113 protein-coding genes and 1 pseudogene (2 of these 114 running past the window's edge) are annotated in these 114,049 nt (G+C 66.9%); 38 read left to right on the top strand and 76 right to left on the bottom strand.

The features are described 5' to 3' along the window. On the top strand, positions 1-189 hold the final stretch of the coding sequence (locus tag ASF79_RS04915) for a maltotransferase domain-containing protein (protein ID WP_082495676.1). Its footprint begins 1,893 nt before the window's first position; only the last 189 of its 2,082 coding nucleotides appear in the window; its start codon lies off the left edge, out of view; the stop codon is at positions 187-189. Beyond that, positions 189-2,402 carry a 1,4-alpha-glucan branching protein GlgB gene (gene glgB, locus ASF79_RS04910; protein ID WP_055852474.1) on the top strand — a complete coding sequence of 738 codons (2,214 nt, stop codon included), beginning with the start codon at positions 189-191 and terminating at the stop codon, positions 2,400-2,402. The genes ASF79_RS04915 and glgB overlap by 1 nt, the downstream gene beginning before the upstream one ends. Positions 2,403-2,474: 72 nt before the next feature. On the opposite strand, the gene ASF79_RS04905 is transcribed toward glgB, so the two are convergent. The 3 genes from ASF79_RS04905 to ASF79_RS04895 form a co-directional block, all read right to left on the bottom strand. Further along, on the bottom strand, positions 2,475-3,437 hold the full coding sequence (locus ASF79_RS04905; RefSeq protein ID WP_055852471.1) for a tetratricopeptide repeat protein: 963 nt from the start codon (positions 3,435-3,437) through the stop codon (positions 2,475-2,477). Then, a complete protein-coding gene (locus ASF79_RS04900) occupies positions 3,434-5,278 on the bottom strand; it encodes a hypothetical protein (protein WP_055852469.1) in 1,845 nt (614 codons plus the stop codon). The genes ASF79_RS04905 and ASF79_RS04900 overlap by 4 nt, the downstream gene beginning before the upstream one ends. 88 nt (positions 5,279-5,366) lie before the next feature. Further along, a complete protein-coding gene (locus tag ASF79_RS04895) occupies positions 5,367-7,331 on the bottom strand; it encodes an ArnT family glycosyltransferase (RefSeq protein WP_055852467.1) in 1,965 nt (654 codons plus the stop codon). Positions 7,332-7,479: 148 nt separating this feature from the next. Here ASF79_RS04895 and ASF79_RS04890 point away from each other — a divergent pair, with 148 nt between their 5' ends. Then, positions 7,480-8,532 carry an AI-2E family transporter gene (locus tag ASF79_RS04890; protein WP_055852464.1) on the top strand — a complete coding sequence of 351 codons (1,053 nt, stop codon included), beginning with the start codon at positions 7,480-7,482 and terminating at the stop codon, positions 8,530-8,532. A gap of 7 nt (positions 8,533-8,539) precedes the next feature. Here the strand turns inward: ASF79_RS04890 and ASF79_RS04885 are convergent, their stop codons facing one another. The 13 genes from ASF79_RS04885 to ASF79_RS04825 all read right to left on the bottom strand — a co-directional run bounded on the left by ASF79_RS04885 (position 8,540) and on the right by ASF79_RS04825 (position 20,946). Beyond that, positions 8,540-9,250: an alpha/beta hydrolase gene (locus ASF79_RS04885; RefSeq protein ID WP_055853161.1), complete on the bottom strand. Its 711-nt coding sequence runs from the start codon at positions 9,248-9,250 to the stop codon at positions 8,540-8,542. Between the two features lie 11 nt (positions 9,251-9,261). Next, positions 9,262-9,564, bottom strand: coding sequence for a hypothetical protein (locus tag ASF79_RS04880; RefSeq protein ID WP_055774739.1), 303 nt, complete (start codon positions 9,562-9,564; stop codon positions 9,262-9,264). A gap of 14 nt (positions 9,565-9,578) precedes the next feature. Then, on the bottom strand, positions 9,579-11,180 hold the full coding sequence (locus ASF79_RS04875; RefSeq protein ID WP_055852460.1) for a cation:proton antiporter: 1,602 nt from the start codon (positions 11,178-11,180) through the stop codon (positions 9,579-9,581). Positions 11,181-11,197: 17 nt separating this feature from the next. Further along, positions 11,198-11,878 (bottom strand): lytic transglycosylase domain-containing protein, encoded by a 681-nt coding sequence (locus ASF79_RS04870; protein WP_146077596.1) that lies wholly within the window; start codon positions 11,876-11,878, stop codon positions 11,198-11,200. Positions 11,879-12,015: 137 nt separating this feature from the next. Beyond that, positions 12,016-12,579, bottom strand: coding sequence for a DivIVA domain-containing protein (locus ASF79_RS04865; RefSeq protein WP_055774746.1), 564 nt, complete (start codon positions 12,577-12,579; stop codon positions 12,016-12,018). 25 nt (positions 12,580-12,604) lie between these two features. Beyond that, positions 12,605-13,564 carry a phosphatidate cytidylyltransferase gene (locus ASF79_RS04860; RefSeq protein ID WP_235500632.1) on the bottom strand — a complete coding sequence of 320 codons (960 nt, stop codon included), beginning with the start codon at positions 13,562-13,564 and terminating at the stop codon, positions 12,605-12,607. A gap of 9 nt (positions 13,565-13,573) precedes the next feature. Next, positions 13,574-14,128 carry a ribosome recycling factor gene (gene frr / locus ASF79_RS04855; RefSeq protein WP_055774749.1) on the bottom strand — a complete coding sequence of 185 codons (555 nt, stop codon included), beginning with the start codon at positions 14,126-14,128 and terminating at the stop codon, positions 13,574-13,576. Positions 14,129-14,176: 48 nt separating this feature from the next. Further along, positions 14,177-14,902 (bottom strand): UMP kinase, encoded by a 726-nt coding sequence (gene pyrH / locus ASF79_RS04850; RefSeq protein WP_055774752.1) that lies wholly within the window; start codon positions 14,900-14,902, stop codon positions 14,177-14,179. A gap of 50 nt (positions 14,903-14,952) precedes the next feature. Continuing rightward, positions 14,953-16,248, bottom strand: coding sequence for an LCP family protein (locus ASF79_RS04845; RefSeq protein ID WP_156366163.1), 1,296 nt, complete (start codon positions 16,246-16,248; stop codon positions 14,953-14,955). A gap of 121 nt (positions 16,249-16,369) precedes the next feature. Next, positions 16,370-17,197: a translation elongation factor Ts gene (gene tsf, locus ASF79_RS04840; protein WP_055852448.1), complete on the bottom strand. Its 828-nt coding sequence runs from the start codon at positions 17,195-17,197 to the stop codon at positions 16,370-16,372. A 51-nt stretch (positions 17,198-17,248) separates the two neighbouring features. Then, the gene (rpsB, locus tag ASF79_RS04835) at positions 17,249-18,283 is read right to left on the bottom strand and encodes a 30S ribosomal protein S2 (RefSeq protein ID WP_055774760.1); all 1,035 of its coding nucleotides are present in this window, start codon (positions 18,281-18,283) and stop codon (positions 17,249-17,251) included. Between the two features lie 254 nt (positions 18,284-18,537). Next, the gene (locus ASF79_RS04830; protein WP_055852445.1) at positions 18,538-19,446 is read right to left on the bottom strand and encodes a phosphodiesterase; all 909 of its coding nucleotides are present in this window, start codon (positions 19,444-19,446) and stop codon (positions 18,538-18,540) included. Between the two features lie 9 nt (positions 19,447-19,455). Next, positions 19,456-20,946 (bottom strand): sugar porter family MFS transporter, encoded by a 1,491-nt coding sequence (locus tag ASF79_RS04825; RefSeq protein WP_055852442.1) that lies wholly within the window; start codon positions 20,944-20,946, stop codon positions 19,456-19,458. A 132-nt stretch (positions 20,947-21,078) separates the two neighbouring features. Between ASF79_RS04825 and ASF79_RS17025 the strand changes: the two are divergent. Further along, positions 21,079-21,480, top strand: a pseudogene (locus ASF79_RS17025) (M23 family metallopeptidase); the annotation flags it as partial. A 148-nt stretch (positions 21,481-21,628) separates the two neighbouring features. Here the strand turns inward: ASF79_RS17025 and ASF79_RS04815 are convergent. From ASF79_RS04815 to ASF79_RS04790, 6 genes are all read right to left on the bottom strand, one after another. Next, positions 21,629-22,546 carry a tyrosine recombinase XerC gene (locus ASF79_RS04815; RefSeq protein ID WP_055774775.1) on the bottom strand — a complete coding sequence of 306 codons (918 nt, stop codon included), beginning with the start codon at positions 22,544-22,546 and terminating at the stop codon, positions 21,629-21,631. Between the two features lie 64 nt (positions 22,547-22,610). Then, complete coding sequence (locus ASF79_RS04810) at positions 22,611-24,749, bottom strand: alpha-galactosidase (RefSeq protein ID WP_055852436.1); 2,139 nt, start codon at positions 24,747-24,749, stop codon at positions 22,611-22,613. 2 nt (positions 24,750-24,751) lie between these two features. Next, positions 24,752-26,089 carry an ABC transporter substrate-binding protein gene (locus ASF79_RS04805; protein ID WP_055774778.1) on the bottom strand — a complete coding sequence of 446 codons (1,338 nt, stop codon included), beginning with the start codon at positions 26,087-26,089 and terminating at the stop codon, positions 24,752-24,754. A 56-nt stretch (positions 26,090-26,145) separates the two neighbouring features. Next, on the bottom strand, positions 26,146-27,009 hold the full coding sequence (locus ASF79_RS04800; RefSeq protein WP_055774781.1) for a carbohydrate ABC transporter permease: 864 nt from the start codon (positions 27,007-27,009) through the stop codon (positions 26,146-26,148). Continuing rightward, a complete protein-coding gene (locus ASF79_RS04795) occupies positions 27,006-27,911 on the bottom strand; it encodes a carbohydrate ABC transporter permease (protein WP_055774784.1) in 906 nt (301 codons plus the stop codon). Before ASF79_RS04795 ends, ASF79_RS04800 begins: the two co-directional genes overlap by 4 nt. Positions 27,912-27,914: 3 nt before the next feature. Further along, positions 27,915-29,966 carry a beta-galactosidase gene (locus ASF79_RS04790; protein ID WP_082495675.1) on the bottom strand — a complete coding sequence of 684 codons (2,052 nt, stop codon included), beginning with the start codon at positions 29,964-29,966 and terminating at the stop codon, positions 27,915-27,917. Positions 29,967-30,161: 195 nt separating this feature from the next. On the opposite strand from ASF79_RS04790, the gene ASF79_RS04785 reads away from it, so the two are divergent. Then, positions 30,162-31,184 (top strand): LacI family DNA-binding transcriptional regulator, encoded by a 1,023-nt coding sequence (locus ASF79_RS04785; RefSeq protein WP_055774787.1) that lies wholly within the window; start codon positions 30,162-30,164, stop codon positions 31,182-31,184. A 23-nt stretch (positions 31,185-31,207) separates the two neighbouring features. Here the strand turns inward: ASF79_RS04785 and ASF79_RS04780 are convergent, their stop codons facing one another. From ASF79_RS04780 to ASF79_RS04740, 9 genes are all read right to left on the bottom strand, one after another. Beyond that, positions 31,208-32,068, bottom strand: a complete 861-nt coding sequence (locus ASF79_RS04780; protein WP_055852433.1) for an SDR family oxidoreductase — start codon at positions 32,066-32,068, stop codon at positions 31,208-31,210. 9 nt (positions 32,069-32,077) lie between these two features. Then, positions 32,078-33,322 carry a DNA-processing protein DprA gene (gene dprA / locus ASF79_RS04775; protein ID WP_235500667.1) on the bottom strand — a complete coding sequence of 415 codons (1,245 nt, stop codon included), beginning with the start codon at positions 33,320-33,322 and terminating at the stop codon, positions 32,078-32,080. Positions 33,323-33,324: 2 nt separating this feature from the next. After that, on the bottom strand, positions 33,325-34,857 hold the full coding sequence (locus ASF79_RS04770; RefSeq protein WP_055852429.1) for a YifB family Mg chelatase-like AAA ATPase: 1,533 nt from the start codon (positions 34,855-34,857) through the stop codon (positions 33,325-33,327). Next, the gene (locus ASF79_RS04765; RefSeq protein WP_055852426.1) at positions 34,854-35,216 is read right to left on the bottom strand and encodes a YraN family protein; all 363 of its coding nucleotides are present in this window, start codon (positions 35,214-35,216) and stop codon (positions 34,854-34,856) included. The genes ASF79_RS04770 and ASF79_RS04765 overlap by 4 nt, the downstream gene beginning before the upstream one ends. Before the next feature lie 105 nt (positions 35,217-35,321). After that, complete coding sequence (locus ASF79_RS04760; RefSeq protein ID WP_044442048.1) at positions 35,322-35,645, bottom strand: DUF2469 family protein; 324 nt, start codon at positions 35,643-35,645, stop codon at positions 35,322-35,324. Between the two features lie 12 nt (positions 35,646-35,657). Next, positions 35,658-36,281, bottom strand: a complete 624-nt coding sequence (locus ASF79_RS04755; RefSeq protein WP_326942846.1) for a ribonuclease HII — start codon at positions 36,279-36,281, stop codon at positions 35,658-35,660. A gap of 35 nt (positions 36,282-36,316) precedes the next feature. Further along, complete coding sequence (gene lepB / locus ASF79_RS04750; protein ID WP_055774796.1) at positions 36,317-37,063, bottom strand: signal peptidase I; 747 nt, start codon at positions 37,061-37,063, stop codon at positions 36,317-36,319. A gap of 101 nt (positions 37,064-37,164) precedes the next feature. Beyond that, positions 37,165-37,515, bottom strand: coding sequence for a 50S ribosomal protein L19 (gene rplS, locus ASF79_RS04745; protein WP_044442052.1), 351 nt, complete (start codon positions 37,513-37,515; stop codon positions 37,165-37,167). Positions 37,516-37,667: 152 nt separating this feature from the next. After that, positions 37,668-38,171: a hypothetical protein gene (locus ASF79_RS04740; RefSeq protein WP_156366162.1), complete on the bottom strand. Its 504-nt coding sequence runs from the start codon at positions 38,169-38,171 to the stop codon at positions 37,668-37,670. Between the two features lie 84 nt (positions 38,172-38,255). Between ASF79_RS04740 and map the strand changes: the two genes are divergently transcribed. Further along, positions 38,256-39,023 (top strand): type I methionyl aminopeptidase, encoded by a 768-nt coding sequence (map, locus tag ASF79_RS04735; protein ID WP_055852420.1) that lies wholly within the window; start codon positions 38,256-38,258, stop codon positions 39,021-39,023. A gap of 15 nt (positions 39,024-39,038) precedes the next feature. Here the strand turns inward: map and ASF79_RS04730 are convergent, their stop codons facing one another. Both ASF79_RS04730 and ASF79_RS04725 read right to left on the bottom strand, forming a co-directional pair. Then, positions 39,039-39,776, bottom strand: coding sequence for an aspartate/glutamate racemase family protein (locus ASF79_RS04730; protein WP_055852408.1), 738 nt, complete (start codon positions 39,774-39,776; stop codon positions 39,039-39,041). Between the two features lie 35 nt (positions 39,777-39,811). After that, entirely contained in the window at positions 39,812-41,362 is a 1,551-nt protein-coding gene (locus tag ASF79_RS04725; RefSeq protein ID WP_055852406.1) for an NCS1 family nucleobase:cation symporter-1, read from the bottom strand. A 185-nt stretch (positions 41,363-41,547) separates the two neighbouring features. Between ASF79_RS04725 and ASF79_RS04720 the strand changes: the two genes are divergently transcribed. Continuing rightward, entirely contained in the window at positions 41,548-42,213 is a 666-nt protein-coding gene (locus ASF79_RS04720) for a helix-turn-helix domain-containing protein (protein ID WP_055852404.1), read from the top strand. On the opposite strand, the gene trmD is transcribed toward ASF79_RS04720, so the two are convergent. The 5 genes from trmD to rpsP form a co-directional block, all read right to left on the bottom strand. Further along, on the bottom strand, positions 42,169-42,900 hold the full coding sequence (trmD, locus tag ASF79_RS04715) for a tRNA (guanosine(37)-N1)-methyltransferase TrmD (RefSeq protein ID WP_055852403.1): 732 nt from the start codon (positions 42,898-42,900) through the stop codon (positions 42,169-42,171). The genes ASF79_RS04720 and trmD overlap by 45 nt on opposite strands. 82 nt (positions 42,901-42,982) lie before the next feature. Further along, positions 42,983-43,933, bottom strand: coding sequence for an endonuclease domain-containing protein (locus ASF79_RS04710; protein ID WP_055852400.1), 951 nt, complete (start codon positions 43,931-43,933; stop codon positions 42,983-42,985). Between the two features lie 139 nt (positions 43,934-44,072). Further along, positions 44,073-44,681: a ribosome maturation factor RimM gene (rimM, locus tag ASF79_RS04705; protein ID WP_055774820.1), complete on the bottom strand. Its 609-nt coding sequence runs from the start codon at positions 44,679-44,681 to the stop codon at positions 44,073-44,075. After that, positions 44,668-44,904: an RNA-binding protein gene (locus ASF79_RS04700; RefSeq protein WP_044442063.1), complete on the bottom strand. Its 237-nt coding sequence runs from the start codon at positions 44,902-44,904 to the stop codon at positions 44,668-44,670. The genes rimM and ASF79_RS04700 overlap by 14 nt, the downstream gene beginning before the upstream one ends. Positions 44,905-44,906: 2 nt before the next feature. Then, positions 44,907-45,341, bottom strand: a complete 435-nt coding sequence (rpsP, locus tag ASF79_RS04695) for a 30S ribosomal protein S16 (protein WP_055852397.1) — start codon at positions 45,339-45,341, stop codon at positions 44,907-44,909. A gap of 247 nt (positions 45,342-45,588) precedes the next feature. Between rpsP and ASF79_RS04690 the strand changes: the two genes are divergently transcribed. Beyond that, entirely contained in the window at positions 45,589-46,731 is a 1,143-nt protein-coding gene (locus ASF79_RS04690) for a glutamate--cysteine ligase (RefSeq protein ID WP_055774823.1), read from the top strand. On the opposite strand, the gene ASF79_RS04685 is transcribed toward ASF79_RS04690, so the two are convergent. Beyond that, positions 46,728-47,552 (bottom strand): LLM class F420-dependent oxidoreductase, encoded by an 825-nt coding sequence (locus tag ASF79_RS04685; RefSeq protein ID WP_055774824.1) that lies wholly within the window; start codon positions 47,550-47,552, stop codon positions 46,728-46,730. The genes ASF79_RS04690 and ASF79_RS04685 overlap by 4 nt on opposite strands. A 74-nt stretch (positions 47,553-47,626) precedes the next feature. Here ASF79_RS04685 and ASF79_RS04680 point away from each other — a divergent pair, with 74 nt between their 5' ends. Further along, complete coding sequence (locus ASF79_RS04680; RefSeq protein ID WP_055852396.1) at positions 47,627-48,403, top strand: M23 family metallopeptidase; 777 nt, start codon at positions 47,627-47,629, stop codon at positions 48,401-48,403. A gap of 38 nt (positions 48,404-48,441) precedes the next feature. Here ASF79_RS04680 and ffh read toward each other — a convergent pair whose 3' ends face one another. Beyond that, positions 48,442-50,013, bottom strand: a complete 1,572-nt coding sequence (gene ffh, locus ASF79_RS04675; RefSeq protein WP_055774830.1) for a signal recognition particle protein — start codon at positions 50,011-50,013, stop codon at positions 48,442-48,444. A 115-nt stretch (positions 50,014-50,128) separates the two neighbouring features. Between ffh and ASF79_RS04670 the strand changes: the two genes are divergently transcribed. Together ASF79_RS04670 and ASF79_RS04665 are read left to right on the top strand one after the other, a co-directional pair. Further along, positions 50,129-50,560 (top strand): MarR family winged helix-turn-helix transcriptional regulator, encoded by a 432-nt coding sequence (locus ASF79_RS04670; protein ID WP_055852392.1) that lies wholly within the window; start codon positions 50,129-50,131, stop codon positions 50,558-50,560. Between the two features lie 5 nt (positions 50,561-50,565). Further along, entirely contained in the window at positions 50,566-51,903 is a 1,338-nt protein-coding gene (locus ASF79_RS04665; RefSeq protein ID WP_200933544.1) for an MFS transporter, read from the top strand. Positions 51,904-51,927: 24 nt separating this feature from the next. On the opposite strand, the gene ASF79_RS04660 is transcribed toward ASF79_RS04665, so the two are convergent. Then, a complete protein-coding gene (locus ASF79_RS04660) occupies positions 51,928-52,968 on the bottom strand; it encodes an alcohol dehydrogenase catalytic domain-containing protein (protein WP_055852386.1) in 1,041 nt (346 codons plus the stop codon). A 77-nt stretch (positions 52,969-53,045) separates the two neighbouring features. Between ASF79_RS04660 and ASF79_RS04655 the strand changes: the two genes are divergently transcribed. Next, positions 53,046-53,921 (top strand): LLM class flavin-dependent oxidoreductase, encoded by an 876-nt coding sequence (locus ASF79_RS04655; protein WP_055852383.1) that lies wholly within the window; start codon positions 53,046-53,048, stop codon positions 53,919-53,921. Positions 53,922-53,942: 21 nt separating this feature from the next. Here the strand turns inward: ASF79_RS04655 and ftsY are convergent, their stop codons facing one another. From ftsY to ASF79_RS04630, 5 genes are all read right to left on the bottom strand, one after another. After that, positions 53,943-54,818 carry a signal recognition particle-docking protein FtsY gene (gene ftsY / locus ASF79_RS04650; protein ID WP_055774844.1) on the bottom strand — a complete coding sequence of 292 codons (876 nt, stop codon included), beginning with the start codon at positions 54,816-54,818 and terminating at the stop codon, positions 53,943-53,945. A 23-nt stretch (positions 54,819-54,841) separates the two neighbouring features. Further along, positions 54,842-55,840 carry a lipoyl synthase gene (lipA, locus tag ASF79_RS04645; RefSeq protein WP_055774847.1) on the bottom strand — a complete coding sequence of 333 codons (999 nt, stop codon included), beginning with the start codon at positions 55,838-55,840 and terminating at the stop codon, positions 54,842-54,844. Beyond that, the gene (lipB, locus tag ASF79_RS04640; protein ID WP_055852380.1) at positions 55,837-56,505 is read right to left on the bottom strand and encodes a lipoyl(octanoyl) transferase LipB; all 669 of its coding nucleotides are present in this window, start codon (positions 56,503-56,505) and stop codon (positions 55,837-55,839) included. Before lipB ends, lipA begins: the two co-directional genes overlap by 4 nt. A gap of 39 nt (positions 56,506-56,544) precedes the next feature. Beyond that, a complete protein-coding gene (smc, locus tag ASF79_RS04635; RefSeq protein ID WP_055852378.1) occupies positions 56,545-60,090 on the bottom strand; it encodes a chromosome segregation protein SMC in 3,546 nt (1,181 codons plus the stop codon). A gap of 79 nt (positions 60,091-60,169) precedes the next feature. Further along, a complete protein-coding gene (locus tag ASF79_RS04630) occupies positions 60,170-61,048 on the bottom strand; it encodes an endo alpha-1,4 polygalactosaminidase (protein ID WP_055852375.1) in 879 nt (292 codons plus the stop codon). 86 nt (positions 61,049-61,134) lie between these two features. Between ASF79_RS04630 and ASF79_RS04625 the strand changes: the two genes are divergently transcribed. Next, on the top strand, positions 61,135-62,364 hold the full coding sequence (locus ASF79_RS04625) for a ThiF family adenylyltransferase (protein ID WP_055852374.1): 1,230 nt from the start codon (positions 61,135-61,137) through the stop codon (positions 62,362-62,364). A gap of 40 nt (positions 62,365-62,404) precedes the next feature. Continuing rightward, positions 62,405-62,977: a DinB family protein gene (locus ASF79_RS04620; RefSeq protein ID WP_055852371.1), complete on the top strand. Its 573-nt coding sequence runs from the start codon at positions 62,405-62,407 to the stop codon at positions 62,975-62,977. On the opposite strand, the gene ASF79_RS04615 is transcribed toward ASF79_RS04620, so the two are convergent. From ASF79_RS04615 to ASF79_RS04590, 6 genes are all read right to left on the bottom strand, one after another. Next, positions 62,974-63,213, bottom strand: coding sequence for a MoaD/ThiS family protein (locus ASF79_RS04615; protein ID WP_055852369.1), 240 nt, complete (start codon positions 63,211-63,213; stop codon positions 62,974-62,976). The genes ASF79_RS04620 and ASF79_RS04615 overlap by 4 nt on opposite strands. 1 nt (position 63,214) lies before the next feature. Then, positions 63,215-64,315, bottom strand: coding sequence for a GTP 3',8-cyclase MoaA (moaA, locus tag ASF79_RS04610; protein WP_055774867.1), 1,101 nt, complete (start codon positions 64,313-64,315; stop codon positions 63,215-63,217). Positions 64,316-64,385: 70 nt separating this feature from the next. Beyond that, complete coding sequence (locus ASF79_RS04605) at positions 64,386-65,111, bottom strand: sulfate/molybdate ABC transporter ATP-binding protein (RefSeq protein ID WP_055852366.1); 726 nt, start codon at positions 65,109-65,111, stop codon at positions 64,386-64,388. Then, entirely contained in the window at positions 65,108-65,899 is a 792-nt protein-coding gene (locus tag ASF79_RS04600) for an ABC transporter permease (RefSeq protein ID WP_055853152.1), read from the bottom strand. Before ASF79_RS04600 ends, ASF79_RS04605 begins: the two co-directional genes overlap by 4 nt. An 11-nt stretch (positions 65,900-65,910) precedes the next feature. Continuing rightward, a complete protein-coding gene (gene modA / locus ASF79_RS04595) occupies positions 65,911-66,708 on the bottom strand; it encodes a molybdate ABC transporter substrate-binding protein (protein ID WP_055852363.1) in 798 nt (265 codons plus the stop codon). Then, positions 66,705-67,109 (bottom strand): TOBE domain-containing protein, encoded by a 405-nt coding sequence (locus ASF79_RS04590; RefSeq protein WP_055774877.1) that lies wholly within the window; start codon positions 67,107-67,109, stop codon positions 66,705-66,707. Before ASF79_RS04590 ends, modA begins: the two co-directional genes overlap by 4 nt. 148 nt (positions 67,110-67,257) lie before the next feature. Between ASF79_RS04590 and ASF79_RS04585 the strand changes: the two genes are divergently transcribed. Genes ASF79_RS04585 through ASF79_RS17525 form a run of 4 tightly spaced genes read left to right on the top strand, consistent with a single transcriptional unit; the run spans position 67,258 to position 70,009 of the window. Then, a complete protein-coding gene (locus tag ASF79_RS04585) occupies positions 67,258-68,547 on the top strand; it encodes a molybdopterin molybdotransferase MoeA (protein WP_235500627.1) in 1,290 nt (429 codons plus the stop codon). Further along, entirely contained in the window at positions 68,540-69,019 is a 480-nt protein-coding gene (gene moaC, locus ASF79_RS04580) for a cyclic pyranopterin monophosphate synthase MoaC (RefSeq protein WP_055852357.1), read from the top strand. Before ASF79_RS04585 ends, moaC begins: the two co-directional genes overlap by 8 nt. Beyond that, positions 69,016-69,522 carry a MogA/MoaB family molybdenum cofactor biosynthesis protein gene (locus tag ASF79_RS17530; protein ID WP_055852353.1) on the top strand — a complete coding sequence of 169 codons (507 nt, stop codon included), beginning with the start codon at positions 69,016-69,018 and terminating at the stop codon, positions 69,520-69,522. Before moaC ends, ASF79_RS17530 begins: the two co-directional genes overlap by 4 nt. Continuing rightward, positions 69,512-70,009, top strand: coding sequence for a molybdenum cofactor biosynthesis protein MoaE (locus ASF79_RS17525; RefSeq protein WP_200933524.1), 498 nt, complete (start codon positions 69,512-69,514; stop codon positions 70,007-70,009). Before ASF79_RS17530 ends, ASF79_RS17525 begins: the two co-directional genes overlap by 11 nt. A 20-nt stretch (positions 70,010-70,029) precedes the next feature. Here the strand turns inward: ASF79_RS17525 and ASF79_RS04565 are convergent, their stop codons facing one another. Continuing rightward, a complete protein-coding gene (locus ASF79_RS04565) occupies positions 70,030-70,380 on the bottom strand; it encodes an SdpI family protein (protein WP_156351588.1) in 351 nt (116 codons plus the stop codon). A 170-nt stretch (positions 70,381-70,550) separates the two neighbouring features. Between ASF79_RS04565 and ASF79_RS04560 the strand changes: the two genes are divergently transcribed. After that, positions 70,551-71,369, top strand: coding sequence for an FAD binding domain-containing protein (locus ASF79_RS04560; protein WP_055774893.1), 819 nt, complete (start codon positions 70,551-70,553; stop codon positions 71,367-71,369). Next, positions 71,366-74,125, top strand: coding sequence for a molybdopterin-dependent oxidoreductase (locus ASF79_RS04555; protein WP_055852350.1), 2,760 nt, complete (start codon positions 71,366-71,368; stop codon positions 74,123-74,125). The genes ASF79_RS04560 and ASF79_RS04555 overlap by 4 nt, the downstream gene beginning before the upstream one ends. 10 nt (positions 74,126-74,135) lie before the next feature. Here ASF79_RS04555 and ASF79_RS04550 read toward each other — a convergent pair whose 3' ends face one another. Then, on the bottom strand, positions 74,136-75,272 hold the full coding sequence (locus ASF79_RS04550; RefSeq protein ID WP_055852347.1) for an XdhC family protein: 1,137 nt from the start codon (positions 75,270-75,272) through the stop codon (positions 74,136-74,138). 88 nt (positions 75,273-75,360) lie between these two features. Between ASF79_RS04550 and ASF79_RS04545 the strand changes: the two genes are divergently transcribed. After that, positions 75,361-76,677 (top strand): amidohydrolase family protein, encoded by a 1,317-nt coding sequence (locus ASF79_RS04545; RefSeq protein ID WP_055852344.1) that lies wholly within the window; start codon positions 75,361-75,363, stop codon positions 76,675-76,677. A gap of 25 nt (positions 76,678-76,702) precedes the next feature. Here the strand turns inward: ASF79_RS04545 and ASF79_RS04540 are convergent, their stop codons facing one another. Continuing rightward, positions 76,703-77,671 (bottom strand): PDR/VanB family oxidoreductase, encoded by a 969-nt coding sequence (locus ASF79_RS04540; protein WP_055852341.1) that lies wholly within the window; start codon positions 77,669-77,671, stop codon positions 76,703-76,705. Between the two features lie 152 nt (positions 77,672-77,823). Between ASF79_RS04540 and ASF79_RS04535 the strand changes: the two genes are divergently transcribed. The 7 genes from ASF79_RS04535 to ASF79_RS04505 all read left to right on the top strand — a co-directional run bounded on the left by ASF79_RS04535 (position 77,824) and on the right by ASF79_RS04505 (position 84,917). Further along, on the top strand, positions 77,824-79,143 hold the full coding sequence (locus ASF79_RS04535; protein ID WP_235500625.1) for an amidohydrolase family protein: 1,320 nt from the start codon (positions 77,824-77,826) through the stop codon (positions 79,141-79,143). An 8-nt stretch (positions 79,144-79,151) separates the two neighbouring features. Continuing rightward, positions 79,152-79,922, top strand: coding sequence for an ABC transporter ATP-binding protein (locus ASF79_RS04530; protein ID WP_181035686.1), 771 nt, complete (start codon positions 79,152-79,154; stop codon positions 79,920-79,922). Next, a complete protein-coding gene (locus tag ASF79_RS04525; protein ID WP_055852339.1) occupies positions 79,919-80,788 on the top strand; it encodes an ABC transporter permease in 870 nt (289 codons plus the stop codon). Before ASF79_RS04530 ends, ASF79_RS04525 begins: the two co-directional genes overlap by 4 nt. 98 nt (positions 80,789-80,886) lie before the next feature. After that, on the top strand, positions 80,887-82,062 hold the full coding sequence (locus ASF79_RS04520; RefSeq protein WP_055774911.1) for a hypothetical protein: 1,176 nt from the start codon (positions 80,887-80,889) through the stop codon (positions 82,060-82,062). A 115-nt stretch (positions 82,063-82,177) separates the two neighbouring features. Continuing rightward, a complete protein-coding gene (locus tag ASF79_RS04515; protein ID WP_055852335.1) occupies positions 82,178-83,497 on the top strand; it encodes an FAD-binding oxidoreductase in 1,320 nt (439 codons plus the stop codon). Then, positions 83,494-84,321, top strand: coding sequence for a creatininase family protein (locus tag ASF79_RS04510; protein ID WP_055852333.1), 828 nt, complete (start codon positions 83,494-83,496; stop codon positions 84,319-84,321). The genes ASF79_RS04515 and ASF79_RS04510 overlap by 4 nt, the downstream gene beginning before the upstream one ends. Then, positions 84,318-84,917: a pyridoxamine 5'-phosphate oxidase family protein gene (locus ASF79_RS04505; protein ID WP_055852330.1), complete on the top strand. Its 600-nt coding sequence runs from the start codon at positions 84,318-84,320 to the stop codon at positions 84,915-84,917. The genes ASF79_RS04510 and ASF79_RS04505 overlap by 4 nt, the downstream gene beginning before the upstream one ends. Positions 84,918-84,999: 82 nt before the next feature. Here ASF79_RS04505 and ASF79_RS04500 read toward each other — a convergent pair whose 3' ends face one another. Then, positions 85,000-85,947, bottom strand: coding sequence for a hypothetical protein (locus ASF79_RS04500; RefSeq protein WP_156366161.1), 948 nt, complete (start codon positions 85,945-85,947; stop codon positions 85,000-85,002). 187 nt (positions 85,948-86,134) lie between these two features. Continuing rightward, positions 86,135-87,178: a methylenetetrahydrofolate reductase gene (locus tag ASF79_RS04495; protein WP_156366160.1), complete on the bottom strand. Its 1,044-nt coding sequence runs from the start codon at positions 87,176-87,178 to the stop codon at positions 86,135-86,137. Positions 87,179-87,354: 176 nt separating this feature from the next. On the opposite strand from ASF79_RS04495, the gene allB reads away from it, so the two are divergent. The 3 genes from allB to ASF79_RS04480 are packed head-to-tail and all read left to right on the top strand — an operon-like array spanning position 87,355 to position 91,093. Then, on the top strand, positions 87,355-88,716 hold the full coding sequence (gene allB, locus ASF79_RS04490; RefSeq protein WP_055853146.1) for an allantoinase AllB: 1,362 nt from the start codon (positions 87,355-87,357) through the stop codon (positions 88,714-88,716). Positions 88,717-88,758: 42 nt separating this feature from the next. Further along, positions 88,759-89,679: a factor-independent urate hydroxylase gene (pucL, locus tag ASF79_RS04485; protein ID WP_055852322.1), complete on the top strand. Its 921-nt coding sequence runs from the start codon at positions 88,759-88,761 to the stop codon at positions 89,677-89,679. A 7-nt stretch (positions 89,680-89,686) separates the two neighbouring features. After that, positions 89,687-91,093 carry an amidohydrolase family protein gene (locus tag ASF79_RS04480; protein ID WP_235500624.1) on the top strand — a complete coding sequence of 469 codons (1,407 nt, stop codon included), beginning with the start codon at positions 89,687-89,689 and terminating at the stop codon, positions 91,091-91,093. A gap of 100 nt (positions 91,094-91,193) precedes the next feature. Here the strand turns inward: ASF79_RS04480 and uraH are convergent, their stop codons facing one another. Then, a complete protein-coding gene (gene uraH, locus ASF79_RS04475) occupies positions 91,194-91,538 on the bottom strand; it encodes a hydroxyisourate hydrolase (RefSeq protein WP_055852316.1) in 345 nt (114 codons plus the stop codon). Beyond that, positions 91,535-92,038: a 2-oxo-4-hydroxy-4-carboxy-5-ureidoimidazoline decarboxylase gene (gene uraD, locus ASF79_RS04470; protein ID WP_055852313.1), complete on the bottom strand. Its 504-nt coding sequence runs from the start codon at positions 92,036-92,038 to the stop codon at positions 91,535-91,537. The genes uraH and uraD overlap by 4 nt, the downstream gene beginning before the upstream one ends. 96 nt (positions 92,039-92,134) lie before the next feature. Here uraD and ASF79_RS04465 point away from each other — a divergent pair, with 96 nt between their 5' ends. Beyond that, positions 92,135-92,755, top strand: coding sequence for a nucleotidyltransferase family protein (locus ASF79_RS04465; RefSeq protein WP_055852310.1), 621 nt, complete (start codon positions 92,135-92,137; stop codon positions 92,753-92,755). Here ASF79_RS04465 and ASF79_RS04460 read toward each other — a convergent pair. Continuing rightward, positions 92,743-93,057: a nucleoside triphosphate pyrophosphohydrolase gene (locus ASF79_RS04460; protein ID WP_055852308.1), complete on the bottom strand. Its 315-nt coding sequence runs from the start codon at positions 93,055-93,057 to the stop codon at positions 92,743-92,745. The genes ASF79_RS04465 and ASF79_RS04460 overlap by 13 nt on opposite strands. A gap of 101 nt (positions 93,058-93,158) precedes the next feature. Here ASF79_RS04460 and ASF79_RS04455 point away from each other — a divergent pair, with 101 nt between their 5' ends. Beyond that, positions 93,159-94,115: a nucleoside hydrolase gene (locus tag ASF79_RS04455; RefSeq protein ID WP_055852305.1), complete on the top strand. Its 957-nt coding sequence runs from the start codon at positions 93,159-93,161 to the stop codon at positions 94,113-94,115. 40 nt (positions 94,116-94,155) lie between these two features. Then, positions 94,156-94,806 carry an NADPH-dependent F420 reductase gene (locus ASF79_RS04450; RefSeq protein ID WP_082495674.1) on the top strand — a complete coding sequence of 217 codons (651 nt, stop codon included), beginning with the start codon at positions 94,156-94,158 and terminating at the stop codon, positions 94,804-94,806. Here ASF79_RS04450 and ASF79_RS04445 read toward each other — a convergent pair. From ASF79_RS04445 to ASF79_RS04405, 9 genes are all read right to left on the bottom strand, one after another. Then, positions 94,775-95,440: a signal peptidase I gene (locus ASF79_RS04445; RefSeq protein WP_055852303.1), complete on the bottom strand. Its 666-nt coding sequence runs from the start codon at positions 95,438-95,440 to the stop codon at positions 94,775-94,777. The genes ASF79_RS04450 and ASF79_RS04445 overlap by 32 nt on opposite strands. A gap of 4 nt (positions 95,441-95,444) precedes the next feature. Next, positions 95,445-96,698, bottom strand: coding sequence for an RICIN domain-containing protein (locus ASF79_RS04440; RefSeq protein ID WP_162239064.1), 1,254 nt, complete (start codon positions 96,696-96,698; stop codon positions 95,445-95,447). 64 nt (positions 96,699-96,762) lie between these two features. Next, entirely contained in the window at positions 96,763-97,287 is a 525-nt protein-coding gene (locus ASF79_RS04435) for a hypothetical protein (protein WP_156366159.1), read from the bottom strand. A gap of 160 nt (positions 97,288-97,447) precedes the next feature. Beyond that, complete coding sequence (locus tag ASF79_RS04430; RefSeq protein WP_055852296.1) at positions 97,448-98,020, bottom strand: alternate-type signal peptide domain-containing protein; 573 nt, start codon at positions 98,018-98,020, stop codon at positions 97,448-97,450. A gap of 270 nt (positions 98,021-98,290) precedes the next feature. Continuing rightward, entirely contained in the window at positions 98,291-99,157 is an 867-nt protein-coding gene (locus tag ASF79_RS04425) for a MurR/RpiR family transcriptional regulator (RefSeq protein ID WP_055852294.1), read from the bottom strand. 3 nt (positions 99,158-99,160) lie between these two features. Continuing rightward, complete coding sequence (locus tag ASF79_RS04420) at positions 99,161-100,408, bottom strand: allantoate amidohydrolase (RefSeq protein ID WP_055852291.1); 1,248 nt, start codon at positions 100,406-100,408, stop codon at positions 99,161-99,163. Then, the gene (locus tag ASF79_RS04415; protein ID WP_082495672.1) at positions 100,405-101,616 is read right to left on the bottom strand and encodes a pyridoxal-phosphate-dependent aminotransferase family protein; all 1,212 of its coding nucleotides are present in this window, start codon (positions 101,614-101,616) and stop codon (positions 100,405-100,407) included. The genes ASF79_RS04420 and ASF79_RS04415 overlap by 4 nt, the downstream gene beginning before the upstream one ends. A gap of 351 nt (positions 101,617-101,967) precedes the next feature. Beyond that, positions 101,968-103,530 carry an AtzH-like domain-containing protein gene (locus tag ASF79_RS04410; protein ID WP_055852287.1) on the bottom strand — a complete coding sequence of 521 codons (1,563 nt, stop codon included), beginning with the start codon at positions 103,528-103,530 and terminating at the stop codon, positions 101,968-101,970. Further along, positions 103,523-104,620 (bottom strand): acetamidase/formamidase family protein, encoded by a 1,098-nt coding sequence (locus ASF79_RS04405; protein WP_055852280.1) that lies wholly within the window; start codon positions 104,618-104,620, stop codon positions 103,523-103,525. The genes ASF79_RS04410 and ASF79_RS04405 overlap by 8 nt, the downstream gene beginning before the upstream one ends. A gap of 110 nt (positions 104,621-104,730) precedes the next feature. Here ASF79_RS04405 and ASF79_RS04400 point away from each other — a divergent pair, with 110 nt between their 5' ends. Then, the gene (locus tag ASF79_RS04400) at positions 104,731-105,450 is read left to right on the top strand and encodes a YoaK family protein (RefSeq protein ID WP_235500623.1); all 720 of its coding nucleotides are present in this window, start codon (positions 104,731-104,733) and stop codon (positions 105,448-105,450) included. On the opposite strand, the gene ASF79_RS04395 is transcribed toward ASF79_RS04400, so the two are convergent. The 5 genes from ASF79_RS04395 to ASF79_RS04375 all read right to left on the bottom strand — a co-directional run bounded on the left by ASF79_RS04395 (position 105,451) and on the right by ASF79_RS04375 (position 109,638). Next, positions 105,451-107,061, bottom strand: coding sequence for a DUF4407 domain-containing protein (locus ASF79_RS04395; protein ID WP_156366158.1), 1,611 nt, complete (start codon positions 107,059-107,061; stop codon positions 105,451-105,453). Between the two features lie 78 nt (positions 107,062-107,139). Beyond that, the gene (mutM, locus tag ASF79_RS04390) at positions 107,140-108,060 is read right to left on the bottom strand and encodes a bifunctional DNA-formamidopyrimidine glycosylase/DNA-(apurinic or apyrimidinic site) lyase (protein ID WP_055852274.1); all 921 of its coding nucleotides are present in this window, start codon (positions 108,058-108,060) and stop codon (positions 107,140-107,142) included. Between the two features lies 1 nt (position 108,061). Beyond that, on the bottom strand, positions 108,062-108,793 hold the full coding sequence (rnc, locus tag ASF79_RS04385) for a ribonuclease III (RefSeq protein ID WP_055852271.1): 732 nt from the start codon (positions 108,791-108,793) through the stop codon (positions 108,062-108,064). A 50-nt stretch (positions 108,794-108,843) separates the two neighbouring features. After that, the gene (gene rpmF / locus ASF79_RS04380) at positions 108,844-109,047 is read right to left on the bottom strand and encodes a 50S ribosomal protein L32 (protein WP_044442139.1); all 204 of its coding nucleotides are present in this window, start codon (positions 109,045-109,047) and stop codon (positions 108,844-108,846) included. Between the two features lie 27 nt (positions 109,048-109,074). Further along, on the bottom strand, positions 109,075-109,638 hold the full coding sequence (locus ASF79_RS04375) for a YceD family protein (RefSeq protein WP_442853824.1): 564 nt from the start codon (positions 109,636-109,638) through the stop codon (positions 109,075-109,077). 103 nt (positions 109,639-109,741) lie between these two features. Between ASF79_RS04375 and ASF79_RS04370 the strand changes: the two genes are divergently transcribed. From ASF79_RS04370 to ASF79_RS04360, 3 genes are read left to right on the top strand one after another with little or no spacing between them, the layout of a single operon-like run. After that, on the top strand, positions 109,742-110,122 hold the full coding sequence (locus ASF79_RS04370) for a GntR family transcriptional regulator (RefSeq protein WP_181035688.1): 381 nt from the start codon (positions 109,742-109,744) through the stop codon (positions 110,120-110,122). Beyond that, positions 110,119-111,009 (top strand): ABC transporter ATP-binding protein, encoded by an 891-nt coding sequence (locus ASF79_RS04365; RefSeq protein ID WP_055852268.1) that lies wholly within the window; start codon positions 110,119-110,121, stop codon positions 111,007-111,009. Before ASF79_RS04370 ends, ASF79_RS04365 begins: the two co-directional genes overlap by 4 nt. After that, positions 111,006-111,797: a hypothetical protein gene (locus ASF79_RS04360; protein ID WP_055852266.1), complete on the top strand. Its 792-nt coding sequence runs from the start codon at positions 111,006-111,008 to the stop codon at positions 111,795-111,797. Before ASF79_RS04365 ends, ASF79_RS04360 begins: the two co-directional genes overlap by 4 nt. A 21-nt stretch (positions 111,798-111,818) precedes the next feature. Here the strand turns inward: ASF79_RS04360 and ASF79_RS04355 are convergent, their stop codons facing one another. After that, positions 111,819-112,754: a LysR family transcriptional regulator gene (locus ASF79_RS04355; protein WP_055852264.1), complete on the bottom strand. Its 936-nt coding sequence runs from the start codon at positions 112,752-112,754 to the stop codon at positions 111,819-111,821. 64 nt (positions 112,755-112,818) lie between these two features. Then, positions 112,819-114,049, bottom strand: partial view of an aspartate aminotransferase family protein gene (locus ASF79_RS04350; RefSeq protein WP_442853850.1) — the 3' portion only. Its footprint extends 98 nt past the window's final position; 1,231 of the gene's 1,329 nt are visible here — the last part of the coding sequence; its start codon lies off the right edge, out of view — the gene reads right to left on this strand; its stop codon occupies positions 112,819-112,821.

Here is a 114,049-nt window from a genome sequence, read left to right as displayed (position 1 = left end):
GGCCTCCCGGGCGTCGAGCAGTTCAGGGTCACCGACCTCATCACCGGGGCATCGTGGATCTGGGGCGTCAGCCACAACTTCGTGCGCCTCGACGCGTTCACCGAACCCGTACACATTCTGCACGTGGAGCCGGTCGATGGGACCTGGCCCGAAACGCACCCGACCGGTGCAGACAAGGCGGCTCACTGATGTCCACCCTCGACGGAGCATCCGTGCTCTCCATCCCCGACGTCCCCACCGACGTGCTCGACAAGGTCGCGGCGGGTTCCTACTACAACCCGCACGGCGTTCTCGGCCAGCATCCCATCGAGGGCGCGGGCGCCGACGGCGTCACCGTCATCCGCACCCTGCGGCCCCTCGCGAAATCGGTGGTCGCGGTGCTGGCATCCGGCGCACGCACCGAGCTCACCCATCTGCACGGCGGTATCTGGCAGGGCTACACGCTGACCGGCCTCAGCGACTACACGATCGAGGCCCGCTACGACGACGACACCGTCTGGACCAGCGACGACCCCTACCGCTTCTCCCCCACCCTCGGCGACGTCGACATCCATCTCCTCGGCGAGGGCCGGCACGAGCGTCTCTGGGATGTTCTGGGCTCGCACTATCGTTCCTGGCACGGCGTCGACGAGCAGGTCGCGGGCACGTCGTTCGCCGTCTGGGCGCCGCACGCTCAGGCCGTGCGCGTCATCGGTGATTTCAACTCCTGGGACGGCTTGAAGCACTCTCTGCGCAGCCTCGGCAGCTCGGGCGTCTGGGAGCTGTTCGTGCCCGGCCTCGAGCCTGGCAGCAACTACAAGTTCGAGATCCTGGCGCAGTCCGGCCAGTGGGTGCGGCGCGCCGACCCGATGGCCCGCTACACCGAGATCCCGCCGCTGACCGCATCGGTCATCGGCCAGTCGGCCCACACATGGGGCGACGACGAGTGGATGTCGCGGCGTGCGTCGAGCGACCCGCATTCCGGTCCCATGAGCGTCTATGAGATGCATGTCGGATCCTGGCGCCCCGGACTCTCGTACCGGGAGCTCGCCGACCAGCTCATCGACTACGTGCAGGAGCTCGGCTTCACCCACGTCGAGTTCATGCCCCTGGCCGAGCACCCGTTCGGCGGCTCGTGGGGCTACCAGGTCACTTCGTACTACGCTCCCACCTCGCGCTTCGGTCACCCCGACGACCTGCGCTACCTGATCGACCGCCTGCACCAGGCCGGCATCGGCGTGCTGGTCGACTGGGTTCCCGGGCACTTCCCCAAAGACGAGTTCGCCCTCGCCAATTTCGACGGCCAGCCGCTGTACGAGCATCCTGATCCTCGTCGAGGCGAGCAGCCCGACTGGGGCACGCTCGTATTCAACTTCGGCGACTCGCAGGTGCGCAACTTCCTGGTCGCGAACGCTCTCTACTGGCTCGAGCAGTTCCACGTCGACGGCCTGCGGGTCGATGCCGTGGCGAGCATGCTCTATCTCGATTACTCCCGCAAAGAGGGCGAGTGGCTGCCGAACCAGTACGGAGGGCGCGAGAACCTCGAAGCCATCAGCTTCTTGCAGGAGGCCACGGCGACCGCGTACAAGCTGTACCCGGGCATCATCATGATCGCCGAGGAGTCGACGAGCTGGCCCGGAGTCACCCACGCCACGAGCCAGGGAGGGCTCGGCTTCGGGCTCAAATGGAACATGGGCTGGATGCACGACTCCTTGCAGTACATGGAGACCGATCCGCTCTATCGCACCTACCACCACGGCGAGATCACGTTCTCGTTCGTCTACGCGTTCAGCGAGAACTTCATCCTGCCGATCAGCCACGACGAGGTCGTGCACGGCAAGGGATCGCTGCTGAACAAGATGCCCGGCGATCACTGGCAGAAGCTCGCGAACCTTCGGGCGTACCTCGCGTTCATGTGGGCGCACCCCGGCAAGCAGTTGCTGTTCATGGGCCAGGAGTTCGGGCAGCCGTCGGAGTGGTCGGAGGAACGCGGACTCGACTGGTGGATTCTCGATCAGCCCGTGCACCGCGCGCTTCTCGGACTCGTCTCCCAGCTCAACCGGGTCTACGCCGACAACCCCGCGCTCTGGCAGCGCGATCACGATGCATCGGGCTTCGAGTTCATCGACGGCGGATCGTCGAACCAGAACCTCGTGTCGTTCCTCCGCTGGGACGACGAGGGCAACCCCATCGCCGTTCTGATGAACTTCTCGGGCGCTCCGGTCGGGCCCTACAGGGTCGGTCTGCCCTTCGGCGGCACCTGGGATGAGCTGATCAACACCGACGCCGTGGAGTTCGGAGGATCGGGCGTGGGCAACTTCGGTTCCGTCGAAGCGGAAGACGTGCCCTGGTCGGGACGCCAGGCCTCGGTCGAGCTGACCCTGCCGCCGCTCGCGGCGCTGTACCTCAAGCCGCGCAGATAGCCGTCATCATGCCCTGAGCCCGTCGAAGATCATCTTCGACGGGCTCAGAGCATGATTGCGAAGGAACGGCCGCTAGTAGAGCAGGCCTGTGAGGCGTGCTCGGGCCTTCACGACGCGAGGGTCGTCGATGCCGACGACCTCGAACAGATCGATCAGTCGCGCACGCACGGTGTTCTTGCCCTCTTGGTCGAGGGTCACGAAGAGCGTCAGCAGCCGATCGAACGCGTCCTCGACATGACCGCCTGAGAGGTCGAGATCCGCCACCAGCAGCTGGGGTTCGAGCTCGGTCGGGCGCGCCGCGGCGTCGTTGCGGATCTCAGCCTGGGTCTTGTCTTTCAGGCGGGCGAGCAGACTCACCTGGGCGAGACCGGCCACCGCGAGGCTGTCACGCGGGTCTTGCTTGATGGCCGTCTCGTATTCGCGGATCGCTTCGTCGAAGTCTCCGCGCGCGATGGCGTCGTAGGCCTCGGCATGGTGCGGGGGCAGCGGGGCCTCGACAGGTTCTGCCGGCTCGCCCTCTGGAGCGCCGTCGACGACCGCGGTTCCGGTGACACCCTGCTGTGCGGCGAGCTCGAGCACCTGCTCGATCACGTCGCGTACCTGCTCGACCGGGTGGACACCGGCGAAGAGACCGATGGGCCGGCCGCCGACGACCGCGGCGACCGTGGGGAGCGTCTGGGCCTGGAATGCCTGTGACAGCTGAGGGTTGGCATCCGCCTCGACCGTGACGAGAACGAATCGACCCGCGTACTCGGTCGTGAGCGCGCGCAGGATCGTGTCGAGCTGAGTGCTCGGCTCGTTGTAGGAGGCGCCGACGACGACCACGACGGGAACCGTGTTGGACAGCTCGATGAAGGCGCTGAAGGCCGCGTCGGTGCCTTCGATCACGAGGCTGGGCAGAGGCACAGGAGCACCGGGCGTTGCAGGAACTGCGCCGGGCTGAGCTGCGGCGGCTCCGGGCGCGGGCCTATTGACGAGCGACGAGAGATCGACGGCGCCACGAAGGCTGGCTGCGGACGGGGGAACAGAACTCATGGAAGCTCCTTGGCTTGGACGAGGCCCTGGGTGAATCCGAGCAGCGTCGGTTTGCCCGTTTCACCCGCGGACGGGATGTAGAACAGCAGCTGATAATCGTAGACCGACTCGATGCCCTTGCCCGTGACCGGAAGCCCCGACAGCGCCTTAACAGCGCCCTCGGTGTTAACGGTCGCCCCTGTCTGCGTGGGCTTGACCACCTCGGACTCGCGAAGATTGAACGCCAGGATCGCGCCCGAGTCGTTCGTAGCGAGCGCGATTCCGTCGGAGATAGCCGGAACCTTCGAGAACTCGATCGTGGCCGTGCCGCTCGCCTCGATTGTCGCCTTCTTGGTGGCTTTGTAGTCGGAGCCGACGCTTGTGAGGAGCGTGTCTTTCTCGGTGTCGATCTGCCCGAACGAGGGGCTCGCGGAGCCCTGGGCGAGGATGTCGGCGTAAGCGGCCTCGACCGCGTCAGGGGTCATCGACAGCAGCTTCGAGTCCGGCGCGAGGCGCGACGCACCGACGCTTGCCGCCGACACCGGAGGAAGCGTGGTGTCGGGCTCGAGGGAGATCGCGTATTCGACCTTGTAGTTGGCTCGTGCCGACTCCTGAACGAGCGTGACGGCAAGAGGAGCGACCGTCTTGTCTTCGTTCTCGATGATCGTGAACACTGTCTTCGGCCACACCGTCGTCGCCTGGGGAAGGACGACCTCGGCGGCTCCGGACGGAATGGCGGCGGGCAGCGCGTAGTCCGGCAGCGCCGCGCGGGTGGCGTAGGCAGCCTTGCGGAGCTCGAGCGCCGGACCGGTGAATCGCGCGTCGAGGGCGTTGCTGTCTGAGGCCGCGTTCGCCGCGCTCTCGACCGCGATGACGCGCTCGATGATGGTCTGCGCCTGCTTCTCTGTCACGGCCGGCAGCACAGTCTCCGCCGCTGGAGCCGTACTCGTCGGAGTCGGTGTGGGAGACGGCGTGCCTGTCTGCATGTTCGACGGCTCGCTCGTCGAATCCGTATCGGTTCCGACCGTCGGAGTCGGCCGAGGTGTGGGCGTGACCGTGCTGGCCGATGCGGCGAGAGGCGCACCCGCACCGAGCGCCGCGACGAGCAGCACCGGCAGTACAGCGCTCATCGACCGGGTGATGGCCTTGCGTCGTTTCGACATTCCAGACTCGATCGCGTTCGTTCGGGCGGGAGAGAATCGGCGTCGGGGCGTTCCTGTGGGCGGCTTTCTGCGCGGGCCCTGCTGGCGCCTCATGTGCCATAGACCCCAGAGCAGAAGCGCCAGACCGACGAGGAGCACGGAGGCGCCGGCGAGCAGGAGCGGCACGGCCCACGGGGTGGAGTTGTCGATCGGCCACGCGACGGAGACGTCGGCGGGCGCCGGATCCGTTCCGTTCGACGCGATGATCGCCGAGTAGCCGGAGGGCACGTTGATGGTGCGCGTAAGCGACTGATTGCCGGTGTACTGCTCGAGCCAGAGGTCGCTGCCCGCCGGATCGGCGGAACCGCTGGCGACGTTCTTGGCACCCGCCGGATCGGCAGGGACGACGGCCTCGGTGAGCTTCTTGGACTCGGAGTCGACGGCGAGCTGCGAATAGCTCGAGCCGCTCAACCACGCCTTGACGTCGGCATCGCGGCCATACGCGACGAAGATGGTCGAGTCGCCGCTGATCGAGACGGTCTGCGAACCCGGGTTCGCCCGGAGTGTGTCCGAGTCGAGCAGAACGTACGGCTCATCGGTCGCACCCGCGGTCGCCACGCTCACACTTCCCGGAGGCAGGAGGAAGGTGCGTTGGGCAACACCGACACCGATGAGGGCCGTCGCAACGACGAAGGCGATGATCGCGAATACAAAGCGCACAGATTACTCCAGACAAAGACATTAAAAGATAGCCGATGAAGCCTGACGCCGCACTCAGACTACGCCCAGCGCGCGCTCGACGTCGGCTTCAGATGCAGTCCCAGAGCTCGACGGCACCGGATTGCGGACTCACCGCGATGACGCCGGTGCTGAACGATCCGAGTGGGGTGCATGACGAATGCTCCACGACCTGTTCGACCGGATCGGCAGCCGGCGCATTCTGCTTCACGACGAAGAGGTGGTCGGTACCCGTGGCGATCATCCGCTCGAGCTGCGACTCGGTGAACACCGGGACGGTTCCCGAATAGCCCCCGTCGGTCAGCACGCTGTCGCCGGTCGCGTCGATCACCTGAGCGGAGATCGCCCACGAATCGGTGATGAAGTCGGGTCTGCCGTCAGCCCCGCCGCCCGCGGTCCGTGCCGCGTTCACGAGATCGCTCACCTTCGGCGAGAGTGTCACGGATCCTCCCCACAGCTGGGGCGGGGCGGGGCGGAATGACAGCGGAGTCGGATCGGATCTCACGGGCTTGATCCCCACGTAGGCGTCTCCCCCTGTGCCGTTCCTGGCCGGGTCGACGACCTGCAGAGAGAAGGCCGCCTGACCTCCCAGGATCAGCGCAGCAGCGAGAAGGGGAACCGCCGCCACCCTGAGTCGATTGCGACGCGTCGATGCAATGGATGCGCGCGGCCGGGTGCGCCATGCGTGTGCCGCGAGCGCGACACAACACGCGCCGCAGACGACCACCGCAGGCACGACGAGGATCGCGGGCAGAGCGCCCTCTATCGCCAGGAAGACCGACCAGCCAGCCTGGACGACCAAGACGACGAAGACCGCGAGGCGCGTTCTCCTCCGAGGAGCGCGCAGCATCCGGACGGCCTGCTTCCATCCGACGGCGGCCAGCACTGCGATCTGCGTGCCGATGGCCGCCACGTAGGCGGTGTGCGGGGTGTGGGCCACCGAGAGAACGAGTGTGGCGGTGACCAGCCAGACGGAGACGACGCCGAGCATGGCGAACGAAGCCGACGGCGCGCCGCCACGACGCGGCCACCAGCGAATAAGCCCGAACACGATCCCGGCGATCGCGATCGGGTACAGCCAGCCCACCTGTGTGACGAACAGCGGGTCGACCAGCTTGGTCAGGGAGGCGCCAGCCGACGACAGATCGGAGGGTGCCGCGAAGAAGACGGGGGCCGCGTGCGTGTGGCCGCCGGAACCGCCTACCGCTCCCGGAACCGCGTGGGGCAACAGCCGGTCGAGACCGTTGTAGCCGAAGACCATGGCGAACGCGTTATTGCTCGTGGAGCCGTCGATGTAGGGGCGGTCGGCGGCCGGCGTGAGTTGGAGCACGAGCACCCAGACCAGAGACGCCGCCACAGCGGTCGCCGACACGACCGTGGATCTCCACAGACGGCGCGGCCAGGCACCCCGCGTCCAGAGGAAGCTGCCCACGACGAAGGCGGGGAGGATGAACCATGCCTGCATCATCTTGGCCTGGAACCCCACGCCGACGAAGAGGGCTGCGACGAGCAGGGGCCACAACCGCTCGGTCAGCAGAGCACGCTGGAAGAAGAACAGGGCCACCGTGAGAGCCATGGTGACGAGGCCGTCCTCCATCGGATGAGCGAACATCGAGACGAAGATCGGGGTGGTGGCCGCGGCAGCTGCGGCCACCAGCCCCGCGCCCGGACGGGCCCACCTCAGGCCGATCACCGAGCAGCACCAGACGGTGATCAGTCCCTCGACGACCTGCGGCAGGGCGAGCGCTGAGGTCGACATCCCGAACAGCCGGATGCTCAGCGCCTGCGGCACTGCGAACCCGCTGAGCTTGTCGAGAGTGACGGTACCCGCGGGGTCGAAGGCGCCGAAGAGCATCGCGTGCCACGACTCGGACATCGAGCGAGCCGACGCTTCGTAGAACGACGCGTCACCGCCCTTGGCGAGGTTCCAGACCATGAGAGCGGCGGAGACGAGCAGGATGACGAGGAGTCCGGATCGGAATCGCCAGGGCTGGCCCCACCATCGTGGAAGGCTGTCAGTATCGGTGGGGTGCACGAGCTATAGGGTGGGGCCGGTCGATGAGCGCAAGCTCGAGACTCGCTGTGGCGTGGCTGAGACGACATGCCAGCCTCGAGCACTTCCCACTCGGTAGAATTCGGGCACTCCATCAGCGACATCCGATAGCTCTGGGCAGGCAGGTTTCGTGAAGATCCACAACGCATTCACCCTGGGACTTGTCGGCACGCTGGGCGTCGGCGTCGGCATCCTGATTCTCACCTCGATCGCGTCGCTCGCCACGATCCTCACCTACATCGGTGCAGCGATCTTCATCGCCCTCGGCCTCGATCCGGTGATCTCCTGGCTCGAGAAGAAGAAGCTGCCCAGGTGGCTGGCCATCATCGTGGTCTTCGTGGCCGTCGCGGGCATCATCGCGGGGCTCGTCTTCGCCGTCGTGCCCATCATCGTCGATCAACTCGGTCAGCTGTTCGATATCGTTCCCGTGCTGATCGACAGGGCGCAACAGGGAACCTGGGTATCGGATCTGTCTAACCAACTCGGCGGGTTCGATGTGCAGGCCGTGATCGACCAGGCCACCAAGTACCTCACCGACGTCGGCAACTACTCCATCATCGCGAGCGGTGCCCTCGCCGTGGGAGCCAGTATCGCGAACGGCGTGTTCGGCACCGTGATCGTGCTGATCCTCACCCTGTACTTCACGGCGTCACTCAACTCGATCAAGCGTGCGCTGTACCGTCTCGTGCCGGCATCTCGCCGCGAACGCTTCGCAGATCTGAGCGAGCAGATCACCGACGCTGTCGGTCGCTACGTCGTGGGCCAGCTCTCGCTCGGCGCCATCAACTTCGTGCTCAGCTACGTCTTCCTGTCGATCATCCAAGCGCCGTTTCCTGCGGTGCTCGCGTTCCTCGCCGGCATGCTGTCACTGATCCCGCTCGTCGGAACCCTCTCGGGATCGATCATCATCGCGCTGGTCTGCCTCATACCCGGGCTCGGGTCGTTGCCGACCTTCATCGCCGCGGCCATCTACTACCTGATCTACATGCAGGTGGAGGCCTACCTGCTCAGCCCGAACATCATGAACCGCGCCGTCTCGGTTCCGGGCGCTGTCGTGGTGATCGCCGCTCTGGCCGGGGGAACTCTGCTCGGTATCCTGGGAGCCCTCATCGCGATCCCGGTCGCAGCGTCCCTGCTGCTGATCATCAAACAGGTGGTCATCCCTATTCAGAACGAACGGTGACCCGGGCTCAGCCCTCGTAGCTGTCCGGCAGCGGAAGCACGGCCGGGTTGACCCTGCCCACGATCTCGCTCAAAACCCTCCGCGTCTGCGACTCGCCGACCCAGAGGTGTTTGCCGCCCTCCACCGCGACCAACTCGATGTGCGGCATCGCCGCGAATCGGGTCTTCGCTTCTGGCGGGCGCAGGTAGTCGTCGAGCTCGGGGATGAGTGCCACGACGGGCACGTCGACGGCGTTCCACGCCGCCAACTCGTCTTCAGAGGTTCGATGCAGGGGCGGTGACAGCAGGATGACCCCGTCGACCGTATGCTCGATGCCGTACTTCAGCGCCAGCTCCGTTCCGAACGACCAGCCGACCAGCCAGGGGTGAGGGAGTCCACGCTCGGCGACGAAGGCCATCGCCGCCTTCACATCCCAGCGCTCCGCCACGCCGTGATCGAAAGCGCCCTCGCTCGTGCCTCGAGGCGACGAGGTTCCACGGGTGTTGAACCGCAGCACCGCCAGGTCAGCGAGTGCCGGGAGCCGGTTCGCCGCCTTTCTCAGAATGTGCGAGTCCATGAACCCCCCGCCCGTGGGAAGCGGATGGAGAGTCACGAGGGTAGCGACGGGGTCGCCCGACTCCGGGAGCGCCAGCTCTCCGACGAGGTCGAAGCCGTCGTCGGTGTGCAGCACGATGTCTTCGCGAATGGCCGGGAGCACCGTCGTGCTGCGGATGTCGATGATGCTCACAATCAATTTCCGATCTTCCAGCAATGGCTGTGCCAGTGGCGGCGGCCGGCGAGGTCATTCGCCTCGCCCATCAATCCGTCGGCCCGCCACGCGACGACATGCGCCGTGCCTGCGACGACCGGCAACGAGCATCCGGGGCACACATAGTCTTTGACGGCCTGCGCGGGCGAGACGGACTGCACGTTCCACGAGCCGCTGCGGCGATGCTCGATACGTCGGCCGCCCGTCAGGATCCGGTTCAGATCTATCTCGGCGTCGTCACCGTCGCCGGCCCCGCGTCGACGAGGTCGGTTGCTGCGGGGCATGCCTCAATCCTAGGTCAGTGCCCCGTCGTGTCTCCGTCGCGCAGGTGATCAAGGCCCGCCTCCTCGAGATCGAGCATCTCCTGTGCACGGGCCAGGGCAATCGACGAGTAGCCGCCTCGGTTTCGAGCCGCAACAAGAGCGGCGCGCTCGTGCAGCAGGATGTCTCGCCGCACGAGCGCATACTGTTCGTTCGCTGCGATGCCCTGGTGGTCCGCCGCAGATGACCGTTCCCAGGCGTAGTCGCTCCGTCTCGAGGACTCGACCCGCACGCGTTCGAGCACCGCGGGGTCGAGCACTCCCCCGCCCAGAACGGCCAGCGCAGGATCGTCCAGACGCTCGGCCCCCTTCTGCCGGATGTGATCGACGAGCTCTGCGAACTCCTCGAGCTGCCTCTGCATGGGGGTGCCCTTCACCCCGGCGATCCGGATCACCGCGGGTAGGCTCGCGCCCTGCACGACGAGCGTCACGATGGCCACCGTGTAGGCGATGAGCACGAGCTGCTCTCGATAGGGGATCTGCTCGGGCAACGACTGCGCCCCAGCGACGGTGACGACACCGCGCATTCCGCTCCACGACAGCACGATGCCCTCCCGTGCGCCGAGCTTCTCAGGGTCTGGCTGCTTTCTCGGGAGACGACCGAGGGCGGTCATGGCCGCGACCACCGCACACCTGATGCCGATGAGCACGACCGTGGCGAGCAGCCCGAAGAGGATCGCCTGGGGAACATCGAGGCGATGGTGCCGCACTCCCTCGACGATCGTCTTCAGTTCGAGGCCCATCAGCAGGAACACGCCGTTCTCGAGCAGGAATTGGAACGTGCGCCAGTTGAGGCGCTCGCTCAGTCGTGCAGGGGCGGAGAAACTCGTGGCCCCGAGATGGCCCGTGATGAGTCCCGCCGCCACCACACTGAGCACGCCGGATGCGCCGATCGTCTCCGCCGGAAGATAGGCCGCGAACGGCACCACGAATGAGATCGCGGTGGCCAGCACAGGGTCAGGCACGCGCGCCCGCACGAACACGGTGAGATAGCCGATGGCGACACCCAGTCCGACTCCGAGCACCACAGAGTATGCGAATGTGCCCACGATCTGCCAGGCGCTGACGGCGCCCGCCGTGGCCGCGATGGCTGTTCGCAGCAGAACGAGGGCGGAAGCGTCGTTGACGAGACTCTCGCCCTCGAGAACAGCCAGAAGCCGAGGGGGAAGGCCGAGCCGCTTGCCGATGGATGTGGCGGCCACGGCATCCGTCGGGCTGATCACCGCACCCAAGGCGATGGCCGACGCCAGACTCAGGTCGGGAAACAGGGTGAACAGCAGAAAACCCGTACCGAATGCGCTCACGACCACCAGCACGACGGCCAGGGCGGAGATGCTGCCGATGTTCGAGCGCAGATCGGCCAGGGGCAGGCTGATCGACGAGGCGTATAGCAGGGGTGGCAGCACTCCCGAGAGGATCACCGCGCTCGCGATGTGCACGGGTGGCATGCCGGGCAGAACCGATATGCCGATGCCGAGGACGGCGAGGATCAGCGGTGCGGCGACCTTGACCTTCGGCGCGAGAAGAGACACCGCCACGATGGCGACGACGCCGAGAACCGCGATCAGAGCCAACCCCATGGGGTCAGCCTATTGAATCAGTACCAGCCCGCGCTCTCGGAGTGGCCCCAAGCGCCACACGGCGTCTGATAGCGGCCCGTGATGTAGCCGAGCCCCCAGGTGATCTGAGTGGCCGGGTTGGTCTCCCAGTCGGCGGCGACGCTGGCCATCTTGCTGCCCGGCAGCGACTGGGGAATACCGTAGGCGCCACTGCTGGCGTTGTACGCGTTGTACCGCCAGCCCGACTCCTTCGCCCAAAGCGAGTAGAGGCAGTCGTACTCGCTGCTCGGCCAGCCGCGATCGGCCACCATCTGCGCGGCGATCGCCTGCGCGCTGCCCGGGTCGGGAGCGCCGGCGGGAGGGGCGTAGCCACCGGATGTACCACCGCTGTCGGACTTGCTCGACGATTCTGTGGGAGTCGGCGTGGGGGTCGGGGTGGGCGTGGGCTTCGGCGCCTCGGTCACGGTGAATCCGTCGCGCACGATGGATGCGGCCAGGCTCGACGAGGTCACCGTCTGCGATGGCAGCTTGGAGCCGGGTTCGAGAGCCACGGTGAAGTACTGCGACGCGGCGACGCCCGAGTACGGGTCGACGATGTTCACGAGAACCGACGCCCCGACGGCGGCGACACCCAGCAGCTGGAGCGCGAACCGGCCAGGACGAGAGACGATCTTGGCCCGGCGAGGAGGCGTGGGATTGAGAACCCGAATGGGAGCCACGCCATTCGCCTGTACGGGCACCGAACTCACGCGGGGTTTCAGAGAGACCCCCGCAGATGCGTCACGTTCCAGATTTTTACCCACGATTGTTCGACTTTACCGAACTTCTGGCCGAATTGCAGACCGAGGCGAAGATCTCAGCGCACCGACAGCATGACGTCGATGACGGCATCGAGGACCAGGTCGACCTGCGCCTCCGAGTACCCGCGCGTACGTGAGCGGAACGACACCTGGCGCACGTCGTCGACGGAGATCTCTGTGCCTTCTCTGAAATATGCAATGAGCCGCTCGGCGAAGGCGTCGACATCCTGCTTGTCGTATCCCAGCTTGAACAGGCCACTGCCTCGGAATCGGTGCTTCGCGGGCCTCTCCAGTCTCGCGAGGATCTCCCTGGCTTTGTCTCTCGCCTCGGCGAACCAGGCCTCGTCACCGACAGACGACGAGATCTTCTCTCTCTCGCGGGCGGCGAACGCCTCTTCCAGCCGCTCGAGGGCGGCGTCGACGGCCAGCGTCGAGTAGCCCCCCTTCTCGAGGCCGAAAGCCATGTGCCGGATGCCTTCGGCTGTCACGATCGTTCCGGTATCGCCGGGTTCCGCGCTGTACGCGATGCGCGCCGCCGCCAAGAACTTCTCGACCTCGTCGATCTTGTAGCCGGGCCTGGAGGACCGCGCTCGGGGAAACGTCTGACTCACGGTCACCATTCTGTCAACACTTTTTGGTCGACGCCTAAGCGAAGACGATGAACAGCACGTAGGCTGCGGCGGCCGACGGCAGGATCGAATCGAGGCGGTCGAGGAACCCGCCGTGTCCGGGCAGCCACGTGCTCATGTCTTTGATGCCGAGATCGCGCTTCAGCAACGACTCTGACAGGTCGCCGGCCGTCGCGGTCAGCACCAGCACTGTTCCGAGGATGAGACCGAACCACCACGGCATGTCGAGCAAGAAGATCGAGAGCAGCACGCTCGACGCGATACCGAAGATCAACGATCCGGCGAAACCCTCCCACGTCTTCTTCGGGCTGATGGTCGGCGCCATCGGATGCTTGCCGAAGTTCAAGCCCGTCGCATAGGCGCCGACGTCGACCGACACCACGACGATGAGGAAGGCCATGACCCACCACTGGCCGTCGTCGTTACGCAGAAGCAGCGCCGCGATGCTGCCCAGGAACGTGACGTAGACCTGAATGAACACCCCGCCGGACATGTCGAGCGCCACGCTGCGCATCGACGCACGATGGCGTGGAATCGCCAGCTCGGCCAACCTCCAGAGGACCACCAGCAGCACACCGCCGATGGTCGCGATCCACTGCCACTCCTCGCCGAAGTAGAACGACACGGGCACGACGACGACGGGCGCGATCACGCTCGGAATACGGGGAACATCGCGGCCGGCGTGACGAAGCGCCGTCGCCAGTTCGAATGCGGTGAATGCCACGAGCACCGTCGCGAAGACGACGAAGATGTCTTTGATGAAGACCAGGCTGAAGATCATGACCAGCCCCAGCCCCAGGCCGATGCCGATCGCGCTCACGAGATTGCGGCCCGAGCGGGCGGTGATCTTGTCATTCGCCCGATCGAACTGATCCCGGCGCTCGCGCACCTTCGCTTCGAACTCGGCGCGGCTCATCCCCGGATGCTTGCGCGCCGGATCCGCCTCAGACGCGGGAGTGTCGGGATCGTTCGTCATCGGTGTGGCCTAGATCTCGAGGAGTTCGACTTCCTTGCGCTTCAGCGCGTCGTCGATGCCGTCGACGTGCGACTTGGTGAGCTGCTCCAGCTCTTTCTCGGCGCGCGCCACCTCGTCGTCGCCGACCTCGCTCTTCAGCGCGTCGAGTTCGTCTTTCGCCTTACGCCGGATGTTGCGCAGCGACACCTTGCCGTCTTCGGCCTTCGTGCGCACGATCTTCACGTACTCCTTGCGACGCTCCTCGGTGAGCTCGGGCAGCGTGACCCGGATGACGTTGCCGTCGTTCGACGGGTTGGCACCCAGATTGGGAGTGTCGCGGATGGCCTGCTCGATGTCGCGCAGCGCGCCCTTGTCGTAGGGCGTGATGAGCATGGTGCGCGCCTCGGGGTTCTGGAGGCCGGCCAGCTGGCTGAGCGGCGTCGGGGTGCCGTAGTAGTCGACCAGGATCTTCTGGAAGAGACCCGGGTTCGCGCGCCCGGTGCGAATGCTCGAGAAGTCTTCCTTCGTGTTGTCGACGGCTTTCTTCATGCGCTCTGTTGCGCCGGCCAGTACATCCGCGATCACGGCAACTCCTTCTTTTGGTTCTTCAGTAGTTTAGGGCGACGTGCTCGGTCAGTCGTGCGACGTGCTGACCAGGGTGCCGATGCGCTCGCCCAGAATGGCCCGGGTCACATTGCCCTGGGGCTGCATGCCGAAGACCATCATCGGCATCTTGTTGTCCATGCACAGGCTGAACGCGGTCGAGTCGACGACCTTGAGTTCGCGCTGCAGGGCGTCGAGGTAGGTGAGCCTGTCGATCTTCTTCGCATCGGGGTTGGTGCGCGGGTCGGAGTCGTACACGCCGTCGACACCGTTCTTGGCGACGAGCACGACGTTCGCGCCGATCTCGAGAGCGCGCTGCGCTGCGACGGTGTCGGTCGAGAAGTAAGGCAGACCGGCTCCCGCTCCGAAGATCACCACACGACCCTTCTCGAGGTGACGCTCGGCACGGAGCGGAATGTACGGCTCAGCGACCTGCGTCATCGAGATGGCGGACTGCACACGCGTCGCAGCCCCCGCCTGCTCGAGGAAGTCCTGGAGCGCCAGTGCATTCATCACCGTGCCCAGCATGCCCATGTAGTCGGCGCGACCGCGGTCCATTCCGCGCTGCGAGAGCTCGGCACCCCGGAAGAAGTTGCCTCCACCGACGACGATCGCGATCTCCACCTGCTTGGCAGCTGCGGCGATCTCCCTGGCCAATTCGCTGACCACGTCGGGGTTGACGCCGAGGGAGCCTGCACCGAAGGCCTCACCAGAGAGTTTGAGGAGTACCCGGCGCCGGGGTTCTGATGAAGTCATGAGTGTGGATCCCTTTCGATCTCGTCCTGCCAATTTTAGGGGCTGCCGAGCTAGCCCTCCGCCGGGACCGCGCACGTCTCCTGTAGAGCCGTCGAGCCGGTGACGCCGTCGAGTACAGCGGGTGCGCCGGCATCCGGTGTCGCCGGGTCTGCGGGAGCCGCCGGATCGACCGGAGCGGCGGGGTCGGCGGGGGCCGCGGGATCGACGGGAGCGGCCGGGTCCGCCGGCGCCGTGGGCTCGATCGTGCTACCGATCGGCTGCGAGTCGGCACCGAGGGTGAAGGGTTGGTCGGCCTTGATCAGTGCGAACAGCGTGTCGGCCGCGCCTTGAGTGGGCACGACCTTGCCCGGGAAGTCGGGATCGTTGGTCGTTCCCGGATACTGGACGAAGGTGATGTTGTTCAGGTCGATCGTGCGCAGCGCCTGCGCCATCGAGATCATCGTGTCGACCTTGGTCAGCGATGTCGACAGAGTGAAGTACTTCGGATCGGCGACCACGTTCGCCAGCGAGTAGAGCTTGCCGAAGTCGCCCAGGGTGTCATTGCTCTTCAGCTTGCGCACCAGCGACGAGAGATACTGCTGCTGCGACGAGATGCGGCTGAGGTCGCCGCCGTCGCCGACGCCGTGTCGTGAGCGGAGGAATCCGGCGGCAAGGCCGCCCTGCACCTCCGTGACGCCGGCCGGCAGGTCGAGATGCTGCAGCTCCCCGTTCGCATCGGGATAGACCACGTTCTCATCCGTCACGCGTCCGGTGAGGCAGATCGGGACACCGCCGATCGAGTCGGTCAGGGCGATGACGGCGTCGAAGGTCATCGATACGGCGTATTGGATGTCGAGACCGGTGAGATTGCCGACCGTCGCGACGACGCAGGCGAGCCCTCCTCGACCCCAGGCCTCGTTGATGGGCGCGGCGCGCATGGCGTCGCCCTTCTCGCACTCCGGATGCGCGATGACGAGGTCTCGCGGAAAGCTGACGGCGACGGCCGTCTTATGGTCTTGAGAGACGTGCAACAGCATGTTCACGTCGTTCAGAGTCGCACCGTCGCGTTCTCCGTAGAGATCCTGACTCTGGTTCGCATCGTTGTCAGCCGCCACGACCAGTACATTGAACCCACCCTCGAGCGCACCGATGGCCGGCGGCGCCTGTTGCTCGTTCTGCTCCGGGTGGATCTCGACGGAGTTCGCCTCGAGCTTCGAGGTGAAGGTCCACGCGCTGACAGCCGCGATACCGCCCGTGCTGACCAGGGCGACAGCCGCCACGATGGCCACGAGTCGGAGGACGCGCACCCACGCTCCCCGCAGGGGCATTCGGGCGTGGCGCACAGGCGATGCAGTCGTCGTCTTCACAGGCGAGTCTCCTTGAGGCTGGGGCTCACCCCGATAGAGCGGCCACGATCGATCCTACTTAACAGCCGAAGGCCCATCCCCCACAAGGGATGGGCCTTCGGTCGAAACGGACGTCGTGGTGTTACGCGCCGACCTTGAAGCGCGCGAAGCCGGAGACGGTGATACCGGCGTCGGCGAGCACCTTCTTGACCTGCTGCTTGTTGTCCTTCGCGTAGTCCTGCTCGAGCAGGGCGACCTGCTTGTAGTAGGCACCGAGGCGACCCTCGATGATCTTCGGCAGGGCAGCCTCGGGCTTGCCCTCGCCACGCGAGATCTCCTCGACGATGCGACGCTCGTTCTCGACTGCCTCGGCAGGTACGTCCTCGCGAGCGAGGAATTCCGGGTTGGCGAACGAGATGTGCTGAGCGATCGATCGAGCCGTGTCGGCATCCGAGCCCGTGTAGCCCACGACCACGCCGACCTGCGGGGGCAGATCCTTCGAGGTCTTGTGCAAGTAGATCGCGAACGCGTCGCCGGTCACGACGGCGAGACGACGGAGCTCGATCTTCTCTCCGAGGATCGCCGCCTCGTTGCTGATCAGGTCGGCGACGGTTCCACCGGCCACGGGAGCCGCGAGGGCCTCCTCGACCGAGGTGGCACCGGCCGCGACGGACGCGTCGAGGACGGCGTCGGCCAGAGCGACGAACTTGTCGTTCTTCGCAACGAAGTCGGTCTCGCTGGCGAGCTCGATCAGGGTCGCGGTGTTGCCGCTCTCCTTGGCCGCGACGAGGCCTTCGCTGGTGGAGCGGTCGGCGCGCTTCGCGTTCGACTTGGCACCCTTGAGGCGAAGGATCTCCGTCGCCTTCTCGAGGTCGCCGCCGGCTTCGACGAGTGCGTTCTTGCTGTCGACCATGCCGGTGCCGAGGCGCTCGCGCAGGGTCTTGAGGTCAGCCAGGCTGAAATCTGCCATGGTGTGCTTCCTTACTTGACTAAAGAGGTGAGATATCGAGGAAGGCGCGAACTACTTCGCGGGGGTCTTCTCGGCGTCGGTAGCCTCGGCCTCGAGGCGGGCCTCGGTCGCGGCGTCGGACTCGACGGCGTGCTCGGGAACGATCGACGCGTCTGCGGCGGCCTCGTGCTCGGCGACGACGGCGTCTGCGTCGTTCTCTTCGGTGGGCGTCTCCGCAGCGATGACGTCGGCGACAGCGGCCTTCGTGGCGTCGGACTCGACGGCGTTCTCGACGAGACCGTCGACAGCCTCGATCTTCTCGGACTCGGTCGACGGGTTCTCCGACGCCTGGAGGAGCTCGCGCTCCCACTCGGCCAGGGGCTCGACGGCCGAGACGTTGCCGGCCTCTTCGGGCTTCTGGTGACGCTGGATCAGACCCTCGGCGGCAGCGTCGGCGATGATGCGCGTGAGCAGGCCCACGGAGCGGATCGCGTCGTCGTTGCCCGGGATCGGGTACTGCACGTCGTCGGGGTCGCAGTTGGTGTCGAGGATCGCGATGACGGGGATGCCGAGCTTGTGCGCCTCGTCGATGGCGAGGTGCTCCTTCTTGGTGTCGACGATCCAGATCGCCGACGGCGTCTTCGTGAGGTTGCGGATACCGCCGAGGCTCTTCTGCAGCTTGACGAGCTCGCGCTTCTGAATCAGGAGCTCTTTCTTCGTGTAGCCGCGCGTGGTGTCGTCGAAGTCGACCTCTTCGAGTTCCTTCATGCGTGCGAGACGCTTGGAGACCGTCTGGAAGTTGGTGAGGAGGCCACCGAGCCAACGCTGGTTGACGTAGGGCTGGCCGACGCGCTGAGCCTGCTCGGCGATGGAGCCCTGAGCCTGCTTCTTGGTTCCGACGAAGAGGACCGTTCCGCCGTGGGCGACGGTCTCTTTGACATAGTCGTACGTCTTGTCGATGTGCACCAGCGACTGCTGCAGGTCGATGATGTGGCTGCCCGAGCGCTCCGTGAGGATGAATCGCTTCATCTTCGGGTTCCAACGACGGGTCTGGTGTCCAAAGTGAACGCCGCTGTCGAGCAGCTGGCGAATGGTTACAACGGCCATGAGCCGTCTCCTGTTCTTCGACGGCGGCTGCACACGTCGCAGTTCGTCACGAACTGTTCGCGCCACAGGCACACGTCAATCGGTTTCTTACCGTCGACCTGTTGGCGACGGTTCCTGGTGCCCAGCACGCCTCCGACCACCGATCACACACTCCTGCAGAACAGGAGGGAGAGGGGAGGACCGAGTGGAGTCGTGACAAAAGTCAGCGGGCACGCGTAGTCACCCCGACGGATCGAGGTGCTCCGGAAACTATATCACCCCTGTTGCTTGGCGTAGTACTCGCGCAATTCGATCGGATCGGCAGCCTCGAGCCTGCGCGTGAAGTCGCTGTCGAAGCGGGCGACGACGGGAAAATCGCCGAGCGGCACGATCGAGTGGACCACCTGATCGGCATAGACGTGCACAAGAGTGATCGACTGGCCACCAGCTCGACCCACCAGCGTCGACTCCGGCGCCGTGACGTCCATGGTGTAGCAGGTCGCCGCGGCGACGGCCACGGGAATACCGGCGAACAGGCCATGGGTCGAATAGTGGAGGTGCCCGCCCAGGATCGCCCGGATGTCGCTGCCTCGGACGACATCGGCCAGCTCGTGCTGCCGCTGCAACTCGAGAACCTGCATGTAGGCCACGGGGCTCGGAATCGGAGGATGGTGCAGTGCGAGGAGCGTGCCGTGCGGAGCGGCGACCGACAGCTGCTCGCGGAGCCAGTCGAGTTGCTCGGAGGCCAGCTCGCCGTGGTGGTAGCCCGGAACCGATGTGTCGAGGGTGATGACTCTCAGCCCGTCGAGATCGACCACGCGATCGACGGGGGTCGCGTCGTGCGAGACGTCGCCGTCGCCCGCGTCGAGGAGCCCGGCTCGAAAGGCCGACCTGTCGTCGTGGTTGCCCATGACCCACAAGATCTCGGCGCCCATGCGCGCGGCCGCCGGCTCGACGATCGCGCGAACCCGGTCATACGCATCCGGTTCGCCCAGGTCGGCGATGTCACCGGTGAACACCAGCGCATCGATGTCGATGCGAGAGGCCTCGAGTGCGGCCATCGCCGCCGACAGCGTGGCGTCGGTGTCGATGCTGCCGTACAGGGGCCTGCCACCGCCCAGAAAATGGGTGTCGCTGATGTGCGCCAGCACATGATCGGCTGGAGGGTATTGACCGAGCTGCATGGAGGCAGCCTATTTGGCGCCGCCGACTCCGTCTTTCTCGCGCCGACGCCCGCGCACGACGCTCAGGCTTCCCGTCTCTTCGAGGGCGACGCCCTTCGTCTCGGGGATCTTGAAGAAGACGAAGAAGAACGACAGCACGGCGAACGCGGCATAGAGACCGTAGGCCAGGGTCAACGAGACGTCCTGCGAGATGATCGGGAACGTCATGGTGACGGCGAAGTTCGTGAGCCACTGGGCGGCCGCGGCCACTCCGAGAGCACGACCGCGGATGCGAGTCGGGAAGATCTCGCCGAGAAGCACCCAGACCAGCGGGCCCCAGGAGGCACCGAAGGCGACGACGAAGAGGTTGGCACCGACGAGGGCAATGATTCCCCATGCCCCCTCGAGGCTGGGCTTGCCGTCGACGAGCTGCGCCTGGCTGAACGCCAGCGTCATCGAGCCGAGGGCCACCGCCATACCGACAGAGCCGAAGAGGAGGATGGGCCGTCGACCGACCTTGTCGACGAGGAAGATGGCGACGAAGGTGACGGCCACGTTCGTGACCGAGGTGATGACCGAGATGGTGAGAGAGTCGCTCTCTTTGAAGCCCACGCTCGACCACAGGGTGGTCGAGTAGTAGAAGATCACGTTGATACCCACGAGCTGCTGCAGCATCGAGAGGATGATGCCCACCCAGACGATGGGCAGAAGTCCGAAACGCTTTCCTCGCAGAGAGCCCTTGTCGGCATTGGCTGCGTCTTCGCGAATACCGGCTTCGATGTCTGCGACGGCCTTGTCGAGCTGGTTGGCCGGCGTGATCGAGGCCAGCACCTTCGTGGCCTTCTCTTTCTTGTCGGTCATCAGCAGATAGCGGGGCGACTCGGGGAGCTTGAGAGCGACGAGGCCGTAGACGATGGCGGGCACGGCGCACACGAGGAACATCCACCGCCAGGCGTCGAGACCCAGGAAGAAGACCTCGCTCGCGCCCCCGGCAACATTGGCCAGGATGGCGTCAGAGAGCAACGCGGTGAAGATACCGATGGTGATCGCGAGCTGCTGCAGCGAGGCGAGGCTGCCTCGGATCGCCTTCGGGGCGATCTCGGAGATGTAGGCCGGGGCGATGACGGAGGCGATACCGATGCCGAGACCGCCGACGAGGCGCCAGATGGTGAGATCCCACGCGGCGAAGGCGAAGCCGGAGCCGAGCGAGCTCACCAGGAAGAGCACGGCGCCGATGAGCATGACCGGGATGCGGCCGAGACGATCGGCGAGGCGACCGGCGACGTAGGCGCCGACGGCACAGCCGAGAAGAGCGGATGCGACGGCGAAGCCGGTGAAGGCCGCCGTGAGGCTGAATTCGTCTTGAATGGCGTCGACCGCGCCGTTGACGACGGAGGAATCGAATCCGAAGAGGAAGCCGCCGATGGCTCCGGCGGCCGCGAGCGCGATGACCTTGCGCCTGAGCTTCTTATCGGTTTTCACGTCGGTGTCCGTCTGCCCTGCGCCCCCGCTGGTTGCCATGATCTGCTCCCTCTTGTGACCGACAGTGCGCGCGTCACGACGCTGTCCCTAACAGAACGATCTTGGCACGAACTCTCCCCCGTTCGGGGCATCCTGCCTGTCCTTGCTGTCCCCCTTGACAGGCTGGACTCTATGCGTCGGTTCGGTAGTCACCTTCCTCTGCGACAGCGCGCGGTCCTTCTCGCGCCGGTCATCGTCGTCCAGGCGCTCGTCGCGTCGTCGCCGATCTCCGCCGCGCCTGCCTGGGGTTGGCCCCTCATCCAGCCCCACGTCATCGTCCGAGAGTGGCAGCAACCTGTCGACGACTACTCCCCCGGTCATCGAGGCATCGATCTCGCGGCACCTCCGGGCACGGTCGTCGTCGCACCCGAAGCAGGAACCGTCCACTTCTCCGGACGCGTGGTGGATCGTTCGGTCCTGTCGATCGCTCACTTCGGCGATCTGATCTCGAGCTACGAACCGGTCGAGAGCACGCTCAAGAAGGGCGACCGGGTGACTCGCGGACAGCAGATCGGCACGGTGGCCGCCACGATGCACTGCGCCGAATCGTGCCTGCACTTCGGCGTTCGGCACGCCGGCCGCTACATCTCGCCCCTTCTGCTGCTCGAAGCACGCCCGAGAGCGGTGCTGCTGCCGGTGTCGCGTGCCGACATCGGCGGGGTCGACCAGCGGATGCCGCGGGTCAGGCCCGCGGGTGCGCCTGACGGTAGGTCTCGCGCAGCCTCTCGGTCGTCACATGGGTGTAGATCTGGGTCGTGCCGAGGCTCGCGTGACCGAGCATCTCCTGCACGGCCCGCAGATCCGCACCGCCGTCGAGCAGGTGGGTCGCTGCCGTGTGTCTGAATGCGTGAGGCCCCTCCGGGCCCGAGCCCGGAACATCCAGCAGCAGTTTCGAGACGATCGCGTAGACCGAACGAGCACCGAGACGCGCTCCGCGAGCGCCGAGATAGACGGCCGACGAAGCGGCGCCGTCGCTCGCTCGCGCCGCCAGCGCGGGCCGCCCTCGCTGCAGATAGTCGGCCACGGCGAGATGAGCGGGCTGGCCGAAGGGAACGACGCGTTCCTTGCTGCCCTTTCCCAAGACGCGCACCGTGCGTCGATCGAGATCGAGATCGCCGGTATCGATGCCCACGAGTTCGGAGACGCGCAGCGCCGATGCGTAGAGCAGCTCGACGATGGCCAGGTCGCGAAGAGCGACCGGCTCACCATCGACGGCGCGAGCCGCCAGGGAGTCGAGCACCGTGTCCATCGCCTCTCTCGAGAGAACGCGGGGAAGACTGCGATCGGGTTTGGGCGCCCGAAGCCTCGAGGCGGCGTCGGTGGTCTTCTCCGTCGAGCGAGAGAGCCAGGCCGAGAAGCTCTTGGCCGTGGCCGACCGCCTCGCCAGGGTGGCCTTCGAGAGCCCGGACTGCGAGGCGGCCCACAGCCAGTCCCGGTAGACCTCGAGCGTCAGCTCGTCGGTGTCGTCGATCGTCTTGAGTACGGCGAAGGAGGCCAGCGCGGCGAGATCCGAGCGGTATGCACGCACGGTATGCGGCGAGTAGCCGCGCTCGCCCACGAGATACGACACGAAGTCGTCGATCGCGCGTTCCAGCTGCATGCCTTCAGCATGCCGCCTTCGGCACGGATTCGCGCGCAGGCCACCCGCTGCAGCACGCCGATTGTCAGACGGCCGCCAGGTGCAGAACGAGCGCCTGCTCGGGCAGGAGCAACGGCATGGTCAGACCGAGCTCGCCGAGAACACGACCCGACAGGGTGACGCCGCCGTGAACCCACCAGGGAGGCGGAGCATCCTGCAGGACGCGGGGCCACTCGCCGAGCTTCACCGCCCGAACCCGGTACACGAGATCCGGGTGCAGACCGGGGAACCTCACCGGCGCCACGGCCGAGTCGCGAGTCGCGGCGACCGTGACCACCGAGAAGATCGCGGCCATCGCATCCGCCGCCACGATGCCGTGCAGCTGACGGGCCGGATCGACGTCATCGGCTCGCACCAGCACGCCCGAGTGCAGAAGCGCCCGCTGCTCGCGATAGAGCGAGGCCCAGACGCGGATGGCGTCGAGCTCTGTCTCGCTGGCGGTCGTCAGATCCCACTCGATACCGGCGTGGCCGAACAGTGCGGTCGCGAGCCGGAAGCTGAGCTCGTGGCTGCGACCGGTCGTGTGCGCGGTCGGGGCACCGAGGTGCACGCCGAGGAACTCCGGCGGCACGAGACCCGCCGTGTAACGGTAGATCGACTGACGCTCCAGCGAGTCGTTGGTGTCGCTCGGCCAGACGCGGTCGGTGCGCTCCAGCACGCCGAGGTCGACACGTGCGCCGCCCGACGAACACGACTCGATCTCGAGCGTCGGATGCTGCGCTCGAAGCGCGTCCATGAGCCGATAGCAGGCGAGCGTCTGTCGGTGGGCCGAGCCGCCGAGCAGGTCGCGGTTCTGATCCCACTTCAGATAGGCGATCGGGTACTCGTCGAGAAGAGCGGAGAGCTGGCCGAGCACGTGCGCGAAGGCCTCCGGGTTCGACAGGTCGAGCGCCTGCTGAAAGCGCCACGATTGCGGCAGCTCGGCGTTCCCGGCCGACAGCACCCACTCGGGGTGGGCGCGGAACACGTCGGAGTCGACGCTCACCATCTCGGGCTCGACCCACAGGCCGAAGTCCATGCCGAGTCCGTGGACTCTCTCGATCAGGGTGTGCAGCCCGTCGGGCCACTTGGATGCGTCGACGACCCAGTCTCCGAGCGCACGTCGGTCGTCGGTGCGGCCCGTCATCCAGCCGTCGTCGAGCACGAAGCGCTCCACGCCCACGCTGGCGGCCGTCTCGGCCAAGCGGGTCAGCTTCGCGAGATCGTGGTCGAAGTACACGGCCTCCCATGTGTTCAGCATGAGCTTGCGCTCGCCGAGGGGGCGCTTCGAGCGGAGAAAGCCGTGAAGGCGCTCGGCGAGGCCGTCGAGACCGTTCGCCGACCACGCGGAGACGAGCCAGGGAGAGCGGTAGGTCTCCCCCGTGGCCAGGCGCACCTCTCCCGGTTCGATGAGTTCGCCGGCGCCCACGAGAGAGTGGCCGGTGGCCGATGCCTCCGCCCACAGACGCTGGTCACCGCTCCAGGCGAGATGAGAACCCCAGATCTCTCCGTGCCGAAAACCGAAGCCCGGGGTGCCGGCTACGAGCAGGAATGCCGCGTCGTGGCCGGGCCTGCCGTGCCGGCTGTCTCTGGTCCACGTTCCCACGCCGAGATCGTGGCGTTGCGGTTGACGTTCCCGGGGCCAGCGACCGGTGAAGTCGAGCAGCTCTCGCGCCCTCGCGGGCACAGGAAGGGTGGCGTCGAGGGAGGCCAGCGAATACACGCTCGATCCCTCGTTGCGCACGCTGAGCCGCTGGCGCACGACACCCTGCGCCGACATCTCGATGTCGATCTCGGCGACGAGAGCCGTCGCATCCGGTTCGCCGACGACCGGCGGGATCGTCTCGAGAACGAGGGAGAGATTGAGGCCTGCGTGCCGCGTCTCTCTGAGGCGGAGCGACGCCGTGTGCTGCACGCCGAGTGTGGAGATCGGCGTGCCTTCGTGATAGCCGGCGAGGCCGGGCCTGCCCGACCACCCGTCGGCCATCAGGGGAACGATCCGCTGCGTGAGAGGCGAGTCGATGGAGCTGGGGCCGATGGCCGGTCTCTGCGCCTCGGCGAGGTTCTGCAGGGCGTGCTGGTCGAGTTCGCCCAGATCGGCCCCGAAATGAATAACGGCGGGCACGGCCGTGCCGCGGGCGTCCAGCACGAAGCTGGTGCCCGCGGCACGGAGGTGGTGGATCATGCTCACTTGTTGACGGGGATCGCAGCCGCGTCGAGGGCGTCGATGGTCTTCTTCTGACCCGTCTTCAACGCGTCGGTCAGCGTCCCGGTGCCACCCAGCACCTCACCGAAGCCGTCTGCGACGTCACCGTAGGTCTGCGTCATCGTGGGACCCCAGACGAAGTCGGAGTTGGTCTCGTTCGCAGCGGTCGCGAACGTGTCGTAGATCTTCTGTCCGCCGTAGAAGTCGACGCCGTCGCCGAGCACGGGCAGCTTGAGTCCGGCCTTCGTCGCGGGGTAGAGATTGGCTTCCTTGTTCAGAGCCGTGAGGGCCTCGTCGGAGGTGTTGAGCCAGAGAGCGAACTGCGCCGCCTCGTAGGGGTGCTTCGAGCCCTTGAGCACGGCCGTGGACGAACCGCCCCAGTTGCCTGCCTTGTTCTCGCCGGCCTTCCACTGCGGCATCGGCGCAACGGCCCAGTTGCCGGATGTGTCGGGGGCGCCGCTCGAGATCGAGTTGGCTCCCCAGACGGCCGAGATCCAGGTCCAGTCGCTGCCCGTGTTGTAGGCGTTGTTCCACTCGTCGGTCCAGGCCGGAACCTTGGAGACGAGGTCGGTGGAGATGAGGCCCTGCCAGTAGTCGGCGACCTTCTCGGACTCGGGCGAGGTGAGGGTGACGTCCCACTTGTCACCGTCGTTCGAGAACCAACGACCGTCTGCCTGCCAGACGAGACCGGCGAACCAGTTCACGTCGTTCTGCGGGAAGTTGGTGATGTAGCCGCCCTGCGTGCGGATGGTCTTCGCGGCCTCGGCGTACTCGTCCCAGGTGGTCGGCACGGCGATGCCGGCCTTCTCGAACAGATCCTTGCGGTAGTACATGGCCATGGGGCCGGTGTCCTGCGGGATCGCGTAGACCGAGTCCTTCTCTCCGAAGGTCACCTGGTTCCAGGTCCAGTCGATGAAGTCGTCTTTGCTCTCGGTGACGTTCTTGCACGAGGCGATGTTCGTGAGGCCGTCCTGCACGCGGAAGTTCGGCAGAGCGTCGTACTCGATCTGACCGAGGTCGGGGGCGTTGCCGGCACTCAGCTGATTGAAGAAGTTCTTGTAGGTGCCGCCGTTGCCGTTCGGGCCCGTCTGGACGGTGACCTGAATGTCGGGGTTCTCCTTGTTCCAGATGTCGACGACCTTATCGATTCCGGGGATCCACGATGTGTAGCTCAGTTCGACCTTGCCGTCGCTCGGAGCACACGCGGCGGCGTCGCTGCCGCCGGCGCTTCCGCCACTGCCGCCTGCGGCGCATCCCGTGAGGCTGATAGCCGCGAGAACACCGAGCGCCACGATGCGCTTGCTGTTTTTGATATGCATTTTCTCTTCCTTTGACTGTGCGGTTCTGTGGTGAGGGGTCGTGCGGGTGGCAGCGGCTACTTGACGCTGCCGGCCCCCAGCCCTCCGCGCCAGAAGCGCTGGAGGCTGAGGAAGGCGATGATCAGCGGGATGATCGACAGGAAGGCCCCGATGATGACGAAGGTGCGGATCTCGGGGATCTGGTTGACCTGCGAGTTCCAGGTGTAGAGGCCGAGGGTGACGGGGAACAGCGTCTGGTCGCGCAGCATGATGAGCGGCAGGAAGAAGTTGTTCCAGATGGCCACGAACTGGAAGAGGAAGATCGTGACGAGCGCCGGAGTCATGAGGCGGCGAGAGACCGAGAAGAAGGTGCGCACCTCGCCCGCGCCATCGAGCCGCGCGGCTTCGAGCAGCTCGTCCGGCACACTCGCCGCGGCGAAGATGCGAGCGAGGTATACGCCGAACGGGCTCACGATGCTCGGCAGGAACACCGACCAGAACGTGTTGGTCGCGTTGAACTGGCTGAAGATCAGGAACAGCGGCAGCGCCAGCGCGGTGGCCGGAACGAGGACACCGCCGAGCACGGTGTTGAAGATCAGCTCTCGGCCGGGAAACCGGTACTTGGCGAGCGCGTAGCCGCACATCGCGGCGAAGAGCGTTCCGAGCAGCGCTCCGAAGCTCGCGTAGATGATGCTGTTCAGCATCCAGCGGAGGTAGACGCCGTCGTTGTAGGCGAACAGGTCGCCGATGTTGGTGAACAGGTTGAAGTCGGCGAACCACAGACCGGCCGTGCTCGAGAACTGCTCGCGCGACTTGGTCGAGCCGATGAACAGCCACCAGATCGGCACCAGGAAGTAGAGCGTCGAGACGCCCATCACGATCATGGCCGCGGTGCGCGACGCGAGCTTCTCTTTGGGAGCTCCGGCAGAAATCTGGCTCATTTGTCGCCCTTACGCTGGGTGAATTTCAAGAAGACGAACGACATGACGAAGGTCGCGATGGCCAGAACCACGCTCATCGCGGCGGCCAGGCTCACGTTCGGAACGGCGGAGGTCGTGTAGACCGCGATGTTGGGCGTGAAGGTGCTCGACACCGACGAGGTGAAGCTGCGGAACACCTGCGGCTCGGCGAGCAACTGGAGCGTTCCGATGATCGAGAAGATCGCGGTGAGCACGATCGCCGGCATCACGAGCGGGATCTTGATCGAGAGGGCGATCTGCAGCTGGTTCGCGCCGTCGAGCCTGGCCGCCTCGAAGATCTCGGTGGGCAGAGCGAGCAACGCCGAGTAGATGATGAGCATGTTGTAGCCGACGTAGACCCACGTGACCACGTTCGCGATCGACCAGAGCACCGTCTCGGGCGCCAGCAGGTCGAAGCCCGACGTGAAGGCGGCGAAGGGCGAGAGGTTCGGCGAGTAGAGGTAGCCCCACATGATGGCCGCGATGACGCCGGGAACGGCATACGGCACGAAGAAGGCCAGCCGGAAGAACTTCTTGCCCTTCACGAGTGGCGAGTCGAGCAGCAGCGCGAGCACGAGTGCGAACCCGAGCATCACCGGCACCTGCACCACGCCGAAGAGCGCGACGCGGCCGACGGATGCCCAGAACGCCTCGTTCTGGAACACCAGGATGTACTGGGTGAGGCCGCCGAACACCTCGACGGGCTTGCCGAACGTACCGTCGCGCTCGACGACGAGCAGGGACTGGCCGATCGCCCAGCCGATCGGCAACAGGTAGAACGCGGCGAAGAGCACGGCGAAGGGAGCGAGGAAGATCGCAATCGCCCTCTTGTGCTTGACGGGCGTGCGGCGGGCTTTCAGCCGCGGCACCGAGGTGGTCGTCACTTCTTAGTTCCTGCTCTCTCTCACGACGCGCACCGTGCCGGCCGGCACGTCGAGCGTGCCGATCCGCGCGGTCTCGTTCGTAGCTGACGCGGGCACGCCGATCTCGGCGCCCGTGAGGATCTCGATGCCCTGCGTTCGGTACTCGAACGCGGCATTCGTGTGGTTGATGATGAAGACCCAGCTGCCGGATTCTCCGACCCGACGCACGATCTCCACCCCGGCCGGGTGGCCCGCGGTCACCGCGACGCCGGCGTCTCCGGCGGCGCGAACGAGCGTCGCGGCGAGGGACTCCTCGTCGAGGGCCGTCGCGAGGTACCAGGCGACCCCGTCGCCGAACGCGTTGCGGGTGACGGCGGCGACACCGGGAACGGGCCCGTTCGTGAAGACGGAGACAGCCTCTGCGCCCTCGAGGCGCAGCCGCTCCGACCACAGGCGTGCACTCTGTCCGTCGTTCAGTTCGAGAACGGTCGACGGGTGAAGCGGAACGAACTCCTCGCCCCGCACGCCGAGGAGTTCGCGGAAGGCGCCGGGATAGCCGCCGGGGCGCACCCGGTCGTGCTCGTCGACGATTCCGCTGAAGAAGGTCACGACGGCGTGCCCACCGGCCGCCACATAGTCGGCGAGAACCTGAGCCGCGGCATCCGTGACGCTGTAGAGGCTAGGTACGACGACGAGCGCGTAGCTGTCGACGGGAGCGCCCGGGGCCACGATGTCGACCGTGATGCCCGCGCCGAGGAGGGCGTTGTATGCGGCGTGCACCTGGGCCAGGTAGCGCACCTCGACCGACGGATGCGAGTCGAGGTCGGTGGCCCACCATGCCTGCCAGTCGAAGACGATGGCCACGTCGGCGTCGACGACGCTGCCGGTCACCTCGGCCAGATTCGCCAGGATGTCCCCCAGCTCGACGACCTCGCGCCAGAGCATCGAATCCGTTCCCGCATGGGGCAGCATCGCCGAATGGAACTTCTCGCTGCCCTGCAGCGAAGCCCTCCACTGGAAGAAGCTGATGCCATCGGCGCCGCGGGCGACGTGGCTGAGGGTGTTGCGGATCATCTCGCCGGGCGCCTTGGCGATATTGAGGGGCTGCCAGTTGACCGCCGAAGTCGCCTGCTCCATGAGCATCCACGGGCGTCCGCCGGCCAGGCCGCGCGTCGCATCCGCCGCGAACGACAGCTCTGATCGCGGGTCGCCCAGACGATGGTCGAGGTAGTGGTCGTTGGCGATGACATCCATGTGAGGCGCCCAGGCCCAGTAGTCCTGATTGCGGATGTGCGCCGTGACCATGAAGTTCGTCGTGATCGGCGACGAGCTGTGCCTGCGGAGGATCGCCTGCTCTGCCTTGTAGTGGGCCAGCAGTTCATCCGAGCTGAATCGCATGAAGTCGAGCGCCTGGCCCGGATTTCCGGTCGATACCGTGAGCCGGGGCGTGCGGATGTGCTCCCACGACGCGTAGCGCTGGCTCCAGAACGAGGTGCCCCATGCGGCGTTCAGCTCGTCGATGCTGCCGTAGCGCTCCTCGAGCCAACCACGGAAGGCGACGGAGGAGATGGCGCAATAGCAGTGCGCGTTGTGACATCCGATCTCGTTGGAGACGTGCCACAGACGCACGGCCGGATGCGCGCCGTAGCGCTCGGCGATCTTCTCGACGAGCGCGAGCGCGTGCTCCCGGTAGGCGGGAGAGCTCGGGCAGAACGCCTGGCGTCCGCCGAATTCGCGCGTCGTGCCGTCGGCCATCATGGGCAACGATTCGGGGTAGTCGGCGCTGAACCACGGCGGCGGGCTGGCCGTCGCCGTGCCGAGGTTGATGCCGATGCCGTGCTCGTGGAGGATCTGGATGATCGTGTCGAGCGCGTCGAAGTCGTAGCTGCCCCGCACGGGTTCGAGCTGCGCCCAGCCGAAGATGTTCAGCGCCACCAGCGTCACGCCGGCCTCGTTCATCAGGCGGGCGTCCTCGAGCCAGGTCTCTCGACTCCACTGCTCGGGGTTGTAGTCGCAACCGAAAGTGAACGCGGAGACGTCGCCATCGATCAGGGTGGCTACTGCGGTCTCGCTCACGGTACGGGCTCCATTGTCAGTTCATGCTCGATCCCGCGGCCGCGCCGTCTGGGAACGCTCCCAGATTTGTCCGAACAAAAAAAGATGGCCGGTTCTGGGAACGCTCCCAGAATATGCACACGGATATCGAGGTGTCAATTCCGGCCGTCCGATGGCAAGCCACCCAGCAGACTTTCAGCCCAGTACAGTGGGCATATGACCGCCCGTCGAGCCGCCGCCACACGCGCGACCATCAACGATGTGGCCGCGGTCGCGGGCGTCTCGCGCGGCACCGTGTCTCGGGTGCTGAACTCTGAGGCGTACGTCTCGGAGGCCGCGCGTTCCGCCGTGACCGACGCCATCTCGAAGGTGGGCTACGTTCGCAACAGCGCGGCGCGCAACCTGGCCACGCGGCAGTCTCACGCGGTGGGCCTCGTCGTGCACGAACCTCACTCGCTCTTTCTCGAAGACCCCAACATCGGCAGCATCCTGCTGGGCATCAACTCCGCCCTGTCCGACGCCGACTATCAGCTCGTCTCGCTCGTCATCGACTCCGAACGCGACAGTCATAGGGTGGCGGAGTACCTCAGCGGCGGGTTCGTCGACGGAGTGATCATCGTGTCGGCGCGCGCCCACGATCCGATAGCCAAGGTGGTCGCCGAGCTCGGTATCGCGGCAGCCTTCGTGGGTCATCCCGTCGACATCGAAGGCATCCCCTACGTGGGCATCGACAACTTCAGCGCCGCGAAGGCGATCACGACACGACTCAAGGAGACCGGTCGACGTCGAATCGGCATGATCGCCGCGGGCCTCGACCGCGACTCCGGACAGGACCGCATGGCGGGCTTCCGCGCCGCGATGGGCGACGCCTTCGACCCCGAGCTGGTGATCACGACGCCACTGTACGCACACGCGAGCGGCATCGACGGCATGCGCCTGCTGCTCGACCGCGCGCCCGACATCGACGGCGTCTTCGCTGCGTCAGACGCCATGGCGGCCGGTGTGCTCGATGTCCTCCGCGAGGTCGGCCGGTCTGTTCCCGCCGACGTGGGCGTCGTGGGATTCGACGACAGCGCCTGGGCGACCCGGGCACAGCCCCCGCTCTCGACGGTTCACCAGCCGGCAGGGCAACTCGGTCGACGGGCCGCCGAAAGCGTGCTGGCTCAGCTCAGAGGCGAGACTGTGGATACCGCGGGCACGTTCCTCGAGACGGCTATCGTCTGGCGCGACTCGGCCTGAGACACGGCCTCCGAGGGTCACGATCAGTCGAGGAACTCCGCCAGCGTCTGAGGGTCGTGCCCTGTCAGAGCTCGGATGTCATCGGTGATGCGCTCCTGTTCTCCGGCAGCCATCGCCGTATACGTCGACACCCAAGCGTCGACCTGCCAGGATGGCGCGCCGTAGCCGGCACGAGACTCGTACGCCTCGGGCAGGGTCTCGTCGTGGAAGGTGACCGAGCGCCCCGTCTTCTGGGTGATGATTCGGGCGACCTCGTCGAGGCTCAGCGCCTCGCGGCCCGTCAGCTCGTAGACGGCGCCGCTGTGCGCGCTCGGATCGATCAGCACCGCGAGCGCGGCATCGGCCAGGTCTGCCCTGCTGACGGCCGAGACACGACCGCTGCCAGCGGGCCCGCGAATCACGCCGTCCTCTCCGGGCAGGAGGGCGAAGAAGTCCATGTAGAAGTTGTTGCGCAGAAACGTGAAGCTCATTCCGGAGTCTCTGATGTGCTGCTCAGTCGCGAAGTGATCGCGCGCGAGCGTGAACACAGCCTCGGGGTGCGCGCCGAAGAACGACGTGTAGACGATGTGCCGAACGCCGGCCGCTGCGGCGGCATCGATGAACGAGCGGTGCTCGTCGACGCGGTCGGCACTCTCCGAGGCAGAGACCATGAACAGCGTCTGCACCCCCTCGAGTGCGGCCCGACTCGCCTCGCCGTCTCGATAAGTCGCCTCGCGCACCCGCGCACCCGCGAGCTGAGGCGCCCGGCTGGCGTCTCGCACCACCAGCGTCTGCGCCTCTCCGCGCTCTGCGATGGCCGTCGCCACTCGTCCGCCGAGATGACCTGTCGATCCGGTGACAGCGATCGCCGGGACACTGTCCGTACGGGACTCTGCAATGCTCATGCCTTCACGCTACCGTTTCTCCTTCTTCCACCCGGCCTCGCCCTCGACCGCCATCCCGTCTAGTGCGAGCAGGCCCAGCACGCCCTCCGTCGCCCCCATCGACATGCCGGTGCGCCGGGCCACATCGCTCGTCGTGCGGGCCGATCGAGCGCTCAGCGCATCGAGCACACGCACGTGGTCGGGCGGTGGCCTGTCGAATGCCGCGTCGAGGCCGATATCGAGCTCCGGCTGCGCCGCACCATCGGCCATGCCGGACGCGAGCTCCAGCACCTCGTCGACGCTCGTGACGCACACCGCATCGAATTCTCTGATCAGACGATGGCACCCCGCTGACGACGGAGACGTGACCGGACCCGGGACCGCGCCGAGGGGCCGCCCGACGGATGCCGCGTGCGCCGCGGTGTTGAGCGAGCCCGAACGGCGGCCGGCCTCGACGACGACGGTCGCGACACTCGCCGCTGCTATCAAGCGATTGCGTTGCAGAAAGCGCCATTTGGTCGGCGGCGAACCGCAGGGCAACTCGGAGACGACGGCACCGACGGTGGCGATGCGCCCCAGCAGGGCGTCGTGGCCGCTGGGGTAGAAGCGATCGACACCGCCGGCGAGGAACGCGACCGTGAGCCCGCCGCTCGCGAGCACAGACCGATGCACCATGCCGTCGATGCCGTAGGCGGCGCCCGACACCACAGACACTCCCCTGTCGCTCAGACCAGCTCCGAGTTCCATCGCCATGTGCTCTCCGTAACCCGTGGCCGCACGCGCACCGACCAGGGCGACCGACGACGGGAGCGAATCCAAGGCTGCATCGACACCCCGCACCCAGAGTGCGATCGGGCCGTGCACGCCGAGGTCGTCGACCGCGGAGGGCCAGCTCCTGTCTGACGGAAGAAGAAGTCGGGCCGACACCCTCGCGGCTTGTCGAAGCGCGGTAATGACCGCGCTCGACACCAGACGCGGCCGCCAGCGCTCGAAGGCGAGCGCGAGGTCATGCGCGGCGACCGGGTCGGCCCCCGTGCTGGCGGCTTCGGCCGTGACTCGATCGACGGTCCATGAATCGACGAGAGAAGTGAGGGCAGCCACCGCGCCCAACGACGACACGAGCGCACCCGCGACGGAATCGCCCGGCTCGGCGATGCCCGTCCAGGATGCTCTGGCGAAGATCTCGGCCGCAAGCGCCTCGTCGACCTCCGTGTGCACGCCAGACGACACGGCGGAGGCGAGGCCCATGACCTGACGCGAGTCCAACCCGAACATGCTCACGACTGCAACGACTTCCGCAGGTACAGGGCTCGCCCGACGTGTTCCGCCGTCGGAGACTCGACCGAGTCGAGATCCGCGACGGTCCATGCCAGGCGCAGCACCCGGTCGTATCCGCGCATCGTGAGTCCTCCTCGTTCGAGCGCTCGGTCGAGCGAGGCTGTGGTGGCGCGATGCAGCCGACGCGGTCCCGTGCGAAGCCAGGAGCCGGGAACCTGCGAGTTCACCCTCCACGGCGTCTTCGCGAGCCGCTCCGCCGACCGAGCCCGCGCCGCGATGACGGTCGCCCGCGCCGTAGACGTATCGAGTCGCTCGGCACCGTCGGCCATGCGGAGCTCAGCGGCGGTGATGCGCTGCACACGCAACTGGATGTCGATGCGGTCCATCAGAGGCCCCGAGATCCGACCGAGATAGCGCCGACGGGCGTGCGGGGTGCAGGTGCACTCGGAGTCACGGGCGCCGTACTGGCCGCACGGACACGGATTCGCCGCGAGCACCAGCTGGAACGTCGCCGGAAACGAGGCGACCGCGTTCGCTCGATGAATGCTGATGACACCCGTCTCGATCGGCTGTCTCAGCGCGTCGAGCACCGAGGAGTTGAACTCGGGAGCCTCGTCGATGAAGAGCACGCCATGAGAAGCGCGGGCGGCAGCTCCGGGTCTGATCTGTCGCGAGCCGCCGCCCACCAGCGCAGCCGCGGTCGCCGTGTGGTGCGGGCTCTCGAGCGGCGGGCGTGTGATGAGCTGCGAGCCGACGACCTCGCCGCTGAGCGAGCGAAGCGAACTGACCTCGAGCGATTCGAGGGCACCGAGATCGGGAAGCAGCCCCGGTAATCGGGCCGCCAACATGGTCTTGCCAGCGCCGGGTGGGCCGAGCATGAAGAGATGGTGACCGCCGGCAGCGGCGACCACGAGGGCCTGAGTCGCGTCGCGATTGCCGACCACATCGGCCAGTTCGAGCACCGGGGTCTCGGTGGCGCTCTCTCTCGCGAGCAGGATCGGGTCGACGGGCTGAGCTTGGAGTGTACTGCCGTGATAGATCGCCGCGTCACGGACGGAGGCGACGGGAATGACCGTGATGCCGGGCACGAGGGCCGCTTCGTCGGCGTTGCCCGTAGGCACCATGAATCGGGTGAACCCCAATCGCGCAGCAGCGGCCACCGCGGGGAGGATGCCGCTCGTCGGCCTCAACCGGCCGTCGAGTCCCAGCTCGCCGAGGTGCACCACCCGCCCGATCGATTCGGCGCTGATGCTGCGTGCGGCCGCCAGCAGCGCCATAGCGATGGCGAGGTCGAAGACCGGGCCGAACTTCGGCAGTGCGGCGGGCGAGAGGTTCACCGTGATGCGCCTCGCCGGCAAGGGGCAGCCCGCGTTGCTGGTGGCGTGCCGCACCCGCTCGCGCGCATTCGACAGCGCCGTATCGGGCAGCCCGATGATGGTGAACGACGGAAGGCCCGGGGTGATGTCGGCCTCGACCTCGACCATCTGGCCGGTCAACCCCAGCAGCGCCACGGCCGTCGTGGTGCCGATCATCGGAAGACCCCGCGGAGGTGCTCGACGACGGGCATGCCGCCGTCTCGGATGAGCACCGACACCGCATCGATGCGGATGACGCCGGGTCGTGCGCCTTTCTGTGCGTCGCACCACGCGGAGGCGAGCCGACGCAACCGTGCCAGCTTCGCGTCGGTGATCGCCTCGAAGGGATGCCCGAACGCCGTCGACGATCGCGTCTTGACCTCGACGAACACCGTGTCGCACCCGTCTACGCCGACGAGATCGATCTCTCCGTGCTCACACCGCCAGTTGCGTTCGAGAACGTCGAAGCCCTGGTCTACGAGGTAGCTCGCCGCCACGTCTTCGCCCCGGCGACCCAGGGCATCTTTTGCTTTCATTCGCGCCTCCGCCATCGAGGATGGCAGCGCGTGAATGGCGGCAGAGGTCACACTGAGAGAACGGGCGAAACCCACTCTCCACAGGCACGACCGAGGAGAAGACGCCTACTCGTCGAGCGCGAGTTCTTTCGGAAGCTCGAAGTCCTTCGTCGACAGCTCTTCGACGTTGACGTCTTTGAAGGTCAGCACGCGCACGCTTTTGACGAAGCGGTCGGAGCGGTAGACATCCCACACCCACACGTCGTTCATCACGAGCTCGAAGTAGAAGTCGTGCTCGGTGTCGCGGCGAACCAATTCGACGTCGTTGGCCAGATAGAACCGGCGCTCGGTCTCGATCACGTACTTGAACTGCGAGACCACATCGCGGTATTCGCGGTAGAGGGCCAGTTCGACTTCGCGGTCGTAGTCCTCGATCTCATCATCTTCCATGGTGCGCCCAGTCTACGGCGTCGAAACGAGGGCGGGTTCCTTCAGCCAGCTGCGGCGATGGAAGTCGCTGGCTCCGTGGCTGGCGATTGCCTCCATGTGCACGGTGCTTCCGTAGCCCTTGTTGCTGTTCCAGCCATAGTGAGGCGTGTCGACATGGCGGTCGATCATCAGACGGTCGCGGTGCACCTTGGCCACGACGGATGCCGCGGCGACCGACGCGCAGTCACGGTCGGCTTTCACCCGGGTGACGACGTTCAGAGGCGTGGTGAGGGCGGGGGCCAGCCAATCGTGGGAGCCGTCGAGCAGAATGACGGAACCGGCGACATCCACCCCGCGGCCATAGAGCAGGCCGAGCCCGCGCTTCGCGGCGAGTCCGAGGCACGCGATGATGCCGAGTTCGTCGACCTCCTGCGGGCTCGCGAGCCCGACGGCGCTGTCGAGCGCCCACTCCGCCGCAAGCGGGGCGATGCGCTCGCGCGCCGACTCGGAGAGCATCTTCGAGTCACGCAGGCCCGCGGGAATGGGCGCACGCCTGCTGGCGCGGATCACGCAGAGGCCCACGGCGACAGGGCCGGCGAGCGCTCCCCTGCCGACCTCATCGATTCCGATGACGAGGCTCGCGCCACGGCGCTCCAGGCCGCGTTCGACCGTGAGGGTCGGGTCGGAGACGGCTATTTCGATCCCTCGCTCTCGACGCCCGCGAACACATCCGAGTAGTTGTCGAGGAATGTCCAGCGATCGGTCGGCCAGGTGATCCACAGAGCACGACCCACGACGTTGTCGATCGGCACGAAGCCCTTGCCGGGCTGATCCTGGTTGAACCGCGAATCCTTCGAGTTGTAGCGGTTGTCTCCCATGACCCACAGAGAGCCCTCGGGCACGGTCACGTCGAAGGCGACTCCGGAGGCGGCCGTCTGCCCGTCGGGCAGCTTGATGTAGGGCTCGTCGAGCGGAACACCGTTGACCGACATCTGCCCGAGCGCGTTGCAGCAGGTGACGTGGTCACCGGGCAGGCCGATGACCCGCTTGATCAGATGGTCGTTGGCGTCACTCGCGGTGAGTCCCACCGTCTCGAGTACCCAGTCGAGGGCCGCGGCGACCGGCGCCTTCTCGGGTTCGATCGTGGCCGGCAGCCAGCCGCCCGGATCGGCGAAGACGACGACGTCGCCGCGCTCGATCGGCATGAGGTTCGGCTCGAGTTGGTTCACCAGAATGCGATCGTTGATCTGAAGCGTGTTCTCCATCGACCCCGAGGGGATGTAGAACGACCGCACGAGGAAGGTCTTGATCAGCACCGAGGCCAGAACGGCCACGAGGAAGATGATGAGGATGTCGCGGAGGAACAGCAGCGTGCTGCGCTGTCTGCGCGAATTCTTGTGCCGGCGTGACGTACGCGATGGCATGGTCGTTTCTGTCATTTAACCGCCTGAGCTCCCTGCCATTTTATGGGCAGGGAGCTCAGGGATGTGAATCGGAGGACCGACGGCGTTTCGGCTGTCAGACGATTCGAAGGCGAGAGTTACGCGTCGCGCTTCTCTTTGATCTTGGCCTTCTTGCCGCGGAGGGCACGCAGGTAGTAGAGCTTCGCGCGACGGACGTCACCGCGGGTGACGACCTCGATGTGGTCGATGACCGGCGAGTGCACCGGGAAGGTACGCTCGACGCCGACCTGGAAGCTGACCTTGCGCACGCAGAACGTCTCGCGGACGCCCTCGCCGGAGCGGCCGATGACGACGCCCTGGAAGACCTGGATACGCGAGCGCGTACCTTCAACGATGTTGACGTGCACCTTGACGTTGTCGCCGGCACGGAATTCGGGAATGTCGCTACGCAGCGATGCCGCGTCGACGAAATCGAGAATGTGGCTCATGATGATGATTCGCTCTCTGCAACCGCCACAGGTCGACTACGGGGTAAAAGAAGTGTGAGTTTCGGTGCCATCGTTTATCGCAGACTCCCCTGTGGCAGAGTCGGGCCGAGGCACAATCGTTTATTCTGCCACACGCGGCGCCTGCGCCACAATCAATGAGTGTCGCGGCTCGTCTCGATGACGATGTACTCGCCGTCGTTCCGGATGCCCGCGGGCACCTCATTCGGTCGGAATCCGGCACCGGGGGTGGTCGGCGGCACCTCGAACGACGCGAAGGCATCCTGCACGCGCTTGCGCGCCTCGACGAAGAACTGCCACACGGAGGCCCAGAACCCTCCGATGACCGCCACGATCAGAACAACGGATGCGATCGTCGATGCGGCCGTATTGAGGCCGAGGGTGATCGCTGCGGCCGAGATCACGGTGAGAACGGCCACGTCGATCCACGAGACGAGTTTGGACGCGCGAACACCCGGCCGCGCGTAGACGATGCCGGCGATGGCGGCGAGCGCTACGAACAGCACGATGCCGGCAAGGAGAACCCCCAGGGTCTCCCAGGCGCCGCCACCGAAGATGGCGCTGCCGACGAGCAGCCACGCGGGGAGAATGACCGCTGCAGGGAACAGAACCGAATAGAAAGCCCGACGAATCATCACCTCTTCAGGCTAGGCGCGGCAGCTCGGGAATTGGCTGGGATGATGTGCGCCTCGGGCGAACACGAGAGCGGGCAGAATAGACACATGATCGAGTTGCGCACGCCCACAGAAATCGACGAGATGCGGGCGGCGGGGCGCTTCGTCGCCGACGTGCTCACCGAACTGAAATCGCGTGCCGCCGTCGGCATGAACCTGCTGAAGCTCGATGCGATCGCACACGAGATGATCCGGTCTCGTGGAGCCGAGTCGTGCTACATCGACTACCACCCGTCGTTCGGCGCCAGCCCCTTCGGCAAGGTGCTGTGCACGTCGGTGAACGACGCCGTGCTGCACGGCCTCCCCCACGACTACGTCCTGCGCGATGGCGACCTGCTCAGTCTCGACTTCGCGGCATCGGTCGACGGATGGGTCTCCGACTCAGCGGTGTCGATCGTGGTCGGCACGCCCCGCGCAGAAGACCTCCGCGTCATCGAGACGACGGAGCGCGCTTTGGAGGCCGGCATCGCGGCGGCTCGTCCGGGAGGACGACTCGGCGACATCTCTGCGGCGATCGGCCAGGTCGCATCCGAGGCCGGATACCTCGTGAACACCGACTTCGGCGGACACGGGGTGGGCCGCACCATGCACGGCGATCCCCACGTTCCGAACAGCGGCCGCCCGAACCGTGGGCTCCCGCTGCGCGCGGGCCTCGTCATCGCGATCGAGCCGTGGTTCCTCGAGACGACCGACAAGATCGTCACCGACAAAGATGGCTGGACCCTGCGCAGCGCCGACGGTTCTCGGGGCGCGCACTCGGAGCACACCGTGGCGATCACCGAGGACGGCCCGCTCATCCTGACCGCGCGTTCCTAATCGGTCGCTCCGCGTTCAGTCGACCAGTTCGAACGCGGACAGTCTCCCGGAATAGGCCTTCGGCAGAGGCCGCGCGAACTCGTCTCGCCTCGACGTGGAGTAGCCGAGTGTGACGAGCGACTCCACGAGCTTGGTGGCGACGCTCACCCCGTCGATGACGGGAACGCCGACCTCGCTCGAGATGTAGCTGCACAGCTCGGCCATCCCGGCGCATCCGAGCACGATCGAGTCGGCGTCGTCTCGCTCGACCGTCTGCCGACACAGTTCGATGATCACCTGCGCCGCTTTGGTCGACGGGTCGTCGAGCGCGAGAACGGGGATGTCGCAGGCGTAGACGCCCACGCATCGATCGGCGAAGCCGTAGTGCCTCACCAGATCCTGTGCGCGCCCCACCGTTCGCGAGAGCGAGGTGACCACGCTGAAGCTCCGACCGAGGAGGGTGGCCGCGTGCATCGCCGCCTCGGCGATTCCGACGACCGGGCCGCCCGCGAGCTCGCGAGCGGCATCCAGCCCCGGGTCGCCGAAGCAGGCGATGACGTACCCGTCAGAACCCGCCCGCTCGCCCTCCGCGATCTTTTGAAGCAGACCGGGAACCGACAGCGCTTCGTCGTAGTGGCTCTCGATCGATGCCGGACCCATCGAGGGATTCACGGCACTGATGCGCGTTCCGGGGCCGGCCACCCCCCGGGCGTACGATCCGATCATGTCGGTCATGGCCCGGGTGGTGTTCGGGTTGATCACGGTGATGTGCACGAGGGCGTATCCATTCGGTGATGCGACGGGTGGGATTACTGGATGACCGAGGCGGTCTCGTGCTCCTCGGCCGCCTGCATGCTGCGAGCGGCCTGAGGGCTGATCTTCTCCGCCAGCCAGTAGACGACGAGTCCGATTCCGCAGCCGATGAACCATGCGTACGACGCCGCGCCCTGAAGAACGGGAACGAAGACGGTGCTGGCCGCGAGGACCGCTCCGACCGCCGTCGCGATGACCGCGTTCGGGTTGAAGCCCTTCTTGTACCAGTAGCGCCCCTTCTCGCTCATCGAGTAGAGGTCGTCGACATAGACCGTCTGCTTGCGCACGATGTAGAAGTCGCAGATCAGCACGCCGAACAGCGGGCCGATGAAGGCGCCCAACGTGTCGAGCGTGTAGTGGATGATCTCCGGGCTCGAGTAGAGGTTCCAGGGCGTGATCAAAATGCTTCCGACCGCGGCGATCATGCCGCCCATGCGCCACGAGATCTTCTGCGGTGCGACGTTCGAGAAGTCGAAGGCCGGCGACACGAAGTTGGCCACGATGTTGATTCCCACCGTCGCGATGGCGAAGGTGAGCGCGCCGAGGATGATCGCGTAGACGTTGTCGATGCGGGCGACGGTCTCGATGGGGTCAGTGATGAGCGTGCCGAAGACGGGCACGGTGGCCGAGGCGCAGATCACGACGAGAAGAGAGAAGACGAGGAAGTTCAGGGGCAGACCGAGGAGGTTTCCACACTTGACCGCCTTGTACGACTTGCCGTAGCGCGAGAAGTCGCCGAAGTTCAGCATCGGGCCCGAGAAGTACGACACGACGAGCGCGATCGCGCCGAGCATGACGGGCACCGCGTCCCAGCCCTCGAACTGCACCGAACCGAGGTTCAGGTCTATGTTCTCCCAGCCCGCCTGCGACACGAGGTACACGGCGAGGATGATCATCACGACGTAGACGGCCGGCCCGCAGAAGTCGATGAACTTGCGGATGGACTCCATACCCCGCCAGAACACGAAGGCCTGCGCGACCCAGAGGATGAGGAAGGCGATCCAGCCGAGCAACGACAGTCCCGCGAAACCGACGGTGTCGGCATCCGCGATGCCCGCGAGCTCGGGCCAGAGCTTCAGGGCGACGACGACGAGCGCCGCCGAGGCCAGATAGGTCTGGATGCCGTACCAGGCCACCGCGATCAGGCCGCGGATGATCGCGGGGATGTTGGCGCCGAGGACGCCGAACACCGTTCGCGAGATGACCGGATAGGGAACCCCCGACTGCTGGCTGGGTTTCGCGACGAGGTTGCAGAGGAAGTAGACGATCGTGATGCCCACCAGCAGAGAGACGAGCACCTGCCAACTGGCGAGCCCCAGCGCGAACAGGCTGCCCGCGGTGACGTAGCCGCCGACGCTGTGCACGTCGGACATCCAGAATGCGAAGAAGTTGTAGGCGCTCCAGGTCTGCTTCTTGAGCGGCGCGAGATCCTCGTTGCTGAGGCGCGGGTCGTGGAACGCTTCGACGACGCCGCTGCCCGTGGGCAGCCCGGCGGCTTCGAGCACGTCGCCGGGCTTCTGGCCAGGGGGGTTGATGACCTCGGTCATGGATTTCTCCGGTTTCTCATCGGTGGTGCGACAGTGTGGTTGGAGGGTGGTGGGCGGTGGATGATCCGAGTCGATCCACGTTCCCTAACCGGCAGCTCCCCAGGGCTCCGTTAGTGCTCATAAAGCTATTGCTTAACACGCTCCGCACGATTTCGTGCCTGTTACAGGCATGTGACAATTGACGGGTGGCGAACGTGCTCGAGTCCGGAGACGAGGCGGCTCAGGGCGCGAACGAGTCCCTCGGTCGAAGACTTCGCGAACTCCGCACCCAATCCGGCCTCTCTCTTCGAGCGCTCGCTCGGTCGCTCGACATCTCGGCGAGCGCCGTGTCGCAGATCGAGACCGGGGTGATGGTTCCCTCGGTGAACCGCCTGATCGCCATCGTGACCGCGCTGGGTGTTCCCCTGTCGGCGGCGTTCGAAGCTCCTGGAGCGGAATCGGCGGCAGCATCCACCACCGCCGCGACGCTCGGCGACCGTCTCGCCGGCATCGCCGATGAGCCGGTCGAGGGCGACGGCTATGTCATCTCACGCGCCGGACGCGTGCCCGACATGAAGCTGGAGTCGGGCGTCGTCTATCGCAGGCTCTCCCCCGGTCCGGTGCCCGGCCTCGAGATCTTCGAGTCCACCTACCCGGCAGGGTCGACGGGCAGCGCCCACGGCGACCTCATCCGGCATGACGGGTTCGAGATCGGCAGTATCACCTCGGGCACCCTCACGATCACGTTCGAGGGCGAAGATGTGACCCTGTCGGCCGGAGACTCGATCACGTTTCCCGCGACGAGGCCGCACCGCCTCAGCAACCGGTCAGGCGAGCCCTGCGTCGCTGTCTGGCTGATCGTCCACTCGTAGAAGATCGGGACGAACCCGCGCGGTGCGTTCGAGCTGCTGCTCGCGACGCCACTCGGCGATCAGGCGATGATTGCCGCTGAGCAGCACCGGAGGAACGGCGCGGCCTCGCCATTCGGCCGGCTTCGTGTAACTCGGGTACTCAAGAAGGCCGTCTTCGTGCGACTCCTCGACCAGACTCTCGGGGTTACCGACGACTCCCGGAATGAGCCTGCCGATCGCCTCGATCATGGCCATGACGGCGACCTCGCCGCCGTTCAGCACGTAGTCGCCGAGGCTCACCAACCGCACCTCGGCCTTCTCGGCCGTGTCGTCGAACACGCGCTGATCGATGCCCTCGTACCGCCCGCATCCGAAGACCAGGTGCTCGCGGGTCGACAGCTCGCGCGCCATCTTCTGGGTGAACACCTCGCCTGCCGGCGAGGGAAAGATGACCAGCGGGGCCGCGGATGCGGTGGGCTCGGCATCGAGGATCGCGTCGAGTGCCTCTCCCCACGGCTCGGGCTTCATGACCATTCCCGCGCCGCCGCCGAAGGGGGTGTCGTCGACCTTGCGATGCCGGTCGTGAGTGTGGTCGCGCAGATCGTGCACCCCGAGTTCGATGAGCCCGGACTGGCGCGCCTTGCCGAGCAGAGAGATGTCGAGTGCGTCGAAGAAGCTCGGAAAGATCGAGACGATGTCGATGCGCATCCTGAAAGCCTAGCTGCGGCCGCCGCCCCGGTCGCGCAGTGCACACTCGATGAAACGGGCGGAGACGAGAGCATCCGAGCCTCTATATGGTTCGGTTGAGCTGTTCTCCGCCCAGCGCGATGCCGCCGAGTCCGGCACGCCGGTGCCGCCCTGCCCACATGTGCTCGCGTCGTGCGACGAGGGATCGAATGACCTCCTCTATGAGCGCCCATTGGTTCATGACCTGCGCGTAGCTCACGCGAACGACGACGAAGCCTTGACGTAGAAGCTCGAGATCACGACGCCTGTCCTCGGCGTAGGCGAGCGGTCCTGAGTGCCAGGCTTCGCCGTCGACCTCGAGGACCACCCGATCGCCGATAAGGAGATCGACGCGCCCCACGCCCTCCACGAAGACCTGGCTGCGATAGGGGATTCCGTGCCGCCTCAAGCCCAGACGCGCCTTTGTCTCCAACCCCGACTGCGCCGCTGAATCAACAAGCGATAGGAACGAACGAAACTTCTTGGGCAGAATCGAAGCGATCTCTTCGAGTCGTTCGTGGCTCAGGATTCTCTTGTTGAGGATCGAATCGAGACTCACGATCACGTTGTCGCGGGGTTCGCAGTGAAAGAGATGGATGACCGCCATCTCTACCGAATCGACGGAGCGGCCCGTTTCGAGTGCCTCAGATCCAGCGACCGTGCGATGTATTCGAACGCCGCGACTTCCAGGCCTGCCAAGCGGCATGCGGCGGTCGTGCGGGGCGGAGAGATGCGTTGTGTGTTTGCCCACGCGAACATGCAGGAGCCGGTCATCGTCGCACCAAACTCCGAGTCGCCGCAGTACGGATTGGCAGGTGAGCACGCCGCCGACCCGAACAGCTTGCACGATCTCCGCGTTCGCCGCCGGCGACGCCACCCAGCCTTGTCTGACCCGCAGAAGTGCACCAGAGCGCAGCTCGCGGTCGACCTCTCGGCGTGGAACGCCGCGGGTCTGCAGATAACTCAGAGATGCGACTCCGCCAGCCGAACCGAGGATGGTTTCGAGACTCGTCATACGACGATCGTGCCCGGCGCGACAAGCTCGCTGGGGAGCGCCGACAGATCTGTGGAGAACAAAGAACGGGCGAAGATCAGTACATCCGACTCGCTATGCGCGTCGGATGACGTAATCTCCGCCCGTTCGGGTGAAGCTGCTACTCGGCCGGTGTGTCTTCCGGCGACGTCTCCTCGGTGGGAGTCTCGTCGTCCTCGGACTCCGGGAGCTCTTCGAGGAGGCCCGGAGGCGGCGTGATGGTCATCGTTCCGGCCACGATGTCGACGGCCGGCACGATCGCCTTGACGAACGGAACCAGCACCTCGCCGGACGCCTGCTCGATGACCAGGAGGTCTTGAGCCGGCATGTGATTGACCTGGCGCACGACGCCGATCTTCTCGCCGTCGCGGATCACGTCGAGTCCGACGAGCTGGTGGTCGAACCAGGCGTCTTCTTCGGCTGACTGCTCATCCGAGTCCTGATCGATCCAGAGGATCGCCTTGACCAGGCCTTCGGCGGCCGTGCGGTCGGGCACGCCCTTGAAGAATCCGACGGCATGGCTGTTGAACCACTTGAGCTCGATGAGTTCGAGGGTCTTGCCGTGCCACGGAGACGATGTAGGAACCTGGAGGGTGAACACCGCGCCCGGCACGAAGCGTCGTGCGGGGTCGTCGGTGAAGAGTTCCAGCTTGATCGCCCCCTTGAGCCCGTGGGCTTTCAGGAGGCGACCAACCCGGAGTTGCTGCGTCTCGTTCTTAGAAATCGGTATCCACCACGTCTACACGAACGCGCTTGCCATCAGCGAGCGCGGCGACGAGTGTGCGGAGAGCCTTGGCCGTGCGACCCGCACGACCGATCACGCGTCCGAGGTCGTCGGGGTGCACGCGCACCTCGAGAACCTCTCCGCGCGGTGAGCTCTTCGCAACGACATGCACGTCGGCAGGTTTGTCGACGATGCCCTTGACCAGGTGCTCGAGAGCAGGAGCGAGCAAGGCTAGGCCTTCTCTGCTTCAGCCTCGGGAGCCTCGTCGGCAGCCGGTGCCTCTTCGGCGGGAGCGGCAGGAGCCTCGACCTTGACCTCGGCCTTGGGCTTCAGAACCGGCTTCTTCTTCTCGTCTGCGACGAACGGCTCCTTGGGCTCCTTGATGCGCACGGTCGAGACCGCGTCCTTGTCGCCCTTGAACTTGCCCCAGTCGCCCGTGAGCTTGAGGAGAGCGGCGACCTGCTCGGTCGGCTGAGCGCCGACGCCGAGCCAGTAGAGCGCACGCTCGGACTCGATCTTGATGACCGAGGGCTCTTCGGTGGGGTGGTACTGGCCGATCTCCTCGATGACACGACCGTCGCGCTTGGTGCGCGAGTCGGCAACGACGATGCGGTAGTACGGTGCACGGATCTTGCCCATGCGCTTCAAACGGATCTTTACAGCCACAATTCTTCCTAGGTTTTTCTCTCGGCCCTGGTGGGCCTAAATGTGGGTGAACTGGCAGCCGTGAGCGTGGGGTGCACACTCGGCGTAAAAAGTTCTCGAGGGTTCTGCCGCAACCTGATTAGAGGGTCGGGCGGGCAGACTCGACAGATCATTCTGTCAGATATTCGACCGGCGCGCGTAATTCAGAAGCACGTTCCATCGAGTCTGTCAGGATGAGGCGACCCGCTGCTATCGATCGGAGCCGCTCATGGAGATCTCGTTCGCTCATTCCGAACGCTCGACCCTCGGCATCGAGTGGGAGATCGCGCTCGTCGAGCAGAGTTCGGGCGACTTAGTCAATGTCGCCGGCGACGTGCTGCAGTCTCTGCGGGGAGCCGACGGTGAAGACCACCCCCGCATCACCGAAGAGCTCCTTCTGAACACCGTCGAACTCGTCACCGCGGTGCACACCCGGGTGTCGGATGCCGTGGACGACCTCCAGGAGCAGCTCTCCGAGGTGCGCGCCATCACCGATCCCCTCGACGTCGAGCTCATGTGCGCGGGAACGCACCCGTTCGCCCAGTGGTTCGACCAGCAGATCACCGACAAGGAGCGGTATCACAAGCTGATCGACCGCACCCAGTGGTGGGGCCGCAACATGATGATCTGGGGCATCCACGTGCACGTCGGTGTCGAGAGCCGCGACAAGGTGCTGCCCCTGTTGAACGGTCTCCTCAACTACTACCCGCATCTGCAAGCACTCTCTGCCTCGAGCCCGTTCTGGGCGGGCGAGAAGACGGGCTACGCGTCGAACCGCGCGCTCATGTTCCAGCAGCTCCCGACAGCAGGCCTCCCCTACCAATTCGACGAGTGGTCCCAGTACGAGTCGTACGTCGACGATATGAAGGTCACGGGCATCGTCGACGACCACACCGAGGTGCGCTGGGACATCCGGCCCTCGCCCCAGTGGGGAACACTCGAGATGCGCGCCTGCGACGGCCTCTCGAGCCCGGAGGAGATCGGTGCGGTCGCGGCGTTCATCCAGTGCCTCGTCGAGCACATGTCAGATCGGCTCGACGCGGGCGAGACCCTGCCGACGCTTCAGCCCTGGTACGTGCGCGAGAACAAGTGGCGCGCTGCGCGCTACGGTCTCGACGCCGAGATCATCGTGGATGCGCGGGGCGCCGAGAAACTGGTCACCGACGACGTGCGAGAACTGCTGGTCACCCTCGCGCCGATCGCCGAGCGGCTCGACTGCGTGGCCGAACTCGCCCAGGTGAATCTGATCCTCGAGCACGGTGCCAGCTACCAGCGCCAGCTTCGTGTCGCGGAGGAGAACGGCGGCAGCCTCAAGGCCGTGGTCGCCTCGCTTACTCGCGAACTGCGCCACGGCCTCGGGCACACCGGCTAGGCGTTCTTCTCGTCGCGCCAGGCCAGCAGATCCTTGACCGGGCCGAGGTCGATCGACGGGCCCGTGATTCCGAGGGTGAACAGCGTGACGCCCACCTCGGCCTTCTCGTCGAGAACCGCGGCGTCGGCCGAGCCGAAGGCACCGGTGAGCTTCACATCGTTCGAGATCTCGATCTCCGAGACGTCGCGGCCGACATCCGACGCGTGTCCGCGCAGAACCTCGAGCTTGTGCTGCAGAGTCGGCACGTCTGAGAAGCTGTGCCAGATCGTCGCGTGCTTCGCGACGAGCTTGAGCGTCTTCTTCTCGCCACCACCGCCGATCAGTACGGGGATCTTGCGGGTGGGAGCCGGGTTGAGCACACCCCACCGCGCCTCGATGCGCGGCATGGCCTCGCCCAGCGCATCCAGTCTCTGCCCGACCGTGCCGAACTCGTAGCCGTACTCGTCGTAGTCGCGCTCGAACCAGCCCGAGCCGATACCGAAGACGAGCCGGCCCTCGGCGCCCGGGGTCTTGGCGCTGATGTGGTCGACGGTGCGGGCCATGTCGGCGAGCAGGTCGGGGTTCCGATAGCTGTTGCACGTGACGAGGGGGCCGAACTCGATGGTCGAGGTCTGCTCCGCCCAGGCGGCGAGCATGCTCCAGCCCTCGAAGTGCAGGCCCGCGGGGTCTCCCGACAGCGGGTAGAAGTGATCCCAGTTGAAGGCGATATCGACGCCGAGTTCCTCGAGCTGACGAAGAGTGTCACGGATCGTCGTGTAGTCGGAGTGCTGGGGCGCGATCTGAATGCCGATGCGCACGGGGCGCGAAGAGTGTGTCGTCATGATGCGAGCCTACTTATCACGCCTGTTCGAGAACTCACCTTGCGGCATCCGGCATCTCACCTCACAATGAACAGGTGAAGTCGATAGAGCCGAAGTCTGCGAACGTGCGCCCTCAGCGGCCCCGTCGCAACATCGCCTCCCGGTTTCTCCCTCCTGCCGCGCTGCTCTTCGTCGGCGCACTGGCCGTTGCCACGTCCCTTCCGGCCGCAGCATTCGGGCCCGGCTCGTCGTTCGGACTCACCGGGGCCACGGGCGGTCCGCAGTCACAGGATCAGCTGCTCTCGGTCGATGGCTCGGCCGCCGACGCCAGCGTTCTGCGCGACGGCTACACCGTGAACACCCCCACGCCCACACCCACCCCGACGCCTGTGGTCAAGGCCGCGCCCGCGTCGACGGGAGGAAGCCCGGGAGGATGGGGCTGCCAGCGAGACGCCCCCGCCGAGACGACGCGCCTCACCTGGCCATACGACCATCCCGTCAAGATCGGCGACGGATTCGGTCCACGCGCGGAGGGTATGCACGACGGCATCGACATGCTCGCCGGAAACGGCACGCCCATCCAGGCGATCGGCGACGGCATCGTCACCGCGTCCGGCTACAACGGCTCAGCGGGCAATTACGTGGCGATCGCCACCATGGTCGGCGGACAGCGCCTCTGCAGCATGTACATGCACTTCCAAGACGGATCCGTGACCGTCACCGTGGGGCAGGAGGTCACGGCCGGCACCGTGATCGGACTCACCGGCGACACCGGCAACGCCAGTGTCGAGCACCTGCACTTCGAGCTGTTCTTCGCCGACGGCATCCGCTTCGACGCGATCCCCTACCTCACGGCGAACGCGAGCTACTGAGCCCGCCTCCTCCGAGAAGCTCGGAGGACGGAACGCCGCTAGCGACCCAGGAACTTCTGCAGCGAGGCCAGCTCTTCTTCGCTCGGCGCGCCCGGTGCCGACTTACCCTTGCCGAGCCCCAGGCCGAAGCCCGAGCCGCCCGCGGTGACGGGCGCGGCATCCGGTTTGATGCCAGCGGCGCGCGCCGCATCTTCGGCCGCACGCTTCGCCGGGTTGCCCGACTTCGAGCCCTTCTTCTTGGCGACCTGCTTGCGTCCGCCGTGGGCGCCGGGAACCGGGCCCATTCCGGGGATGTTCGGCATGCCGCCCTTGGCCACGGTCTTCATCATCTTCGCGGCCTGCTCGAATCGCTGCACGAGCTGATTCACGTCGGTGACCGTCATGCCGGATCCCTTGGCGATGCGCACGCGGCGCGAGCCGTTGAGCAGCTTCGAGTTCTGCCGCTCGGCCTTGGTCATCGACTGGATGATCGCCTCGGTGCGCACGATCTCACGCTCGTCGAAGTTCTCGAGCTGCTGCTTCATACCGCCCATGCCGGGCAGCATGCCCATCATCTTCTTGATGGAGCCCGCGCCGCGGAGCTGCTGCATCTGCGACAGGAAGTCTTCGAGTGTGAAGGTGTCGGTGGCGAACTTCTCGGCCATCTTCATGGCCTCGCCCTCGTCGAAGGCCGACTGGGCCTGCTCGATGAGGGTCAGGATGTCACCGAGGTCGAGGATGCGGCTCGCCATGCGGTCGGGGTAGAACGGCTCGAAGTCGTCGAGCGACTCGCCCGTCGACGCGAAGATGATCGGTCGACCGGTGACGGAGGCTACCGAGAGGGCTGCTCCACCGCGGGCGTCGCCGTCGAGCTTCGTCAGCACGACACCCGTGAAGTCGACACCGTCTTGGAAGGCCTTGGCCGTCGCGACCGCGTCTTGACCGATCATGGCGTCGATGACGAAGAGCACCTCGTCGGGATCGACGGCCTTGCGGATGTCTGAGGCCTGCTTCATCATGTCGGCGTCGACACCGAGACGACCTGCCGTGTCGACGATGACCACGTCGTACTGCTTGTCGATGGCGAACTTGATGGAGTCTTTCGCGACCTTCACGGGGTTTCCCGTGCCGTTGCCGGGCTCGGGAGCGAAGACGGCGACGCCGGCCTGGCCGGCCACGACCTGCAGCTGGTTGACGGCGTTGGGGCGCTGAAGGTCGGCGGCGACCAGCAGCGGCGTGTGGTTGTCTTTCGCCAGCCACTTGGCGAGCTTGCCCGCGAGTGTCGTCTTACCGGCGCCCTGGAGGCCGGCGAGCATGATCACTGTCGGCGGCTTCTTCGCGAACTGGATGCGACGGGCCTCGCCGCCGAGGATCGCCACGAGTTCTTCGTTGACGATCTGCACGACCTGCTGCGCCGGGTTGAGCGCCTTGTTGACCTCGTCGCCCAGCGCGCGCTCGCGCACCTTGCCGGTGAAGTCCTTGACCACCTCGAGCGCGACGTCGGCGTCGAGCAGAGCGCGGCGGATCTCGCGCACGGTCGCGTCGACATCTGCGGGGCTCAGCTTGCCCTTGGTGCGAAGGTTCTTGAAGGTCTCTGCGAGCCGGTCAGACAGGTTTCCGAAAGTAGCCATGGTTCGACAAGTTTACCTGGCCGCCGACGCCACAGGTCGAAGGACCGTGCCGACGAGCCCGCTGAACGACACACGCGACGGATCGTTAGCCTAACTAATGAGCTAGGCTAAAGATATGACTCCTCCCCTCTCGCTGCCCGCCCTCAGCTCTGAGCTGCGCGGGGTCACGATGCACCTCTCCCGCAGACTCCGCAACGAGCGGGCCGACATCGACCTCGGCGACTCCCAGTTCAGCGTGCTGGCGTACCTCGTGCGCACCGGGGCGCACACGCCGAACGAGCTGAGCGTGTGGGAGCACGTCACTCCCCCATCGATGAACCGCACGATCAACGCGCTCGAGACCGCCGGCCTGGTGGCTCGAACACCGGATGCGTCGGACGGCCGCAAGGTGTTCGTCACGGCCACAGAGAACGGCTTCGCGGTCGTGAAGGAGACGAGGCGCAAGCGCGACGCGTGGCTGCACTCGAGGCTCTCGGCGCTCACGGCCGAGGAACGACGAACTCTCGAGGAGGCGACGGTCATTCTGAGAACGATGGTGGCTCGGTGAGCGCGATGTTCCGCTCGCTCTCGAGCGTCAACTACCGCATCTGGTTCGCCGGAGCACTGGTGTCGAACGTGGGCACCTGGATGCAACGTACTGCGCAGGACTGGATCGTGCTCACCGAGCTGACCGATCACGATGCGGCGGCGGTAGGCATCGTCATGGCACTTCAACTCGGCCCGCAGCTCCTCCTCGTGCCGTGGTCCGGGTTGATCGCCGACCGTCTCGATCGGCGACGCACTCTGATGGTGACCCAGGCATCCATGGGCATTCTGGGCCTCGGACTCGGCCTCATCGTCGTGACGGGCGTCGCCCAGCTCTGGCACGTCTATCTCTTCGCCCTGCTGCTGGGGATCGCCTCCGCGATCGACGCGCCCGTGCGGCAGACGTTCGTCTCCGAACTCGTCGGCGGCTCCAACCTGTCGAACGCCGTGGCACTCAACTCGGCCTCGTTCAATGCCGCGCGCATGATCGGCCCCGCCGTCGCGGGGATCCTGGTCGCCGTGATCGGCGCGGGGTGGGTCTTCCTGCTGAACGCGGTGACGTTCGGCGCGGTCTTGGCCTCGCTCGCGTTCATCAGGGTCGATCAGCTGCGTCGGAGCAAGCGTGCGCCGCAGGGCAAGGGCCAACTGCTCGAGGGCTTTCGCTATGTGCGGGCGAGGCCCGATCTTCTCGTGATCTTCGTGATCGTCTTCATCATCGGCACGTTCGGCATGAACTTCGCCATCTTCACGTCGACCATGGCGAGCGTCGAGTTCGGGCAGGGGCCCGAGGCTTTCGGCCTGCTCTCGTCGGTCATGGCGGTGGGATCGGTGACGGGGGCGCTGATGTCGGCTCGACGCGACCGGCCACGGCTCCGACTCACGTTCGTCGCGGCCGCCGCATTCGGCGTGAGCTGTCTCGCCGCCGCCGTCATGCCGAGCTACTGGGGATTCGCCCTCGTGCTCGTCTTAGTGGGGCTCTCTGCTCAGACGCTCATGACCACGGCGAATGGCACGGTGCAGACGACGACCGCGCCCGAGATGCGTGGCCGCGTGATGGCCCTCTACATGGCGGTCTTCATGGGCGGAACTCCCCTCGGCGCACCCGTCGTCGGATGGGTGGCGAACAGCTTCGGCCCTCGCTGGGCGATCGGTGTGGCCGCCGCGTCAGGGCTCGTCGCGGCTGCGATCGGTCTCGGCTGGCTCATCGTGTTCCGGCACCTGCGGTTGCACTACGACCGAGCTGCACATCCGCACTTCATCGTGAGTCACGACGGTCGACCCTACGCGCGCAGCGGCGCGCCCGAGACGGCAGCGGAGCTCGAAGAGGATCTCGCCCTTGATGAGGCGGATGCGCGGAGATCCTGAGCGCGGATCCCCAAGCGTCAGGCGTCAGGCGATGTCGACGACGGTGACCCCGGACGACCGATCTCCTGCAGCAATGGCTTGGAGTGCCGCGGGCGCCTCGGCCAGCCCGATCCGGTGCTCGATGAGTCGGGCCGGGTCGAGGGCGCCACTCAGAACGAGGTCGAGGAGCGCCGGGTAGTCCGACGCCGGCATTCCGTGACTGCCATGCAGAGAGAGCTCTTTGGCGATGATCGTCGGGAGCGGGACCGCGGGCTCCTCTGAGAACAGACCGATCTGCACCTGTCGACCGAGCGGCGCCAGCGCGAGCACGCTGAGCCGCATCGTCGCCTGCCTGCCCAAGGCCTCGACAGAGACCTGGATGCCAGTAGGGGCCACGGAGGCGATCGCCTCGAGGACCTGAGACTCGGAGAGGCCGGACGAGTCGATGGTGTGCGCCACGCCCAACGACGAGGCACGCTCGAGCGCGACAGGGTCGATATCGACGGCGATCACCTCGGCGCCGAGAGCTATACCGATCATCGCGGCACTCAGCCCCACCCCGCCGCAGCCGACGACGAGCAGGCGTTCACCGCGTTGGAGCCTCGCCCGGTGCACGAGACCTCGAGAGGCCGTCGCGAACCGGCAGCCGAGAAGGGCCGCAGCACCCGAGTCGAGCCCGTCTGGAACGCGGATGAGGTTGACGTCGGCATTGTGCAATGCCACGAGCTCGGCGAAGGACCCCCAGTGCGTGAACCCGGGCTGCGTCTGATTGCGGCAGACCTGGCCGTTTCCGCCCGCGCATTCGGGGCAGTGTCCACAGGCCGAGACGAACGGAACCGTCACGCGTTCGCCGATCCGGAACCTCGTGACCTCCGGTCCCACTGCGGCGATGCGGCCGACGAGTTCGTGCCCGGGAACATGCGGGAGGGCGATACCGTCGTCATGGCCCAGCCATCCGTGGGCATCGCTGCGGCAGACTCCCGTCGTCTCGACTCTGATGACGACGCCGTTTGCCGAGGGAACGGGATCCGGCACGTCGCGAAGCTCGGGGGTACCTCCGAATTCAGTGAAGACAACGGCGCGCATGGGTCTCTTTCTCGCAAGGGGCGACTCCGACGATACCGGCCACGATCGACGTCGGAGCCAGTCTCTAGACTCGGGGCATGCGCCATGGAATCGTCATCCTTCCCCAAGACCCCTGGTCGATCGCTCGCCGAAAGTGGCAGTCCGCCGAGGGGCTCGGCTTCGATCACGCCTGGACCTACGATCATCTCTCGTGGCGCTCGCTCGCAGACCAGCCGTGGAACGCGACCATCCCCACGCTCACGGCCGCGGCGGTCGTCACCGAGAGCATCCGCCTCGGCACCTTCGTCTCATCGCCCAACTTCAGGCATCCGGTGCCCTTCGCCAAAGAGATCGCGACGGTCGATGACATCTCGGGCGGCCGATTCGTGCTCGGCGTCGGGTCTGGCGGAACGGGCTTCGACGCGTTCGTGCTCGGCCAGCCCGAGTACACACCGCTTCAGCGGCACGAGCGCTTCGCGGAGTTCGTGACTCTGCTCGACGACCTGCTGCGGCACGAGGGCGACGGAGCACGGGGCATCTCCTTCGACGGCGACTGGTACGAAGCGGTCGACGCGCGCATGGTCGGGGTCGCGGCGCAGCAGCCGCGGGTGCCGTTCGTGGTCGCCGCGAACGGCCCGAAGGGCCTCGCGCTCGTCGCCAAGCACGGGCAGGGGTGGGTCACCACGGGCAAAGACGGCGCCACCGGCGAGGAGTGGTGGTCTGCGGTGGCCACCCTTGCAGGCCGTCTCGACGACGCGGCGAACGCGGCGGGCCGCGAGCCGGCATCCATCGATCGTTATCTCTCGCTCGACTCGGGCGGCCAGTTCTCTCTCGAGAGCGTGGGCGCGTTCGACGACATGGTCGGCCGCGCGGCACAACTCGGCTTCACCGATGTGATCTCGCACTGGCCCAGGCCAGAGGGAATCTACGCCGGCGACGAAGAAGTTCTCTACGAGGTCGCCTCGCGATTCTGAGCGGCTCTAGCCGACCAGCTTCTAGCCGACCAGGTTCTGAGCGAACACGTGCGGGGTGAACCCGGTGAGGTCGTTGATGCCCTCGCCCTGGCCGATGAGCTTGATGGGAATGCCCGTCTTCTCCTGCACCGCCAGCACGAAGCCGGCCTTCGCCGAGCCGTCGAGCTTGGTCAGGACGAGGCCCGTCACCCCGGCGTGCTGAATGAACGCCTCCGCCTGGGCGAGACCGTTCTGGCCCGTGGTCGCGTCGAGCACCAGAAGCACCTCGGCAACCGGAGCCTGCTTCTCGATGACCCGACGGATCTTGCCGAGCTCATCCATCAAGCCGCCCTTCGTCTGCAGACGACCGGCCGTGTCGATGACGACGATCTCGGTGCCGTGCAGCTTCGCGAACTCGATGGTCTGAAAGGCGACGGATGCGGGATCCTGGCCCTCGTGCTGCGGCCGCACGATGGCAGCGCCGGCGCGTTCTGCCCAGGTGGCGACCTGCTCGACGGCGGCTGCGCGGAAGGTGTCGGCCGCGCCGATGACCACCGTGCGCCCGTAGGTGGCGAGGAACTTGGCGAACTTGCCGATCGTGGTGGTCTTGCCGACCCCGTTCACACCGACGACGAGCACCACGGCCGGGCGCTCCGAGAGGTGCAGGGTCGTGTCGAGCCTCGAGAGCCGCTCCTCCATGGTCTCGCGGAGCATGCGCTGCAGGTCTTTGGGGTCGGTCGTCTTGAAGCGATCGACCTTGGCTCGCAGGTCGCTCACCACGGAGTCGGTGACGTCGGGCCCGAAGTCGGCCTTCAGCAGCGCGTCTTCGAGGTCCTCCCACGTGTTGGCATCGATCGTGGGCTTGGTGAACATGCCCCGGAGGGCGCCAGACAAAGACCAGGGGGTGCGTTCAGCCATACGACAAGACTAGCGGCGCGCGTTCAGCCCACGGCCTGCACGAAACCGTCTGAGCGCTCCGCCTCAGCGGCCAGGTGGGCGAGGCGCTCGGGCAACTCGATTCCCTTGCGCGCCATGGACTGCGCCCACAGCCGGCCCGCCCGGTAGCTCGACCGCACCAGCGGCCCGGCCAGAACACCGAGGAAGCCGATCTCCTCCGCCTCCTGCTTGAACGCGACGAACTCCTCGGGCTTGACCCAGCGCGACACCGGAAGGTGGCGAGGGGTCGGACGCAGGTATTGCGTCAACGTGATGATGTCGGTGCCGGCGTCGTGCAGATCCTGCAGTGCCTGACTCACCTCGGCCGGCTCCTCGCCCATGCCGAGGATGAGATTGGACTTCGTGATGAGCCCGGCATCGCGGGCCTGCGTCAACACATCGAGCGACCGCTCGTACCGGAACGCGGGGCGGATGCGCTTGAAGATGCGCGGCACGGTCTCGACGTTGTGGGCGAACACCTCGGGCCTCGACGAGAACACCTCGGCGAGCAGATCGCTGTTGCCAGAGAAGTCGGTGGCCAGGATCTCGACCCCCGTGCCGGGGTTTCGGCGGTGGATCTCGCGCACGGTCTCGGCGTGCAGCCAGGCGCCCTCGTCCGGCAGGTCGTCGCGGGCGACTCCGGTGACGGTCGCATAGCGCAGGTTCATCTTCTCGACCGACTCGGCGACGCGCCTCGGCTCGTCGGTGTCGTAGTCGGCGGGCTTGCCTGTGTCGATCTGGCAGAAGTCGCAGCGGCGGGTGCACTGAGACCCACCGATGAGGAACGTCGCCTCGCGGTCCTCCCAGCACTCGAAGATGTTCGGGCACCCGGCCTCCTGGCAGACGGTGTGCAACCCCTCGTCTTTCACGAGGCTCTGCAGGGCGCGGTACTCGGGCCCGAAGCGCGCCTTCGTCTTGATCCACTCCGGTTTCTTCTCGATGGGCGTCTCGGCGTTCCTGATCTCGAGGCGCAGCAGTTTGCGCCCCTCGGGCACGGCGCTCACGCGGCGACCTCCGCGACGGCATCGGCAGAGAAGCCCGCGAGCGCAGACGAGTCGGCGAACCGTTCGGCGATGAGCGGCGCGACATCGTTCGGCGTGACGATGCGACCAAGACACTCGCTGATCGTCGTCACCCCCGCGTCGCGGATGCCGCACGCAACGATTCGCGAGTAGGGCGCGAGGCTGTTGCTGCAATTCAGGGCGAACCCGTGCATCGTCACACCGTGGGCGATCCGGATGCCGATGGCCGCGATCTTGAGATCCGTTCCGTTCGCCGAGACCCAGACCCCCGACCGCCCCTCGACGCGTCCGCACTCCACGCCGAGCTCATCGAGCACCTCGATGAGAACGCCCTCGAGACGGCGCACGTAACCCACGACATCGACAGGCTCCGCGAGTCGCAGAATGGGGTAGCCGACCAGTTGGCCGGGCCCATGCCAGGTGATCTTGCCGCCCCGGTCGACGTCGACGACCGGGGTGCCGTCGGTGGGCCGTTCCGACGCATCCGTTCGTCGGCCTGCCGTGTACACGGACTGGTGCTCGAGCATGATGAGAGTGCCGGGCGAGCGACCATCGACCACCTCGTCGTGGATGCTGCGCTGCATAGCCCAGCCCTCTCGATACTCCAGTGCGTCGTCGCCGAATCCGGCAAGGAGAAGCTGCGTCATGCCGGAAGTCTAACTATTTAATAGACGCAGTCCAATTAATCACGCCGGCTGGTTGTCGCCGACGCGCTGGCCGACGACGGCCGACACCCCGTCTTGTCGCATCGAGACTCCATAGAGGGCGTCGGCGATCTCCATCGTGCGCTTCTGATGCGTGATCACGATGAGCTGACTCGTCTTTCGCAGGTCTTCGAAAATGGTGAGCAGCCGGCCGAGGTTGGCGTCGTCGAGAGCTGCCTCCACCTCGTCCATGATGTAGAACGGGCTGGGTCTGGCCTTGAAGATCGCGATCAGCAGCGCGACCGCAGCCAGCGATCGCTCGCCGCCCGACAGCAGCGAGAGCCGTTCGATCTTCTTGCCAGCGGGTTTCACCGAGACCTCGATGCCTGTGGTGAGCAGATTCGATGGATCGGTGAGGCTGATGCTGCCCGTGCCGCCCGGGAAGAGAATCGGGAACACCTCTTGGAACGCCGCCTTCGTGTCGGTGAAGGCCTCGTCGAAGATCACCTGCATCTTCACGTCGATCTCGTCGATGATCGTGAGCAGGTCTGTTCGGGTCTTGGTGAGGTCGGTCAGCTGCTCGGTGAGGAACTTGTGCCGCTGCTCCAGCGCGTCGAACTCCTCGAGTGCGAGCGGGTTCACGCGGCCCAGCTCGGCGAGCTTGCGTTCGGCCTTCGCCAGCCGGGCCTGCTGCTGCGCGCGATCGAAGGGGATGCCGGCGGGCTGGGTCTCGACGGGCTCAGGCGACGGCGTATCGGAGGGGATCAGCTCGTCGGGGCCGTACTCGGAGACGAGCACGTCCTCGACGAGACCGAGCTCGCTGCCGACGCGCTCGAGCACGCTCGACAGATGCAGCTTCTTCTCATAGATCTGCAGTTCGAGTCCGTGCACGTTCTCGGTGATCGCCTGCAGACGCTCGCGCAATGCCGCTTCGTCTCGGCGCAGGGCGAGCAGCTCCTGATTCTGTTCCGCGCGCTCCGCCTCGGCTCGAGCCTGTTCGAGGCGCGCCTCAGCCACCGAGGCCTCCACCGAGCTGAGCACCGCGGGCAGGGCTTCGACAACGTCGGTCGCCGCCTCGACCTGACGGCGCCGGATCACGGCTCGGCGGGCCGCCTCTTCGGCCGCTGCACGGTCTGCCTCGACCTGCTTCTCGAGGGCGGCTCGACGAGCCTCCTCGGCGCGCACCCGCTCGCGAGCTGTTTCCAGCTGGAGCCGCGCGCCGATCTCCCGCTCCCTGGCGCTCTCGAGCTCGGCGTACAGCGCATCGCGCTGACTCACGTCGAGCATCGGGCGCGGGCGGGACTGCGCGGTCTCGAGTTCGTCCTTCGCCGTCGACGCCGCCCGCTCGGCCTGGGCGACAGTCTCCTCCGAGGCCGCGAGGGCCGTGCTGAGCCGCTCGAACTCACCCGTCGACGCGTCGAGTTGTGCCTTGAGCCTGGCGAGCTTCTCGGTCTGCGCGGCGAGCGCGGAGTCGAACTCGCGGAGTGCCGCCAGGGCGTTCGCCGACTGCTCCTTAGCCACCTGCACGATTCCACGCTGCTCGGCGAGGGCGAATTTCGCCCGCTCGATCAACGAGCGCGTCTCATCGAGGCTCACTGAAGCGGTGTCGCGCTCGGCGCGCAGCTCGATGCGGCTGCGCTTGGCTCCCGATCCCCCGCGCAGCACGTACTCGGTGAGCACGTCTCCCGATCGAGTGATGAGGGTGGCGCCCGCGTGCTTCGACACTGTCGGCCAGACCTCGCGGGCGGTCTCCAGGTCGTCGACGACGAGCGTTCGGGCAAGCAGTCCGCGCACGCCTGCAGGCGCGGTGATCACATCGACGGCAGCGATCACCCCGGCCACACCGGATGCGATGGGCGAGGCGACACCGTCGGCGACCGAATCGGAGGGGTCGGCCACGACGATCTCGACGCGACCCAGCTCGTCGCTGTGCGCCAGGTCGATGGCGGTGCGCGCGGCATCGGGGGTCTCGGCGAGTACGGCATCGGCCAGCGTGCCGAGGGCCGCCGCGATCGCGGCCTCGAAGCCCGGCTTGGCGGTCACGTTGTCGGCCACGAGTCCGAGAACGCCCGGAACCTTGGCGGCAATCAGATCGGTGGTGCCGTCTTTCTGGTCGAGGGCGAGCGTCAGAGCGCTCGTTCGGGCGGCGAGTGCATCCCGTTCGCGCTCGTGGCCGTGCAGCGTCTCGCGCAGGATCTCGATCTCGGCCTCGGCCTCGAACAGGCGGGCCTGCGAGAACTCGTAGGCCTCGTCGAGATCGGTCTCCGACGTTCCTGAGACCGCGGCTTCTGCTTCGAGGAGGGCGAATTCTGCCTGCGCCGACTCTCGTCGGGCGGTCGCGGCCTCGAGGGCGTTGGTCTGCCGCAGCACCTCGCCGCGAACAGCAGCCAGACGTGAGTTCGCCGTGTCGACCTGACCCTGCAGCTTGGAGATTTCGAGGTCGTGCCTCGAGACGAGGGCACTCTGCGCCGCGATCTCCTCGTCGACCGAGTCGAGCGCAGAGCGCGCCGTCACGGAGCTGGCCTGCGCAGCGGTGAGAGCCAGCTCGGCCGCGGCGACCTCGCCGCGAAGCCGAACGATCTCGTCAGCCGCGTCGGCGACCATCTGCGGCGTGACCGTGGGCCCTGCGGCCGTACCCTCGGCATCCGACCCCAGCAGCGCGAGCCGCTGATTGGCCAGGGTGAAGAGCCCACGCAGGCGCTCCTGCACCGACTCGAGGCCGAAGCTCGTTCGCCGTGCGATGTCGACGGCATCGCCCACCTGAGCGCTCTCGATTCGCGCCACCCGAAGCTGGTTCTGCTCGAGGCGCTCCTGCAGCACGATGCGCTCGGTGCGGCGCTCGTTCTCTGTTCGTCCGTGGTCGGAGAGCGCGGTGCGCAGCGTCACGACCTCGTCCGCGAGAAGCCGGGCGCGCGCATCGCGAACGACCATGGCGATCGACTGCGCCTCTTTCGCGACCTCGGCCTGGCGACCCAAAGGCTTGAGTTGACGCCGGATCTCGCCGGCCAAGTCGCTGAGGCGCGTGAGGTTGGCCTGCATCGCCTCGAGCTTGCGCTGCGTCTTCTCCTTGCGGCGACGATGCTTGAGGATTCCTGCGGCCTCCTCGATGAAGCCTCGACGCCCCTCGGGTGTGGCGTGCAGCACGGCGTCGAGCTGGCCTTGGCCGACGATGACGTGCATCTCTCGGCCGAGACCGGAGTCGCTCAGCAGCTCTTGCACGTCGAGGAGCCGGCACCCCTCTCCGTTGATCGCGTACTCGCTGCCGCCGTTGCGGAAGAGCGTGCGGCTGATCGTGACCTCGGAGTAGTCGATCGGCAGCGCACCATCGGAGTTGTCGATGGTGAGGATGACCTCGGCCCGGCCGAGGGGCCCCTTGGTGGCCGTGCCGGCGAAGATGACGTCTTCCATCTTGCCGCCGCGCAGCGTCTTCGCGCCCTGCTCGCCCATGACCCAGGCGAGGGCGTCGACGACGTTGCTCTTGCCCGACCCGTTCGGGCCGACCACGCAGGTCACCCCGGTCTCGAACGCGAAGGTGGTGGGGTGCGCGAACGACTTGAAGCCCTTGAGGGTCAGGCTCTTCAGATACACCCGAGGCCCTCCGCTTCGTTCCGACTACCCGTGATTGCTCTACGGTACCGAACAGGCGCGAAACCGGGGGCGAGGCTCGTCAGCAATGCTCGAACGCGTAGCCGGGCTCGCCTTTCTCGACCAGGTCGCGATCGCGCAGGATGGTGGTGGCGGGCCGCTCGGCGGAGGCGCAGACCTCGTCGAACGGCACGGGCAGATCGTCGGTGTATTCGATGTCAATGACCGCAGGACCGTAGACGTCTGCATACGCGCCGCATTCCTCGAACCGGAAGCACTCCTCGGTTACGGCGAAGTCGAAGTTCGCGGCAGCGCGGCCGCGATCTCCCAGTTCGGCCGAGTTCTTCTGGCCGATGGCCATGGCGCGGCCGTGCGCTCGGCCGGAGAAGAGCTTGGCGAGTGCGAGGTTGTCGTCGATGCTCAGCCTGCCGTCGCTGCGCGAGTAGGTGTCGAGGTTGTCGATCTCGACCGCGTCGAACCCCCGGTCGGCGCACGTCTCGATGGATGCCCCGATCATGAGCGAGATGTGCTGCCTCTTCTCGGGGGTCGAGGTGTCGAGGATGAACTCGTCGGGCCAGTTCGGGTCGATGATCGCCGCGCCGTCATCGTCTCGCAGCACGAGGTCTGGATTGTCGACGACCCAGCGCTCAGCATCGCCGGGCTGCGACTGGAATCCGTTGACGTAGCAGATGGAGTACACGCCCTCGGCCGGCTCGGACGTGCTGTCGCGAGTGACGATCTTCACATCGGCGTCGACGTCGTAGCTACCTCCGAGCTGGTAGTCGGCCGGATCGCCGAAGGGCGGGAGGGTCAGGTCGTCAGAGGCTACGACGAAGCCGTCGCTCGACGTCGGCGACGCCTGCTCGTCTTCCCGGGCATCCGACGTGCACGCCGCCAGCAGCCCGAGGATCGCGACGGTCGCTGCGCCTGCGGCCAACGCCGTCGAGATCTTTGCCTGCATAGCGCTCATGCTAGGCGGCGTACGCTTGGAGCGTCTGCTCGCTCCCGGTCGAACCGGGGCATCGATCCGATAGGACTCCCGCCGGAATGGCTCATCCCCCGCTCGTCTCCCCCGGCCCCGCGCTGACGCCGGCCGAGCTCAGCCGCTACGCCCGACAGCTCACGCTCCCTCAGATCGGCATGGACGGCCAGCGCCGACTCAAGGCTTCGCGCGTGCTCGTACTCGGCGCAGGCGGACTCGGGTCGCCCATCCTCACGTCACTCGCGGCGGCCGGCGTCGGAACCATAGGCGTCGTCGACTCCGACACGGTCGAGCCCTCCAATCTGCAGCGCCAGACTCTCTTCGGCACCGCCGATGTGGGTCGCCGCAAGGCCGAGGCTGCGGCGTCGGCCCTCGCCGAGCTGAACCCCCTCGTCGATGTGCTTGCACTGGCCGTTCGGGTGACGAGTGCGAACGTGCTCGCCCTTGTAGCCGACTACGACGTGATCGTCGACGGCACCGACAACTTCGAGACCCGCTATCTCGCCCACGACGCGGCGAAGCTGCTGGGCAAGCCCTACGTCTGGGGGTCTGTGCTGCGCTTCGACGGCCAGGCGACCGTGTTCTGGGCTGCGCCTCCGGCCTCCCTCGGCCAGGGCGTCACGGTGCGCGATCTCTTCGCCGAAGAACCCGCGGCCGACGAGGGCGAGACGTGCGCCACCGCCGGCGTTCTCGGATCAATCTGCGCGTCGATCGGCTCGGTCATGGCGACCGAGACCATCAAACTTCTTCTCGGGTTCGGCGAGTTGCTGCTCGGCCGCCTGCTCGTGCACGACGGCCTGGATGCGACGTGGCGCGAGATCCGCTTCGGCCCGGCCGCTCACGGCGCCGCTCCCCGAGAGCGCGCGGCCGCATCCTCCTCCCCCTCATCCGCCACCCCGCAAACGAAAGGCACTCCCGTGACCCAGCCCGACGCATCCACCGCCCAGCCCGAGCCGTCGGTCGAACGGCTGACCCCCGCCCAGCTGAAGGACCTGCTCGACGCCCGGGCGCGAGGCGAGCAGAACTTCGTGCTGGTCGACGTGCGCGAGCCGTGGGAGCGCGACATCGTCGCGATCGAGGGCTCGGAGCTGATTCCGATGAGCCAGCTACTGAGCGACGAGGCGCGCGAGAAGATGCCGCAGGACGACAGGGTAATCCTCTACTGCCACCACGACGGCCGCTCCGGCCAGGCCCGCGACTACATGGCACAGAACGGCTGGTCGAACATCTCCGACCTGGGCGGCGGGGTCGACGCGTGGGTCACCGAGATCGAGCCCGACAAGGCTCGGTACTGAGGCACTCGCGCCTGTCGTCCGTCTGGGGCAAAGTCGTCGTATGGACGACAAAGAGATTCTGCACACCTATCTGCGGCGCGGGCGCGACAGCCTGCTGACGAAGGTCGAGGGGCTCAGCGACTACGACGCCCGCCGACCGCTGACCCCGACGGCCACGAATCTGCTCGGTCTCGTGAAACATGTCGCGGGCGTGCAACTCGAATACTTCGGCGTGGTATTCGGCCGACCAGCCGACCGCACGATCTCCTGGCTCGCCGAGGATGCAGCAGACGACGCCGATATGTGGGTTCCCGCCGCCGAGCCGCGTGCCGAGATCATCGAGTTCCACCACTACTCAGCGGCGCACAGCGACGCGACCATCGAGGAGCTCGATCTGGATGCCGCCGGCGAGGTGCCGTGGTGGCTACCGGAGACCCGCCGCGTCACACTGCACCAGATTCTCGTGCACGTGATTGCAGAGACCGCTCGGCATGCGGGGCACGCCGATATTCTGCGCGAGAGCATCGACGGAGAGGTGGGCCTGCGACTTGCAGACCCGAACATCCCGGGACGCTCAGCAGAGGAATGGGCCGCCTATCGCGCCATGATCGAGGCAGAGGCGCGCCGCGCCTAGCCGCCGGCGAACGGGGGCAGCACGTCGAGGCGGTCGCCGTCGCGCAGCACGATGTCTCGGTCGGTCGTCGAGACCTCGTTGAGAATGAACGAGCAGCGCGCGAACACCGCACGGGGATCCTCGCCCATCTCGTCGAGCAGGGCGCCGATCGTGTGTTTGTCTCCGATCGAGCGCGTCTCTTCGGCCACGCCCGTGGCAGCCTTGGCCGCGGCGAAGTACCTCACCTGAACCTGCACGTCAGCCTCCGATCGCGCTCATGGATCGGGCAGGCTGTTCGAAGCCGGAGGCGTTGATGCCGTGCCCGGATGGCTTCGCCCACATTGCCGCACGCCAGAGGTCGGCGATCGCCTCGTCGGTCGCCCCACCGCGGAGCAGCGCGAGCAGGTCGGTTTCTCCCTCGGAGAAGAGACAGCTGCGAACCCCTCCCTCGGCGGTGATGCGGGTGCGGCGGCAGTCGTCGCAGAAGTTCTCGGTGACGCTCGCGATGATTCCCACCATGCCGAGCAGCTCGCCGGTCGGGTCGGACTTCTCGCGCACCTGGTAGAGCTCGGCCGGGGCTCCGTCGCGCGGAGCCTCATCGGGCGTGAGCACGTAGCGCACCTCAAGCTTCTCGCGGATCTGGGCGGCGGTGATCATTCCGTCGCGCGTCCACGAGTGATCGGCATCCAGCGGCATCTGCTCGATGAAGCGCAACTGATGACCGCCCGCCAGAGCCCACTCGAGTAATTCGACACCCTGGTCGTCGTTGATGCCCGGCATCAGCACGGCGTTGATCTTCGTGCGCTCGAGGCCCACCGTGCGCAGCTCATCGATGCCCTCGAGCACGCGGTTGAGGAACGGCCGGCGGGTGATTGTGGCGAAGGTCTCGGCGCAGATCGAATCGAGCGACACGTTGACCCGGTCCAGGCCCGCCGCGGCGAGCGCCTCCGCGCGACTCTTCAGCCCGATCGCGTTGGTCGTCAACGAGATCTCGGGACGGGGCTCGAGGGCCGCGCAGTCTTCGATGATCTCGACCAGGTCTTTGCGCAGCAACGGCTCGCCGCCCGTGAAACGGATCTGCCGTACTCCGAGCTCGTGCACGGCGATGCGGGCGAGGCGCGCGATCTCTTCGCGGGTCAGGAGCTTGGGCCCGGCCAAGAACGGCAGTCCTTCGGCCGGCATGCAGTACGTGCAGCGCAGATTGCACTTGTCCGTCAACGAGATGCGCAGATCGGTGGCCGTGCGACCGAAGCGGTCGAGCAGGCCGGCCGCAGCGGGGCGATCGGATGCCTGCGGCTGGCCGGGCGTCACAGCGGTGCCCCGGATCGGGATCGTCGGCATGCCGAGCGTGATGCTCATTCACCCAGCCTACGTCGTTCCTCGGCGGCCGGACCGTGCTGGTGCTCGCTACGTTTGTCGAGACGACGTGTCAGACAGATCCCAATCCGAAGGTCAGGAGGCGAGTGAAGTCGGTCTGCGGGTTCAGAAGCACCTCTCGCGTCGCGCCCTGTTCGACGATGCGCCCTTCCTCGAGAACGATCACGCGGTCGGCCAGCGCGAGCGCGTCGAGCGGGTCGTGAGTGACGATCACCACCGTGCGATCGGCGAGGACCTCTGCAAGGAGGCGTCGCATCAGCGGGGCGACCCCCGCGTCGAGGGCACCGAATGGCTCGTCGAGCAGCAGCAGTTTCGGCTCGGTCGCCAGCGCCCTGGCCACCGCGACGCGTTGGGCCTGCCCGCCCGACAGCCGGCGGGGGCGCCGGTCGGCCAGCCCCGTCGCATCCACTCGCTCGAGCCATCGCTCGGCGATGCGGCGGGCCTGGGCGCGATCGGAGCCCGTGCTGCGGGGGCCGAACGCCACGTTGTCGCGCACGCTGAGGTGGGGAAAAAGCAGGGCCTCCTGTGCTAGGAGCGCGACGCCCCGGGAGTGGGGTGGCAACCAGACGTCGCGGCCGTCGTGATTGGTCGAGACCAGGGTCGTGTCACCCAAGCGGATGTTCGCCGAATCCGGTCTCGTAAGGCCCGCGAGAACGTCGAGGAGGGTCGACTTTCCGGCTCCGTTCGGCCCGAGAACGGCGAGCGTCTCGCCCTCGACGAGCGAGAATCGCGCATCGAGCCGGCCGGGTTCGACGACAACATCGACGTCGAGGGTCATCGGATCTCCCTGCGCCCGTAGGTGACGACCATAACGATCACCGCGACGACCACCAGCACCAGAGCGAGGGCCACGGCCGCATCCGGGTCCGTCTCCCGCTGCAGGTAGATCTCGAGCGGCAGCGTTCGCGTCACGCCCTCGAGGCTGCCCGCGAACGTGAGGGTCGCACCGAACTCTCCGAGAGCCCGGGCGAAGGCGAGCACCGCGCCGGTGACCAGCCCGGGTAGAACAAGAGGCAGGGTCACTCGCCGAAAGACGGTGCTGGGCGAGGCCCCCAGGGTGGATGCGACGGCCTCGTACCGCGATCCGGCCGCGCGCAGGGCTGCCTCCAGGCTGAGCACCAGGAACGGCAGGGCGACGAAAGTCTGCGCGAGCACGACAGCGACGGTCGAGAACGCGATGGTTACTCCCATCGTCTCGAGTGACGAGCCGAGCACGCCGCGTCGGCCGAAAGCGGCGAGCAGCGCGATGCCCCCGACGACGGGCGGCAACACGAGGGGAAGGAGGATGAGCGCCCGGAGGATGCGCTTGGCGGGAAAGCTCGTGCGCGCCAAGACGAGTGCGAGGGGCACACCGAGCACGACGCAGAGTACGGTGCTGGCGACCGATGTTCGCAGGCTCAGGGCGAGCGCCGCGAGCGACGAGGGGCTGCTGACGAGGGCAGCGAAGTTGGGCCAGTCGACGCGCGTCGCGAGGCTGACGATCGGCACGATGACGAGCAGTGCTCCGACGGCGGCGACGCTGGCGACCCACGCGGGGATGCCGCCGAGACTCGGGCGCTGCCGTATGCGAGCGGACACTATGGCTTCGCGAAGCCCGCAGAGGCGAGGATCTTCTGGCCGTCCACGCCGGTGACGAGCGTCGCGAATTCCTCTGCGAGCTCGGGGTGGGCCGACGTTGTCGTGATTCCGACCGGATACCTGTTCACCGCGCCCGCGGATTCGGGGAAGGGGATTCCCTCGACCGAGTCACCCGCGGCCTCGACGTCGGTCACGTACACGAGCCCGGCATCCGCCTCGCCCGACGAGACCTTGCCGAGCACGTCGGTCACCGCGGACTCCTCGCTGACGGGGCTGAGCGCGATGCCCGTGGCCTGCTCGATCTTGACGGTGGCGGAACCGCAGGGAACCTGCGCAGCGCAGATGACAACCTTCACGTCGGACTTGCTCAGATCCGCGAACGAGGTGATCCCGGCCGGGTTTTCCCGAGGCACGGCGATCTCGAGGGTGTTGCTCGCAAAGAGCTCGGGCGTGCCGGCGATCAGCTTCGCATCGGTCAGCTTCGCCATGGTCTTCTCGTCGGCGAAGGCGACGACGTCGGCAGGCGCTCCCTCGGTGACCTGCGACACCAGATCGGCCGAGCCTGCGAAGTTCAGCGACACCGTCACGCCCGGGTGCGATGCCTCGAACTCGCTCGCCAGCTCGGTGAAGGTGTCTTTCAGCGATGCGGCGGCGAAGACCGTGAGCGTCTGCTTCACGACCGGAGTCGCGCCCGGTGCGCTCGTGTCGTTCGCCGAGCCCGTCGAAGGCGATGCGCACCCGACGAGAAGACCGACGGCTGCGAGCAGGGCGAGAGACGCGAGGGCGCTTCGCTTCATGAGAGGCTCCGCGGGGCCTCGACGATGACATTGGTCGACTTGATCACGGCGACGGCGACGGAACCGGGCTTCAGGTCGAGCTCGCGAACGGCCTCGGTGCTCATGAGCGACACGACGCGATGGGGCCCGCACTGCACCTCGACCTGGCTCATCACCAGGTCGCTCGTGACCTTCGTGACCAAGCCCACGAAACGATTGCGCGCTGAACTGTTCATGTCGGACGGATCGGCCGGGCTGGCCGAGTGCTCCTGAGCCAGACGCGCCAGCGCAACGCCCTCTACTACTTTGCGGCCCGCTTCATCGAGCGACGCCTCGAGCACGCCGTTCTCGATCCAGCGCCGCACCGTGTCGTCGCTCACGCCGAGGAACACCGCGGCATCTCTTATCCGTATCTGCGTCACAAAGCCCAGTTTAGTTCCTCATACGCGCCACTAGCGAGCGTCGGCCAGCGTGGCTGACGCGCTCATGTGGCGCGAATCGACCTGAAACGGGAGTCATGGGTCGATTTGTGACCAGCGGATGCCGCTGCCGCTGCGAGACAATAGACGGGTGACCTCCCGATTGTTCGACCATCACCGCGTCGCGGTAGAGGCGCTGCTTGCGCCGCTCGCGCAGGATCGCGCCGTCGAGACACTGCCGGTCTCCGCGGCGCGGATCGCCGGAGCTCCCGACGCCTATCGTCATCGCGTGCTGGCTGTGGACATCGTCTCCCCGACAGACCTGCCGCCGTTCGACAACTCGCAGATGGATGGCTATGCCGTGCGGGCCGCCGAGCTGGCAGACGCCGCACCGCATGCGACGGCGCGGTTGCAGATCGACACACAGATCAACGCGGGTGACACGATCGCCGAGCTGGCTCCCGGCACAGCGGCCCCTATCATGACCGGAGCTCCGCTGCCCGTCGGCGCCGACGCCGTCGTGCCTATCGAGCGTGCGATTCCCGACCGTTTCCCGACCGGAGGCGAGAGCCCCCAAGCTGATGGAATCGTCGAGTTCTCGGCAGCGCCACGACCCGAGGAGTTCGTGCGCCGACGCGGCTCCGACGTCGGCGCAGGTGATCTGTTGCTCGCAGCGGGAACCTCGCTCGGGCCCGCCCAACTCGGCGTGATAGCGGCCACCGGGCTCACGACGGTCGACGTGCTGCGTCGCATCCGGGTACTGCTCATCGCCACCGGCCATGAGATCAGAGAACCCGGCACCGCCCTCGAACCCGGGCAGATCTACGATTCGAACAGTGCGGTGCTCAGCCAGGCCCTCATCGAGTCGGGCTGCACGGTCGTGGCGTGGCCGTGCCGCTCCGATGACGCGGCAGAGCTGCTGCACATCGTCGAGAAGGGCGCGCCGACCGCCGATCTCGTGATCACCGTCGGAGGAGTCAGTGCCGGGGCGCGCGAAGTCGTGCGCGACGCGCTCGGCCCGCTCGGTGTGGAGTTCTCACACGTGGCCATACAGCCCGGGGGGCCTCAGGGTCTGGGCCTCGTCGAGGCGGCCGAGCATCCGAACGGATTGCCCGTCGTGACCTTCCCGGGCAACCCCGTAAGCGCTCTCGTCTCGTTCGAGATGTTCGTGCGCCCCGCGCTCCGCAGCCTCGCCGGATTCGCCCGGACCGAACGCGAGGTGCTGCGTCTGCCCCTGGCCGAGTCCGTCGACTCGCCGGCCGACAAGCATCAGGTGCGCCGCGCATCCATCGATGCCGACGGGCTCGTTCGACTCGTTGGCGGGCCGAGCTCGCACCTGCTGCACTCCTACGCGGCCTCGACCGCCCTTGTTCACCTTCCGGTCGGGCTCGGCCACGCCGATGCCGGAGACCCGGTCGACGTCTGGAGAATCGATGACTGACGAACCCGCCCTCACCCATGTGCGCGCCGATGGAGCGGTACTGATGGTCGATGTCACCGACAAGGCCGAGACATCGAGGCGCGCCAGCGCGGTGGCCACGGTCATCACGCGACCCGACGTGCTCGAGCTTCTCCTCGCGGGCGAGCTTCCGAAGGGCGAGGCCCTCGCCGTGTCGCGGGTCGCCGGAATCATGGCGGCCAAGCAGACATCGTCGCTCATCCCGCTGTGTCATCCGCTGCCCCTCTCGGGAGCGACGATCGACTTCGAACCCGGCGACGACCGCATCGTGATCACCGCCACGGTGAAGACTCGAGGAGTCACCGGCGTCGAGATGGAGGCGCTGACCGCGGCGTCCGTCGCCGCGCTCACCCTGTACGACATGATCAAGGCGGTCGACAAGCACGTGGTGATCACCGACATCCGGGTCACGGCCAAATCAGGCGGCAAGTCGGGCGACTGGACGCTCGAATGAGGGGCAGCGTCGACGACCCCCGCGAGCGCCGGGCCCGCGTCATCGTCGCATCGACCCGCGCAGCGACCGGGGTCTACGACGACCGCACAGGCCCCGTGATCGCCGACTGGCTGCGGCAGCGCGGGTGGGCTGATCCGGTGGTGCAGGTGGTTCCGGATGGCGACGAGGTCGTCGCCGCGCTCCAGGATGCCGTCGCGTCGGGCGCCGATCTCGTCGTGACGACCGGGGGCACGGGAGTCAATCCGACAGACCGCACTCCGGAAGCCACGCTGCCGCTACTCGAACGAGAGCTGCCGGGAGTGATCGAGGCGATCCGTCGGCGCGGTGCCGAATCCACGCCCCTCGCCGCACTCACCCGGGGTCATGCCGGAATAGCACGCGGCAGAAGCTTCGTCGTGAATCTTCCGGGCTCGACAGGCGGGGTGAAAGACGGGCTCGCCGTGCTCGACGAGCTTCTCGACCACGTGATCGACCAGTTGCACGGAGGAGATCATGAGCGCTGATATCTCCTCCTCGGTAGCGGACTCCACGCCTGAGTCTGCTGACGATTTCGGCGAGTCGGCACCCGCGGTCGTCGCCTTCGCACGAGTCACGGATGCGCCCATCACGGTCGACGAGTGCGTCGCCGCCGTCGAGAACGACCACGCCGGAGCGGTCGTGACTTTCGCGGGGGTCGTGCGCGACCACGACGAGGGCAAGGGCGTGACGTGGCTGAGGTACTCGGCGCATCCGACGGCCGACGCGGTGTTGCGTGAGGTCGTCGCCGAGACGGCCCGCGCGTACCCCGGAACGACAATCGCCGCGGCGCACCGCGTCGGAGATCTCGCAATCACCGACGTGGCCCTGGCCTGCGCCGTCGCATCCGCCCACCGCGGCACGGCGTTCGCCGCGTGCGCCGCGCTCGTCGACGAGATCAAGGCGCGCGTGCCGATCTGGAAAGAGCAGGGCTTTACCGACGGCACCACGGAGTGGGTGGCCGCCCTCGGCTGATGTGCTGCCTGGGTGCGCCGCTACGCACCAGAGGAGAGTCCGGCCGCCTTGGATGCTCGAACGACAATGACCACGAGCCCGGCGACGAACGTGGCAATGGCAACCCAATAGGCCGGCAACGCCACCAGCCCGATCAAGTCGAACGTCACGGCGAGCGCGAGCGCGGCGAGGGCCGGCATCAGGGCAGCCGCGTGGCCGACTCGCCATGACTCCTCATCGCGCATAAGCGAGGGAAGACGGAGTCCCACCATCGGATTGACCGTGAGCGACCCTCGCTTGGCAGCCAGGCAGATCACGGCGATCAACGCGAGAAGGCCAGCGGACAACCAGCCGAGAAGAACCAAAGCGGCAACAGGATCCTGCGTTTCCATAGGGTTATTCTGCTCCCCCCACGCGGTCACCTCCGCCACCCCTGGAACACCGTGTGTGTGCCTGCGAGCAGAAGCGGTGGTTCTCGGCGCGGTGAGTTACACGCTCGACACATGTGTGAGGTGTACTGGAACCCAGCACCACCGCAACGATTCGGTACGAGGAGACGTACATGGACCTCAACACCGTGAACCGAGTGGTTCCCGCCCGAAGCCGGGCCGACCTCCGAGAGCTCGGCAAGGGGGCCGTGCCTCTGGCCGGCGGAAGCGTGCTCTTCGCCGAGCCCGACCCTCAGATCCACACCCTCGTCGATCTGCAGACGTTCGGCTGGGCGCCGTTCGAGGTCACCGAGAAGGGTCTCGAGGTGGCCGCCACCGCCACACTCGCCGAGCTCTCCCGGCTGCCCGATGACCGGGGATGGCGCGCCTACCCCCTCTTCTCCCAGTGCTGCACGGCTCTGTTCGGCTCGTTCAAGGTCTGGAACGTCGCCACAGTGGGCGGCAACATCTGCACCGCGCTGCCCGCCGGGCCCATGACCTCGCTGTTCAGCGCGCTCGATGCAGAGGCACTGATCTGGAAGGGCGATGGCAGCGACCTGCGCGTTCCCGTCAGCGAACTCGTCACGGGCAACACGACCACCTCGCTGGACTCCGGCGATGTGCTGCGCTCGCTGCACGTGTCCACCCGCTCACTCGGCTCGCGAACGGCCTACCGAAAGATCGCGCTCTCGGCCATCGGTCGAAGCGGCGCGGTCGTCATCGGCAGACTCGACCCCGTCGACGGGAGCTTCGTGCTCACCGTGTCGGCGGCCACCGTGCACCCGGAGCAACGGCGATTCGCGGGCCTGCCCACGGCATCCGAGTTGCGCGCCGCAATCGAGAGCATCGACAGCTGGTTCACGGATGCGCACGGCGCGGCGGATTGGCGGCGCGCGGTCAGCGTCGTGCTGGGCGAGGAGATTCGGTTGGAACTGACGGAGGCATCTCGATGACGTTCTCGATCAACGGTGAGACGTTCGACTCGGAGCCCCGGGCCGGACAGAGCCTGCGCACCTTCATTCGAGACCAGCAGCACTTCGAGGTGAAGAAAGGCTGCGACACCGGAGACTGCGGCGCGTGCTCGGTGCTCGTCGACGGCACGCCCGTGCACTCGTGCGTGTACCCGGCGTTCCGCGCCGAAGGCAAAGACGTGACGACCGCCTCGGGGCTGGGTATGCCGGGCGATCTGTCGGATGTGCAGCAGAGGTTCGTCGATCACGCCGCGTTCCAGTGCGGGTTCTGCACCGCGGGCATGGTCGTCACGGCGTCGACCTTCGATGACGACGACCTGGCAGAGCTGCCACGCCTGCTGAAGAGCAATCTCTGCCGGTGCACGGGTTATCGCGCGATCCACGAGGCTATCGACCACGTGCACACCGACTCCTGCGGCGTCGAGCTCGAGCCCAGCGCCGCGGCACCGGAGCCGCATACGACGCCGGTCATCAAGACCGGGCCGCGCGCATCCATCGGAACCTCGGTCGCGGCGCCGGCCAGCGAGCGGGTGGTCAGCGGACAGGAGCCGTTCACGCTCGACGTCGCGGTCGCCGGGCTGCTGCACCTCGTCGTACTCAGCTCGCCGCACGCGCACGCGCGCATCACGGCGATCGACACACGGCGCGCATCCGCCCTGCCCGGTGTTCACGCGGTACTCACGCACGAGCACTCCCCCGGCACCCTGTTCTCGACCGCCCGACACGAGTCGCGACTCGACGATCCCGACGACACGCTTGTGCTCGACAGCGTGGTGCGCTATCGCGGCCAGCGCGTGGCCGCTGTCGTGGCCGACTCGGTCGGTATCGCCGATGCCGCCGCACGTCTCATCGAGGTCGACTACGAGGTGCTGCCCGCCGTCTTCGACCCGCACCTGTCGACGCTCGAGGGCGCACCGAGCATCCACGGCGACAAGAACGGCACCACCTCGCGCATCGTCGACCCGCAGCACAACCTGGTCGCCGAGCTGCACGGAGAATACGGCGACGTGGCCACCGGGCTGTCCGAGGCCGCGCACACGGTCACGGGAACCTGGCAGACGCAGCGCGTGGCCCACACGCACCTCGAGACCCACGCCACGATCGGTTGGCTCGACGACGACGATCGGTTGGTGCTGCGCACGAGTTCGCAGGTTCCCTTCCTGGTGCAGACCGAGATCTGCCGACTGTTCGACCGCGACCCCTCCACCGTTCGCGTATTCACGGCTCGGGTGGGTGGCGGCTTCGGCGGAAAACAGGAGATTCTGACCGAGGACATCGTGAGCCTCGCCGTGCTCGTCACGGGGCGGCCGGTGCAGTACGAGTTCACTCGTGAAGACGAATTCACGATCTCGCCGACGCGGCACCCCATGGAGGTGCAGGTCACCCTTGGAGCAGACGGGGGCGGCCTGCTCACCGCGATGAAGGTCGAGCTGCTCTCCGACACCGGCGCCTACGGCAACCACGGCCCCGGCACGATGTACCACTCTTGCTCGGAGTCGGTGAGTCTGTACACCGTGCCGAACAAGCGGGTGGATGCCCGCTGCGTCTACACGAACAACGTCCCGTCGGGCGCGTTCCGGGGCTACGGACTCGGGCAGGTGATCTTCGCCATCGAGTCGGCTCTCGACGACCTGGCACGCGTCGTCGGCATCGACCCGTTCGAGCTGCGCCGACTCAACTCCGTGACCCCCTCAGACCCACTGATCGTCACGCACGTCGAGGGCGACGATCTGATCCTCGGTGGCTATGGGCTCGATCAGTGCATCGATCTGGCCGAGAAGGCTCTCGCGAGGGGCAACTCGACGGTTGCGCCGAGCGGCGCCGAGTGGCGGGTAGGCCAGGGCATGGCCTCGTCGATGATCGCCACGATGCCCCCGCGTGGTCACTTCTCCGAGGTCACCGTCACGGCCGACGCCGACGGCGGCTACACCGTCGGTGTCGGCACCGCGGAGTTCGGCAACGGCACCACCACGGTGCACACGCAACTCGCTGCGAGCGCGCTGTCGACGAGCCCCGCGCGCATCCGGGTCAAGCAAAGCGATACCGATGCCGCACGCTACGACACCGGCGCGTTCGGGTCGGCCGGCACGGTCGTCGCGGGCAAGGCCGTGCTCGCTGCCGCGGAGTCGCTCGCGCGCGAGTTGCGACAGCTCGCCTCCGAACACACGCAGACGGCGCCGGATGCCTGGACCCTCGACGACGGCACGCTCGTCTCGGGCGATCGACGGCTGTCGGTCGCGGAGCTCGTCGGCCCTGAGGGACTGACGGCGACGGCGAACGAAGACGGCGCTCGACGCTCCATCGCCTTCAACGTTCACGCGTTCCGCGTCGCCGTGAACACACTCACCGGCGAGGTGCTCATCCTTCAGTCGATCCAGACGGCGGACGCCGGCTTCGTGCTCAATCCTGCTCAGCTGCGTGGTCAGATCGAGGGCGGCGTGGCCCAGGCCATCGGTACGGCGCTCTACGAGGAGATCATCAACGACGGCGAAGGCACGGTGCTCACCACCGTGCTGCGCAATTACCACATCCCCCAGCTCTCCGACCTGCCCGTGACCGAGGTGTACTTCGCCGACACCCGCGATCCACTCGGGCCGTTCGGCGCCAAGTCGATGAGCGAGGCGCCCTACAACCCGGTGGCACCCGCCCTCGCGAACGCGATCACCGACGCGATCGGCCGCCGCCCCATGGAGCTGCCGATGTCGCGCGACCGCATCTGGCGGTTGCTGCAGGACTAGTCGCTCGGCGCTACGTCCGTGTCACCCGGGTCGCCGCCGTGCGATGGATGGGGCCGGTCTGCGAGCGCAGAGATGCCCCGCCCGCCCCGGTGCGCGTCGCGATGACCTCCGCGAGGATCGATACGGCGGTCTCCTGCGGGGTGCTTCCCCCGAGGTCGAGCCCGATCGGTGAGTGCAGTCGCGCGATCCGTGCCGCGCTGACGCCGGCATCCTCGAGGGCTCGGATCCGCCGCTCGTGGGTGCTCCGAGACGCCATCGCTCCGACGAAGGCCACCGGCAGCCGCAGAGCCTCTTCGAGCAGGGGGATGTCGAACTTCTCGTCGTGGGTGAGCACGCAGATCACGGTGCGCGAATCGGTGTGGGTAGACCGGAGGTATTCGCTCGGCCAGGCCACGATGACCTCGTCGGCCGACGGGAAGCGCCGCGGCGTGGCGAACAGCGGCCGCGCGTCGCAGACCGTCACGTGGTAGCCGAGCAGGCTGCTGGCGGCGGCGAGCGCCGCAGAGAAGTCGACGGCCCCGAAGATGATCATGCGGGGCGCCGTGGCGGCCACGACGAACAGCACTCGCAGCGCCTCGTCGTCACAGTCGACATCGAGCGTTCCTGACAGCCCCGACGACACCCGCGCCGTCAGTTCGTGCAGGATGCGCTGCGCGGCGGCGGGATCGAGCCCCTCGCGTTCGACCTCGGGCGCCGACGCCGTCGCCGCGATCACCGTGCCCGCGGCCCGACCGGCGACGACTATGGCGACACCGGCCGGGCGGCCATCGCGCGTCGCCTCGAGTTCGTGCACCACTCGCGCGTCGAGCGCGCCGCGGGCGCCGCGGGCGCCGCCCATCGTGATCTCGTGCACGAAGACCTCGATACGCCCGCCGCAGCTCAGGCCTGCTTCGAAGGCGTCGCCGTCGGTGAAGCCGAACTCGGCCAGAACGGGCACGCCCGTCTCGAGGACCGTCTCGGCGGCCTGGTAGACCGCGCCCTCGACGCATCCGCCCGAGATGCTGCCGAGCACTCGTCCCTGGTCGTCGACGGCCATCGATGTGCCGAGGGCCCGCGGGGCCGAGCCATCCACGGTCGTGACGGTCGCGACCGCGAGTCGTCGACCCGCGCCGAGGGCCTTGAGCAGGTCTGCTGCGATATCGAGCATGAAAACGTCTCTTTCGGCCTCGAGGACGGCGATCAGGCCTCGCCTCGACCGACACAATCCTGACACACAGAGGTGCTAGAACTGGTCAATGCTCCTCATCCGCAACGCCATCACGACGATGATCGACGAGACGCACGAAAGCGCCGCTGACCTGGCTCTGGCCGACGGGGTCGTGGTCTCCGCGGCCATCGCGGCGACCAGTGAGGGTGACGAGACAGACGTGCTGGATGCCTCCGGATGCGTGGTGACCCCGGGCCTCGTGAACGCTCACCACCATCTTCTGCAGAGCGCGTTCCGCACACTTCCCGGCACGCGCGGCGTCGCCATGAGCGACTGGCTGCCGACGATGGCGGCGGCGTACGGCCGTGTCGGAATCGATCCCGAACTCGCGCGGGCCGCCGCTCGCGTCGGCGTAGCGGAGGGCCTGCTGTCGGGTGTCACCACCGTCGCCGATCACCACCTCACCTGGCCCGCGGGCAGCGACGATGTGGGCATCGCACGCGCCACCGCCTCGGCTGCCGCGGAGCTCGGCGGCAGACTGGTCTTCGTGCGCGGCTCCGCCCGCGATGACCCGGAGGAAGCCGCCCTGTCGGCGGAGCGCATCGTCAGCGCGCTGGTTCCGCAGGGTGAGGCCGGCATCTCGAACGACGGGATGCTGCAGCTCGCGGTCGGGCCGGCCGGGGTGCACAGCGACAGCGAGGAGACGTTCCGGCTGCTCGCGGAGGTCGCTCGGCGGCATGGACTGCGCAGGCGCACTCAGGCCAACGAGCAGGTCGACGTGGCGATCGCCCTCGAGAAATACGGTCGGCGCCCCCTCGACCTGCTCGACGAGTGGGGCTGGCTCGCACCCGATGTCACGATCGCCCATCTGTGTGCGGTCACGCCTGAGGAGATCGCGCGACTCGCATCCACCGGCGTCACGGCGACCCACGCGCCCGGCTGCGACCTGCCCATGGGCTGGGGAATCGCGCCCGTGGCGGCGCTACGGGAGGCCGGTATCGCCGTCGGACTCGGCACGAGCGGCGGTGGCAGCAACGACGCCGGGCATCTGCTGGCCGACGCGCGTCTCGCCATGCAGGTCGCTCCGCTCGTCGGTCGTCCCCTCGCGGCGCGGGAGGTCCTCGCGATGGCGAGCGAGGGGTCGGCCACCGGTCTGGGCCGCGACGAGTTGGGGCATCTTCGACACGGCGCCGCGGCAGACGTGTGCGTCTGGGATGTCTCCGGGGTAGCCGACGCCGGAGTCGCAGACCCTCTGGCCGGTCTGCTCTGGGCGAGCCCCGGCCGACGCCCGAAGCACGTCGTGGTGGGCGGACGGGTGGTCGTGCGCGACTACGAACTCGTGGGCCGCGAGCAGCGCGACCTGGCCTCCGATCTGACGACGCTTCTGGCTTCGACAACCGCCTGACGCACGCCGATCGAGGAGAAGGCGGCTAGAGCTCGAGCACCAGGCGCGGGCACGCAGCTCGCGAGACGCAGATCATCATGACCTCGTTGTCGGCCTGCTCGTCGGGGGTCAGCACCGAATCGCGATGATCGACCTCGCCCGAGACCACGGGCGTCTCGCAGGTTCCGCAGGTTCCCTCTCGGCACGACGAGAGCACGAGCACACCGGCGTCTTCGACGACGTCGAGAATCGACTTGTCGGGCGGCACGGTGAGCGTCTCTCCCGACAGGGTGAGTTCGACCTCGAACGAGTCATCGAGCAGGGGCGCTCCGGCATCTCTCGCCTCGAAGCGCTCGAGATGCAGGCTGCCGTGCGGCAGCGAGGAGGATGCGTCTTCGACGGCGGCGAGAAGGCGGGCCGGCCCGCAGCAGTAGACGAGCGTTGCGTCGGCCGCCTCGGCGACGAGAGCCGCGACATCCATTCGACTCACCTCGCCCTCGTCGGAATCGGCCGCGAACACGCGCACCCGGCTGCCGAACAGAGCCTCTAGTTCGCCGAGGAACGCCATCGTACGCCGCGAGCGCCCCGCGTAGGCGAGAGACCAGGAAGCACCGGCCTCTTCGGCGGCGTGGATCATGGGGATCAAGGGCGTGATCCCTATGCCTCCCGCGATGAAGAGGTAGCTCTCGGCGGGCACGAGCTCGAAGTGGTTCAGCGGGCCGCGCAGACGCACCCTGCTCCCGACAGAGAGCTCCGTGTGCATCGCACGCGAGCCGCCGCGCCCTTCGTCGTCACGCAAGACGCCGATGCGATACGAGCGCCTGTAGGCGGGGTCTCCACACAGGGAATACTGCCGCTCGACTCCCTCGCGCACGACCACGTCGAGGTGCGCGCCCGGGGTCCACGAGGGAAGTTCTGATCCGTCGACGGCGCGGAACTCGATCGTCTTCACGCCGTCGGCGACATCGGCGACGCGGCTCACGACGGCGTCGATCTCAGAGAGGTGGAGTGACATGGAGGTGGTGGCTTTCGGTCAGAAGATGCGGGGTGGTCCACTGCGACAGTACTCTTCGATGAGAACTAGTTCGATCACCGACGTCGAGCAATCCTCGAATCGTCATGTGAGGAAATGTTCGTGTTACGTGACCGAAATATCCACTGCTTAGAGTGGAATCGTCACTGGCCAGCGTGGGCCCCAAGAAGTTCATCGGAGGGCACACAATGAGCGCACTGCCGAGGGCTGTCTCGCTGCTTCGCTCCGCGACCCTTGAAGACGGCTCGGTCGTCGATGTGGAGATCACGGGCGATACCGTCACCGGCGTCCGGCCCGCAGGCGACGCGTCTTCTGCCGCGGCATCAGAGACCCTCGACCTCTCCGGATTCGTTCTGCTCACCGCACCGGCCGAACCGCACGCCCACCTCGACAAGGCCCTGTCGTGGGACCTGATCGATCCGCCCATGGGCGACCTCGGTCTCGCCATCGAGTCGTGGAAGAACTATTCGGCCACGATGACCGTCGAGTCCATCGCAGACCGGGCCCGCCGCGCGGCGCTCATGCTGCTGCAGAACGGCACCACCGCCATTCGCTGCCACGTCGACATCCTCTCGGGCGACTCTCCGCTGCGCGGGGTGCAGGCCCTCGTGCAGGTGCGCGACGAACTCCGTGAGCTGATGCACATCGAGCTCGCAGCCCTCGCCGGACCGACGATCCCCACCGAAGACATCGAGGCGGCCCTCGATCTCGGAGTCGATCTCGTCGGCGGCGCGCCCCACCTGGCCGACGATCAGAGCGCCGACCTGCAGCGCCTGCTCGCGATCGCCTCACGACGCGGCGTGGGCGTCGACATCCACACCGACGAGAGCCTCACGGGCGGGTACACGCTCGCCGAGCTCGCCCGCACCGTGCGCGACTGGCCCGAGTCGATGCCGGTGACCGCCGGGCACTGCGTGCGACTCGGCACCCTCGACCTCGACGAGGCCGACGCGATCATCGACGAGGTCCTCGCCAGCGACATCGGAATCGTGACCCTGCCGATCACCAATCTCTACCTGCAGGGCTGGCAGCATCCGGTCTCGACGCCGCGCGGCCTCACGGCCGTTCGCAGGCTTCTGGATGCCGGGGTGCGGCTGGGTGCGGGCGCCGACAACGTGCGTGACCCGTTCAATCCCGTCGGCCGCAGCGACGCGCTCGAAACCGCCTCGCTTCTCGTCACGGCCGGTCACCTCACGGTGCCGGAGGCGTACACCGCGGTCAGTCGCGGGGCCCGCTCGGTGATGAGCCTCGAACCGGCCGGCGTCGCCGTCGGCGCGAAGGCCGAACTGCTCGCCGTGCGCGGAGCCAACCTCACCGATGTGGTGGCGAACGCGCCCGCCGACCGGTACGTGATCCACGCGGGGCGTCTCGTCGCCTTCAGCGAGGTCACCCATCACACTGCCCTCCCGACTCGTTCCATCGAGCCGACCGAACTCCTTCTCGAAAAGAGGTGATGAGCCCGATGACGCTGACGACAGACACCCCTGCCGAGACGACGACGACCGAGCTTCTCCATTTCTCCGACGTCGCCATGACGTTCCCCAACGGCACGACCGCACTCTCCGGTGTCGATCTCACGGTCAAGAAAGGCGAGTTCGTCACCGTCGTCGGGCCGTCGGGATGCGGAAAGTCCACGCTGCTGCGCATCGCCTCAGGGCTCACCCCTGCGACGGCAGGCGAGACGAATGTCGCCACCAAGCGCATCGGCTACGTCTTCCAAGACGCGACGCTGTTGCCGTGGCGAACCGTGCAGGCGAATGTCGAGCTGCTCGCCGAGTTGAACGGCATCCCCAAGAAGACCCGCGTCGCCGAGGCCGCCAAGGCCATCGAACTCGTGGGACTCGCGGGGTTCGAGAAGCACCTGCCCAAGACGCTCTCCGGCGGCATGCGCATGCGCGCCTCGCTGGCGCGGTCGCTGACCCTCGACCCCGAGCTCTTTCTCTTCGACGAGCCGTTCGGCGCCCTCGACGAGATCACGCGCGAGCGCCTGAACGACGAGCTGATCAAGCTCTTCACCGAGCAGCAGTTCGCCGGACTCTTCATCACCCACTCGGTCTCCGAGGCCGTCTACCTGTCGACCAGGGTCGTCGTGATGTCGGGCCGCCCGGGCAAGATCGTCGAGACCTTCGACGTTCCCTTCGCCTACCCCCGTGATCCCGAGATCCGCTTCACCCCCGAGTTCGCCGAGCTCGCCGGCGAGGTCTCGCACGCGCTCAGAAAGGGACACTCGTGACCACGACCGCTCCACCGACCGGGCCGGTCGCCACGAACCCGAAGATCCGCACCGTGTCGCGCGCATCCGAGATGCCGAAGCGACGTGGCGGCCGATTCCCCGCGTGGGTTCCACCCGTCATCGTCTTCATCGTCATTCTGGCGATCTGGTATTTCGTCAGCTACGTGCTGCTCGACCCGGCGCGGTCGTTCCTCGTTCCGGCGCCCCACGTGATCATCGAAGAGGCGTTCTTCGACCCGAAGACTCTGGGCGACATCATGGGCGCCCTGGCCCGCTCGGCCGGAGTCGCTCTCACGGGACTCGCGATCGCCATCGTGATCGGCTTCGTCTGGGCCGTCGCCATGAGCCAGGCCCGCTGGATCGAGCGTTCGCTCTTTCCGTACGCCGTCATCCTCCAGTGCATTCCGATCCTGGCCCTCGTGCCGCTGATCGGCTTCTGGTTCGGCTTCGACTTTCCCGCCCGCGTGATCGTCTGCGTCATGATCGCGCTGTTCCCGATCGTGTCGAACACGCTCTTCGGGCTGCAGTCGGTCGACAAGGGTCAGCGCGAGCTGTTCCAGCTGCAGAAGGCCAGTCGCTGGACCGTTCTCCTCAAGCTGGAGTTCCCGGCCGCGCTTCCGGCGATCTTTGCCGGTATGCGCATCTCCGCGGGCCTCGCGGTCGTCGGCGCCATCGTCGGCGATTTCTTCTTCCGACGCGGCGAGCCCGGCCTGGGGTCGCTGATCAGCAACTACCAGTCGCGCGTGCAGGGCCCCGAACTCTTCGCCGCGATCATCGTCGCCTCGCTCTTCGGCGTCGTGGTCTTCCTCGTGTTCGGCTGGCTCGGCAAACTCGCCGTCGGCCGCTGGTACGACTACAGCAGGTAGCACCTCGGCGCAGGCCGACCCTCGACTCACCCATCCCCAGCAGCACCCTTCACAGCACCGAACCGCTTTGCATCCTGCACATCACACAAGGAGATGAAATGCGCATCACTCGATCGAGGTCACTCATGGCCGCGGGTCTTCTCGCCTCAACGGCTCTCGTCCTCACCGGTTGCTCCGCGGGCGCAACCGACACCGCCACCGACGCGAGCAAGGATCTGAAAATCGGTTCGGTCGACCTCGCGGCCGCCGGCTGCCCGGCGACCGTCACGATCCAGACCGACTGGAACCCCGAGGCGGAGCACGGCCACCTGTACTCCATGTTCGGTGACGATGCCGTGGTCGACGCGGGCAACAAGAGCGTCTCCGGCCCCCTGTACTCGAAGGGCGAATACACGGGTGTGAACCTCGAAGTGCGCTCCGGCGGTCCGGCGATCGGCTTCCAGACCGTGACGTCGCAGATGTACACCGACGACAGCATCACCCTCGGCTACTCGAACACCGACGAGGCGATCCAGCTGTCGGCCGACATGCCCACCACCGCCGTCTTCGCGCCGCTCGACATCAACCCCCAGATGATCATGTGGGATCCGAAGACATACCCCGATGTGAAGACCATCGCCGAACTGGCGAAGGCCGGCGCCGTCATCAAGTACTTCGGTGGAGCGGCGTACATGGAGTACCTCAAGGGTGCGGGAATCGTTCCCGAAGCTCAGGCCGACGGCGGCTACGACGGAACCCCCGCCAACTTCGTGACGGCTCAGGGCAAGGACGCGCAGCAGGGCTTCGCGAGTGCCGAGCCCTACGTGTACGAGAACGAGGTCGATGCCTGGAAGAAGCCGGTCGCGTACCAGCTGATCCACGACGCCGGCTACCCGATCTACGCGGCGGCCGTCTCGGTGCGTTCCGCTGATCTCGAGAAGCTCTCGCCCTGCCTCACCAAGCTCGTGCCCGTGCTGCAGCAGGCCGAGGTCGACTACTTCGCCGACCCCGCCGCGACCAACAAGCTCATCCTCGACCTCGTCGACCAGTTCGACACCGGCTGGGTCTACGACGAGGGCGTGGCCGACTACTCGGTCGACACCATGAAGAAGCTCGGTCTGGTGAGCAACGGCGACAACGCCTACATCGGCGACTTCGACGAGGCCCGTATCCAGAAGGTCCTCGACATCGACACCCCGATCTTCACCAAGCTCGGCACTCCCCCGGCAGACGGTCTGAAGACCTCCGACCTCTTCACCAACGAGTTCATCGACCAGACCATCGGCCTGAAGTAACCCGTAGCTGCAGAACCGTCGGCCCATCATCGGTCGCCCGTCGCACCACCTCGCGTGGGTGACGGGCGACCGGTGACGGGCCATCATCATTCGGCACCATCTAAGGACCCGCACCATGACCGACCTCACCGAGCCCATCGCATCCCTCGCCACAGAACTCGCCGCGATTCTGGGTGAGCGCGGCGTGACGACCGAGCTCCGCGCCCGCGAGAAGGCCTCGGCCGACGGCTCGTATCTGTCTCCGATCATCACCGAGCAGCTCCCGCTCGGGCTCGCCGACATCGTGGCCTTCCCGACCACGGCCGAGCAGGTCGCACAGGTGATCGCCGCCGCCGTTCGTCACGGGGTGGGAATCACCCCCCGCGGCAAAGGAACGGGCAACTACGGCCAGGCCATCCCCATCGAGAACGGTCTCGTGCTCGACCTGTCGAAGCTGCGCGGGGTCGTCGAGGTCGGCGACGGGTTCCTCACGGCATTGGCCGGCACCCCGATCGTCACGATCGAGCAGGCGGCGCGCGAGTCGGGCCAGCAGATCCTCATGTACCCGTCGACGGCGCAGTCGTCGATCGGCGGCTTCCTCTCGGGCGGCTCCGGCGGAACCGGATCCATCGCGCACGGCTCGAATCACGAGGGCTTCGTTCTGGCCCTCGATGTCGTGCACGCGACACCGGATGCGCAGCTCGTGCACGTGGACGGCGACGAGGCGCAGCCCTACGTGCACACCTACGGCACGGCCGGAATCATCGCCCAGGCCACGATCGCACTCGAGCCCCTGCAAGACTGGCGGGGCCTGTTCGCCAGCTTCGACACCTTCTCCGAGGCCATCTCCGTGATCCGCGAGATCGGACAGCTCGAGCCGACGCCGCGACTCGTGTCTGCCGATCTGCCCGTGCTGGCCAATGCGCTGCCGGCCGACCCGGGCATCCCGAAAGACCGCGCGAGCCTGCGCGCCATCATCGATATCGCGGCTGTCCCCGCCGCGACGGCGCTCATCGAAGCCGCGGGCGGCCGAGTAGAAGAGGTGCGCGAGGGCCCGCAGACCGCCATGAAGCTCAGCATGATCTCGTACAACCACCCCATCGAGTGGCTGCAGAAGAGCGACCCGGGCAAGTACTTCCACATCGAGGTCGCCGGTGATGCGCTCGTCGATCGCATCGACGAGGTGCACGCCGTCTACCCAGGTGGCATGCTGCACATCGAGGCTCAGAAGAACCGCCCGATCGGCATGCTGGCGGGCATCTACGAGAGCGCCGAGAAGGTCTACGAGGGCTTCGACAAGCTCGCTGCGATCGGCGTCGGCGTGCACAACCCGCACGTCTGGTTCGTCGACCACGAGGTCGAGCGCACTCTGGCTCTCGCCGAGAGCACCGATCCGCGCGGATTGCTGAATCCCGGCAAGCTGCAGGGAAAGCCTGCCGCCGGAGCAGGTTCATGAGTGGCGCCCACGCGGGCGATCCCGTCGTGAACGACCTGGGAACGCGCAAACTGGTCGAGCTGTCGGGGCCGGCCGCGACCGCGGCGCTCGACGCCGACTCCGTCGTCGTCATTCCCACGGGGGCGATCGAGCACCACGGGTCGCATCTTCCTCTGATGACCGACTACCTGCTGGCGGATGCGATCGCGAACGCCGCCGTCGAGCGTGCCGCATCGCAGGGTGTCGACGCGTGGATTCTGCCGACCCTGGCGTACACCAAGAGCGACGAGCACCACTGGGCATCCGGAACCATGTGGCTCACCTGGGAGACGATGATGAACACCATCGTCGACCTGGGCAACTCGATCGCCGCGACCCCCGCGAACAAGGTGGCGTTCTTCAACGGCCACGGGGGCAATCTCGCGTTGCTACAGGTCGCCTGTCGCGAGCTGCGACGCCGCTTCGGGCTGCAGACATTCCTGCTCGGGCCGATCGTGCCGCCGATGGCAGACGGCACGGGCGACGGGCCCGACGAGCTGGGACTCGGCATCCACGGCGGCCACAGCGAGACGTCGCTGATCATGCACATCCGACCCGATCTCGTCGATCTCTCACTAGCTCAGCGCAGTGTTCCCGAGCACCTGGCCGACTACGAGCACATCGGATTCAAGAAGCCCGTGTCGTTCGGCTGGCTGTCGAACGACTTCGGAACAGACGGCGTGCTCGGCGACCCGACGGCTGCCAACGCGGCGTACGGCGCTGAGCTGTTCGAGCGCTCCGTGGAGCAGGCCTCGGCGGCGTTCGCAGAGATCGCGCGCTTCGACCCGGCCGGGCCTGTGGCGTGAACGTTCCCGCACCGGGGCTCGCCATGCCCGACGAGGCCTTCGCGGTCTTGACCGACTGGCTTCCTGCGAACGACGACCACGCTCGGCCGCTCATCGCGCTGGCCACGGTCGACATCGCGGGGCACCCGGATTCGCGCAGCGTGCTGCTCAGCGAGTTCGATCGCAGCGGGTTCTTCGTGCACACCGATTCGCGCTCGCGCAAGGTCGCCGGTGTGGAGGCCCACCCGGAGGTGGCGTTCTCGATCGCCTGGCCGGCCGATCTGCGTCAGTTGACGGTTCAGGGTGTCGCGCGACGTGCATCGACCGACGAGGAAGCATCTGCGTACGCTCGACGGTCTCGCTACCTGCAGCTACTGGCGTGGCTCAATACCCCCGAGTTCGCTCTGCTGCCGACAGATGAGCAGGAGGAGAGCTGGGCCGCCTTCGACGCCGCTCACCCAGACGGCACGCTGACTTCCCCGGACACGTGGCTCGGGTTTGTTATCGCGCCCACGCGGCTCACCTTTTGGGAGGGCAACCCTCGAGCGGCGAGCCGCAGAATCGAGCACCGCCGCGCCGCGGACGGCACCTGGAGCACGGCGACCCTCCCCGGCTGAGCTGGTCTCGCGCACGCTTTCGTGCCTGAATGCCTCCATTCGTGCAACGGGACCGCGCGCAAATGGAGGTATTCGGGCACAATTACCGCCGCGTCACGATCGTCAGTCCTGCCGCGAGCAGAAACGGCTTCAGTCGACGCGCGTTCATTCCGATGTCCCAGTCCCACCGAGAGAAGCCCGGACCGAGCGCACGTATCCGATCCTCTCTGATCTTCTCGTCGAAGAGGATCTGCTTGAGCGATCTGCCTCGAGTCAGCTCGGCGTCGAAGTACTTCGCACGTCCGTCAGCCTCGCCCACACGATTCAATTCGCGCCAAAAGAAGTCGCTGTACCCGATGAGACCGCGGTAGTCGCGCCATTCCACCTGCAGCTCAGGCGCAGGAAATCCCAGCAAGTGAATGTTGACCCGGCTTCCTGATTCCAAGGGACTCTCCGCCAGATGCGTCGCGAATTCCAGAACACGTCGAGCACGGACGTGGCCGCGAAAAGGCAGTCGGTTCTCCCAGACCTCGGCAAGCGTGGCCTTCTCGATTCGAGTCTCCCGCTTATGACACAGGGCGAAGTCCGCTGCGGTAACGGCAGACATGAACGTCGAGTCCACAGCGAGATCGAGCACCGTTCGAGCCACCGAAGTGACGAGCATTCCGTCGATGAGCACGACGTCGTCCGCATCCACCCCGATCGCGTGACGGACGATCTCGCCGCGCGAACGAACAGTCGACGCGCGGTCGACGATGACATGCAGCCGAGTGGGCCACGCGCCGATCAGGGGTATGCCGTGGATGGCGGCCGCGGTCCAGTGGGAGAAGACGGGAGCGGACTTCCACCGTTCGGAGGCCGCTCGCGCCCGTTGCGTTGTGCGCTGAATCTCGTTCAGCGCGTCCCAATGCTGCCGCGACATGTAGCTTCCGGGCGCGATGCGGGCGAGCTCGTCCCGTCGAACGGCCCGCTTCAGCGCGTTCGCGCTGTTGCCCGTCTTACGCACATCGCGCGCGAAAACGAGAGAAGTATCAGATGAAGGAGTGTCCATGGCCACAGCCAAGCGCCTCGCCTCGCCACCCACCCCGCAGAGGTCGGCAGCTGGGGAGGGATACGGGAGTGTCGACGCTGGGCAGGAGAGGTCGACGCACGGTGATCGTGCCCGAATACCTCCATGTGCGCGCACTTCCTCTGCACGAATGGAGGTATTCGGGCACACACGCTGCCCGAACTCAGGCTCACAGGGCGAGGCGCTGGGCCGTCTCCGCGAGCGCGATGGCGAACTCCGCCTCGTGGCCGGCGCCCGCTCCACCCGAGAGGTTCACGCCCGCGACTCCCTCGATCTCGAGCAGTTCCAGGCTCAGAGCCACGGCCGCCCGGATGCCCTCCTCGCGCGGACCCTCGGCCGACAAGATGCGCTCCAGATATCCATCGGGCAGCACGAGCGACGGGAACGACTGCAGCAGCCGCGCGCTCCCGTGATCCGTCACCATGGGCACGCAGGGAATGAACGCGGCCGTCACGCCGAGGTCGTGCGATTCCCGCACGAACCGGCCCACGGCATCCACGCCCCCGCAGTGATTCACGAAACACACGTCGGCACCCGCGCGGGTCTTCTCGAGGAGCCGGGCGGCGCGCAGCTCGACGGGCGGGGTCGTCGGCGACTCCCCCACCGATACCAAGTGGCCCGCGGCACGCGACAAAGCGGCGAGCTGCGAAGAGTCGAGATCGAAGACAGGTGCCGCATCGGGGCGGGAGCCGAGCAGTGTGTGGTCGCCGGTCACGCAGTGCACACCGGCGACTCCGATGTGCGCGAGGCCGGCGAGCTCTCCCTCGATCGCGACGCGGTTGCGGTCGCGGCAATTGAGTCCCGTCCAGACCTGCAGCCCCGCGGCGCGGATGAGTGACGCCCGGTAGCTCGGCGAGAACTGCACCCGAGCAGTTCCCGCGTCGCCGGCCAGCGCGGCGTCGACGGGCCCGGCGAGCAGCGCCGCGCACTCCGTCAACGACTCGGCATCCATAGCCTTGGCCGGAAAATCGGCGACGACGATCGGCCGGGTCGTCATCAGCGCCATCATCTCGGCGGCACCGGATGAGCGCCGCACGGCCTCGGACTCGGCCGGCGCGCCGCCGCGCCAGGTCACGAGAGGGTCGTCGAGAAAGACGCAGCGGAAGTCCCCGACCTCGCAACTGCCATCGAAGCCGACCCCGCCACACGGCCCGTACTCCATGTTTTTGGGGCAGCCGTCGTGCCCGGCAGCTCGGCTGAGAAGCGATTCCACGAGGGTCCTTCCGACCGGTCGCACACTGCAGATGTTTCATCAGCGGTGATGCGAATATTTCATGCTAGCTCTGGCGTGTAACACGGGTGTTTCCGAACCTGCCTCGGCGACGGACCCCCCATCACTAGGCTTGATCCGTCGATGTGACCACCGACGAACGAGGAGACGACGACGCCATGGCAGAACGCTACGACCTGGTCGTGAGGGCCGAGAGGGTGCTGATCGACGGCGAGTTCCGCCCCGCGACCGTGGCCACGGCCGACGGCGTGATCGTCGCGATCGCCGACCTGGATGCGTCGTTCGACGCCGCAGAGACCGTCACCCTGCCCGACGACCAGGTTCTCATTCCCGGCATCGTCGACACCCACGTGCACGTGAACGAGCCCGGTCGCACAGACTGGGAGGGCTTCGCCAGCGCGACCCGCGCGGCCGCGGCGGGCGGCGTGACCACGATCATCGACATGCCGCTCAACAGCATCCCGCCGACCACCACCGTCGAGGCGCTGGAGCTCAAGCGCGAGGCCGCGGCTCCGCAGGCCAGCGTCGACGTGGGGTTCTGGGGCGGGGCGATCCCGTCGAGCCTCGGCTCGCTGAAAGCGGTGCACGACGCCGGTGCGTTCGGCTTCAAGGCATTCCTGTCGCCCTCCGGCGTCGACGAGTTCCCCCATCTCGAGACCGAGCAGCTCTTCGCTGCCGCTCTCGAGATAGCCGAGTTCGGCGGTCTGCTCATCGTGCACGCCGAAGACCCGGCCGTGCTCGAGAAGAGCGAGAGCCACGGCGGCACCGACTACCTCGACTTCGTCTCGAGCCGCCCCGATCTCGCCGAAGAAGACGCCATTGCGCACGTCATCGAGGCCGTGCGCTCCACCGGAGTGCGAGCCCACATCCTGCACCTGTCGAGCGCTCGCGCCCTCCCGCAGATCGAGGCGGCCAAGGCCGAGGGACTTCCGATCACGGTCGAGACCTGCCCGCACTACCTGAGCTTCTCCGCCGAGGGTATTCCCGACGGCGGCACGCAGTTCAAGTGCTGCCCTCCGATCCGTGATGCCGGCAATCGGGAGCTGCTGTGGCAGGCGCTCGAGTCGGGACTCATCGACATCGTCGCCTCCGACCACTCCCCCTCGACCAAGGAGCTCAAGTTCGCCCATGGCGGCGACTTCGAACTCGCCTGGGGCGGCATCTCCGGCCTGCAGCTCAGCTTCAGCGCCGTCTGGACCGGCGCGAAGGCCCGCGGAATCGCCCTCGAGACGGTCGTCGAGTGGATGTCTGCAAAGACCGCCCGCTTCGCCGGGCTCTCGCAGAAGGGCCGCATCGAGGTGGGCGCCGACGCCGACCTCGTGGCCTTCGCACCCGACGCCGCCTTCACCGCGAGCGCCGAGGCTCTGCTGCACAAGAATAAGGTCTCGGCATTCGACGGATCCGAGCTCACCGGCTTGGTCGCCGTCACGTGGCTGGCCGGAGTGCCGGTCTACACGAGCGGCGAATCGGCCGGCGCACCCGCATCCACACCCACCGGCCGGCTGCTCGCGCGCGTCTGACCCCGGATCTCATTCACCCCTCTCGACCGCAGGAGCACACCCATGGCAATCGTCCTCGGACCCAATCAGTACGGCAAGGCAGAGAACCGCGTGGTGCGCATCACCCGCGACTCCGCTCGGCACGAGATCCGCGATCTGAACGTGTCGACGGCTCTGCGCGGCGACTTCTCCGCGGCCCACCTCGTGGGCGACCAGTCGCAGGTCCTTCCGACCGACACCCAGAAGCAGACCGCGTACTCCTATGCCAAGGAGAAGGGTGTCGAGTCGATCGAGGCCTACGGGCTCGAGCTGGCACGCCACTTCGTCGACGACGTCGTTCCGGTCGAGGGCGCGCGCATCGAGATCGAGGAGTACGCCTGGGAGCACGCCGTCGTCGACGGCGAGGAGCACGAGCACACCTTCGTGCGCCTGGGCCAGGAGGTGCGCACCGCCGCCATCACCGTCGAGGGCACCGGGGCCGAGCAGCAGACGTGGGTGATCAGCGGTCTCAAAGACCTCATCATCCTCAAGTCCACCGGAAGCGAGTTCCACGGCTTCCTCAAAGACGAGTACACCCTGCTCGAACCGACGACCGACCGGGTGATGGCCACCGCCCTCGTGGCGCAGTGGCGGGTGAGCGAGACCGACGTCACGTGGGCCGAGATCGACTGGAACGGTGTCTACGCCGGCGTCAAGCGAATCCTCATTTCGAAGTTCGCGACGGTGCAGTCGCTGGCTCTGCAGCAGACGCTCTACGAGATGGGCAAGGCCGTGCTGGAGGAGTATCCGTTCATCGCCGAGATCAAGTTCTCGGCCCCCAACAAGCACCACTTCCTCTACAACCTCGAGACCTTCGGCGTCGAGAACAACAACGAGGTCTTCCACGCAGACGATCGGCCGTACGGTCTGATCCAGGCCACGGTTCTTCGCGACGACGCGCCCGATGCCGGCCCCGCGTGGACGCCCGCGGCGAACCTCGCGTAGACACCTCGTGAGCACCACCTACCTCGGCCACATCTTCCATGTGGCCGGCTCCCCCACCGTTGCGGATGCACGAGAGCACCTCGTGTCGCTTCCCGACGGTGCGCTCGTCGTGTCGGACGCCGGCACGATCGAATGGATCGGCGCCGCCCGAGACCTGCCGCCGACGTTCGCCGGCGCATCCGTCGTCGACAACCGCGGCGGATACATCGTGCCGGGCTTCGTCGATGCGCACATGCACTTTCCGCAGACCTACTCCACCGACTCCTACGGTGGAGGGCAGCTGCTCGAGTGGCTCGACAACTGCATCTTCCCCGCGGAGTCGCGACTCGCCGATCCCGCCTTCGCCGAGCGCATCGCGCGCGACTTCACTCGCCGCCGCGTCGCGGTCGGCACGACGGCCGCGATGGTGTTCGGCTCGGCGTTTCCGCACGCTCAGGATGCCCTCTTCCGCAGCACGCGGGAAGCCGGGCTGCGCGTGGTGTCGGGCCGTGGCATCCAGACCGTCGGGCCGGAGTCGGCGTCGGCCCTGCTCACCGGGGAAGCCGAGGCTCTTGCGCTCGTGCGAGACGAGATCGACAGGTGGCACGCCGTCGATACCGGCGACGCGACGACCGCGCGCATCCAGGTCGCGATCGTGCCGCGGTTCAGCCTGTCGGTGACGCGCGAGACGCTGCGAGCGCTCGGCGAGCTGTACGACGAGGTGCGCGGATCGGGCGTGTACTTCCACAGTCACCTCAGCGAGAACGACAGCATCATCGGCGGAGAGATCGCCGCGGTGAAAGCGGTCTACGAGACGACGAGCTACCTCGACACCTACGACGGCAGGTTCATGCCCGGGTCGACAGAGGGCGGATCGTCACTTCTCGGCCGGCGCAGCATCTTCGCTCACGGGGTGCACTGCACCGACGACGAGCTCGCCCGCCTCGCCGAGACGGGGTCGTCGATCGCACACTGCCCGACGTCGCAGCAGTTCCTCGGCTCGGGAACGATGCCGTGGAAGCGCACGGCCGGATCTGGCGTGACCGTCGCGCTCGGAAGCGACGTGGGAGCGGGCGACGAATGGCTCATCTCGCGGGTCATGAACGACGCGTTCAAAGTGCACATCAGCGAGCCCCTTGAGGCGAGCGTCTCTCTGCATCCGGCGGAGTTGCTCTTCCTCGGCACCCTCGCCGGAGCTCGGGCGCTCGACATGGAAGAGCGCTTCGGCAATCTCGACGTGGGCAAAGACGCCGACTTCTTGCTCATCGACCCCGAGCGCTGGGAGCCTCTGTCGATGCTGCTCGAGGGGCGGGTTCGTGCTGACGACGAGCGGGTCGACGCTGACCGGGAGCTCTTCGCACTGCTCATGGGACTGCGCGAGCCGGCGATCGCGGGCGTCTACGTGCAGGGCACGCGCGTGGTGGCGCCAGAGTAGTTGCCCGTTGGCGCAGCCTCTCGCCGAGCGCGCCGTTACCGGGCAAGAGCGCCATCACGGAGCGCGCGTTCACCCGATAACGGCGCGCTCGGCCCAGACGTCAGCTGCCGCGGTACGTCGAATACGCGAACGGGCTCAGCAGAAGCGGCACGTGATAGTGCGCGTCGCCGTCGGCCAGTTCGAATACGACCTGCACCTCGGGGTAGAAAGCGGTCTGCCCGAGCGACGCGAAATACGCCTGCGTATCGAAGGTCACCCGGTAGCGGCCCACCGGCACGCTCTCCGGGCCGAACTGCGAGACGCGGCCATCGGCATCCGTCACCGCTTCGGCGAGCACTCGCCACGCGTCACCGTCGAGCTGTGACAGCGTGACCGGAACACCAGCCGCCGGCGCGCCCGTCGCCGCGTCGAGCACATGGCTGGTGATGTGGCTGCGGGCACTCACTCGGCCACCTCGATGCCCCGCTCGGTGAACGTCTTCTCGAGGCGAAGCAGGGCGATCTCTCGAAGCTGCTGCTCGACGATCGCGAACTCCTCGTCGTCGTCGAGGCGGATGCGTCGGTTCAGTTCGGCGAGGATCTCGGCTCGGCTGCGCCCGGCGGCGCGGATGAGGAAGACCCGGTCGAATCTCTTTTCGTAGATCGCGTTGCCCTCGGCGATGGCGGCCACGGTCTCGGCGTCGTCGTCGCCCAGCGACTCCTGCTCCGAGCGCGAGAAGGTCTGCGATGCGCCCTCTCCGACGGGCTTATCTCCGATGCGAGGGTGATCGGCCAGCGCTGCTTCGACCTCGTCGCGGGTCAGGGGGTTCGCGGCGGTTCGGCCGGCCTCGAGCAGATCGTCGACCGATCCGAACGGAGCCTGCTCGGCGACCTCGTCGATCCAACGCGGAACGGCGAGGCAGGCGCGCAGATCGACACGCAGATGGTCGGCAGAGTGATCGGTCATGACCGGCCTTTCGGGCACTGTGCAGCCTCGCCGTGGTGCGGGGCAGACACCCCGATTCTATTCGGAGGCACCGATGGCCGGGCCTACGATGAGGCCATGTCCACAGCCCACCCATCCGTTGCCGGCGTGGTGCTCGCGGCGGGTGCGGGCACCCGCTTCGGGATGCCGAAGGCACTCGTCGAGGCGGCCGATGGAAGCTCGTGGCTCGTCAACGCGGTTCGCAGCCTGCTGGGCGGCGGATGCGCGCCCGTCGTCGTTGTGCTCGGGGCACGTGCCGACGAGGCCGAGGCCCTGCTGCGCCGTTCGTTCCCCGACGCCGATGCGGTGCGGGTCGCGCACGCTACCGGATGGGAGTCGGGCATGGCGGCATCGCTCCGCAGCGGGTTGGCCGCCGCCGAGGCCCTCGTGCCCGAGGTCGACGCCGTCGCCATCGTCACGGTCGACGTGCCGTCTCTCGGCTCGGCCGAGGTGCGGCGACTCAGTGGGCCCGAGCCGGATGCGATGGGTCGCCAGACCCTGCGCCAAGCCACATTCTCGGGTCGCCCCGGGCATCCGGTGGTCATCGGTCGCGACCATTGGAAGGCGCTGTCCGACAGCGTGACGGGCGACGTCGGCGCGCGGCCTTACCTCGTGCAGCACGGGGCGCGGCTGATCGACTGCTCAGACCTCGGAGATGGCGCCGACGTCGATCGCCCCAGGGATTGTCACGAACGGTAGGACGTGGAGAACAGCCTGCCGTCGAAAGTGCCGTGACTGCGGTTCTTGGCCGCTCGCTGGTCCAGAATCTCCGCGTCGGTGATGCCCTCGTGCTGTGCCAGCGCGAGAGCCACCTCGGCGAGATCTGCCAGCTCCTCGAGTAGCTCCGTACGATCTGCGGCACGCTGCGCTTCGCGCGCTTCCTCGACCAGCTTCTCGCGCAGTGCGGCCGCATACTCGTCCGCCGCCAACTCCCGCACCTCGATGTGATGGCCCAGCTCGCGCACGATGTCGGGAACGCGGTCACGAATGAGTTTTCCCATCCCGCCATTCTGCAACCGCGAGGGGCAGTTCGCTGTCTGATACTCGCGTCGGAGCGCGCCATAATCGAGTGAACCCCTGCTCGACTCCGCGAAGGACCGCCATGCCCGCACGCCCCTATCTGCTCGACTGCGACACGGGAGTCGATGACGCGCTCGCGCTGTTCCACCTGCTGAGCGACCCCGACGTGAACCTCGTGGGGGTCTCGACCGTGTCGGGCAACACCTCGGCAGCGCAGGCAGCCGACAACACTCTGCGTCTGCTCGCCGCGGCGGGGCGCACCGATGTGCCTGTGGCCATCGGCGCCCATCATTTCCGCATGGCGGAGTACGACGGAGGGGTGCCGCACATCCACGGCGACAACGGCATCGGCGGGGTCGAACTACCCGCGTCGCACGTCGACCCGCTGCCCGAATCGGGCCCCGAGTTCATCGTGCGCATGGCCCGCCGGTACCCGGGCGAACTGCGGTTGATCGCCATCGGCCCACTCACCAATCTGGCGCTCGCGCTGGAGCTCGAGCCGCGTCTTCCCGAGCTCGTCGGCGACCTCACGATCATGGGCGGAGCGGCGCTGGTGGCCGGAAACGCGTCGCCCGTCGCCGAGGCGAACATCATCAACGACCCGCACGCCGCCGAGCTCGTCTTCGCGGCCCCGTGGACCATCACGATGGTCGGACTCGACGCCACCATGGATCAGCTCATCGAGGAAGACGACCTCGAACGACTGCGCTCGGCGCCGGGCACCATCGCGCCGATGCTCGCCGAGATGCTCGGCATCTACTACGACTTCTACGTCTCTGTCTTCGGTCGGCCGTGCTCGGCGCTGCACGATCCGCTGGCCGTGGCGATCAGCACGGGCGAGGTCGTTCCGACCCTCGCCCCGCTCGTTCGGGTGACGGTGGATGCGACAGACGGGCCCGGGCGAGGACAGACGATCTGCGACATGCGCGGCGTCTACAACGGCTATCCCCCTCAGCGCGGCGCGCATGTGCGGGTCGTGCTCGAGGTCGACCGCCCGTACGCTCCGCTGTTGATGGACCGGCTGCTGAGCTTCGCCTGATAACGGGAATCCTGAACGGAGCGCGTGCGTTCCCCTCACCATGACTATTCCTGGAATCACGACCATCGGACTCATCGGCGCCGGACACATCGGCAGCCAGCTGGCGCGGCTGAGCGTCGCCAGCGGCTATGACGTCGTCATCAGCAACTCCCGCGGCCCCGAGACGCTGAGCGATCTCGTCGAGGAACTCGGACCGAAGGCTCGCGCCGCCACGGCAGAGGAGGCTGCGGCCGCCGGAGACCTCGTGATCGTGACGATCCCGTTGAAGGCGTACGAGTCGGTTCCCGTCGAGCCGCTCGCCGGCAAGATCGTGATCGACACGAACAACTACTACCCAGAGCGCGACGGCAACATCGACGAACTCGACTCGAAGTCGACCACGTCCGCGGCACTTCTGCAGCGTCACCTTCCTGCGTCACGCGTGGTGAAGGCGTTCAATCACATCGAGGCGGCGAAGCTCACCTCCGAGGCACAGGCATCCGGCACCGAGAACCGCCGCGCACTCGTGATCTCGAGCGACTTCGGCGACGCCAAGACGATCGTCACGAGCCTCATCGACGGCTTCGGCTTCGATGTCGTCGACGACGGATCACTCGCGAACAGCTGGCGAGTCGAGCCCGGAACCCCGGCCTACGGACCCCGCGGCACCGTCTCCGAGATCACCGAGATGCTGGCGGCCGCCACCCGCTGATCGAACCGGATTTCTGCACGGTCTCCAAACGGGAGGAGATTCGGGCATCCGCCGCTGTATGTGGCTCGGATGCGCGGATCTCCTCCCGTTTGCCGTTGCGCCGCCGGGCGAGCAAGCCTCTTGCGATGAGGGTGAGAGCGTAGCCGAGCAGAAGTACACTTCCACCGCGCACGATCCACTCACGATCGGCTCCGCTCGCCAGTGTGTTCGCGTAGCCGAGGTACGGAATCGAGTACCAGAGCCTGCCCTGCACCTGCGCACCGATGACCGGTTCGGCATCGGCCGCGCTGTTGTTGTCACCCTTCAGCACGAAGGTGCGCGTCCCGTCCGGGCCGAGGGTGATGCCGGTGACCCGATGACTGATCACCCCTGGTACACCGGAGTGGATCTGATAGGTGATGACGTCACCCACTCGGATATCTCCGGTGGCCACGGGTTTCACCACGAGCAGGGTGCCCGGGGGAAGGCCCGGCTTCATCGAACTGGTCAGCACGGTCAGCGGCATCGCGCCGGCGATCTTGGGAACGACGATGGTCACCACCCCGAGCGCGAGCACGACAGCGAGAAGCGACCAGCTGACAACCTGCCCGAGAAAGCGCAGGATGCCGTCGTCGCGTCGTGAGTGAGCGGCCACGGGGTCAGCCCACGTTCCGCAGGGCGAAGAGCTGGTTGGAGGATCCGTCGCACGTCGTGACGCGAAGCTGGGTGCCGCTCGACAGGAGGTTGCCGGTCACGTCGAGGCAGTCGTTGTTGCGATTCTGCAGGGTGAATGTTCCCGTACCCGGGCCGGTAGGCAGAGCCTGCCACTTCTGGGCGCTGATGTTGTTGGTGGTCCGAAGGATCGAGTTGTTGTCGCTGGGGCTGTCCCAGAACAACGTCGAAGCACTCTTGGGAGTCACCTTCATGTAGTCGCCGTCCGCCACGAACTTCCAGGCCTGGCTGGATTGCGTTCCGCAGACGCTGCTGATCAAGGCCGACCCCGAAACGGTCCCTCCGTCTGCCCCGTCGACGCAGAGTTGACTGCTCGCATTCCGCACGGAGTACCAGTTCGTGCCGGTGAACCAGGCGGTGGCATGCGCCACGGCGGTCGACGGAGGTGAGACGTCGAGCGGACTCGCCGTGTGCACAGAGCGCAGGGTATAGGTGTAGTACTTCCAGACGTCGAGTCCCGAGTCGGTGAACGACAGTTGAGACGACGGCACCGTCGCGACGAGCACGCCGTCGCGATAGACCTGGTATCCGTTGATCGCGGCCGTGTCGGCCGGGGCAGTCCAGGACAGCGAGATGCGGCTGTCGGTCTCGCTCACCTTGGTCGGTTCGCCGGGCGTGACGCTGTTCGCCACGGTCTGGCTGGCCGTTGCGGTGCTCGTGCTGTTCCAGTTGCCCTGCGCGGCGGTGACCGTGGCCGTGGCCACGACCGTCGCGCCGGCCAGCGCGAAACGCTGCGCCTGGGTCACCGAGCTTCGAACGCAGTAGACGACCGCGGCTTTGGGCGCGAGCGTGCCCGAAAGAGGTGCCGCGGTCGCCCAGGTCATTCCGGTGGCGCCGGATGCCGCGCTTGTCGCTGTGCAGGCGCCCGCAGACGCGACGGGCCAGACGCGCACCGCTGCCGAGCTGCCGAGTGTCGCGGCCGCCTGCACCCCGAGGCTGAAGGCGTAGGGAGCGGGAACCGTGCCGGTATTGGTCAGGGTCACCGGGCTGGTGACAGAGAGCGCCGACGACGAGTACGCGGCCGCGAGTGACGAGAACCCCGCTTGAGTGATCGCCATGGTGCCTGCCGAGACGGATGTCGTCACCGATCGCTCGGGAGCATCCCACGACGCGTGGGCAGGACCGCTTCCGGAGAATGTCAGAAGCAGAGTCGCCACCGCGGCCATCGCAACCCGTGTCACGACGGGTCCGAAAGGACCTCGCCGAGCGGAGGGGATGCGCACTGGTTGCGAGAGAGCCATAGGTTCAGGCCTGCGTTCCGCTGATGCGCAGACGGATGCCCGAGGCCGATTGGCCCTGGCTGGCCGCGGGAGCGGCGATGGGCAGGCTCACGGAGACGCACAACACCTGAGAGCTTGCGGTCGGAAGCGTCGTGCCGAGCGTTCCGGCCGGAGCCGACGCCGCCGATCCCGACCAGGTCGGAGTCGCCGCCGACGCGGTGCACGCAGAGGCCGACGGTACGATGCGCACGCCGACGACCAGTGACTGGGAAAGGGCGTTGGCGGCCGAGCCGGATGGCATGGTCAGCCCGGCGACGCCGAGCTTGAGGGGCACGTTTCCGGTGTTCGACGCGGTCACGGCTCCGACGAGTGTCAGCCCCGGATACAGCGCCGTCGTGTCGAGCGACAGGGTCGTCAGGCTCAGATCGGCCGTGCCTGCAGAGAGGACGACGCTGCGCGCCGAAGTGGAGGCGCTGGCGCGCAATGTCGCCTGGGTGCCCGCGATACCGGTCACGGTAAGGATCAGCACGACGGCAGCGGCGATCGTCATCGGCAGATTCGACCGGCGGCCGGTCGTCGACGACACCGCCGCGTGACGAGGACGGGAGGAACCCCGTCGAGGAGTGTGTTCGCGCATGATCATCACCCTTTCCGGGATCGCACGATGAGCGTCGGCGCGACTGATGTCGCGCCGACGCCTCTCTGGGTGGTTAGAGCTGAGTGAGCGTGACGGCGAGCGCCTGGAGGTTCACGGAACCGAGCTTGGTGCTGTTCTCGAAGCCGGGCGTCGTGCTCTTGGGGAACGTGATCGTCACCGCGACGGTCACGTCTTGCGTGACACCGGAGGCACCCGCGGTCACCGTGTACGGCGCCGGCCCGGTGGAGATGCCCGAACCGGTCGCCGTCAGGACCGCGTTCGCGGTGAGATAGCTGGCCAGCGCGACGTCGGCAGGAGCCGTAGAAGACACGGCCTTGATCGACGCCGGGTCGACCGTCAGATTGGCGCGCAGATCGTCGCCCTTGGCGGTAATGCTCATGACCTTCGTGTACGTGATCACGTCACCAGGAACGGCGACGAATCCGGTCAGGTCAGCGCGAGGAGTTCCCCCGTTGATGCTCCAGGAGGCGGCGGTCGATCCCGCGTTCACCGCCAGGTCACCGGCAACGATGCTTCCGCCGCTGGTGCTCGCACTGGAGTTCCACAGCGCGAAGGTACCGGCTCCTCCGAGGAGCAGTGTGATGCCGGCAGCGCCTGCGATGGTGCCTTTGAGGATCTTGTTCATGGGATAACCTTTCGCGTCGCCCTCGTGGGGTCGACCGTACGGTCCATAGAACCCCTCGACTCGCGCCGTGGAACAGCGGGGGTCGACGCGATCGATTCTCAGATAGAGAGGCAGACCGTCGCCTGAGGCGGCTCTTGAGATGCCGAGGATATCGACACAGGCAGGGGGACGAAGATCTGCATGTAAATCACGGATGAATAACCGAGAAAAATTTACTTATTCGAAGTTTTGCATTAATTCTTGGGTTATTCCAGCTCTGCCAGGTGTCGGTCAGGAACGCGAGGACGGAGGCACTTCCAACTCGTCGAGCGCGTCGTAAACGCTCGTGATCGTAGCGATTCGCGTGCGCCCCTCGCGCACGTCGACTCCGAGCACGCCGCTCGCCAGCAGGTTCATCAGACTCATCGCGGCCGAGTAGCTGTCGAACGCCGAGACGCTGTCGACGGGGCACTCCAACCAGAGAGTAGCCGCCTCCGCGTGCCGACGCGCAGACGAGTCCGAGATGAGCACCACGGGCACCCCGCGGTCCCGGAGAGCCTGCGTGATCATCGCAAAACCCGACGGACGTCGCCGAAAGCCCACGAGTACCACCACGTCGTGCGCACCCAGGCCGGCGAGCTCCTCGCCCAACGATTGCCCCGGCGCGGGAGCCAGCCGCACCCGACCTCGTGCCTGAGCGAGCTGCTGACGCAGATGCAGCGCCAGCGGATAGCTATTGCGCAGACCGACCAGCACGACCTCGCCGGCGCCCGCGATGAGCCGCGCCGCGACATCCAACCGCCCGTCGTCGAGCCCGGCGAGCATCTTCTGCAGATTCTCGCTCTCTTGGCGCGCGTGCGCGGCGAGCGCCGAGGGCGTTCCGGCCGCGGCCCCGATGCCGCCGAGGGGAGCACCCTGACTGCGCAGGCTGCGGGCGTGCTCACGCACCTCGGCCGAATCAGAGAACCCGAGGCGGCGAAACAGCCGCGACACCGTGGCCTTCGACACCCCGCTCAGCCTCGCGAGCTCCGTCGCGTTGTACACGGCCAGATCGCCGAGATGGTCGAGGATGAAGTCGGCGGCCCGCTGCTCCTGCGGAGAGAGGGCTCCGTACTGGCTGTCGATCCGCTGCCCGATCGTGGGCGGCGCGGTGTCCACCCGCTACTCCTCGTATCCGTCGGCCAGCTGCAGCACCGTGGCCTCGAAGGCGTCGAGCGCCTTCGCCACGTCAGCCTCGGTGACGTGCTCTTCGGGGTTGTGGCTCACGCCGCCCTTGCACCGCACGAAGATCATGCCGATGTCGGCGATCTCCGCGATGGCCATCGCGTCGTGGCCCGCGCGAGAGAAAAGTGACATCGGTCGCGCGTCGCCCGTCGAGCGGATGCCCTCGGCAATCGCGTCGCGCAGCCGACGCGCGCAGACGGCCGCCTTGGCCGAGTGAGTCTGGATGCTCGTGAGCCGCAGCCGTCGTCGCTGGCAGATCTCGAGGATGGCCTCCTCGATCTGCAGCCACACCTTGTCGCGCTCGGTGTCGTATTCGCCTCGCAGGTCGAGGCTGAACTCGACCTTGCCGGGAATCACGTTGACCGCGTCGGGAAAGACCTCGAGGTGGCCGACCGTCGCGATGAGCTGCGCGGATCGTGCGATGCGCTCGATGGTGGTGATGGCCTCGGCTGCCCCCGCGAGAGCATCGCGTCGACGTTCGTATGGAGTGCCCGAATGGCCCGCCTGCCCGGTGATCGTGAGCAGGAAGCGGCGGGCCCCCGCGATCGACGAGACGACCCCCAGCGCTTTGTTCTCGTCTTCGAGGTACGGGCCCTGTTCGATGTGGGTCTCGAGGTACCCCACGAAGTCGCCGCGCGACCGCGCGGCCTCGCCCACGGCATCCGGATCGAGGCCGAAGTGCACGTAGGCGTCGCGCAGCGAGACACCGTCTTCATCTTCGAGCTGCCACCACTCCTCGAGCCAGGTGCCCGCGAGCGCGCGACTGCCGAGCAGAGCGCGGCCGAAGCGGGTGCCCTCCTCGTCGCCGAACGCCACGACCTCGAGGGCGAACGGCAGTTGGCGGCCGGACGACCGGATTCGATCGACGACGGCGATGGCGGAGAGCACGCCGAGAATTCCGTCGTATCGTCCCGCCGAGGGCACCGTGTCGAGATGCGAGCCGAGCAGAAGCGCGGGAAGACCGGGGGTCACTCCTTCGAGCCGCCCGCACTGGTTGCCGGCAGCGTCCTGCCAGGTGGTCATGCCCGCCTCGGTCATCCACCGTCCGGCGAGAGCGTTGACGGCAGCGTGCTGGGGCGAGAGGTAGACGCGCTCGATGAGACCGTCATCCATCGACGAGTAGGTGGCGAGTTCGTCGCAGCGCTCGAGAATCGCCTGCGCGCTCGTCGAGGCAGGCTGCGTCACGCCTCGGCTCCGACCCGTACGGCCCGATCGGCGTCGGCGTAGATCTCGTAGGCCGCGCCGACTCCCCCTCCGGGCGTCACGGGTGCGCCGGCCCGGCGCAGCACGGCCTCGAGAGCGGCGAGCGTGGTGAGCACGGTGTCACGGCGAGCGTTGTAGCCCATGGTTCCGATACGCCAGACTTTGCCGTGCAGGGGCCCGAATGACGTACCGATCTCGATTCCGAAGTCGTTCAGCAGCTCGCCGCGCAGGGCGTCGCCGTTCACTCCCTCGGGGATCATGACCGCGACCACGTTGTTCATCTTGTGCTCGAGATCGCCGAAGACGGCGAGGCCGAGGCCCTGAACCCCGGCCAGCATGGCGGAGCCGTGCAGCCGGTGTCGTTCGACGGCGTTCTCGACGCCCTCCTCGATGAGCAGGCGCGCGCACTCGCGTGCGCCGTAGAGCATCGTGGTGGCCTCGGTGTGGTGGTTGAGCCGCTTCGGCCCCCAGTAGTCGAAGATCATCGCGAGGTCGAAGTAGTTCGAGCGGATCGGATGGGCGGCCACCGCGTCGCCGGCCTCGCGAATACCCGCCTCGATGCTCTTGCGCGCCACGATGCGTTCCACCGCGGCCGCCGAGAATGTAGAGGGAGCGGAGCCCGACGGGCCAGCCAGGCATTTCTGGAGGCCGGCCGTCACGACGTCGATGCCCCAGGCATCCGTCTCGATGGTGTTGCCGCCGAGCGATGCGGTGACGTCGGTGTAGAAGAGCACACCGTGCTGCGCGCAGATGGCTCCGAGCTCATCGAGCGGCTGGGCCACGGTGGTGGAGGTGTCGCCGTGGACAACGGCGAGCAGCGCGGGCTGCACCTCGACGATGGCGGCCTCGATCGCCTCGGGCGTGAACACCTGACCCCAGGGAACCTCGATGACATGCACGTCGGCTCCGCAGCGCTCGGCGATCTCGCGCAGCAGGTGACCGAAGCGGCCGAAGATGGGAACGAGTACCCGGTCGCCCGGCTCGATCAACGAGACGAGGGCGGCCTCGATGCCGGCTCGGGAGGTGCCGTCGACGACCAGCGTCTGCTCGTTCGAGGTCTTGAAGACGCCGCGATAGAGCTCCATGGTCTCGTTCATGTACTCGGTCATCGCGGGGTCGTACTGGCCCACGAGCTGCGCAGACATGGCGCGCAATACCCGCGGGTCGGCGTTGATCGGGCCCGGCCCCATCAGGAGTCGCTGCGGCGGATTGATGGGCTGGGGCAGAGACGAGAGTGAGATGAGCTGACCGCTTTCACTGAGAATGAATCACCTGTTTCAGGCTTCGATTCTACGGAACCGTTGTTTCACGCGCGTTACAGCTTTAGGGTCGCTTTCGTTCCCTGAGCTTGTCGAAGGGCCGCAGGGAATCCACTCGGCGCGAATGCACCGTCCTCTCCTCGAGAAGGTGCATCTAGGCCGAGTCGATCATGCCGGCCCGATCGACTCGGCGCGAATGCACCCTAAGGAAGGATTTTGGGCGCGTTTTCGACGTGTCGATGCGAGCGCTGCCCTTCGACAGGCTCAGGGAACGGGTGCCGCTCAGGAAACGAAGGTGGCCGCGATGTCGATGAGCGCCAGGTCGGTGCCCCGCGGTCCGACGAGGCAGAGGCCAGCTGGTGCACCGTCGACCTCGAGCAGCGGAACGGACAGCGCGGGGTATCCACCGATGCCCGCGAGGCAGGTCAGGGCGAGCGTCGCCGCCCGGGCAGCGTCGATCTCGGCGGGGTCGGCGGTCAGTGACGGCGCGGTCGACGCCGTCGTCGGCAGCAACAGGATGCGCCCGGCCAGGGCCTCGTCGAGCTGAATTCGAGCGGCCCCGAGCACCTCCCGAGCAGAGGATTCCTCCTCGTCGGTGATCGTCGACGCCACCTCGAAGCGCGACGCGACGTCGTCTGCCAGCACTCCCGGATGAGCGATGATCCACTCGCCGTGCCGACGCCACGCCTCCGCGCCCTGCACGGTGCGGAACGCCGCGAAGAAACCAGAGATGTCGCCGAGGTCGACGACGCCCACCTCGCCGATCAGCCCCGCGACTTCGAGCCGGCCCACGGCATCCACCAACGCCCCCTGCATCGCGGGGTCGGCGGCGAAGAGCAGCTCGGTCGAGATCACGAACTGCGGCTCGACAGGCTGCTGCGCGGCGTCGTCGAGCGTGCTCGCGGCAGCGGCGCGCAGCACGGAGGCAGATCTCGTCAGCCATCCGATCGTGTCGAACGACGCGGCCAGCGGCAGCAGCCCGCCCGAGTCGACGGCGCCGTGCGTGGTGCGCAGACCCCAGAGCCCCTGATACGACGCGGGAACCCGGATCGACCCCGCCGTGTCGGTCGCGAGCCCGATGCTGGCGTGCCCCAGGGCCACCGCCGAGGCGGGTCCGCTCGATGAGCCGCCGGGGATGGCTCCGGCAACGGCTGCGTTCGGCGGGGTGCCGTAGTGCACGTTCTTGCCGGCGATCGAATAGGCGAACTCGTCGGTCTGCGCGATGCCGCGAACGGATGCGCCGGCCGCGAGCAGCGCGGCGAGGGCGGACGCGTTCGCCTCGGCAGGAGTCGCCTCCGCGAGGTATTCGGGAATACCGGCACCTACGGCGAAGCCCCGCACATCGAACAGATCCTTCACCGCGACTGTCTCACCCTCGAGTGCGCCGCCTTTCGAGGCGGTCGAGCCCACCAGCGGATTGCCCAGCACGCGCCAGATCGCCGTGTTCATGGCCGCGAGGGCGCCGGCCACCTGGGCGGACTCGATGACCCAGCCGGCGGCATCCGGGCGTCTCGCCCACAGCTGAGTGATGAGCCCACGCCCACCCGAGCGGGGCCGGTTCTCGCTGACGATCAGGGCATGCTCGCTCGAGAGCACGCGCACGTGCAGCGCCGTGACCGTGCGCGCGGGCGCACCACCCCGAGCACCGCGGAAGGAGCTGATGCGCTCGTGGCCGACGAGCAACCCTGACGCGTCGCCGCGCAGAGTGGAGTCACCGGCGGCGAACGCCGCGTCGAGCGCCTCGAGGTCGTTGTCGAGAAGCGCGTCTTCGTAGGCCCAGAAGGCGTCGATCAGGCCGTCGGGCAGCTCACCGGTGACGGAGGTGGGAGAGAGTCGCTCAGCCATGATGTCCTTCGAAATCTGAGACGCGCACGCGGGCATGCACGCCGGTGACCAGGTCGACGACCTGGGAGATGTTGAAGTCGGTGGCCGCGCTGAGGTAGGCGTAGGCCAGGTCCTCGTCCATGCCGTAGCGGGCATGCAGCAGAGAGATGGCGGCGCGCACGCATTTGCGCAGGGCCTCGTCGAGGTCGTCGTCCATTCCCGTGGGAACGAGGAACTCCTGGGTCTCGGCGAGAGGCCCGACGAGAGCGCCGAACGCCTTCAGCGCCTCGCTCTGCGGCACGACCTCGAAGCGCACGGTCACGCGAAGCGAGGCCTCCATTGCGGTGAGCGCGACCTCGCCGTCGCCCTGGGCGAAGTGCGGGTCGCCGACGTAGGCCAGCGCGCCGTCGACCTGAACGGGAATGTAGAGCGAGCTGCCCTCGGTGAGCAGGTTGATGTCGATGTTTCCGCCGTGCGCGCCGGGCGGTACCGAGTGCGGGCGCGTCGTCCCGGCGACGGCCACGCCCATGATCCCGAGGAACGGACGCAGCGGGAACCGCACGGTGTGCTCTCCCCCGGCGACGAGCGGCAGGGTTCCGACCTGGCTTCCGTCGGCCTCGTCGTCGACGGCGGAGAAGACGCTCACCGAGCCCTTGACGAGCGGAAACTCGCCGGGAAGCGCTCCCCTGCCGTGCCTGTTCGAGATCACGCCGTAGGGAACGCGCGGCGTCGCCTCGAGCAGCGTCATCTTTAGCAGATCGCCCGGCTTCGCACCCCGGATGCGGATCGGTCCGGTCACGACGTGCGGACCGTCGACCTTGAGGTCGCGCTGGTATCCGGATGCCGCGAGCGCGATCGCGTCGTCGAGCACGTTCTCGCGCCCCACGCCATGGCCGGCGAAGTACGCGACGGGGTCGCGGCCCTGGTCTTCGAGCACGCCCTCGTGACTGAGGGTGTCGATGGTGACCTCGTCACCCGAATCGATGGTGAGGACCTCGGTGTCGGCGGCGCAGGGCAGCCTGCCCCAGAGCACGTTCTCGATAGACGCCGGCAGGTAGTGAGCGGCCTGGATGAATCCTTGGCCGGGCTGGAGCGGTGCGGTGAACGGCATCCGAATGCGCGCCTTCCGAAGTCTGGAAAGATGGGAGGGTCGCTTCGAGAGTATCGTGCGCCAGCCGACAGCCCCGCCACGCCCAGAGACATCGAAAGATCAGGTGCCCCGTGCTCCGAAGACTCCGCAGCAAGCCCGCCAATCTGCATCTGGGTCTGATGCTCGCCCTCACGTTCTCGACCGGAATCGCCGACGCGGTCGGCTATCTCGGCCTCGACAAGGTCTTCACCGCGAACATGACCGGCAACGTCGTGATCCTCGGAATGGCGATCGCCGGCGCCGATGGGCTGCCCGTCATCGGCCCGCTCGTCGCACTGTTCGGGTTCATGCTGGGCGCCGCAATCGGCGGCCGCGTACTGCGGCCCGTCAAGGTCGGCTGGACCACCCACAGCACCGTGCTGTTCGGCATCGTGGGCACGGTCATGGTCGGCCTCACGATCGCGCTGTTCGTCTACGACGGGCCTCCCCCACAGCCCTACGAGTACATCTTCACCGGATGCTTCGCCTTGGTCATGGGCGTTCAGGCTGCGACGGCGCGACACATCGCCGTGAAAGACGTCACCACCGTGGTGGTGACCTCGACCATCACCGGTCTCGCCGCCGACTCGCGACTGGCAGGCGGCTCGGGGCAGCCGTGGTTCCGGCGGGCCGGCGCCATCCTGCTGATCTGCGGAGGCGCCGCCGTGGGCGCGCTGCTGCTCATGATCCACATCGGCTGGGGCGTGGCCCTGGCCGCCTTCATCACTCTTCTGGTCGCCTTGACCGGGCACCTCGCGGGTCGGCCGCACCACGCTCCGGTGGAGCCGGCCGAGGTCGACGCCTCCGCCTGATCAGCGGCGGCGCTGCTCCGACTGCTCGCGATCCCACTCGTCGAAGAAGTCCTGGCTCTTGCTGCGCACCCGGTCGTCGAGTCCGAGGTTTCGCTCCTTGCCCGTGGCGAGCGCCAGTTCCTCCTCGTGCTCGGCCAGCTGTCTGAGCGTGGCCAGCCTGCCCGTGGTGATCTGAGCATCCAGAAGCGCCTGGTCGCGCTCGAGCGCGAACTGCTGGCGAACCCGGGCGATCTCGGTGCGGTCGTGTTCGCGCGCCGTCTCGTCGTGCACCGACTCCTTGTTGCCGAGGTTGCGCAGCAGCTTGATGATCACGGGAAGCAGCTCGATCGCGAAGAACAGCAGGAACACCATGACGTGCGCGAGCCCCGCAGACGGGCTCTCTTTGCTCAGCCGATCGAGCGCGGTGAGACGGTTGCTGATGCCGTCGCTCGACGACACGGCCGCGTCGTTCTGGGCCTGGAAGTCGGACTTGCGCTGCTCGATCGTGGCGAGGTCTGCCTGTGCCTTGGCGAGCGCGGCCTCGGCCGTGGTCTTCGAGTCCTTCAGCTGCGAGGTCAGGGCTGGCTGCGCCGTCGCGAGTGCCGCGGCGGTTGCTTTCTGCGCCTGGTCGTAGACGGTCTGCGCCGAATCGACGGCCTGTCGCGCGATCTGCGTCACGGCTCCGTCACCGACCTGGCCCGAGCCCCCGGTGCCGTTGGCCTCGGCCTGCCACGCGGCGGTCTTGGCGTTGAGATCGGCGAGTGCCGCGTCTTCTGCAGCCTTGGCGGCAGCGTAGGTGGGGTCGGTGAGCGGATCGACGGCATCGCTCTTGTCGATGATCGCCTGGTTGCTGGCGATCGAGGCTCGCACGGTGTCTTCGGTCGAGAGGATCGGATCGCTGGCGAGCTGGTTGGCGAACGACGTCCGCGCTTCGGCCTCCATCACCAGGATCTGAGCGCTGATCTCGGGTGCGAAGATCTGCAGGGTCACCGGCGTCGAGATGACCGTGCCGAGGATCGCGGCCAGCAGCACGCGGGGAACGACGGCGAACGTGGTCTTCCAGGCACCCTTGGTGTTCGAGAGCTGGATCGTGAGAGCGCGGTCGATGGCGAAGATCCCCGCGCCCCAGAAGATGCCCACGGGAATGAACCAGAACCAGTCGGCGTGGAACACCATGCCGAGGGCGAAGGCCATCGACAGAGCGGCCACGGTGGCCGTGAACATCAGGATGAGGGCCATCGACGAGTAGGCCTGCCGGTCGCCGGGTGCGCCCTCGATGGCGTCGGGTCGGGCTCCACCGAGCACGGCGAGGCTGGTGCGGCGCAGACGACGACGACGCGCATTCGGCCTCTCGCCGGGCTCGGCCGGTGCGGCGGCAGCGGTCGCCTCACCCTCGGTTCCGGATGCCTCGGGCTGGGCATCGATATCCCGCTCGAACCAGGGCTGCTCCTGCTGCTCGACGGAGAGCTGCTCGGTGGGTGCCGTTGTCATCGGCGAGGTGTCACTCGACAGGTCGACGCCGGACAGCGCCTCGATCGGCACCGTCTCCGCCTCGGGGCGTCGGCGCGGTTTCGGGGTCTCGCTGAACCAGGGCTCCAACTGGGGCCCACTCGATGCGTCGTTTTCGCTCACGCCGAGTCCTTCCTGTTCGAATGATCAGCGGCAAGTATGCACGCACCGACCCTGAGCATCCGGTGAGCATGCCCTCAATCAGCCCTGCGGAGCACTCCGCAGCTTCTGGCAGTGGGCGCAGAAATGCGAGCCCCTGTTCATGAAGCTCTCACGCACGATCGGGCGTCCGCAGCGCGGGCACGGCTGCCCCTGCCGACCGTAGGCGTTGAGGCTGTGCGAGAAGTATCCGGATGCGCCGTTCACGTTTACATACTGCGCATCGAAGCTCGTGCCGCCCTCGGCGAGCGCCTTCTCGAGCACGAACCGCACTTCGGTCAGCAGCAGCTTCGCCTTGGTGCGCGACAGCGACGACGCGGGCTGGGCATAGTGGATGCGTGCCGCCCACAGCGACTCGTCGGCGTAGATATTGCCGATGCCGCTGATGAGGTTCTGGTCGAGCATCGCCCTCTTGATGCCGGTGTTCTTCCGAGCGAGCGAGGCGAAGAACGCGGCGTCGCTGAAGGCCGGATCGAGCGGGTCGCGCGCGATGTGCGACACCTGGCCGGGAATCGATGCGAGCTCGCTCCCCCGGCCGGCCGCGCGCCCATCGTCGGTCGGCAGCAGAGAGTCGACGGCCATCGAGCCGAAGATGCGCTGGTCGACGAAGTTCATCCAGAACTCGCCGTGCTCGGGATGCTCGATGTGCAGGCGAATGCGCAGCAGACCGTCTTCCTCGACGCCCGGCGTGCGCAGCAGAACCTGTCCACTCATTCCGAGGTGGGTCACGAGAGCTCGACCTCCGGCGTCGGTCGCGTCGTCGAGCGGGAACCAGAGGAACTTGCCTCGGCGCACGGCCGAGCGCATCCGGTGCCCCTCGAGCAGGTCGACGAAGGCGCCCGCCGCGGGGACGTGCCGTTTGAGCGAACGCTGGTCGAAGACCTCGACCGCGCTGATGAGCGCGCCTGACACGGCCCGCTCGAGGCCAGCACGCACGACCTCGACCTCGGGGAGTTCGGGCACTCTAGGCCGACGCCACGTCTGTCGGCAGAGCCGCCAGCATCGCCACGGCATCACGAGCGGCGGATGCCTCGGCCTGCTTCTTCGACGGTCCCTCGCCCGTGGCCTGCACCACGACGGCACCAGCCGCGGTCGCTACGCGCACGGTGGCGACGAACACTTTCTGGTGATCGGGCCCGGATTCGCTCAACTCGTAGACGGGAGCGGCCAGGCCCTTTTGGCCCGCGGCCTCCTGCAGGGACGTCTTGGGGTCCATGGAGATGCGGAAGTGACCGGGAGCAGTGGCGAGGGGGGCTACGAGACGAAGCACGAGCGCGGTCGCCGCATCCGGGCCCGCACCCAGATAGCTGGCGCCGATGACGGCCTCCATCGTGTCGGCGAGGATCGACGGCTTGTCTCGACCACCCGTGAGCTCTTCGCCGCGACCGAGTCGAACGAAGCGACCCAGTTCGATGCCTCGGGCGATCTCCGCCAGAGCGACCGTCGACACGAGACTCGCGCGGCGCTTGGCCAGCTCTCCCTCTTCGAGATCGGGAAAACGGCGGTAGAGCATGACCGTCACCGCCTGGCCCAGAATCGAGTCGCCGAGAAACTCGAGGCGCTCGTTCGTGGGGATACCGCCGTGCTCGTACGAGTACGAGCGGTGGGTCAGGGCGAGCTCGAGCAGATCGTCGGGAAGCTCGATCTGCAGAGTCGCCAAAAGGAGCGACCCGTCGGTTTCGTGTTCAGAAACCATCGAGGCGCTCCTTGGTGACGCATCTGTTGTCGTTGCCGACAGCAGGAGTCTTAGATGTCTGCGACCTTGCGGCCCTTGTACTCCATGAACAGGGGGGTGCCTGCGGAGTCTTCGACGATCTTGGCGCGGTGCGGCAGGCTGTAGACAGTCTTGCCGTTCTCGATCGTCTTGACGAGGGTGGGGGCCGTAGCCTTCCACTGAGCGCGACGCATGCGGGTGGAAGCCCGCGACATCTTTCTCTTCGGAACAGCCATGATCTTCTCTTTTCTCTATCGTTCAGGTCACTCGGGTCGCGCGGAGGCGTCGGTGTCTGCTTGGTCAGTCTGTGTGGAGGCTTCGAAGCCGGCGAGCGCAGCCCAGCGCGGATCGGTGATCTGCTGGGGTTCGTCATGCGGCTGATCGGCCAGCTTCTCACCCGTCTCCGGGTCTAGTCCTGGGCAATCCGGCCGACAGACCGGTTGGAACGGCAGTGAAAGTACCACCGCATCCCTGATCATCGGTTCGAGGTCGACGTGATCGTCGAGAACCGAGTAATCAAAAGCTTCGTCAAGAGAATACGCGAAAACGTCTTGGAATTCGACTTCTACCGGCAGATGGATGTCAGTGAGGCAGCGCCCGCAGACTCCGTCGGCCGTTCCGGAGACATGAACCGACGCCAGGATGCCGTCGTGCAGGCCCTCGAGACGAAGGTCGACATCGAGGATCGAGTCGGCCTGAACGGCCACGAGGCCCTCGCCGAGCTTCTCGGGAACAACGATCTCGAGTTCGTGCTCGCGCATCTCGCCGGGCCGGTGGATGAGGTCGTGCACCCCCACGGTGTAGGGCGTCTTCTTGAATTTGTTCACAACATTCGAGTCTACCGGCGATCGCCGCGTGGCGTCCCCTGAGGGTGCGCAGGAAAAAGTCTTGACACGACGAGGCAAGCCTGTTTGGTTAGTTACATGAGTAATGAACCAACGAAGGGAACACGTCGTGGATGACTCTCGACCGATCTTCGTGCAGATCGCCGAACTGATCGAGAACGACATCATCGCCGGCGCCCTTCCCGAAGAGTCGCAGGTTCCATCGACGAACGAGTTCGCCGCATTCCATCGCATCAACCCCGCAACCGCAGGCAAGGGAGTCAATGTGCTCGTCGACGACGGCATCCTCTACAAGAAGCGCGGCATCGGCATGTTCGTCGCATCCGGCGCCCGAGACCGACTGGTGGCCAAGCGCCGAGACCAGTTCCAGAACGAATTCATCGCACCGCTGATGGTCGAGGCAGAGAAGCTCGGCATCGGCGAAACGCAGTTGATCGACATGATCAGAAAGGAAGGCACAGCATGAGTGCAGTAGTAGAGGTGTCTCACCTCACCCGCCGCTTCGGCGAGACGACCGCCGTCGACGACGTCAGCTTCAGCGTCCAGAAGAACACCATCCACGGGCTCCTCGGCCGCAACGGCGCCGGCAAGACGACCCTGATGCAGCTGCTGACCGGTCAGGACTTCGCTACCCGCGGCGGGATCCGCATCTTCGGAGAACACCCGGTCGAGAACTCGGGTGTGCTGAAGAACGTGTGCTTCATCAAAGAGAGTCAGCGCTACCCCGACGACTTCAAGCCCCGGCACGTGTTCACCAGCGCGCCCTGGTTCTTTCCCAACTGGGACGCCGCCCTGGCCGAACGCCTCATCGCCGACTTTCGGCTGCCGCTGAATCGCCGCATCAAGAAGCTGTCGCGCGGCCAACTGTCGGCCATCGGGGTCATCGTCGGGCTGGCATCCCGCGCCCCGCTGACGTTCTTCGACGAGCCGTACCTGGGTCTGGATGCCGTGGCGCGGCAGATCTTCTACGATCGGCTCCTCGAGGACTTCGGCGAGCATCCCCGCACGGTGATTCTCTCGACGCACCTCATCGACGAGGTCAGCAACCTGCTCGAGCACGTTCTCGTGATCGACGAGGGCAAGCTGCTCATCGACCAAGGCGCGGAGACCCTGCGCGGTTCCGCAACCACCGTGGTCGGCACCAGGCAGGGCGTCGACTCGTTCGTCGCCGGCCGAGAGGTGCTGCATCGCGAGGGCATCGGCGGTCTCGCCTCGGTGACGGTCGGCCGTCTCACACCTCAGGATCGCGCACGCGCCACCGAGATGGGCCTCGAGCTGTCGCCCGTGTCGCTGCAGCAACTCGTCGTGCGCCTCACCGGCAGCAGCCAGACAGTATTGGAGCAGAGCGCATGAGCACCCTCACTCAACCGACCCTCGACGAGGCGCGGATCGACCGACCTGGCGGGGCCTCGAACATCCTCGCCGTCGTTCGGCTGCACCTCGTGAACCGATACAGCGTCTTCGCCGTGCCGTGGATGATCATGGCGGGCATCTTCGTGGTGAACGTCGCTATCTGGTGGATCATCTTCTCGTCGATCTCGAGCGAGGCAGACAGGGCCGACGCGCGAGACGGCCTCGAATTCTCCGGCGCCCTGTTCTACATCTTCGTCTACATGCTCGTGCTGGGCATCCAGGCCGTTGCCTTCACGTTCCCCTTCGCACTCGGGTTCAGCGTGACGCGGCGTGATTTCTGGCTGGGCAGCGCGCTCACCTTCATCGGGCTCTCGGCGGTCTACAGCGCGGGTCTCACCGTGCTGGCGGCCATCGAGGTGGCGACCGACGGGTGGGGGCTCGGCGGGTCCATGTTCGCGACGTTCTACTTCGGCGGCGCGGACGCGTCGTGGATCGAGCGATTCGGCCTCTACTTCGCGGCGTACCTGTTCTTCTACTTCGTCGGAGCCGCGATCGCGACCATCTACCAGCGCTGGCGCAACAACGGCATGCTCGTTCTGTTCGGCACGCTCGCCCTGCTGTTGGTCGCGGGCATCGCTCTGGCGTCGTTCACCAGCAGCTGGCCGTCGGTCTGGGCCTGGTTCGGCTCGAACGGCCCGTCGGGCGTGATCGCCTGGAGCCTCGTGCCCACCGTGATCGCTGCCATCACGGGCTACTTCATCCTGCGAAGGGCGACGCCGAAGAACTGACGAACGTCCACACAGCCGCAGCTAGGCGGCCGGCGGGTTGCGGTGCTTGTTCGCCTCGACCACGGCGGCCGCTTCTGCGCGCAGTGCGTCCACCACGGTGCGCACGGCCAGGCGTTCGGCGCGGTCGGGGCGCATCAGAATCGCGATGTGCCGTTCGGCCACGACTCCCTGCAGGTTCTTGAGCACGATGCGGTCGCGATAGGCGCCCGCCGCCGTGTAGCACGGGAGCACGGCGACACCGAGGCCCGCCGCGACCAGCGCCTCGGTCACCCGGGTATCGCCGAAGCGCTGAAAGAAGTTCACGGGAACCCCGGCGGCCTCGAAGATGTCGTTGAGCGTGCGCTCGAACGGGTACCCCCAGGGCACCCCGATCCACTGCTCGCCGATGAGGTCGCTCGGCACCAGGAAGTCCTTGTCGGCGAGGCGGTGTCCGGGCGGGAGCGCGACGTCGAGCGGCTCCGTCATCAGCGGCACGGCCAGCAGATTCTTGTCGTTCCAGAAGGCCGCCGGCTTCGGCGAGTGCGCGAGCACGATGTCGAAATCGCTCGTGAGCGACGGGAAGCCCTCGGACTCCGGGTCGCGGTCGGAGCAGTGCACCGTGAGGCCGCCGGTCTCGGCCACGCGCTTGAGCATGCCCGGCAGCAGCATCTGTCCCGCCGTGGGGAAGGTCGCGAGCGACACCGTGCCTGTGGGGTCGTTGCGGAACTCGTCCCACACGGCCTCGGCCTTCTCGAGCGCGATCGCGACATCGGTCGCACTGCGCGCCAACGCCCTGCCCGCGTCGGTCAGGGCGATCCCCCGCCCCACCTTCTCGGTGAGCGGGAGACCGGCCTCGGACTCGAGCTTGCGCAGCTGCTGCGAGATGCCCGAAGCGGTGCGATGGGTGGCCTTGGCCACCTCGGTGATGCTGCCCCGCTCGGCGAGTTCGCGCAGCAGGTTGAGTCGTCCGACGTCCATAGTTCGACAGTCTAGAAGCCGAACTAAGGAGTCAGGCTCGAACTCTTCACGTGCGGTACACGATCTAACCTTCGAGACTCGAGAACGCCTGGTCGTAGAGATCGAGCGCCCGAGCCACCTCGTCGTCGGTCACCACGCAGGGCGGCACCACGTGCAGCCTGTTGTCGGCGAAGAAGGGCAGCAGCCCGAGCGACAGCAGCGTCTTCTTGAGCGCACCGATCACCGAGGGCGCCACCGGCTCGCGCGTCTCGGGATCGGCGACGAGGTCGAGCGCCCAGAAGACTCCGAGCCCGCGCACCTCGCCGATGGTCGTCGGATGCTTGGCCTGCAGCGCGCGAAGGCCCGGTCCGATGACATCCGCACCCACACGCTTCGCGTTCGCGACGATGCCCTCGCTCTCCATGGCGTCGAGGGCCCCGACGATCGAGGCCATGGCGAGCGGATGCCCCGAGTACGTGAGTCCTCCGGGGAACACCGTCTCGTCGAACGTGGCCGCGATCGACGGCGAGATGATGACGCCGCCCACGGGAACGTAGCCCGAGTTGACGCCCTTGGCGAAGGTGATGAGGTCGGGCACGACGAGGCCTCCGTCGTCGGCCAGCGACTGGAACGCGAACCAGTCACCGGTGCGGCCGAAGCCGGCCATGACCTCGTCGAAGATCAGCACGATACCGAACTCGTCGGCAAGCGCCCGCACCCCGGCGAGGTAGCCGGGCGGGGGCACGAGAACACCAGCGGTGCCCGGGATCGTCTCGATCAGGATCGCCGCGATCGACGACGCGCCCTCGCTCTGGATGACACGGCGCAGATGGTGCAGAGCCCGCTCGCTCTCCTCGGCCGGGCTGGTGCTCCAGAATTCCGAGCGATACGAGAACGGACCGAAGAAGTGCACGTGTCCGCGCGCGTACTCATTGGGAACACGACGCCAGTCCCCCGTGGCCACCACGGCGGCGCCGGTGTTGCCGTGATACGAGCGATACGCCGACAGCACCTTGTCGCGCCCCGTGTAGAGCCGCGCCATGCGGATCGCGTTCTCGTTGGCATCCGCCCCGCCGTTGGTGAAGAACACCTTACCGAAGCCCGCTCCTGCACGATCGAGGATGCGCCGGGCCGCCTCGCCTCGGGCGAGGTTGGCGTGGGCGGGGGCGACGGTGGTCAGAACGTCGGCCTGAGCCTTGATCGCGTCTCGCACCGCCGGGTGCTGGTGGCCGATGTTCACGTTGACGAGCTGGCTCGAGAAGTCGAGGAACTCGTTGCCGTCGTGATCCCACACCCGCGTGCCCGACCCGCCCGCG

The organism is Agreia sp. Leaf335, from assembly GCF_001423605.1.
GTDB lineage: Bacteria > Actinomycetota > Actinomycetes > Actinomycetales > Microbacteriaceae > Agreia.
Note: the sequence above shows the minus strand (reverse complement) of the source record. Positions and strands in the feature narration are given on the sequence as shown.

Coding starts and splice junctions, on each gene's coding strand:
- ASF79_RS04460 (WP_055852308.1), bottom strand. CDS start 93,057: ATGGGAAAACTCATTCGTGACCGCGTTCCCGACATCGTGCGCGAGCTG.
- ASF79_RS04365 (WP_055852268.1), top strand. CDS start 110,119: ATGAGTGCAGTAGTAGAGGTGTCTCACCTCACCCGCCGCTTCGGCGAG.
- ASF79_RS04860 (WP_235500632.1), bottom strand. CDS start 13,564: ATGACGAACGATCCCGACACTCCCGCGTCTGAGGCGGATCCGGCGCGC.
- ASF79_RS04785 (WP_055774787.1), top strand. CDS start 30,162: ATGACCGCCCGTCGAGCCGCCGCCACACGCGCGACCATCAACGATGTG.
- ASF79_RS04905 (WP_055852471.1), bottom strand. CDS start 3,437: ATGAGTTCTGTTCCCCCGTCCGCAGCCAGCCTTCGTGGCGCCGTCGAT.
- ASF79_RS04660 (WP_055852386.1), bottom strand. CDS start 52,968: ATGCGCGCCGTTGTCTTCACTGAATTCGGAGGTACCCCCGAGCTTCGC.
- ASF79_RS04370 (WP_181035688.1), top strand. CDS start 109,742: ATGAACCAACGAAGGGAACACGTCGTGGATGACTCTCGACCGATCTTC.
- ASF79_RS04560 (WP_055774893.1), top strand. CDS start 70,551: ATGGACCTCAACACCGTGAACCGAGTGGTTCCCGCCCGAAGCCGGGCC.
- ASF79_RS04670 (WP_055852392.1), top strand. CDS start 50,129: ATGACTCCTCCCCTCTCGCTGCCCGCCCTCAGCTCTGAGCTGCGCGGG.
- ASF79_RS04760 (WP_044442048.1), bottom strand. CDS start 35,645: ATGGAAGATGATGAGATCGAGGACTACGACCGCGAAGTCGAACTGGCC.
- uraD (WP_055852313.1), bottom strand. CDS start 92,038: ATGACCGATCACTCTGCCGACCATCTGCGTGTCGATCTGCGCGCCTGC.
- ASF79_RS04655 (WP_055852383.1), top strand. CDS start 53,046: ATGCGCCATGGAATCGTCATCCTTCCCCAAGACCCCTGGTCGATCGCT.
- lepB (WP_055774796.1), bottom strand. CDS start 37,063: ATGACAGAAACGACCATGCCATCGCGTACGTCACGCCGGCACAAGAAT.
- ASF79_RS04780 (WP_055852433.1), bottom strand. CDS start 32,068: ATGAGCATTGCAGAGTCCCGTACGGACAGTGTCCCGGCGATCGCTGTC.
- ASF79_RS17530 (WP_055852353.1), top strand. CDS start 69,016: ATGAGGGGCAGCGTCGACGACCCCCGCGAGCGCCGGGCCCGCGTCATC.
- map (WP_055852420.1), top strand. CDS start 38,256: ATGATCGAGTTGCGCACGCCCACAGAAATCGACGAGATGCGGGCGGCG.
- ASF79_RS04410 (WP_055852287.1), bottom strand. CDS start 103,530: ATGGCTGAGCGACTCTCTCCCACCTCCGTCACCGGTGAGCTGCCCGAC.
- ASF79_RS04630 (WP_055852375.1), bottom strand. CDS start 61,048: ATGCAGGCAAAGATCTCGACGGCGTTGGCCGCAGGCGCAGCGACCGTC.
- ASF79_RS04725 (WP_055852406.1), bottom strand. CDS start 41,362: ATGACCGAGGTCATCAACCCCCCTGGCCAGAAGCCCGGCGACGTGCTC.
- ASF79_RS04825 (WP_055852442.1), bottom strand. CDS start 20,946: ATGGCAACCAGCGGGGGCGCAGGGCAGACGGACACCGACGTGAAAACC.
- ftsY (WP_055774844.1), bottom strand. CDS start 54,818: ATGGCTGAACGCACCCCCTGGTCTTTGTCTGGCGCCCTCCGGGGCATG.
- ffh (WP_055774830.1), bottom strand. CDS start 50,013: ATGGCTACTTTCGGAAACCTGTCTGACCGGCTCGCAGAGACCTTCAAG.
- rpmF (WP_044442139.1), bottom strand. CDS start 109,047: ATGGCTGTTCCGAAGAGAAAGATGTCGCGGGCTTCCACCCGCATGCGT.
- ASF79_RS04770 (WP_055852429.1), bottom strand. CDS start 34,857: ATGATCGGCACCACGACGGCCGTGGCGCTGCTGGGGTTGACCGGCCAG.
- moaA (WP_055774867.1), bottom strand. CDS start 64,315: ATGAGCATCACGCTCGGCATGCCGACGATCCCGATCCGGGGCACCGCT.
- ASF79_RS04810 (WP_055852436.1), bottom strand. CDS start 24,749: ATGATCCACCACCTCCGTGCCGCGGGCACCAGCTTCGTGCTGGACGCC.
- ASF79_RS04665 (WP_200933544.1), top strand. CDS start 50,566: ATGTTCCGCTCGCTCTCGAGCGTCAACTACCGCATCTGGTTCGCCGGA.
- ASF79_RS04555 (WP_055852350.1), top strand. CDS start 71,366: ATGACGTTCTCGATCAACGGTGAGACGTTCGACTCGGAGCCCCGGGCC.
- ASF79_RS04765 (WP_055852426.1), bottom strand. CDS start 35,216: ATGAAAGCAAAAGATGCCCTGGGTCGCCGGGGCGAAGACGTGGCGGCG.
- ASF79_RS04430 (WP_055852296.1), bottom strand. CDS start 98,020: ATGAACAAGATCCTCAAAGGCACCATCGCAGGCGCTGCCGGCATCACA.
- ASF79_RS04465 (WP_055852310.1), top strand. CDS start 92,135: ATGTCCACAGCCCACCCATCCGTTGCCGGCGTGGTGCTCGCGGCGGGT.
- moaC (WP_055852357.1), top strand. CDS start 68,540: ATGACTGACGAACCCGCCCTCACCCATGTGCGCGCCGATGGAGCGGTA.
- ASF79_RS04830 (WP_055852445.1), bottom strand. CDS start 19,446: ATGCAGCTCGGTCAATACCCTCCAGCCGATCATGTGCTGGCGCACATC.
- modA (WP_055852363.1), bottom strand. CDS start 66,708: ATGAAGCGAAGCGCCCTCGCGTCTCTCGCCCTGCTCGCAGCCGTCGGT.
- ASF79_RS04450 (WP_082495674.1), top strand. CDS start 94,156: ATGACTATTCCTGGAATCACGACCATCGGACTCATCGGCGCCGGACAC.
- ASF79_RS04800 (WP_055774781.1), bottom strand. CDS start 27,009: ATGAGCCAGATTTCTGCCGGAGCTCCCAAAGAGAAGCTCGCGTCGCGC.
- pyrH (WP_055774752.1), bottom strand. CDS start 14,902: ATGACTTCATCAGAACCCCGGCGCCGGGTACTCCTCAAACTCTCTGGT.
- rplS (WP_044442052.1), bottom strand. CDS start 37,515: ATGAGCCACATTCTCGATTTCGTCGACGCGGCATCGCTGCGTAGCGAC.
- ASF79_RS04455 (WP_055852305.1), top strand. CDS start 93,159: ATGCCCGCACGCCCCTATCTGCTCGACTGCGACACGGGAGTCGATGAC.
- ASF79_RS04540 (WP_055852341.1), bottom strand. CDS start 77,671: ATGTCACTCCACCTCTCTGAGATCGACGCCGTCGTGAGCCGCGTCGCC.
- rpsB (WP_055774760.1), bottom strand. CDS start 18,283: ATGGCCGTTGTAACCATTCGCCAGCTGCTCGACAGCGGCGTTCACTTT.
- trmD (WP_055852403.1), bottom strand. CDS start 42,900: ATGCGCATCGACATCGTCTCGATCTTTCCGAGCTTCTTCGACGCACTC.
- ASF79_RS04865 (WP_055774746.1), bottom strand. CDS start 12,579: ATGGTGACCGTGAGTCAGACGTTTCCCCGAGCGCGGTCCTCCAGGCCC.
- tsf (WP_055852448.1), bottom strand. CDS start 17,197: ATGGCAGATTTCAGCCTGGCTGACCTCAAGACCCTGCGCGAGCGCCTC.
- ASF79_RS17525 (WP_200933524.1), top strand. CDS start 69,512: ATGAGCGCTGATATCTCCTCCTCGGTAGCGGACTCCACGCCTGAGTCT.
- ASF79_RS04515 (WP_055852335.1), top strand. CDS start 82,178: ATGACCGACCTCACCGAGCCCATCGCATCCCTCGCCACAGAACTCGCC.
- ASF79_RS04805 (WP_055774778.1), bottom strand. CDS start 26,089: ATGCATATCAAAAACAGCAAGCGCATCGTGGCGCTCGGTGTTCTCGCG.
- ASF79_RS04530 (WP_181035686.1), top strand. CDS start 79,152: ATGACGCTGACGACAGACACCCCTGCCGAGACGACGACGACCGAGCTT.
- lipB (WP_055852380.1), bottom strand. CDS start 56,505: ATGACGCAGCTTCTCCTTGCCGGATTCGGCGACGACGCACTGGAGTAT.
- ASF79_RS04625 (WP_055852374.1), top strand. CDS start 61,135: ATGGCTCATCCCCCGCTCGTCTCCCCCGGCCCCGCGCTGACGCCGGCC.
- ASF79_RS04405 (WP_055852280.1), bottom strand. CDS start 104,620: ATGCCGTTCACCGCACCGCTCCAGCCCGGCCAAGGATTCATCCAGGCC.
- ASF79_RS04875 (WP_055852460.1), bottom strand. CDS start 11,180: ATGGGGTTGGCTCTGATCGCGGTTCTCGGCGTCGTCGCCATCGTGGCG.
- ASF79_RS04605 (WP_055852366.1), bottom strand. CDS start 65,111: ATGACCCTCGACGTCGATGTTGTCGTCGAACCCGGCCGGCTCGATGCG.
- ASF79_RS04435 (WP_156366159.1), bottom strand. CDS start 97,287: ATGACGATCGCCGCTGCCGTCGTGCTGATCCTTACCGTGACCGGTATC.
- ASF79_RS04550 (WP_055852347.1), bottom strand. CDS start 75,272: ATGCTCGATATCGCAGCAGACCTGCTCAAGGCCCTCGGCGCGGGTCGA.
- pucL (WP_055852322.1), top strand. CDS start 88,759: ATGGCAATCGTCCTCGGACCCAATCAGTACGGCAAGGCAGAGAACCGC.
- ASF79_RS04685 (WP_055774824.1), bottom strand. CDS start 47,552: ATGACGACACACTCTTCGCGCCCCGTGCGCATCGGCATTCAGATCGCG.
- ASF79_RS04880 (WP_055774739.1), bottom strand. CDS start 9,564: ATGCCCCGCAGCAACCGACCTCGTCGACGCGGGGCCGGCGACGGTGAC.
- ASF79_RS04415 (WP_082495672.1), bottom strand. CDS start 101,616: ATGGGGCCGGGCCCGATCAACGCCGACCCGCGGGTATTGCGCGCCATG.
- dprA (WP_235500667.1), bottom strand. CDS start 33,322: ATGTTCGGGTTGGACTCGCGTCAGGTCATGGGCCTCGCCTCCGCCGTG.
- ASF79_RS04565 (WP_156351588.1), bottom strand. CDS start 70,380: ATGGAAACGCAGGATCCTGTTGCCGCTTTGGTTCTTCTCGGCTGGTTG.
- ASF79_RS04815 (WP_055774775.1), bottom strand. CDS start 22,546: ATGCAGCTGGAACGCGCGATCGACGACTTCGTGTCGTATCTCGTGGGC.
- ASF79_RS04690 (WP_055774823.1), top strand. CDS start 45,589: ATGGAGATCTCGTTCGCTCATTCCGAACGCTCGACCCTCGGCATCGAG.
- ASF79_RS04510 (WP_055852333.1), top strand. CDS start 83,494: ATGAGTGGCGCCCACGCGGGCGATCCCGTCGTGAACGACCTGGGAACG.
- rnc (WP_055852271.1), bottom strand. CDS start 108,793: ATGGTTTCTGAACACGAAACCGACGGGTCGCTCCTTTTGGCGACTCTG.
- ASF79_RS04710 (WP_055852400.1), bottom strand. CDS start 43,933: ATGACGAGTCTCGAAACCATCCTCGGTTCGGCTGGCGGAGTCGCATCT.
- ASF79_RS04500 (WP_156366161.1), bottom strand. CDS start 85,947: ATGGACACTCCTTCATCTGATACTTCTCTCGTTTTCGCGCGCGATGTG.
- glgB (WP_055852474.1), top strand. CDS start 189: ATGTCCACCCTCGACGGAGCATCCGTGCTCTCCATCCCCGACGTCCCC.
- ASF79_RS04545 (WP_055852344.1), top strand. CDS start 75,361: ATGCTCCTCATCCGCAACGCCATCACGACGATGATCGACGAGACGCAC.
- ASF79_RS04355 (WP_055852264.1), bottom strand. CDS start 112,754: ATGGACGTCGGACGACTCAACCTGCTGCGCGAACTCGCCGAGCGGGGC.
- ASF79_RS04520 (WP_055774911.1), top strand. CDS start 80,887: ATGCGCATCACTCGATCGAGGTCACTCATGGCCGCGGGTCTTCTCGCC.
- ASF79_RS04360 (WP_055852266.1), top strand. CDS start 111,006: ATGAGCACCCTCACTCAACCGACCCTCGACGAGGCGCGGATCGACCGA.
- allB (WP_055853146.1), top strand. CDS start 87,355: ATGGCAGAACGCTACGACCTGGTCGTGAGGGCCGAGAGGGTGCTGATC.
- ASF79_RS04620 (WP_055852371.1), top strand. CDS start 62,405: ATGGACGACAAAGAGATTCTGCACACCTATCTGCGGCGCGGGCGCGAC.